This window comes from Pseudomonas sp. NFACC32-1, assembly GCF_900101215.1.
In the GTDB taxonomy this organism is placed as follows: Bacteria; Pseudomonadota; Gammaproteobacteria; order Pseudomonadales; family Pseudomonadaceae; genus Aquipseudomonas.
In genome coordinates, this window is sequence record NZ_FMUL01000011.1 from 18,972 (window position 1) to 134,314 (window position 115,343).

At 63.7% G+C, this 115,343-nt stretch carries 87 protein-coding genes and 2 pseudogenes (1 of these 89 only partly in view); 41 read left to right on the forward strand and 48 right to left on the reverse strand.

Annotated features, from left to right (window positions below; translation table 11 throughout):
- From BLP99_RS26640 to BLP99_RS17195, 7 genes are all read left to right on the forward strand, one after another.
- Positions 1–2,754: condensation domain-containing protein (locus BLP99_RS26640; protein WP_256327875.1), on the forward strand; the 2,754-nt coding region annotated here is incomplete at its 5' end.
- A gap of 310 nt (positions 2,755–3,064) precedes the next feature.
- On the forward strand, positions 3,065–4,348 hold the full coding sequence (locus BLP99_RS17170; protein ID WP_072431537.1) for a glycosyltransferase: 1,284 nt from the start codon (positions 3,065–3,067) through the stop codon (positions 4,346–4,348).
- A 91-nt stretch (positions 4,349–4,439) separates the two neighbouring features.
- Complete coding sequence (locus BLP99_RS17175) at positions 4,440–11,699, forward strand: amino acid adenylation domain-containing protein (RefSeq protein WP_092181171.1); 7,260 nt, start codon at positions 4,440–4,442, stop codon at positions 11,697–11,699.
- A gap of 34 nt (positions 11,700–11,733) precedes the next feature.
- Positions 11,734–12,891: an FAD-dependent monooxygenase gene (locus BLP99_RS17180; protein WP_092181175.1), complete on the forward strand. Its 1,158-nt coding sequence runs from the start codon at positions 11,734–11,736 to the stop codon at positions 12,889–12,891.
- A gap of 537 nt (positions 12,892–13,428) precedes the next feature.
- Complete coding sequence (locus tag BLP99_RS17185) at positions 13,429–14,256, forward strand: helix-turn-helix transcriptional regulator (protein WP_092181267.1); 828 nt, start codon at positions 13,429–13,431, stop codon at positions 14,254–14,256.
- A gap of 87 nt (positions 14,257–14,343) precedes the next feature.
- Complete coding sequence (adeC, locus tag BLP99_RS17190; protein ID WP_072396696.1) at positions 14,344–15,768, forward strand: AdeC/AdeK/OprM family multidrug efflux complex outer membrane factor; 1,425 nt, start codon at positions 14,344–14,346, stop codon at positions 15,766–15,768.
- 6 nt (positions 15,769–15,774) lie between these two features.
- A complete protein-coding gene (locus tag BLP99_RS17195) occupies positions 15,775–15,981 on the forward strand; it encodes a YodC family protein (protein ID WP_072396694.1) in 207 nt (68 codons plus the stop codon).
- A gap of 34 nt (positions 15,982–16,015) precedes the next feature.
- Here the strand turns inward: BLP99_RS17195 and hemN are convergent, their stop codons facing one another.
- From hemN to BLP99_RS17210, 3 genes are all read right to left on the reverse strand, one after another.
- The gene (hemN, locus tag BLP99_RS17200) at positions 16,016–17,404 is read right to left on the reverse strand and encodes an oxygen-independent coproporphyrinogen III oxidase (RefSeq protein WP_092181178.1); all 1,389 of its coding nucleotides are present in this window, start codon (positions 17,402–17,404) and stop codon (positions 16,016–16,018) included.
- Entirely contained in the window at positions 17,401–18,723 is a 1,323-nt protein-coding gene (locus BLP99_RS17205) for an oxygen-independent coproporphyrinogen III oxidase (protein WP_256327876.1), read from the reverse strand. The genes hemN and BLP99_RS17205 overlap by 4 nt, the downstream gene beginning before the upstream one ends.
- A 93-nt stretch (positions 18,724–18,816) precedes the next feature.
- Positions 18,817–19,260 carry a CopD family copper resistance protein gene (locus BLP99_RS17210; RefSeq protein ID WP_072396688.1) on the reverse strand — a complete coding sequence of 148 codons (444 nt, stop codon included), beginning with the start codon at positions 19,258–19,260 and terminating at the stop codon, positions 18,817–18,819.
- 278 nt (positions 19,261–19,538) lie between these two features.
- Here BLP99_RS17210 and BLP99_RS17215 point away from each other — a divergent pair, with 278 nt between their 5' ends.
- On the forward strand, positions 19,539–25,151 hold the full coding sequence (locus BLP99_RS17215) for a putative Ig domain-containing protein (RefSeq protein WP_092181181.1): 5,613 nt from the start codon (positions 19,539–19,541) through the stop codon (positions 25,149–25,151).
- 191 nt (positions 25,152–25,342) lie between these two features.
- On the opposite strand, the gene BLP99_RS17220 is transcribed toward BLP99_RS17215, so the two are convergent.
- The 4 genes from BLP99_RS17220 to gabP all read right to left on the reverse strand — a co-directional run bounded on the left by BLP99_RS17220 (position 25,343) and on the right by gabP (position 31,467).
- The gene (locus tag BLP99_RS17220) at positions 25,343–26,695 is read right to left on the reverse strand and encodes a TolC family outer membrane protein (protein WP_072396684.1); all 1,353 of its coding nucleotides are present in this window, start codon (positions 26,693–26,695) and stop codon (positions 25,343–25,345) included.
- Between the two features lie 2 nt (positions 26,696–26,697).
- Positions 26,698–28,068 (reverse strand): HlyD family type I secretion periplasmic adaptor subunit, encoded by a 1,371-nt coding sequence (locus BLP99_RS17225; protein WP_092181184.1) that lies wholly within the window; start codon positions 28,066–28,068, stop codon positions 26,698–26,700.
- Complete coding sequence (locus tag BLP99_RS17230) at positions 28,061–29,782, reverse strand: type I secretion system permease/ATPase (protein ID WP_072396680.1); 1,722 nt, start codon at positions 29,780–29,782, stop codon at positions 28,061–28,063. The genes BLP99_RS17225 and BLP99_RS17230 overlap by 8 nt, the downstream gene beginning before the upstream one ends.
- 281 nt (positions 29,783–30,063) lie before the next feature.
- Entirely contained in the window at positions 30,064–31,467 is a 1,404-nt protein-coding gene (gabP, locus tag BLP99_RS17235) for a GABA permease (protein ID WP_072396667.1), read from the reverse strand.
- Positions 31,468–31,888: 421 nt separating this feature from the next.
- On the opposite strand from gabP, the gene BLP99_RS17240 reads away from it, so the two are divergent.
- On the forward strand, positions 31,889–32,500 hold the full coding sequence (locus tag BLP99_RS17240) for a TetR/AcrR family transcriptional regulator (RefSeq protein ID WP_072396665.1): 612 nt from the start codon (positions 31,889–31,891) through the stop codon (positions 32,498–32,500).
- A gap of 57 nt (positions 32,501–32,557) precedes the next feature.
- Here the strand turns inward: BLP99_RS17240 and BLP99_RS17245 are convergent, their stop codons facing one another.
- From BLP99_RS17245 to BLP99_RS17255, 3 genes are all read right to left on the reverse strand, one after another.
- Entirely contained in the window at positions 32,558–33,661 is a 1,104-nt protein-coding gene (locus tag BLP99_RS17245; protein ID WP_072458959.1) for a polyamine ABC transporter substrate-binding protein, read from the reverse strand.
- 38 nt (positions 33,662–33,699) lie between these two features.
- Positions 33,700–35,034: an alginate export family protein gene (locus tag BLP99_RS17250; RefSeq protein ID WP_072396661.1), complete on the reverse strand. Its 1,335-nt coding sequence runs from the start codon at positions 35,032–35,034 to the stop codon at positions 33,700–33,702.
- A 118-nt stretch (positions 35,035–35,152) separates the two neighbouring features.
- A complete protein-coding gene (locus tag BLP99_RS17255; protein WP_092181187.1) occupies positions 35,153–36,412 on the reverse strand; it encodes a serine hydrolase domain-containing protein in 1,260 nt (419 codons plus the stop codon).
- Between the two features lie 291 nt (positions 36,413–36,703).
- On the opposite strand from BLP99_RS17255, the gene BLP99_RS17260 reads away from it, so the two are divergent.
- A complete protein-coding gene (locus tag BLP99_RS17260; RefSeq protein WP_072458961.1) occupies positions 36,704–37,807 on the forward strand; it encodes a sigma-54 interaction domain-containing protein in 1,104 nt (367 codons plus the stop codon).
- Between the two features lie 138 nt (positions 37,808–37,945).
- Here BLP99_RS17260 and sfnG read toward each other — a convergent pair whose 3' ends face one another.
- Positions 37,946–39,043, reverse strand: coding sequence for a dimethylsulfone monooxygenase SfnG (gene sfnG / locus BLP99_RS17265; protein ID WP_072396656.1), 1,098 nt, complete (start codon positions 39,041–39,043; stop codon positions 37,946–37,948).
- Between the two features lie 381 nt (positions 39,044–39,424).
- Here sfnG and BLP99_RS17270 point away from each other — a divergent pair, with 381 nt between their 5' ends.
- Entirely contained in the window at positions 39,425–40,669 is a 1,245-nt protein-coding gene (locus BLP99_RS17270; RefSeq protein ID WP_092181190.1) for an acyl-CoA dehydrogenase family protein, read from the forward strand.
- Between the two features lie 30 nt (positions 40,670–40,699).
- Here BLP99_RS17270 and tspO read toward each other — a convergent pair whose 3' ends face one another.
- Positions 40,700–41,140, reverse strand: a complete 441-nt coding sequence (gene tspO / locus BLP99_RS17275; RefSeq protein ID WP_072458964.1) for a tryptophan-rich sensory protein TspO — start codon at positions 41,138–41,140, stop codon at positions 40,700–40,702.
- A gap of 130 nt (positions 41,141–41,270) precedes the next feature.
- Here tspO and BLP99_RS17280 point away from each other — a divergent pair, with 130 nt between their 5' ends.
- Complete coding sequence (locus BLP99_RS17280) at positions 41,271–41,855, forward strand: alpha/beta fold hydrolase (RefSeq protein ID WP_256327877.1); 585 nt, start codon at positions 41,271–41,273, stop codon at positions 41,853–41,855.
- Positions 41,856–41,972: 117 nt separating this feature from the next.
- Here the strand turns inward: BLP99_RS17280 and BLP99_RS17285 are convergent, their stop codons facing one another.
- The 5 genes from BLP99_RS17285 to BLP99_RS17305 form a co-directional block, all read right to left on the reverse strand.
- On the reverse strand, positions 41,973–42,194 hold the full coding sequence (locus BLP99_RS17285; RefSeq protein WP_072396650.1) for a formate dehydrogenase subunit delta: 222 nt from the start codon (positions 42,192–42,194) through the stop codon (positions 41,973–41,975).
- Entirely contained in the window at positions 42,191–45,067 is a 2,877-nt protein-coding gene (gene fdhF / locus BLP99_RS17290) for a formate dehydrogenase subunit alpha (protein ID WP_072431524.1), read from the reverse strand. Before fdhF ends, BLP99_RS17285 begins: the two co-directional genes overlap by 4 nt.
- A complete protein-coding gene (locus BLP99_RS17295; protein ID WP_072458965.1) occupies positions 45,064–46,623 on the reverse strand; it encodes a formate dehydrogenase beta subunit in 1,560 nt (519 codons plus the stop codon). Before BLP99_RS17295 ends, fdhF begins: the two co-directional genes overlap by 4 nt.
- Positions 46,617–47,099: a formate dehydrogenase subunit gamma gene (locus BLP99_RS17300; RefSeq protein ID WP_072396644.1), complete on the reverse strand. Its 483-nt coding sequence runs from the start codon at positions 47,097–47,099 to the stop codon at positions 46,617–46,619. Before BLP99_RS17300 ends, BLP99_RS17295 begins: the two co-directional genes overlap by 7 nt.
- 288 nt (positions 47,100–47,387) lie before the next feature.
- Positions 47,388–48,311, reverse strand: coding sequence for a LysR family transcriptional regulator (locus BLP99_RS17305; protein ID WP_072431522.1), 924 nt, complete (start codon positions 48,309–48,311; stop codon positions 47,388–47,390).
- A 124-nt stretch (positions 48,312–48,435) separates the two neighbouring features.
- On the opposite strand from BLP99_RS17305, the gene BLP99_RS17310 reads away from it, so the two are divergent.
- The 3 genes from BLP99_RS17310 (at position 48,436) to BLP99_RS17320 (ending at position 50,895) form a co-directional block, all read left to right on the forward strand.
- On the forward strand, positions 48,436–48,885 hold the full coding sequence (locus tag BLP99_RS17310; RefSeq protein ID WP_072431521.1) for a cyclophilin-like fold protein: 450 nt from the start codon (positions 48,436–48,438) through the stop codon (positions 48,883–48,885).
- Between the two features lie 22 nt (positions 48,886–48,907).
- Positions 48,908–49,936, forward strand: a complete 1,029-nt coding sequence (locus BLP99_RS17315) for an alpha/beta hydrolase (protein WP_072396640.1) — start codon at positions 48,908–48,910, stop codon at positions 49,934–49,936.
- 65 nt (positions 49,937–50,001) lie between these two features.
- Positions 50,002–50,895 carry a LysR family transcriptional regulator gene (locus BLP99_RS17320; RefSeq protein ID WP_072396638.1) on the forward strand — a complete coding sequence of 298 codons (894 nt, stop codon included), beginning with the start codon at positions 50,002–50,004 and terminating at the stop codon, positions 50,893–50,895.
- Here BLP99_RS17320 and BLP99_RS17325 read toward each other — a convergent pair.
- On the reverse strand, positions 50,883–52,055 hold the full coding sequence (locus BLP99_RS17325) for a (R)-mandelonitrile lyase (RefSeq protein ID WP_072458968.1): 1,173 nt from the start codon (positions 52,053–52,055) through the stop codon (positions 50,883–50,885). The genes BLP99_RS17320 and BLP99_RS17325 overlap by 13 nt on opposite strands.
- Positions 52,056–52,301: 246 nt before the next feature.
- Here BLP99_RS17325 and BLP99_RS26645 point away from each other — a divergent pair.
- Positions 52,302–52,424 (forward strand): annotated as a pseudogene (locus BLP99_RS26645) (LysR substrate-binding domain-containing protein); the annotation flags it as partial.
- A 19-nt stretch (positions 52,425–52,443) separates the two neighbouring features.
- On the opposite strand, the gene BLP99_RS17335 reads toward BLP99_RS26645, so the two are convergent.
- The 5 genes from BLP99_RS17335 to BLP99_RS17355 all read right to left on the reverse strand — a co-directional run bounded on the left by BLP99_RS17335 (position 52,444) and on the right by BLP99_RS17355 (position 58,114).
- Positions 52,444–52,830 (reverse strand): response regulator, encoded by a 387-nt coding sequence (locus BLP99_RS17335; protein ID WP_072396612.1) that lies wholly within the window; start codon positions 52,828–52,830, stop codon positions 52,444–52,446.
- Positions 52,831–52,832: 2 nt separating this feature from the next.
- A complete protein-coding gene (locus BLP99_RS17340; protein WP_072458970.1) occupies positions 52,833–55,007 on the reverse strand; it encodes a PAS domain-containing sensor histidine kinase in 2,175 nt (724 codons plus the stop codon).
- A 95-nt stretch (positions 55,008–55,102) separates the two neighbouring features.
- Positions 55,103–55,933, reverse strand: coding sequence for an amidohydrolase family protein (locus BLP99_RS17345; protein WP_092181193.1), 831 nt, complete (start codon positions 55,931–55,933; stop codon positions 55,103–55,105).
- A gap of 27 nt (positions 55,934–55,960) precedes the next feature.
- Positions 55,961–57,250 carry an MFS transporter gene (locus BLP99_RS17350; RefSeq protein WP_072431516.1) on the reverse strand — a complete coding sequence of 430 codons (1,290 nt, stop codon included), beginning with the start codon at positions 57,248–57,250 and terminating at the stop codon, positions 55,961–55,963.
- A gap of 132 nt (positions 57,251–57,382) precedes the next feature.
- On the reverse strand, positions 57,383–58,114 hold the full coding sequence (locus BLP99_RS17355; RefSeq protein ID WP_092181196.1) for a GntR family transcriptional regulator: 732 nt from the start codon (positions 58,112–58,114) through the stop codon (positions 57,383–57,385).
- A 168-nt stretch (positions 58,115–58,282) separates the two neighbouring features.
- Here BLP99_RS17355 and BLP99_RS17360 point away from each other — a divergent pair, with 168 nt between their 5' ends.
- Positions 58,283–59,650 carry an erythromycin esterase family protein gene (locus BLP99_RS17360; RefSeq protein WP_072396565.1) on the forward strand — a complete coding sequence of 456 codons (1,368 nt, stop codon included), beginning with the start codon at positions 58,283–58,285 and terminating at the stop codon, positions 59,648–59,650.
- 21 nt (positions 59,651–59,671) lie between these two features.
- Here BLP99_RS17360 and BLP99_RS17365 read toward each other — a convergent pair whose 3' ends face one another.
- Positions 59,672–60,361 (reverse strand): phosphoribosyltransferase, encoded by a 690-nt coding sequence (locus tag BLP99_RS17365; RefSeq protein WP_092181199.1) that lies wholly within the window; start codon positions 60,359–60,361, stop codon positions 59,672–59,674.
- 264 nt (positions 60,362–60,625) lie between these two features.
- Between BLP99_RS17365 and fnr the strand changes: the two genes are divergently transcribed.
- Together fnr and BLP99_RS17380 are read left to right on the forward strand one after the other, a co-directional pair.
- Positions 60,626–61,378: a fumarate/nitrate reduction transcriptional regulator Fnr gene (fnr, locus tag BLP99_RS17375; protein ID WP_072396559.1), complete on the forward strand. Its 753-nt coding sequence runs from the start codon at positions 60,626–60,628 to the stop codon at positions 61,376–61,378.
- Positions 61,379–61,607: 229 nt separating this feature from the next.
- A complete protein-coding gene (locus tag BLP99_RS17380; protein WP_072396548.1) occupies positions 61,608–62,144 on the forward strand; it encodes an Hsp20/alpha crystallin family protein in 537 nt (178 codons plus the stop codon).
- Between the two features lie 113 nt (positions 62,145–62,257).
- Here BLP99_RS17380 and BLP99_RS17385 read toward each other — a convergent pair whose 3' ends face one another.
- From BLP99_RS17385 to BLP99_RS17395, 3 genes are all read right to left on the reverse strand, one after another.
- Positions 62,258–63,613 (reverse strand): MBL fold metallo-hydrolase RNA specificity domain-containing protein, encoded by a 1,356-nt coding sequence (locus BLP99_RS17385; protein WP_072396546.1) that lies wholly within the window; start codon positions 63,611–63,613, stop codon positions 62,258–62,260.
- A gap of 97 nt (positions 63,614–63,710) precedes the next feature.
- The gene (locus tag BLP99_RS17390) at positions 63,711–64,601 is read right to left on the reverse strand and encodes a universal stress protein (RefSeq protein ID WP_072458974.1); all 891 of its coding nucleotides are present in this window, start codon (positions 64,599–64,601) and stop codon (positions 63,711–63,713) included.
- A 207-nt stretch (positions 64,602–64,808) separates the two neighbouring features.
- Positions 64,809–65,699 carry a universal stress protein gene (locus tag BLP99_RS17395; protein ID WP_072396542.1) on the reverse strand — a complete coding sequence of 297 codons (891 nt, stop codon included), beginning with the start codon at positions 65,697–65,699 and terminating at the stop codon, positions 64,809–64,811.
- A 249-nt stretch (positions 65,700–65,948) separates the two neighbouring features.
- Here BLP99_RS17395 and BLP99_RS17400 point away from each other — a divergent pair, with 249 nt between their 5' ends.
- Entirely contained in the window at positions 65,949–66,512 is a 564-nt protein-coding gene (locus tag BLP99_RS17400; protein WP_092181270.1) for a GNAT family N-acetyltransferase, read from the forward strand.
- Between the two features lie 52 nt (positions 66,513–66,564).
- On the opposite strand, the gene BLP99_RS17405 is transcribed toward BLP99_RS17400, so the two are convergent.
- On the reverse strand, positions 66,565–67,476 hold the full coding sequence (locus BLP99_RS17405) for a universal stress protein (RefSeq protein ID WP_072396540.1): 912 nt from the start codon (positions 67,474–67,476) through the stop codon (positions 66,565–66,567).
- A gap of 106 nt (positions 67,477–67,582) precedes the next feature.
- A complete protein-coding gene (locus BLP99_RS17410; RefSeq protein WP_092181202.1) occupies positions 67,583–68,827 on the reverse strand; it encodes an MgtC/SapB family protein in 1,245 nt (414 codons plus the stop codon).
- A gap of 252 nt (positions 68,828–69,079) precedes the next feature.
- On the opposite strand from BLP99_RS17410, the gene BLP99_RS17415 reads away from it, so the two are divergent.
- The 5 genes from BLP99_RS17415 (at position 69,080) to BLP99_RS17435 (ending at position 74,919) form a co-directional block, all read left to right on the forward strand.
- Entirely contained in the window at positions 69,080–70,003 is a 924-nt protein-coding gene (locus BLP99_RS17415) for a universal stress protein (protein WP_072396536.1), read from the forward strand.
- The gene (locus BLP99_RS17420) at positions 70,004–72,823 is read left to right on the forward strand and encodes a cation-transporting P-type ATPase (RefSeq protein WP_092181205.1); all 2,820 of its coding nucleotides are present in this window, start codon (positions 70,004–70,006) and stop codon (positions 72,821–72,823) included.
- Between the two features lie 64 nt (positions 72,824–72,887).
- On the forward strand, positions 72,888–73,319 hold the full coding sequence (locus BLP99_RS17425; protein WP_072396524.1) for a YeeE/YedE family protein: 432 nt from the start codon (positions 72,888–72,890) through the stop codon (positions 73,317–73,319).
- 2 nt (positions 73,320–73,321) lie between these two features.
- Complete coding sequence (locus tag BLP99_RS17430; RefSeq protein WP_072431503.1) at positions 73,322–73,780, forward strand: YeeE/YedE family protein; 459 nt, start codon at positions 73,322–73,324, stop codon at positions 73,778–73,780.
- A 47-nt stretch (positions 73,781–73,827) separates the two neighbouring features.
- Positions 73,828–74,919 carry an ArsO family NAD(P)H-dependent flavin-containing monooxygenase gene (locus BLP99_RS17435; RefSeq protein ID WP_072431502.1) on the forward strand — a complete coding sequence of 364 codons (1,092 nt, stop codon included), beginning with the start codon at positions 73,828–73,830 and terminating at the stop codon, positions 74,917–74,919.
- 9 nt (positions 74,920–74,928) lie between these two features.
- Here the strand turns inward: BLP99_RS17435 and BLP99_RS17440 are convergent, their stop codons facing one another.
- From BLP99_RS17440 to BLP99_RS17475, 9 genes and pseudogenes are all read right to left on the reverse strand, one after another.
- Positions 74,929–76,317, reverse strand: a complete 1,389-nt coding sequence (locus BLP99_RS17440; RefSeq protein WP_072431501.1) for a sensor histidine kinase — start codon at positions 76,315–76,317, stop codon at positions 74,929–74,931.
- Positions 76,314–76,976, reverse strand: coding sequence for a response regulator (locus BLP99_RS17445; protein WP_072396710.1), 663 nt, complete (start codon positions 76,974–76,976; stop codon positions 76,314–76,316). Before BLP99_RS17445 ends, BLP99_RS17440 begins: the two co-directional genes overlap by 4 nt.
- Before the next feature lie 11 nt (positions 76,977–76,987).
- Positions 76,988–77,632 carry a tetratricopeptide repeat protein gene (locus tag BLP99_RS17450; protein WP_072396498.1) on the reverse strand — a complete coding sequence of 215 codons (645 nt, stop codon included), beginning with the start codon at positions 77,630–77,632 and terminating at the stop codon, positions 76,988–76,990.
- Positions 77,629–78,438, reverse strand: a complete 810-nt coding sequence (locus BLP99_RS17455; protein ID WP_072396496.1) for an SDR family oxidoreductase — start codon at positions 78,436–78,438, stop codon at positions 77,629–77,631. The genes BLP99_RS17450 and BLP99_RS17455 overlap by 4 nt, the downstream gene beginning before the upstream one ends.
- A complete protein-coding gene (locus BLP99_RS17460; RefSeq protein ID WP_072396494.1) occupies positions 78,425–79,099 on the reverse strand; it encodes an iron-containing redox enzyme family protein in 675 nt (224 codons plus the stop codon). Before BLP99_RS17460 ends, BLP99_RS17455 begins: the two co-directional genes overlap by 14 nt.
- Positions 79,096–80,577 (reverse strand): AMP-binding protein, encoded by a 1,482-nt coding sequence (locus tag BLP99_RS17465; RefSeq protein WP_072396492.1) that lies wholly within the window; start codon positions 80,575–80,577, stop codon positions 79,096–79,098. Before BLP99_RS17465 ends, BLP99_RS17460 begins: the two co-directional genes overlap by 4 nt.
- A 129-nt stretch (positions 80,578–80,706) precedes the next feature.
- Positions 80,707–81,243, reverse strand: a pseudogene (locus tag BLP99_RS26525) (thermostable hemolysin); the annotation flags it as partial.
- 71 nt (positions 81,244–81,314) lie between these two features.
- Entirely contained in the window at positions 81,315–82,532 is a 1,218-nt protein-coding gene (gene arsJ, locus BLP99_RS17470; protein ID WP_092181211.1) for an organoarsenical effux MFS transporter ArsJ, read from the reverse strand.
- 9 nt (positions 82,533–82,541) lie between these two features.
- Complete coding sequence (locus BLP99_RS17475; RefSeq protein WP_072396485.1) at positions 82,542–83,546, reverse strand: ArsJ-associated glyceraldehyde-3-phosphate dehydrogenase; 1,005 nt, start codon at positions 83,544–83,546, stop codon at positions 82,542–82,544.
- A 284-nt stretch (positions 83,547–83,830) separates the two neighbouring features.
- On the opposite strand from BLP99_RS17475, the gene BLP99_RS17480 reads away from it, so the two are divergent.
- The gene (locus BLP99_RS17480; RefSeq protein ID WP_072431498.1) at positions 83,831–85,546 is read left to right on the forward strand and encodes an amidase; all 1,716 of its coding nucleotides are present in this window, start codon (positions 83,831–83,833) and stop codon (positions 85,544–85,546) included.
- A 28-nt stretch (positions 85,547–85,574) separates the two neighbouring features.
- On the opposite strand, the gene BLP99_RS17485 is transcribed toward BLP99_RS17480, so the two are convergent.
- Entirely contained in the window at positions 85,575–86,429 is an 855-nt protein-coding gene (locus BLP99_RS17485) for a LysR family transcriptional regulator (protein WP_092181214.1), read from the reverse strand.
- Between the two features lie 74 nt (positions 86,430–86,503).
- On the opposite strand from BLP99_RS17485, the gene BLP99_RS17490 reads away from it, so the two are divergent.
- Positions 86,504–87,439 carry a DMT family transporter gene (locus BLP99_RS17490; protein ID WP_072431497.1) on the forward strand — a complete coding sequence of 312 codons (936 nt, stop codon included), beginning with the start codon at positions 86,504–86,506 and terminating at the stop codon, positions 87,437–87,439.
- 22 nt (positions 87,440–87,461) lie between these two features.
- Here BLP99_RS17490 and BLP99_RS17495 read toward each other — a convergent pair whose 3' ends face one another.
- Both BLP99_RS17495 and treA read right to left on the reverse strand, forming a co-directional pair.
- The gene (locus BLP99_RS17495; RefSeq protein WP_072396708.1) at positions 87,462–87,995 is read right to left on the reverse strand and encodes a DUF488 domain-containing protein; all 534 of its coding nucleotides are present in this window, start codon (positions 87,993–87,995) and stop codon (positions 87,462–87,464) included.
- A 22-nt stretch (positions 87,996–88,017) separates the two neighbouring features.
- Positions 88,018–89,643 (reverse strand): alpha,alpha-trehalase TreA, encoded by a 1,626-nt coding sequence (treA, locus tag BLP99_RS17500; RefSeq protein WP_072459023.1) that lies wholly within the window; start codon positions 89,641–89,643, stop codon positions 88,018–88,020.
- Between the two features lie 204 nt (positions 89,644–89,847).
- On the opposite strand from treA, the gene BLP99_RS17505 reads away from it, so the two are divergent.
- The 6 genes from BLP99_RS17505 (at position 89,848) to BLP99_RS17530 (ending at position 97,325) form a co-directional block, all read left to right on the forward strand.
- Positions 89,848–90,618 carry a substrate-binding periplasmic protein gene (locus tag BLP99_RS17505; RefSeq protein ID WP_072396477.1) on the forward strand — a complete coding sequence of 257 codons (771 nt, stop codon included), beginning with the start codon at positions 89,848–89,850 and terminating at the stop codon, positions 90,616–90,618.
- Between the two features lies 1 nt (position 90,619).
- Positions 90,620–91,963 carry a GGDEF domain-containing protein gene (locus tag BLP99_RS17510; protein ID WP_072396475.1) on the forward strand — a complete coding sequence of 448 codons (1,344 nt, stop codon included), beginning with the start codon at positions 90,620–90,622 and terminating at the stop codon, positions 91,961–91,963.
- Positions 91,964–91,979: 16 nt separating this feature from the next.
- Positions 91,980–92,714: a substrate-binding periplasmic protein gene (locus BLP99_RS17515; protein ID WP_072396473.1), complete on the forward strand. Its 735-nt coding sequence runs from the start codon at positions 91,980–91,982 to the stop codon at positions 92,712–92,714.
- 293 nt (positions 92,715–93,007) lie between these two features.
- Entirely contained in the window at positions 93,008–94,714 is a 1,707-nt protein-coding gene (locus BLP99_RS17520; protein WP_072396471.1) for a molecular chaperone HscC, read from the forward strand.
- Positions 94,711–96,369 (forward strand): J domain-containing protein, encoded by a 1,659-nt coding sequence (locus BLP99_RS17525; RefSeq protein WP_092181217.1) that lies wholly within the window; start codon positions 94,711–94,713, stop codon positions 96,367–96,369. The genes BLP99_RS17520 and BLP99_RS17525 overlap by 4 nt, the downstream gene beginning before the upstream one ends.
- Positions 96,366–97,325 (forward strand): DUF3829 domain-containing protein, encoded by a 960-nt coding sequence (locus tag BLP99_RS17530; protein ID WP_092181220.1) that lies wholly within the window; start codon positions 96,366–96,368, stop codon positions 97,323–97,325. Before BLP99_RS17525 ends, BLP99_RS17530 begins: the two co-directional genes overlap by 4 nt.
- 30 nt (positions 97,326–97,355) lie before the next feature.
- On the opposite strand, the gene BLP99_RS17535 is transcribed toward BLP99_RS17530, so the two are convergent.
- On the reverse strand, positions 97,356–98,531 hold the full coding sequence (locus tag BLP99_RS17535; RefSeq protein WP_072431493.1) for a XylR family transcriptional regulator: 1,176 nt from the start codon (positions 98,529–98,531) through the stop codon (positions 97,356–97,358).
- A gap of 148 nt (positions 98,532–98,679) precedes the next feature.
- On the opposite strand from BLP99_RS17535, the gene xylA reads away from it, so the two are divergent.
- From xylA to BLP99_RS17555, 4 genes are all read left to right on the forward strand, one after another.
- Entirely contained in the window at positions 98,680–99,996 is a 1,317-nt protein-coding gene (gene xylA, locus BLP99_RS17540) for a xylose isomerase (RefSeq protein ID WP_072396463.1), read from the forward strand.
- 147 nt (positions 99,997–100,143) lie between these two features.
- Positions 100,144–101,145, forward strand: a complete 1,002-nt coding sequence (gene xylF / locus BLP99_RS17545; protein ID WP_072458989.1) for a D-xylose ABC transporter substrate-binding protein — start codon at positions 100,144–100,146, stop codon at positions 101,143–101,145.
- A 130-nt stretch (positions 101,146–101,275) separates the two neighbouring features.
- Positions 101,276–102,832: a D-xylose ABC transporter ATP-binding protein gene (gene xylG, locus BLP99_RS17550; protein WP_072431492.1), complete on the forward strand. Its 1,557-nt coding sequence runs from the start codon at positions 101,276–101,278 to the stop codon at positions 102,830–102,832.
- Positions 102,833–103,969, forward strand: coding sequence for a sugar ABC transporter permease (locus BLP99_RS17555; RefSeq protein WP_072458991.1), 1,137 nt, complete (start codon positions 102,833–102,835; stop codon positions 103,967–103,969).
- Positions 103,970–104,135: 166 nt separating this feature from the next.
- Here the strand turns inward: BLP99_RS17555 and BLP99_RS17560 are convergent, their stop codons facing one another.
- Genes BLP99_RS17560 through BLP99_RS17570 form a run of 3 tightly spaced genes read right to left on the reverse strand, consistent with a single transcriptional unit; the run spans position 104,136 to position 105,530 of the window.
- The gene (locus tag BLP99_RS17560) at positions 104,136–104,564 is read right to left on the reverse strand and encodes a DUF2846 domain-containing protein (protein WP_092181223.1); all 429 of its coding nucleotides are present in this window, start codon (positions 104,562–104,564) and stop codon (positions 104,136–104,138) included.
- Positions 104,561–104,842 carry a hypothetical protein gene (locus BLP99_RS17565; RefSeq protein WP_231991065.1) on the reverse strand — a complete coding sequence of 94 codons (282 nt, stop codon included), beginning with the start codon at positions 104,840–104,842 and terminating at the stop codon, positions 104,561–104,563. The genes BLP99_RS17560 and BLP99_RS17565 overlap by 4 nt, the downstream gene beginning before the upstream one ends.
- A gap of 58 nt (positions 104,843–104,900) precedes the next feature.
- Positions 104,901–105,530, reverse strand: a complete 630-nt coding sequence (locus BLP99_RS17570; RefSeq protein WP_072396452.1) for a TetR/AcrR family transcriptional regulator — start codon at positions 105,528–105,530, stop codon at positions 104,901–104,903.
- A gap of 267 nt (positions 105,531–105,797) precedes the next feature.
- On the opposite strand from BLP99_RS17570, the gene BLP99_RS17575 reads away from it, so the two are divergent.
- The 4 genes from BLP99_RS17575 (at position 105,798) to BLP99_RS17590 (ending at position 110,376) form a co-directional block, all read left to right on the forward strand.
- A complete protein-coding gene (locus tag BLP99_RS17575; protein ID WP_092181226.1) occupies positions 105,798–106,586 on the forward strand; it encodes an SDR family NAD(P)-dependent oxidoreductase in 789 nt (262 codons plus the stop codon).
- 104 nt (positions 106,587–106,690) lie between these two features.
- Positions 106,691–107,692 (forward strand): NADP-dependent oxidoreductase, encoded by a 1,002-nt coding sequence (locus tag BLP99_RS17580; RefSeq protein ID WP_092181230.1) that lies wholly within the window; start codon positions 106,691–106,693, stop codon positions 107,690–107,692.
- 141 nt (positions 107,693–107,833) lie between these two features.
- Positions 107,834–109,126, forward strand: coding sequence for a beta-ketoacyl-ACP synthase II (fabF, locus tag BLP99_RS17585; protein WP_072396442.1), 1,293 nt, complete (start codon positions 107,834–107,836; stop codon positions 109,124–109,126).
- Entirely contained in the window at positions 109,126–110,376 is a 1,251-nt protein-coding gene (locus BLP99_RS17590) for a multidrug effflux MFS transporter (protein WP_092181273.1), read from the forward strand. The genes fabF and BLP99_RS17590 overlap by 1 nt, the downstream gene beginning before the upstream one ends.
- A gap of 229 nt (positions 110,377–110,605) precedes the next feature.
- On the opposite strand, the gene BLP99_RS17595 is transcribed toward BLP99_RS17590, so the two are convergent.
- The 3 genes in view from BLP99_RS17595 to BLP99_RS17605 are tightly spaced (at most 32 nt apart) and all read right to left on the reverse strand, a layout consistent with a single transcriptional unit that may run on beyond the window.
- A complete protein-coding gene (locus BLP99_RS17595) occupies positions 110,606–111,385 on the reverse strand; it encodes a thioesterase family protein (RefSeq protein ID WP_072458994.1) in 780 nt (259 codons plus the stop codon).
- 32 nt (positions 111,386–111,417) lie between these two features.
- Positions 111,418–114,510, reverse strand: coding sequence for an efflux RND transporter permease subunit (locus tag BLP99_RS17600; RefSeq protein ID WP_072458995.1), 3,093 nt, complete (start codon positions 114,508–114,510; stop codon positions 111,418–111,420).
- Positions 114,507–115,343 carry the 3' portion of an efflux RND transporter periplasmic adaptor subunit gene (locus BLP99_RS17605; protein ID WP_072396436.1) on the reverse strand. Its footprint extends 285 nt past the window's final position, so the window shows 837 of its 1,122 coding nt (coding positions 286–1,122); its start codon lies off the right edge, out of view — the gene reads right to left on this strand; the stop codon is at positions 114,507–114,509. Before BLP99_RS17605 ends, BLP99_RS17600 begins: the two co-directional genes overlap by 4 nt.

The following is a 115,343-nucleotide window of genomic DNA, read 5'->3' on the forward strand; positions in this document are numbered from 1 at the left end:
GGTGCCGAGGCCCTGGCCAGCCAGGCCTACGAAGCGCCCCAGGGCGAGACCGAAATCGCCATTGCCGAGATCTGGAAAGGCTTGCTGCACCTGGATCAGGTCGGCCGCCACGACGGCTTCCTCGAACTGGGCGGCCACTCCCTGCTGGCCGTGCAATTGCTTTCGCGGCTGCGCCGCAAGCTGGGTGCGCGGATCAGCCTGCGCGAGCTGTTCGAAGCACCGACCGTGCGCGGCCTTGCCGCGCTGGTCAACGCCGCGTCGCCCAGCGAATCGGCATCGATTCCCCTGGCCAATCGCTCGGGACGCCTGCCGCTGTCGTTCTCCCAGCAACGCCTGTGGTTCCTCGATCATCTGGATCACGCGGCGGGCGCCGCCTATCACCTGCCGCTGGCCTTGCGCCTGAAAGGGCCGCTGGACAAGTCCGCCCTGCAGGCCACCCTGGACCGCCTGGTGGCGCGCCATGAAACCCTGCGCACCCGTTTCGAACTGGTGGATGGCGAACCGGTACAGAAGATCGCTCCAGCCGATTACCGCTTCCAACTGGAGCAACAAGACCTGCGCTCGCTGCCGGCCGACGAACGCAGCGCCACGCTGGAACGCCTCGGCCAGGTGAATGCGACGCAACTGTTCGACCTGAACCGGGGACCATTGATGCGCGGCCATCTGGTGCAATTGGCGGATGAAGAGCATGTGTTGTTCATGACCTTGCACCACATCGTGTCCGACGGCTGGTCCAACAGTGTACTGGCCCGTGAAGTGAGCGCGCTCTACAGCGCCTTCAGTCAGGGGCACAAAGACCCGCTGCCGCCCCTGGCGCTGCAATACGTGGATTACGCCGCCTGGCAGCGCAAGTCCCTGGAAGGCCCGGCGCTGCAGGCGCAGATCGATTTCTGGCGACAACACCTGGAGGGCGCGCCCGCGCTGTTGAACCTGCCGTTGGATCGCCCGCGCCCGGCGATCCAGAGCTATGCCGGCGGTATCGTCGAGTGCGCGTTCACACCGGCACTCAGTGCGCAGTTGCGCGCGTTCAGCCAGGCCCGGGGCACCACGTTGTTCATGGTGCTGCTGGGCGGTTGGGCAGTGCTGATGAGCCACCTGAGCGGCCAGCACGATGTGGTGGTCGGCACCCCTGTCGCCAATCGCCAACGCCCCGAGCTGGAGGCACTGATCGGCTTTTTTGCCAATACCCTGGCATTGCGGGTCGACACCGGGCGCGACAGCCGTGTCGAAAACCTGTTGGAACGCATCAAGCAGCAGACACTGGCGGCCTACAGTCATCAGGACCTGCCTTTCGAACAGGTGGTCAGCGCCCTGCAACCAACCCGCAGCATGAGTCACAGCCCGTTGTTCCAGGTGATGCTGAGCCTGGACAACACGCCGCCGTCACCGCTGCAACTGCCAGGGCTGGACGTGCAGACCCTGGAAAGCCCACACAACACCACTCAGTTCGACCTGTCCCTGTCGTTGATCGACAACGGCGAGCGCATCGGTGGCAGCCTGCAGTACGCCAACGACCTGTTCGACCGCGTCACCGTGCAGAACATCGCCGGACTGTTCGCCACGGTCCTGGAACAGCTGGTCGCCGATCCCCGCCAGTCCCTCGGCCAGTTGCTGGACAACCTCCCGATGCTGGTGCGCTCGGCCAGCGCCACGCAGCAGCCGGAAAGCCTCGCGGACAGCCCGGTCCAGGCCCTGCCCTACGAGGCGCCGCAAGGCGATACCGAGATCGCCATCGCGGCGCTCTGGCAGGACCTGTTCAAGCTGGAACAGGTCAGCCGGCATGAGGATTTCTTCAGCCTCGGCGGCATTTCGTTGATGGCGGTGCAGATGGCTTCGCGGCTGCGCAAGGTGCTGGGCAAACCCATCGCGGTGCGTGACCTGTTCGTCGAGCCGACCATCGCCGGTTTCGCCAGGACACTCGACGGCCAGGCACGACCGGGCGCCCACGGCAATCTGGTGCCGATCCGGCGGACCGGCTCCCAGCGGCCATTGTTCCTGGTGCATCCGTTGGGCGGTGAGGTCCAGTATGCGCGGGACCTGGCGTCGGCACTCGATCCCCAGATGCCGGTCTACGGCCTGGCCGCCAGCGGCCTGGTGGCGGGGGAGGCGCCGCTGTCGGATGTCGGCGCCATGGCCACGCGCTACCTGGCCGCCATCCGCCAGGTCCAGCCGCAAGGGCCGTACCGGATCGCCGGTTGGTCGGCCGGTGGGCTGATCGCCTATGAAATGGCACGCCAGCTCCAGGCCGGTGGTGAAGCCCTGGAGTTCCTCGGCATCATCGACGCATCGGCACGCCCTGATCCGGTCCCGGCGCCGGCGGTGAGCGAGGCTCAGTTCCTGATGGCCTGGCTGCCCGAGCAAATCGACCCCGACCTGTCCCGGCAACTGACGGCGCTGGCCGAGGACTGCGCCATCGAGGCGATGCTGGCGCTGTGCACAGCCAATCGCCTGTTGCCCGAGGAGCTGCCTCACGACATCGATGCCGGCCTGTTGCGCACGCACCTGGCGGTGGCCTATGCGACACGGCAGGCCATCGGTGCCTATGTCAGCCTGCCGAGCCCGCTCAAGGTGTCGTTGTTCACAGCCAGTGACCAGCAACGCAGCGATCCGACCCTGGGCTGGCGCGCACTGCTCCAGGATCGGGTGAGCGTCACGGCCCTTCCCGGCACTCACAGCACCGTGGTCAAGGCTCCCCATGTCACCGGGCTGGGCGAGGCGATTTCCCGGGAGCTGAGGACTGCCATGGCGTCATGACCCACCCAGTGGGCGTGGTCCAGCCTGCAGGGCGATGGCCCGGTCAGTCTCGACGATGACCGGGCCATCGCCGCGCGGGTTTGCCTGCGACGGCAATGGCCCAGACAGCTGCAAGGTGTCTGGCTCGACACTTTCGAAGGTCGGCCCGCCGTCACGAGGCTCCCATGGCCTGGCAACTGTCCCGGTTTTCCGCCACAGACTTTTCCCGCCGGGCCATGCTTAATAACCACCAAGGCTGAATCGTTTTAGTGGCTGGAGTCCACGAACGCTCATCCGTTGCGTAACCCACGATCACTCTGGAGGGAGCCTTATGCATGTGATCATTACGGCCGTCGGCTCAGCCGGTGACGTCCATCCTTTTGTCGGCATCGGTCGCACCCTTGCGGCGCGCGGGCATCGGATCACGTTTTGCGCCAGCGCCGCGTTCGCCCCATTGATAGAACGCTGCGGCTTCGAGTTCCTGCCCTTGGGCACCCGTGAAGAATATGACGAAGTCATGGCCGACCCGGCCCTCTGGCACCCGCGGACTTCGTTGCCGACGCTCTGGAAAACCATCGCCAGCACCCTGCGTGAACAGTATCGACTGCTGGAACAGGCCTGCGACGACGAAACCGTCATGCTGGGTTCCTTGTGGGCGTTTTCGGCGCGTCTGCTGCATGAGAAGCACGGCATTCCCCTGGTCACCGCCCAGGTCTCGCCATTCGGCTTCTGGTCCGCCGCGGCGCCTTCGACCCATCCACCAGGCACCAACCTGCCAGGCTTCGTGCCTTATCGGATGAAGCGCCTGCTGCTGGGCCTCATCGAACGAGCGTTCCTGGATCGGGTCATGGCGCCGCAACTCAACAGTTTCCGTCAGGAGCTGGGATTGCCTGCGGTCAAACGCATCATCAGCCAATGGATTTCCTCGCCGGATCGGGTACTGGGGCTGTTCCCGCAGTGGTTCGCCCCGGTGCAGCATGACTGGCCCGCGCAGACGGTGCTGACCGGCTTTCCGCTGTTCGATGAGTCGGGCTTCCAGCAGATGGACGCCGAACTGCAAGACTTCCTGGACGAGGACAATCCGGTGGTGTTCACCCCGGGCTCGACCATGGTCAACAGCGAGCAGTATTTCACTGCGGCGGTCCAGGCCCTGAAGCAAGTGAATCGGCGCGGCGTATTCCTCACCAGCCAGCCAGTCGACCCGGCGGTGTCCGCCCAAGGCCGGATCCTGGTGCGGCGCTATGTACCGATGAGTCGCATCCTGCCCCAGAGTGCGGCCCTGGTGCATCACGGAGGCGTCGGGACCACGGCGCTGGCCATGGCGGCCGGCGTGCCGCAGATCGCCACGCCGTTCGCCCACGACCAGTTCGACAACGCCGCGCGGATGGAGCGACTGGGTTGCGGTTTGCGCGTATTTCCGCCCGCCTCCGCCGAATCGCTGGCCGCGGCGCTGGACAAGGTCTTGAACAGCCCCGACGTGCGCGCCAGCTGTGATCGCTATCGCGCGCTGATCGCCAGTGGCGACAGCGCCTGTGAAGCGGCGGCGCAGCAAGTCGAAGCCCTCGCCCGCCGGGCCACGCACGGCACCGCGCCGAAACGCTACCAGGTCGCATAAGCCCACCCAGGCACAGCGTGCGCAGGGATGAACCCGCCACCGACAGCAAGCGCCCGGATGCCTGCTGTCGGCTTTGAAAAGGACAACGGACATGGACGTGCTTTACCCGCTTACCGCCCCGCAACTGGACATCTGGCTGGATCAGGTGCTGCATGGAGACAGTCCGCTGTACAACATCGGCGGCTACGCGCGCATCAATGGCGCGGTGGATGCCTCGAGACTGCGACAGGCCATCGACCAGGTGGTCGCCCGCCACGATGCCCTGCGCATCCATCTGGTGCCCGGTTCGGCCGAACATCCCATGCCGCGCCAGCGCTTCCTGGCGTCGGCGAGCGTACCGCTGGCCCTGCACGACGTGTCGACGCAAGCCGATCCGCAAGCCAGCGCCCTGGCCTTGTTGCAAGGGAACCTGCAAACGCCGTTTTCCTTCGACAGCGGGCTGCTGTTTCGCGCCGTCCTGATCAAGGTCCGCGAAGACCTTCATTACTTCTTCATCAATTGCCATCACCTGATCATCGACGGCTGGTCCTTCGCCATGATCGGCCGGGCCATCAGCCAGGCCTACACCGACCTTTCGGTGTCGCCGGCCCCCCTGGAACCAGCGCCGACCTATCAAGCGTACATCGAGCAACAGCGAGCCGACAGGGACTCACCGGCCTTCCAACGCCAACGCCAGTACTGGCTGGACAAATACAGGACGGTGCCCGAACCCTTGCTCGCGCCTCGTTACCAGGTCCAGTCCGGCCAGCGCCTGGCCCCCAGCCGAAACCATGCCTGGCGCCTGCCGCGAGCGTTGTACGACCGTCTTGGCGAGCGGGCGAAGGCCTGCGGACAAGCGACGGTGTTCCACGCCATGCTGGGCCTGTTGTACAGCTACTTTGCCCGAGTGACCCTGCGCGATGAAATCGTGATCGGGCTGCCGATCCTCAACCGCGCCAATGCCGCGCACAAGGCCACGGTGGGGCTGTTTGTCGGCATGAGCCCGGTACGCCTGAGCCTGGGTACCGAGTCAAGCTTCAGCGAGCTGGTCTCAAGGATCGCCCTGACACTCAAGCAGGACTACCGCCATCAACGTTTTCCCTTGAGCGAACTGAACCGGGAACTGGGCTTGCAGCATCAGGGCCGCCGGCAGCTGTTCGACCTGGTGGTGTCCTACGAACAGGACCAGGACACCTGGTACGCAACGGCCCCCGCGCAGCCGGTCAAGCTCAGCAACGGCTACGAACAGATGCCCCTGGCGATGCACATCCGCGAAGCGGCGCCGGACGACGATGTGTCGATGCATTTCATCTACAACGAAGCCTACTTCGATGCCTCGCAGATCGAGGCGATGCAACAGCGCTTCATGCATATGCTGCAGGGCGTGGTCGATGATTTCGACGTGCCGGTCAAGGCTCTCGACCTCATGCCACCGGCCGAACACCAGTTGCTGGCGCAGTGGAACCGCACAGCCGTCGACTACCCCAGGGACGTGCTGCTGCACGGGCTGATCGAAGCCCAGGTGGCCGCGCGCCCGGAAGCGATAGCGGTACGTTTCGAGAGCCGGGCACTGACCTATGATGCGCTGAACCAACAGGCCAACCGGTTGGCCCATGCCCTGATCGAGCAAGGCATCGGCCCCGACGCCCGAGTCGCCATCTGCCTGGAGCGGAGCCTGGAAATGGTGGTGGGCCTGCTGGGGATCCTCAAGGCGGGCGCTGCCTATGTCCCCCTGGACCCCGGATATCCCGCCGACCGCCTGGACCACATGCTCAAGGACAGCGCTCCCGGCGTGCTTGTCACCACCCGGGGGTTGCTGGCGAACCTGCCCACGGTGGATGTGCCTGTGCTGTGCCTGGACACCGACCTCGACCGCCTGGCCCGGCAACCGACGCACAACCCGGACGCCAGGGCCCTGGGCCTGACACCCCGGCACCTGGCCTACGTGATCTACACCTCAGGCTCCACCGGCCTGCCCAAAGGCGTCATGAACCAGCATGACGGCGTCGTGAACCGCCTGCTCTGGGCTCGCGATACTTACCGGGTGGACGAGCACAGTCGGATCCTGCAGAAAACCCCCTTCAGTTTCGACGTCTCCGTCTGGGAATTCTTCCTGCCCTTGCTGAGCGGCGCGCAACTGGTGGTCGCGGCCCCCGGCGGTCATCAGGATCCCCGCTACCTGATGGACATCATGGCTGGCGCCGGCATCACGTTGCTGCATTTCGTGCCGTCGATGCTGCAAGTGTTCCTGGACCAGGTCGAGCCCCAGCGCCTGTCGGCCCTGCAGCAAGTGCTGTGCAGTGGCGAAGCCTTGCCCCATGCCCTGCAGGTGCGGTTTTTCGAGCATTTGCCGCAGGTGCGACTGCACAACCTGTATGGCCCCACCGAAGCGGCCATCGACGTCACTGCCTGGCAGTGCCGGCCCGACGTACACCCCGGCATCGTCCCGATCGGACAGCCGATCGCCAATATCCAGCTGTATGTCCTCGACGCGAACCTGCAACCGCTGCCGCCCGGCATCGCCGGCGAGCTGCATATCGGCGGCATCGGTGTGGCGCGAGGTTACTTCAACCGGCCGCAGCTCACCGCCGAGCGGTTCGTCGGCGACCCGTTCCAGGCCGATCCCCAGGCGCGGCTGTACAAGACCGGCGACCTGGCTCGCTGGCTGCCCGATGGCAGTCTCGAATACCTGGGGCGCAACGACTTCCAGGTGAAAATCCGCGGCCTGCGGATCGAACTCGGCGAACTGGAGGCGCGCCTCGTTACCTGCGAAGGCGTGAAGGAAGCGGTCGTGATCGCTCGCCAGGCAGGTGAAGGCGATGCGTACCTCAGCGCCTACCTGGTGGGCGAACCCGGGCACGAACTCTGCCCGCAGGCCCTGCGCGAGGCCTTGCGCCGACAGGTGCCCGACTACATGGTGCCCCGGCACCTGATCCAGCTTGAACGACTGCCCCTGAACGTCAACGGCAAGCTGGACCGAAAGGCCCTGCCCGAGCCCGAACAGACCTTCGGCAGCAGCGATGCGACGGCGCCGCGTACCCCCCTGGAACGGATGCTGGCCGACCTCTGGGCAGAGAACCTGGACCGGCCGGCGCCGGGCATCCACGACAACTACTTCATGCTGGGCGGCGACTCGCTGAAAGTCATCCATTTGCAGATCAAGGCACGTGAACAAGGGATCGGCCTGACACTGGCCCAGGTCTATCAGCACCCGACCATCGCGCAGCTGGCCCACAGCATCCAGGCCCAGGCCATCTCGCCGATCCCCCTGCTGCCGTCGATGCACGTGGCACCGTTCGCCCAGGTCCCCGAGGCGATTCGCCTGGCCCACGAAGGCGAGTTCGACGATGCGTACGCGGCCTCGCAGTTGCAGGTCGGGATGATCTATCACTCGATGATGCATCCGGACTCGGCGATCTATCACGATATCTTCCGCTATCGCCTGCGCCTGCACTGGGATCCGATGGCCTGGCAGCGTGCCTGCCAGGCGCTGATCCAGCGCCACCCGGCGTTGCGCATGTCGTTCGACATCGGTCACGCCGAAGTGCCCATGGCCCGGGTACACCCCGTGGTCGAAGCCCCCGTGCAGGTTGTCGATGCACGCTCGCTGAGCCCCGATGCCCGCGCCCAGGCCATCGCCCGCTATGTGGATGAACGCAAGCGTTATCGAGAGGATTGGCAGCAGGCCCCGTTGTATCAGTTCTGTGTCTTCGTGGCGGCGCAGGAAATCGACCTGGTGCTGAGTTTCCACCATGCGATTCTCGACGGTTGGAGCGTGGCGACCCTCATGCGCGACCTGATCACGCTCTACACCTCGACGCAAGGCTCGGACGCCCTGCCGGCGCTGACGACCACGCCGGCCGATTTCATCGTCCTGGAGCGGGAGGCCATGGCCGATGATGCCCATCGCCAGTTCTGGAGCGAATACCTGCGCGAGGCGCCCACCGCGTCCATGACCAGCTGGGTGCCCGTGGTGGCCCCGGATACGACGCCGCACCGCTCGGCCTACCGGGAGCTGCCTGGTGCGGATCTGGCGCGGCTCGAAGCGTTCTGCCGCGACCAGGACCTGCCGTTGCGCGCCGTGCTGCTGGCCGCCCACGGTTTCGCGCAAGCCATCATGTCCAACCAGAAAGAAGTGCTGTGCGGTGTCATCAGCCATGGCCGGCCGGAGTTCGAGGACGCGGCCTCGGTCCTGGGCCTGTTCCTCAACACCCTGCCCCTGCGCTTCAACGCCCAGGGCCAGAGTTGGCTGGAGATGATCCGAGGGTTGATCGGCGAGGAGCAGCAGGTCTTCCCCCATCGGCGTTATCCGTTCGCCCTGATTCATCGCGACACCGCCGTTGCGCTGAACGTGGTGTTCAACTACGTCGACTTCTATGTACTCAAGGACATGCTGACCCAGGGTGACGAGATCCTGGTGGAATGGGACACCACGGAAGCCAGCAACTACGACTTGCTGACCACCATGGGCCGCCACCCGGGCAATGGTTCGCTGATGCTGAAAATGGACTATTGCACGGCCCGCGTCGCCACGAGCCAGGTCGAGGCCTATGCCGAATACCTGTTGCGCACCCTTGAGTCGATCGTCGCCGAGCCCACTGCGGTGCCCCGCATTCCAGCCTGGCTTCCCCAGATCGAGCAAGCCACGCCGGTGACCGCTCCCCGGCACAATCTGTCGACCCTGCTGCAGGAGAGCCTGGGTCGCCACGACGAGCAGATCGCCCTGAGCTTCGAGCAGACCCGCCTGTCCTACCGTGAGCTGCGCAACGGTTGTGCGCAGCTCACGCAGTGGCTGCACCGGCAGGGTATCGGCCAGGGCGATCGGGTGGCGATCATGATGCCCCGCTCCCCCGAGCTGATCGTCGCCCTGCTGGGTGTCGTCCAGGCCGGCGCGGCCTATGTGCCGATCGACCTGAGTTACCCCCACGACCGCATCCGGCTGATCCTGGAAGACTCTCAGCCCAGCCTGGTGCTGTTCGCCGACGCCTCGGCGCACCTGGCGCCCCTGGCCAGCCAGGGAGTGAAGCGCCATTGGGACAGTGTCGTCAGCGAGTTCGACGATGACCTTGCACGCCACCTCGCGCTGGTTTCCACCCTCGCCGCCACCATCGCCGACGAAGATAACGCCTACGTGCTCTATACCTCGGGCTCGACGGGACGGCCCAAGGGCGTGGCGATGCCTCACCGCGCACTGACCAACATGATCCTCTGGCAGAACCGCCGACAGGACGAGGACAGCAGCGCCGCACCGCTGAAAACCTTGCAGTACTCGCCCATTTCGTTCGACGTGTCGTTCCAGGAAATCTTCTCGACCCTGTGCTGCGGCGCGCAACTGGCCTTGATCGATGAAGGGCTGCGCTACGACTTCATCCGCCTGCTGAAATTCATCGGCGAGCACGCGGTCAATCGCCTGTTCCTGCCCTACGTCGCCTTCCAGGGCCTGGCGGAAGTGGCCCAGCAACTGGGCATTCGCCCCGTATCGCTGCGCCAGATCAGCGTGGCTGGCGAACAACTGAAGATCACCGGCGAAATCCGCGCCCTGATCGATGGCCTCGACGATTGCCGGGTGGAAAACCACTACGGCCCGACCGAAGCCCACGTGGTCACGAGCCTGAAGCTCGAAGGCGCCACCACGACCTGGCCGAGCATGCCGCCCATCGGTGCGCCAATCGACGGGGTTCGCATGCATGTGCTGGACGCAGCGGGCGAAGCCTGCCCGGTCGGGGTCATGGGCGACCTGTACATCGAGGGCACCTGCCTGGCGAACGGCTACTGGAATCGACCCGACCTGACTGACGAGCGCTTCGTCTATCGCCAGCTGGACGGCCGGACCCGGCGCCTGTACGAAACTGGAGACATCGGTTTCTACCTGCCCTGGGGCGACCTGGTCTACCAGGGACGCAGCGACGCCCAGGTCAAGATCCGCGGCTATCGCGTCGAGCTGGGCGAGATCGAACTGGCGATGCTCGGCTCCGCCCGGTTCGGCGCGGACATTCAACAGGTGGCGGTCATCGACAAGACCGCCGCCGACGGCACGCGCTACCTGGTGGGCTTCGTCCAGGCCATGCCGGGGTGCCAGCCGGATCTCGACCAGCTCAAGGCCGAAATGCGCCTGGCCCTGCCCGACTACATGGTGCCGAACACCCTGGTCGGCATCGTCCGGATACCCCTCGGCCCCACCGGCAAGATTGACCGGCGACGCTTGCAGGAAGTCGATGTGCAGCACACCTCCCAACGTCCGTTCACCGGCCCTCGCACGGTCGCCGAGGACCTGCTGCAAGCCTACTGGCAGGAAACCCTCGGCCTGGAACGGATCAGCGTGCACGACAACTTCTTCGAGCTGGGTGGCAACTCCCTCAAGGCCGTGCAGCTGGTCGCCATGCTGACCCGGCACCAGGGCTTCGCGCCGTCGCTGTCCGATTTCATCCAGGCACCGACCATCGCCGAATTTGCCCAGGTGCTGCAACAGGCCGGTACCGCGCCCGCCGAAACCGGCGCGCTGGTGGACTTCAAGAACGCCAGCCGGGCACCGACGCTGTTCCTGGTCCACCCCATCGGCGGGCATGTGCTCTGCTATGCCGCCCTGGCCCGGGTGCTCAAGGACCAGGTCCATCTCTATGCGCTGCAGGCTCCGGGCACCTGGGATGAGCGTGGCCCGTTGCACTCGGTACCGGCCCAGGCGGTGCATTACGCCGACGCCATCGAACAGGTCGCGCCCCAGGGCCCGCTCAATATCGGTGGCTGGTCCTACGGCGGGGTCGTGGCGTATGAACTGGCGAGCGAGCTGCAACGGCGCGGCCGGCGCCTGCACAACGTGTTTCTGCTGGACACCATCGTGCGCGTCAAGCAAGGCGACGTGCAGATCGAGCGCAGCGAATTCATGAACTGGTTCATGTGGGAACTGCTCAGCGGCGATGGCCAGAAAGAATACGACTACCAGGCGCTCGACTTCTCTGCCATGCAAGACCAGCAAGCCTTCGAGGCGATCAGGCGGCACGCCATCGACCGCGGCGTTTTCGACCAGACCCTGACCCTGGCCACCCTGGACCAGTTGTTCCGGGTCTTCCATGCGAACTGGCAGTCGTTGCTGGACTACCGCTTTGCGCCACTGGATCTGCCGATCACGCTGTTCGCCGCGGATGTGCAGTTGCCCGAGGTGCTGCAAGCCCCCCACGAACTGGTGGGCACCGCCTTCGACGATCCGTATCGCGGCTGGCGCTCGATCGCCCCCCAGGTACAACGGATCGCCGTGGAGGGCGACCACCTGACCATGATGCGTGAACCGCACATCGTCCGGGTCGGTGAATTCATCAAGCTACGCATGGACGCGGCCCGGACCGAGCACATCGGATCCCGGACGGCAATCGTTTGAACGCCCCTAAGCGGCTCGAGAAAGGTGAAACAGCATGACTGAACCCAGGAAAGCCATCGTGGCGGGCGCCGGCATCGGCGGGCTGACCGCCGCCATCGCCCTGCAGCGGGCCGGTTGGCAGGTCAAGGTCTTCGAAGCGGCCCAGACGCTGCGTACCGGTGGTACCGGCCTGTCCATCATGGCCAATGCCATGGCGGCGCTGCACGCCATCGATGCCCATGTCCCGGTGGAACAGGCGGGCCAGGCCATCAAACGGTTTTTCTTCAAGAAACAGACCGGCACGCCCATCACCAGCATGCCGATCCATGAGATCGGCGAACAGCTGGGCCACCCCAGCGTGAATATCCAGCGTCCCTTGCTGCTGCAGGCCTTGGCCCGCCAGCTTGCCCCCGACACCCTGACCACAGGGTTGCGCTGCGTGGGTTACGCCCATCGCCCGAATGGCGTGACGGTACGCTTCGAGGATGGCAGCAGCCAGGAGGCCGACCTGTTGATCGGCGCCGATGGCCTGAACTCGGTGGTGCGCCAGCAGATGCTGGGGAAAACACCGACACGAGCCTCGGGCTACATCGCCTGGCTGGCGGTGACGCCGTTCAGTCACCCGGTGATGAGCGAAGGGTATGTGGCGCATTACTGGGGTCGCGGCAAACGCTTCGGCTTGTGCGACGTGGGGGACGGCCAGGCTTACTGGTGGGGCACCTGCAACAGCGACAACGCGGCGGATGCCGCCTTGAACATCGACAAGCAGGAAGTGCTGGCGGCCTATGCCGGCTGGGCGCCGGAAGTCGTCGCGGCCATCGCGGCCACCCCCGAAAGTGCGCTGCTGAAAATGCATGCCCGGGATCGCCAGCCGGTGAAGCAGTTCTGCGACGGCCACGTCGTGTTGCTGGGCGATGCGGCGCATCCGATGTTGCCCAGCCTGGGCCAGGGCGCGGCGCAGGCGATCGAAGATGCCGTGGTGCTGGCCGACCGTCTGACGCAGACGCCGGACCTGCGTACCGCACTGACCCAATACCAGGAATACCGGCTCCCACGGGCCAACGGGATCGTCAATGCCGCGCGCTTCATGAGTGGTATCGAGCAAGCCGAGTCAGCGCTCGCCTGCTGGTTCCGGGAATGGTATTTCCGCCTTGTCCCGCAAAGCAGCTGGCGCAAAAAGAACCTGGATATCCTGTCGTTCAAGGGCGGTTGACCGCAGGTTTGCACCTACGTCAATGACAAAAACGGACTCACCCATAGACAAAAAATGAAAAAAAATTCAAAAAATGGAATTGTCCTACATACTTGAACGCGCAATTCTGTGGCCATTTGGGGATAGCAAACGGCCTGCTGAGCCGCCAGAAAACAGACGGATAGCTCGTAGGAGCCGCTAGCGAACTCCCTATTCGTTTGTTTTCAAAAGGGTATTTCCATCGCCGAAAAAGCAGCCATTCAGCAATGAGGATGTCGTTGACCGGAAGCGTTTTGCCAGCAAGCAGGGAAGGATCGGTTGGACAGTGCTACCCGGTTGCCCCCGGATTGTCCCTGTTTTCCCTTACAGACTTTTCCTACATGCGAATGCTTATATAGTCCTACCGGCTGAATCGTTTTTTATGTGAATGGATTCACAGGTGATATTTGATCCTCAGGTATTAATCCAGAAAGGCTTCAGCATTTTGGGAAGCGGTCGGATTTTCCTCCGTCAACGATCACTGAAATGCAGAGCAGTTTCGATATGCAGGATAAGCATATGAATCGACATGCGGTTTTTGGAGGTGCGCAAAACACGCACATCTACGCGGAGCTAGGAAGGCTGATTTCAAGTGTCGGACACGAGAGTTTCTTGACCAACATGCACCAGCTGATCGAACCCTCGGTGCCGATCGGTCGACTCGAACTGAGTGAGTGGACGGTGGACGACAACCAGACGACTGTCCTCGATGTGCAATTGCTGGGCGAGGCTGGCCAGCAGAAAAGCCCGGAGATGCAATCGGTCTGCCCTACCACGGCAATCCAGCGCAACGACCATCCCCTGGTGAAACGAGTACTGGAAGTCGATGACGCCCTGTTGATCCACCTGGGCGCCCGACTGAAGGACGAACGAGGCAATACCTGCCTGGGCACGTCCCACCAGTGCAGCCTGATTTCCCGCAAAGGCAACCGCCGCTGCGTGATCTCATTGCACCGCCCCCAGCTGCATCGCGACTTTTCCCTTCAGGAACTGTCGTTTTTGAAATACCTCTCCGAAACCCTGCTGCCCCTGGCCGAGCGCCATGCCCATCTGAACCGCCAGTCCAGTGTCAAGGCGCTTGGCGGTGCATCGAGCCACGCGCTCAATGCGGCTGAGCAGACGCAGTTGCAGCGCGACTTCAACGAACGGTTGAGTCCCTGCGACGTCACCCTTTCGGTGCGGGAGAAAGAGGTGTGCCTGGGGCTGCTGGCCGGGGGTACCGTCCCGGAGATCGCGGAAAAGCTTCGGGTCAAGAACAGCTCCATCGAAACCTATCTCAAACGCGCCGCCGCCAAGCTTGGCGTCAGCGGACGCCATGGGCTGGCGAAGTGGATGATCGGATCATGACCGACCGGCGCGGGCAACCGCGCCCCCAACCGAACCCGCCTGCCCCCGCCTGTGGGCCCTGAGCAGGCATCTTGATGAGACAGGTCGATGCATAAACTCCTGAGCCCCCTGACGGCCGCGGCTTTGCTGCTTGGTGGCTGTTCGCTGATCCCGGACTACCAGCGCCCCGATGCCCCCGTCGCCGCGCAGTACCCGCAGACGTCGGCCTATGCCCCGGCCTTGCAAGGGCCCCTGGCCGCCGACCAGGGTTGGCGCGACCTGTTCCGCGACCCGACGCTGCAACAACTCATCGAGAAAGCCTTGCTCAACAACCGCGACTTGCGGGTGGCGGCATTGAATGTCGAGGCCTATCAGGCGCAGTACCGGATCCAGCGTGCGGACATGTTCCCGGCGGTCAGTGCCAACGGCTCGGGGTCGCGCCAGCGAGTGCCGGCCAGTATCACCCAGACCGGCGATTCGACGATCAGCAGCTCGTACTCCGCCACCCTGGGCATCAGTGCCTATGAGCTGGACCTGTTCGGACGCATACGCAGCCTCAGCGACCAGGCGTCCCTCATCTACCTGTCCAGCGAAGAAGCCCGTCGCAGCACCCAGTTGAGCCTGGTGGCCAGCGTGGCCAGCGCCTACCTGACCTGGCGGGCCGACCAGGAGCTGTTGAAACTGACCCAGGATACGCTCCAGTCCTTTGAACAAAGCCTGCGCCTGACCGAGCGCAGCAACCAGGTCGGCACCGCCTCGGCCCTGGACCTGAGCCAATCGCGCACCTCGGTGGAAAGCGCCAGGGCCAGCCTGGCGAAATTCCAGCGACAAGTGGCCCAGGACTTCAACAACCTCACCCTGCTGGTCGGCACGTCGGTAGACGATGAGCTGCCTGGCCTGGCGCTGGCGGACGATCTGCTGGCCGAAGTCCCGGCGGGCCTGCCCTCGGACCTGCTGCAACGGCGTCCGGATATTCTCGAGGCCGAATACCTGCTGCAGTCGGCCAATGCCAACATCGGCGCGGCCCGGGCCGCGTTCTTCCCCAGCATCAGCCTGACGGCCAATGCCGGCAGTTCCAGCAACGAGCTGTCGGGCCTGTTCAAGGGCGGCTCCGGCAGCTGGTTGTTCCAGCCACAGATCAACCTGCCGATTTTCAATGCCGGCAGCCTCAGGGCGAGCCTGGACTATTCGAAAATCCAGAAAGACATTCGCGTCTCGCAGTATGAAAAATCGATCCAGACCGCCTTCCAGGAAGTGTCCGATGGCCTGGCGGCACGCAAGACCTACAAGGATCAACTGATCGCCCAGAACGATCTGGTGCAGGCCAACCAGGACTACTACAGGCTCGCCGAGCGCCGCTATCGCATCGGCGTCGATAGCAGCCTGACGTTCCTTGATGCGCAACGCTCGCTGTTCAGTGCCCGCCAGACCCTCATCGTCGACCGCCTGGCGCAGCTGTTGGCCGAAGTCAATCTGTACAAGGCGCTGGGCGGGGGCTGGATCGAAAGCACAAACAAGATAACCGCGAGGTGACTGAAAATGGGGACGTTCGAGCCCGGGACACGGGTCCGTTTGCGCTCGGGAGGCAAGACGATGGTGGTCAAGCACGCCTCGTCGATCTCCCAACTGCCCGATACCCTGTTGCTGCTGTGCGAGTACCGGGCCAAGAAACGCCTGGTGCAGGGTTTCTATGCGATACGCGACCTGATCCCGGCCTCGACGGAGCCCGACGACGACAGGAGCTGACGGCTGGCAGCTTCCCCCACCCTCTGATGCCCCATCAGACCGTACGCGAATACTGGATCGTCGGGGCAGCCTCAAGGTAGGCATCGAAGGCCATCGCGACACTGCGCATCATCAATTGTCCCTGGGGCAACAGCTCCAGTGCGTCAGGGCGAATCTGCAACAGCCCATCGCCCGCCTGTTCCTGGAGACGAGCCAGCGAGTCGGCGAAATATTCGTTGAAACGTATGCCATGGACCGCCTCCACCCGACCGAAGTCGACCCGGCCGTGGCACATCAGCTCGCTGATGACCTCGCGCCGCAGCCGGTCATCGTCACTCAGGCGATAGCCGCGCTGCACCGGCAGCAGGCCCTGGTCCAGGCGCGCGTAGTACTGGGAAAGCTCCTTGACGTTCTGGTTGTAGCTGTCGCCGACCTTGCCGATCGAGGACACCCCCAGGCCGATCAAATCGCAATCGGCATGGGTGGAATAGCCCTGGAAATTGCGCTGCAACGTGCCCTGGACGCGGGCGCGCACCAGTTCATCGTCCGGCAGGGCGAAATGGTCCATGCCGATGTAGACATATCCGGCCTCGGTCAGGCGGTTGATGGTCAGCTCCAGCAGTTCCAGCTTGCGCTCCGGCGGCGGCATGTCCTCGGGCCGGATCATCCGCTGCGCTCGCACCCGCTGGGGCAGATGCGCGTAGCTGTAGGCCGCGATCCGGTCGGGACGCAGCGCGATGATCTTGCTCAGGGTGACATCGAAACTGGCGATGGTCTGCAGCGGCAGGCCATAGATCAGATCGACACTGACCGACTTGAAACGCGCCAGGCGGGCCGCCGTGACCAGCTCCGCGACCTGTGCCTCGCTCTGCACCCGATTGACGGCCTGTTGCACCTGGGCATCGAAATCCTGGACACCGAAGCTCAGGCGGTTGAATCCCAGCTGGCGCAGGCCCCGGATCTGCGCGGCACCGATGGTGCGCGGGTCGACCTCGATGGAGAACTCATGTTCGTCGCTGTCGTCCATGTCGAACCACTGGTGCAGGCAGTCCATCAGCTCGCCCAGCTGCTCATGGGTCAGGTAGGTGGGGGTGCCGCCTCCCAGGTGCAACTGGGTCAGTTTGCGCGTGCGGTCGAACAGCGCCGCCTGCAAGGCAATTTCCCGCTTGAGGTACGTCAGGTATTCGGCCGCGCGATGGGTCTTGCGCGTGATGATCTTGTTGCACGCGCAGTAATAGCAAAGGTTCTGGCAGAACGGCACGTGGATGTACACCGACAATGGCTTGGGCGCCGGCGCCTGGTTACTGCGCTGCGCCGCCTGGCGGTATTCATCCATGGCAAACGCCTGGTGGAACTGCGGTGCCGTGGGATAGGAGGTGTAGCGCGGTCCCGGACGATCGTATTTCTCGACCAGGGCCCGATTGAAACCGGAGGAAGGCGTCATGATGGATTCAACTTTTCAAAGGTCTGGTCAGGTATCGGCTCGAAGGGCGCGCTGCGCGCTGCGTCCGGGCGCGGATCGAACAGGTCGCAGATCGCGTCCACGTCCAGTCGCCCGGCCGGCAGGATGCCGATGAAGCGGCTCGACAAATCGATCGAGCCCTTGGCATGCAGGGCCTCCAGCTGCGGCCAGATCGAGGCGAAATGCTCGCGAAACACCAGCCCGAAGCGGGCTTCGATGGCGGGGATATCCAGCTCCAGGTCGCAGGACAGTTGTTCGGTCACGCTGGCCCGGACCAGGTCCTGGGTCTCGCAACGCCAACCCCGGTAGATGGGTAACTGTCCGGCATCCAGGGCCTGGCGGTAGTGCGACAGATCGTCGGTGTTCTGCACGTACAGGTGCTCGATCTGGGTGACGGCGGACAAGCCGAACCCCACATGATCGCAACAGCCATGCCGGGTGAACCCTTGGCAATTGCGGTGCAGGCGCCCATGTTCCTGGGCGACCGCCAGGTCGTCGTCGGTCCTGACGAACTGCCCCTGGCCAATGTAGTGATAACCCGCCGCGATCAGTTGCTCGCAGCAGATCCGGCCCATCGCATCCTTGTCGGCCTGGCTGCAAAAGGCCCCGGCGCCCGGGGTATGGGCCAGGCGGTAGCGCCAGGGGGCGCGGGCGTAATCGAACACATGCAGCCGGTCCGGTTCCAGCTCGATCAAAGTGGCCAGCTTCGCGGCGAAACTGTGGGGTGTCTGCCAGGCATGGCCGTAGCCCAGGTCAATGTTGACCGAGCGGAAACCGAAGGTGCGCGCCGCATCGATCAACGAATGGATCGGTGCCGGGTTCTGGTAGCAATCCACCGAGAGATCGGCATCGGGCCCCATATCGGGAACGCCGATGCTGACGTGGCTGAAGCCCTGGTCACGGATCAGGCCCATGGTCGACCAATCGGTGTGATGCAGGTCCACCTCGATACTGTGGTCGCCGCTCTCACAGAAATCGAAGCGCTTGTGCAGTTCCTCCATCAGCCGCTGCAGATGGACGATCACCGGTGTGCCACCGGTCAGGTAGAACTGCTCGACTCGCCGCCCAGCCCCCAGATGGCAGCCCACCAGTCCCATTTCGTAGGTCAGGTGCTGCAGGTAGACGTCGATCTCGGCGCACCGGCAGACGCTGGCAAGGGGTGAACATGACGCCAGCCTCAGGCGCGAAGGCAAGTGCACCGACAACGACAGTGGGCGTCGCTTCTGGCGGCTGTTGCGCAAGCCCCGGAGCAGGTCGAGGGAACCGACGCCGCCGTGGAATTTATGGAACAGGTCGAACATGACGATCTCCGAGTGGCTGCCGGGCCATTGTCCGATGTGATCCGCCAGGCCACCTTGACCTGTATCAAGCGCCCGGAACACATGCCCCCATCGCTACCAGGTCACGTAGAACATGGCCTTGGCCAGCAGCACGATGGCCACCAGGTGCAGGAACACCCGGGTATGAATGATCCGTACGTAACGGGCATTCATCCGTCCACGCTTGAACAGCCACATGGCCCAGAGGAAATGCCCCAGCACGCTGGCGGCCAGCCCGATCTTGAGCCCCAGCAGCAAGCCGAACGGTGATTGCAGGGGCGACATCAGCGCCGGCCAGTAGCGCAGCCAGACCATGGCGGCGCCCGCACCGAACAGCGCCAGCAGCACCCAGGGCATCAATTGCCGGGCGCGCCGACTGATGCCCTGCTCCAGCAGCACCATGACCTTGCCGGGCAGTTGCCGGCGGATGCTTTCCAGGAACAGCACCTCGAAGAACACCGTGCCGATAAAGACCAGCGCGGCGAACAGGTGCAACGTCAGAAATAGCGGATAGCTCATGGGGCTCCTTCATCACCGGGCGACCTTTGTTCGAGGCTACCGCGGGCGCTCGGCCCCGGGCTTGATGCCAATCAACAAAGGCAGCAATGGCCGCTCCAGGACGCCGCAGGCGTCAATGGACCGTTGTTTTCGTTTCGACCGTCGATCCGGTAGTCCGGCTATTTGACACTTGCCCGATATGCGGTCACAACTTTCTCGCTCCACCGGGTCATAACTGCGTGGTTGCCGATGGAATATTGGCATTTACCGTGGTTCCAGCCCGATACGGAGATAAGCTCATGATTTTCAACGTACAAAATTTTGGCGCCAAAGGAGACGGTATTACCGATGACACTGCGGCCATCCAGGCTGCGATCGACGCGGCGGCCGCTGCGGGTGGGGGCCAGGTCTACATGCCGACCGGCACCTATATCGTTTCGGGTGGAGAGGAACCTTCAGACGGCTGCCTGATGCTCAAGAGCAACGTCTATCTGTACGGCGACGGCATGGGCGACACCACGGTCAAGCTGGCCGATGGCTCCGACACCAAGATCACCGGCATCATCCGCTCGGCCTATGGCGAGGAAACCCACGATTTCGGCGTCAGCAACCTCACCATCGACGGCAACCGCGACAGCACCACCGGCAAGGTCGACGGTTGGTTCAACGGCTATATCCCCGGCGAAGAAGGCTACGATTCCAACGTCACCCTCGACAGCGTCGAGATCAAGGATTGCTCCGGGTACGGCTTCGACCCCCACGAGCAGACCGTGAACATGGTCATCAAGAACAGCGTGTCCCACGGCAACGGCCTGGATGGCTTCGTGGCGGACTTCCTCAGTGACAGCACGTTCGAAAACAACGTCGCCTACAACAACGACCGCCACGGCTTCAACGTCGTCACCAGCACCCATGATTTCACCCTGACCAACAACATCGCCTACGACAACGGCGGCAATGGCATCGTGGTCCAGCGCGGCAGCGAGGACATCCCCTCCCCCAGCAACATCACCATCACCGGTGGCGAGGTCTATGGCAACGGCGCCGAAGGGGTGCTGATCAAGCTGTCCAGCGAAGTGACGGTCAGCGGCGTGGACATCCACGACAACGCCAGCGCCGGCATTCGCATCTACGGCAGCAACCACGTCGAGGTCATCGATAACACCCTCAACAACAACTCCCTGGGCGCACCGGTGCCGGAAATCATCATCCAGTCCTACGACGACACGCTGGGGGTCTCCGGGAAGTACTTCAACGGCAGCGACAACACGATCCAGGGCAACCTCATCACCGGCAGCGACCTGTCGACCTACGGCGTCGCCGAGCGCAACGAGGACGGCACCGACCGCAACGCCATCATCGCCAACACCATCAGCCACACCAGCAAGGGCGCCACGCTGGTCTATGGCGACGGCAGCTACGTCAGTGCTACGGTGCCCATGACCACGGTACAAGGCACTGCCGGCAACGACACCCTGCTGGGCAGCGCCGCCAGCGAGATTTTCTATGGCGGCGCGGGCAACGACACCATCAATGGCGCGGCCGGTGGCGACATTCTCGTCGGCGGCGCGGGCGTCGACAAGCTCACCGGCGGCACCGGGGCCGATACCTTCCGCTTCGGCAGCCAGTCCGACAGCTATCGCAACGCCACCACCAGCTTCGACGACACCATCACCGACTTCGACGTCACCCAGGACAAGATCGATCTCGCCGGCCTCGGTTTCACCGGCCTGGGCAACGGTCGTGGCGGCACCTTGCAAGTCAGCTACAACGCCAGCAGCGACCGCACCTACATCAAGGACTTCGACGCCGATGCCAGCGGCAATCGCTTCGAGCTGATCCTTTCGGGCAACCTGGCCAGCACCCTGACGGCGAGCAATTTCATCTTCAATCGCGTAATCACCGGTACCAGCGCCAGCGACTCGTTGCTGGGCAGCGATGCGGCCGACACCCTGCTGGGCCTGGCCGGCAACGACAGCCTCAGCGCCGGCGCAGGGGACGACAAGCTCGACGGCGGCGCCGGCATGGATACCCTCAGTGGCGGTGCCGGGGCGGACACCTTCGTGTTCGCCAACCGCCTGGACAGCTACCGCAACTACAACACCGGCGGCGCCAACCTGGGAGACCTGATCACCGACTTCAACGTCAGTGCCGACAAGCTCGACCTCTCGGCCATGGGCTTCACCGGCCTGGGCGACGGCAAGAACAACACCGTCTATCTGGTGCTCAACAGCGCCGGCACCAAGACCTACGTCAAATCCCTGGAGGCCGACGCCAACGGCAACCGCTTCGAAGTGGCGCTGGAGGGTAACTACCTCAACACCTTGACCAGCGCCAATTTCGTCTTCGCCGCGACCTCACCGACCAACCAGGCCCCTGTGCTGGCCACGCCCTTGCTGGACCAGAACGCCACCGAGAACACCCCGTTCAGCTACGTCGTACCGGCCACCAGCTTCACCGACCCGGACAACGACAGCCTCAGCTATACCGCCAGGCTCGCCAATGGCAACTCGCTGCCCGCCTGGCTGACCTTCGATGCCGCCACACGCACCTTCAACGGCACGCCTCCCGATACGGCATCGGGCACCTACTCGATCCAGGTCACCGCCACCGACGGCAGCAACGCCACGGTCAGTGACAGCTTCACCCTCGCCGTACAGGACGTGCCCACCGCCATTGTCATCAATGGCACGCCGAACAACGACACCCTGACTGGCACAGCGGCCAATGAACAGCTGTTCGGCGGCGCGGGCAACGACACCCTCAATGGCGGTGCCGGCAACGACATCCTGGTGGGCGGCACTGGCGTCGACAAACTCACCGGCGGCACAGGGGCCGATGTGTTCCGCTACACCTCGAAGCTCGACAGCTACCGCACCAGCTCCACCAGCGCCAGTGACCAGATCCTCGATTTCGACGTGGCCGCCGACAAGATCGATGTATCGGCCCTGGGCTATACCGGCCTGGGCAACGGGCTCAACGGCACCTTGCAGGTCACCTACAGTTCCTCCACCAACCGGACCTATCTCAAGGACCTGACGGTCGACGCCAACGGCAACCGGTTCGAGATCTCCATGGCGGGCAACCTCGCCAGCAGCCTGACGGCCAGTCACTTCGTCTTCGCCGACCAGACCACCCCCACCAACGTGGCGCCGGTGGTGGCCATCCCGCTCCTGGACCAGACGGCCAGTGAAAGCACGCCATTCACCTACACGGTGGCGAACAACAGCTTCACCGACGCCAACCAGGATGTGCTGACCTATACCGCCACCCTGGCCAACGGCAGCGCCCTGCCCGCCTGGCTGACATTCAATGCCACCAGCCTGACCTTCAGCGGTACGCCCACCAGTACCGCCGCGGGGACCTACGACGTACTGGTCAAGGCCACCGACCCGGCGGGCGCATCGGTCAGCGACAACTTCAGCCTGGCAGTGGCGGATGCCCCCGCCAACACCATCACCGGCACCAGCAATGGCGACAGCCTCAACGGTACGGCGGGCGCGGACCTGATCCTCGGCCTGGGCGGCGCCGACACGATCAAGGCCGGGACCGGTGCGGACATCATCGACGGTGGCGCCGGACGGGACTCGCTGTACGGTGGCGATGGGGTCGACACCTTCCGCTACAACAACCTGTCCGACAGTTATCGCGACTACGACACCGGCGGTGTCACGGCCACCGACACGATCTATGACTTCACCGTGGGCGTCGACAAGATCGACGTTTCGGGGCTGGGTTTGCTCGGCCTCGGCGATGGCAGCAACGGCACGCTGTACATGACCCTGAACGCGGCCGGCGACAAGACCTACATCAAGTCCGCCGAAGCCGACGCCGATGGCAATCGCTTCGAGATCGCCCTCAACGGCAACTACCTCAACACCCTCACCGCCAACGACTTCGTCTTCGGCGAGCGTGCCCAGCAGGACATCCTCTACCTGCCCACCCTTGGCCAATCCAATGCGCGCCTGCTGCGCATGACCGAGGACGACGACCAGTCCGGCACCTCGATGCTGGTCAATGACCTGAACCGCTACACCACCTACGACGTGCGCAGCCAGTTCACCGATGCCGATGGCAACGGCATCGACATCGCGGTCGGTGGCAGCACGGTCAACGGTCTGTCCACACTCAGCCCCGAGGAACTCCAGCTGTGCTGGTGGCTGACAGACACCAACCAACCCGGGCCGGCACTGTTGCGAGCGGTGACGTTGCTGCGCGACCAGCGCACCGAACTGCAGGCGATCGACAACGTCACCATGGGCATCATCTGGGGCCAGGGCGAGGAAGCCGCCCAGGAGATCGCCCGTTCCACCGACAAGGCCGCGGCGGCTGCGGCGTACAAGGCCGCGACCTTGAAAGTCTTCGATTACCTGCACGCCCAGTTCGGCAATTTCAATGTGTACCTGATGGAGACCGGCCACTACGAGCAGGACGCGGCCCGGGCCCGCGGCTATTCGCAAGAGAAGATCGCTTCCATCGTCGAAGGCGTCGGTTATGTCCGCGCCGCCCAGGAAGCCATCGCCGCCGAACGTGCCGACGTCAAGCTGGCGGTGGACTACAACGATCTGCCCCTGCGCTATGAAGTCGATCCACTGGTGTACCCGGACGATGTCTGGCACCTGCACGAGGAATCGGCGGAGATCGTCGGCCAGCGCCTGGCGGATTACATTGCCAATGACCTGGGCTTCCAGGGCAACCCCAACGACAACAACAGCGTGCAGGACATTTTCGACGGTGCCCAGAACGAAGGCGGGATGATCTCCGGCACTGACCAGGACGACACCCTGGTGGGCAGCTCGGGCAATGACACCCTCGATGGCGACCTGGGCGCCGACACCCTGACCGGGGGCGATGGCAACGACATCTATGTGGTCGACAATGCCCTCGACAGCGTGGTGGAAACCAACACCTCGACCGCGCAGATCGATACAGTGCAGGCCTCGGTCAGTTGGACCCTGGGAGCCAATCTCGAGAACCTGGTGCTCACCGGTGTGTCGCAGATCGACGGTACCGGCAATGAACGCCGCAACTTCATCACCGGCAATGCCGCCAACAACGTGCTGGACGGCGCCGCCGGGGCCGACAGCATGAGCGGTGGCGACGGCAACGACGGTTACTTTGTCGACAACGTCGACGACAGCGTGATCGAGACCAACGGCAATGCGCTGACAGGCGGGATCGACAGCGTGCACAGCAGCCTGGCGACCTATACCTTGGGCAACAACGTCGAGAACCTGTATGTCGATGGCACCGGCGCCGCCAACGGCACCGGTAATGCCCTGGACAATACGCTGTTCGCTGGCGCCGGCAACAACGTCCTGGATGGACGCGACGGCAATGACACGGCCAGTTTTGAACGCACCTTGTCCGGCGTAACCGTCAACCTCTCGACGTCTGCGCAACAGAACACCGTGGGCTCGGGGCTCGATACCTTGAAATTCATCGAGAACCTGAAAGGAAGCGCCTACGCCGACACGCTGTCGGGAAACAGTGCGGCGAACATCCTGGATGGAGGGGCCGGCAACGATACGCTGGTGGGCGGTTCGGGCGATGACCGGCTGATCGGCGGCGCGGGCACCGACAACCTCACCGGTGGCACGGGCGCCGACACCTACGCGTTTGGTGCGCTGTCGGACATGGGCGTCGGGGCTCTGCGCGATGTGATCAGTGGCTTCAAGAGCGCGGAGTTCGACAAGTTGGACCTCACCGGCCTGGACGCCAACCCGTTGACCGCCACGGTCGATGCCTTCACCTTCATCGGCAGCAATGCCTTCGACGCCAGCAACGCCACCGGCCAATTGCGCTTCGCCGATGGCATTCTCTACGGCAGTGTCGACGCCGACGCCACCGCCGAGTTCGAGTTCGAACTGGTGGGGGTCAAGGAGCTGCATGCCAGCGACTTCACCGCCTGAATCAAGCCCCCAGGTCAAACGGTGGGGGCGAGCTTGCTCGCAATGACGGCGGCAGATCCAGCATGGATGCTGACTGACCCACCGCTATCGCGAGCAAGCTCGCTTCCACAGGAGCCTGCTGTGCCTGAAAACCTGAAGGCAGGCACGGCGCCTGGACGATTTTCTTGTGGCGAACCTGACCCCTGGACTGTCTAGAACAGGCCTTGCACCTGCGCCAGTACCGCGCGATTCATCTGGCCGGTATGGGTGTGCAGGCTGACGTAGCTTTGCAGCATGTCGAGCTTGGTGTCGAGCAGGTCTCGACGGGCCTGGAAGACGCGCTGCTGGGCATCGAGGATGTCCACGGTGGAACGCACGCCGCCCTGGAAACCTTTTTCTGTCGAGGTCAATGCCCGCTGGTTGGACTCCACCGCCCTTTGCATCGCCTTGCTCTTGGCGAACCCGGCCACCACGCCCATGTAGTCGGTTTCGATATCCTCGGCCAGTTGCTGGCGCTGTACGTCATAGTCCGACTGGGCGCCGGCCAGTTGCGCTTCGGCCTTGGCCACCGAGGCGCGTACCGCGCCGCCGCGATACAACGGGATATCCAGCTGCACACCAACGTAATAGGTGTCCTGGCGAGGATCGAGCTCCTGGTATTGACGGGTTTCCCGACGGGTCAGCTGAGTGGTCAGCGACAAGGTCGGATAATGCCCGGCGCGCTGGCTCTCGGCCTGCGCCTCGGCCACCTTGACCGCCGCCAGCCGGGCCGCCAGCTCGGGGCTGGCCTGGCGGGCGATGGCGGTCCAGTAGCCCAGGTCCTGCTCGGGCGGCAGCGGGCTGCTGGCGGCCAGCTCCTCGCGCATCGGCTGGATGTCTTCGATGGGCACGCTGGCCCGGCCCGACAACGCCCGCAGCGCAGCCACCCGTCGTGCCTGTGCCTCGGCTTCCTGGGCCTCGACCAGGTCCAGGCGGGCCTGGGCTTCATCGATATCGGTCACCGCCCCCTGCCCCCCCTGGAACAGCTTCTTGCTCTGTATGACCAGCCCATTGATGGCGGCCTTCTGCTGGGCGATCAGCTTGATTTCGTTCTCGGCCCGGGCGACGTCGAAGTAGGCCTTGGCAACCCGGTCGTACAGGGCCTGGTCAGCGACATCGAACTGTTGGCTGCCCAACTGACCACGGGCCTTGCCTTCCTGGTAGGCCGCCCAGCGGGCCTTGTCATAGAGCGGCTGCTGCGCCGCCAGGGTGACGTTGTTGGCCTGGTAGTCGTTGCTGTTGACGTAGGTGCTGTCATCGCCACCATCGGTGCGTCCGCCATAACCATAACGGGAAGTCAGGGACACCTGCGGATAGAGCCCGCCACGCCCGATCGCCTCTTCATGGCGCGAGGCTTCGAATGCGTGGGCCGCCGACTGCACGGTCGGATCGTTGAGACGCGAAGCATCGTACGCCGCAATCAGGCTCAGGCCGTCCTCGGCGGCCCACGAGGGGCTGATCGCCGCCCAACCGCTGCACCACAGGCTCAACAGCATCCGGCGACGATAAAGCCAACGGTCAGTCATGCTCATTCCTCCTTGAAGGCCGCCAGCAAGCGTTCGCGCAAAGGTTTCATCAGGTAATTCATCAGGGTTCGCTCGCCGGTCACCACGGTGACGTCGGCCAGCATGCCGGGGCGCACCTGCAACCCGGCGGCCTGCAGCGCGGCGACCGTGTCGGCGGCGATCTCGACCTTGGCGGAGAAGTACGGCAGGTGCGTCTGCTCATCGATCAACTGGTCCGCCGACACCGTACTCACCGTGCCCGTCACCGTCGGGGTGTCCACCCGTTGCAGGGCGGTGAAATGCACATGCACCGGCAAGCCCGGTCGCAGCTTGTTGGCCATCAGCGGCTCGAAGCGGGCAGTGATGGCCATGGGCGCATCCAGCGGTACCACCTGCATCAGGGTCTGGCCGGCCTGGGCGACGCCACCGACCGTGTGAATGTTAAGGTCCATGACCTGCCCGGCCGTCGGCGCGCGGATGGCACCGTTATCGACTTCGAACTGCAAGGCACGGATCTGGTCGGCGTATCCCGCGACTTCGGCAGACACTTCGCTGAGCTGGGTCTCGGCGTCGCGACGAAACTCCTGTTGCGCCTGCAAGGCCTTGAGCCGACTCTCGTTGATGGCCTGCCGGGTCCTGCCGATGTCGCCGACCCCGGAGGCGATCTGGCCGGCCAGTTGCGCCGCGTTGCGCTCGGCCTCGAAGAGTTTGTTGCGCGGGACATAGCCTTCACGGGCCAGGTCACGCAGGCCTTCCAGTTCCTGTTGCTGGAACCGCATCTGCGCGTCGTAGTTGCGCTTCACGCCCTCATAGCCGAGCAATTGCTGCTGCAACGCGGCCACTTCGTGTTCGATGATCTGCAAGCGGCTGCCCAACTCTGCGCGACGGGTCAGGAACAACTGGCTCTGCAGTGCCATGGCGGCCTTGACTCGAGGCTCTTCGGCGCGCTCCAGCAATTGCGTCGGCCATTGAATCTGCGAAGCGCCCAGGCGCTCGGCGATCAAGCGTGCCTCGATGCTCCGGCCGTTGAGCAGCTTGCCCAGGGTCACGTCCAGTTGCGACTGCGCCTGCACCGTGTTGAGCTGCACCAGCAATTGGCCCTGGCTGACACGATCGCCATCGCTCACCAGCAGTTTTTCCACCACGCCCCCCACCAGCGACTGCACCGCCTTGCGCTCGCCCGCCACCACCACGGTGCCGCTGCCCACCACGCCCTGGTCCAGCGGTGCCAGACAGGCCCAGAGCAAGGCGCCGCCGAGTGCCAGCACCAGGAACCCCACGCCATATCGCGCCGCCGCACCGGCATCGGTGCTGGCGCCGGGCAGCACACTGACGTTGCGCACGCTCATCCCATGCTCGCTGTACACCTGTTTCCCCGGAGTCAGATCACGCATCTTCGCCGGCCTCCTTGACCGTGGCCGGTCGCGGCCCCGGCATCAGCGCCTTGAGCACCCGGTCACGGGGCCCGAACGCCTGTTGGATCCCGTCCTTGAGCACCAGGATGTGATCGACCACCGCCAGTACGGTGGGTCGATGGGTGATCAGCACCACGGTGCTGCCGGAAGACTTCAACGCGTTGATGGCCTGCACCAGCGCCAGCTCGCCGGCTTCATCGAGATTGGAATTGGGTTCGTCGAGCACGACCAGGGACGGGTGCCCATACAATGCCCGGGCCAGGCCGAGGCGTTGTTTCTGTCCACCGGACAAGCCAAGCCCGCCGGGGCCCAGCGGCGTGTCATAGCCCAGGGGGAATCTCAGGATCATTTCGTGGATGCCGGCGTGGCGGCTGGCGGCGATGATCTTGTCGGCGTCCTGCTCGCCGAAGCGCGCGATGTTGTCCGCCACGCTGCCGTCGAACAGTTCGATGTCCTGCGGTAGATAACCCAGGTGCGGGCCCAGGGCGTCGGCGGACCACTGACTGATCTCGGCGTTGTCCAGGCGCACCGAGCCGCCCAGGGGCGGCCATACGCCAACCAGTGCCCTGGCCAGGGTCGACTTGCCGCTGGCGCTGGGCCCGACCACCGCGAGCACGTCCCCTTTGTTCAAGCTGAAGTTGATCCCCCGCACTATCGGCTGAGAAGCCCCGGGCGCCCCGACATACAGTTGCTCCAGGCGCACCGCGCCGGTCGGCGGTGGCAACGGCATGCGCAGGCGCTCGCGCGGATGCTGGGCCAGCAACTGGCTCAGGCGCTGGTAGCTCTGGCGTCCGGCATTGAACTGCTTCCACGAACCGATGGCGATTTCCACCGGTGCCAGGGCTCGACCCAGCAGCAGCGACATCGCGATCATCATGCCCGCCGACAGTTGCCCTTCGAGCACCAGCAACGCGCCCAGCCCCAAGGCCAGGGACTGTCCGGAGATGCGCACGAAACGGGTTGTCGATGTGATACGGGCACTGCGGTCGCTGGCGTGGGCCTGGGCGGCAATGATGCGTTGCTGCAACAGGCTCCAGCGCTGACGCAATGGCCCAAGCATGCCCAGGGCCTGGATCACTTCGGCGTTATGCAGCGTGCTGTTGACGTAGACCGCCGACTGCACGCCCAGCCGGTTGGCTTCGCCCAGGCGCGCCCGCGTCGCCAGTTCGCCCCACAGCGCCAGACCGATGAGCACCAGGGCCAGCACCAGCGTGAGCACGCCGAACCAGGGATGGAAGATGAACGCCACCAGCAGGAAGATCGGCAGCCAGGGCGCATCGAGCAAGGCGATCAGCCCCTGGCCGGTAATCAACTGCCGCAGCGTGGCCAGGTCGCTGAGCACCTGGGCCGGGTTGGCGTTGTGCTCGCGCAGGCTACGGGCGAACGCGGCGTCGAAGATCCGCTCGCCCAGGGCATCGTCGAGCCCGGCGCTCATGCGGATCATCACCTCGCCGCGGACCCACTCGATCAAGGCACTGAACATGAACAGCCCCAGGGCGATCAGGGTCAGCATGAACAACGTGGTTTCGTTGCGACTGGTCAGGACACGGTCGTAGACCTGCATCATGTACAGCGAAGGCACCAGTACCAGCAGGTTGATCACCCCACTGAACAGTGCCAGAGCCCAGAACACGCGGCGATAACTCAACAAGGCGGCATCGATGTCATGCCGCGGATCGAGAAGCAAACCCATAGTTGTGCAACCCGCAAAAGGAATAGTCGGTCCAGGACGCAATCCATCGCGAGTTATTTGCCCGAAGGCGCGTGTGCCCCATGCAGCTGACGTGCCGCCATCAGGCGCGATCCTCATCGCCATAGGCGCCAATTACTGACAACGCAAGCACGGGTTAGTGCCGGTTCGCAGGGTGGGGTTTCAAATGCGGGTGACGGGCGGATGCCGGGCACCCGAGAGCTGTTTCAGGGTTGAAACAGCTTGGGGACGAAGGCCCCGACAGGGCCTTCGCAGTGTGTAGGTTACGAACCCAGGGAAACGGCGCCTTTCGCCTGGGAATGCTGCCGCGATGTCACCAGCCCGATGAAGGAAATGGCCAGCGCCAGGCCCAGGGTCGTGCTCACTTCGCTACGGTGTTCTGGGGTGATCATCATGACGGCCAGCGCCGCCGAGATGAACACGATGACCAGCCAGGTCAGCCAGGGAAACAACCACATGCGAAAGGACAACTCGACGTTCTGGCGACGCAGCATGCGGCGCATGCGCAGTTGCGAGATGGCGATCACCAGGTACACCAGCAAGGCGATGGCCCCGGAACTGGCGAGCAGGAACTGGAACAGCCCGGCGGGCATGAAGTAGCTGAACAGCGTGATGCCGGCGCCCAGCACGGTGCTGGCAATGACTGCCGCCCTCGGCACACCCTGGGAGGATGTCACCTTCAGCGACTTCGGCGCATCGCCGCGCCGGCCCAGGGAGTACAGCATGCGCGAGGCAATGTAGATCGAGGAATTCATGCAACTGGCCACGGCGATCAGCACCACCGCATCCACCAGGAACTTGGCATGGGGAATGTTCATCAGCTCCAGGGCGCGTTGGTAGGAACCCACCGAAGCCAGCTGCGGATCGTTCCAGGGCACCACGGAGATGACCACGAAGATCGACAGCAGGTAGAACACCCCGATGCGCCAGATCACCGAGCGGGTCGCCTTGGCGATGTTCTGCGCGGGATTATCGGATTCGGCCGCGGCGATGGTCACCGCCTCCGTGCCGATGAAACTGAACATGATGGTGATGAAAGCCCCTACCACCGCCGACAGGCCGTTGGGGGCGAAACCGCCGTGCTCCTGCATCAGACGACTCAAGCCGCTGGCTTCCCGCTCCGGGATCCAGCCCATCAGCACGGCGAACCCCAGGGAAATGAAACCGATGATCGCCACGACCTTGGCCATCGCGAACCAGAACTCGAACTCGCCATACTTGGATACGCTGAACAGGTTCGTCACCGCCAGCGCGACAATCGACACCGAGGCGAAGAACCAGGCGTCGATGGAGGGAAACCATTGGTTCAATACATGCCCGGCGGCCAGGGCCTCGATGGGGATCACCAGCACCCAGAACCACCAATAGAGCCACCCGATGGTGAACCCCGCCCAGCGCCCGATGGCCTGGTCGGCGTAGGTTGAAAAGGAGCCGGTGTCCGGGCGTGCCACCGCCATCTCCCCGAGCATCCGCATCACCAGTACCACCAGCAGGCCGGAAAACAGATAGGCCAGCAGGACGGCGGGCCCCGCCGCCGCGATGGCGTGTCCCGATCCCACGAATAAACCGGCGCCGATAATCCCGGCGATGGAGAGCATGGTGACGTGACGAGGCTTGAAGCCCTGCGCCAGGTGGCCGTTCGAATCCTTGAAACTGGGGCTGGTCATTTTCTTATTCTCTTGTGGCGGCATGAGGCGTGCAGGGCAATGGTCGGTGCCTGGGTACTCGCTCCTCCTGAAAAGCGGCACCTGAATGAGTATTCGCCACCGTCTCGTACGGGCGCACGGCGGTGGAAGCTGCGCCACGGTACCTGTCTTTCCTCACCAGTCAGTTAGCTGTATGCGTCGGGTTTGTGCCTGTTCTCGCCACTCAATACATGGCATTTTGCCCAGGCCGGTAGGGTCGAATGCCCCCATAATCCCCGTGGCCGGCGGGCTCGTGTCGAAATAATCGCTTTAAATATTTTATCGGGTTAAGTATTTTGAAAAGATCCCCGGGGCCATTCGATGCCAGTCTCGCGTCCACAGGTTGCGCAAATCCCGACTGACCATCGCACCACCCTGCTCTACCCAACGACAAGGATTCTTCGTGAGCGGATTGCGTGAACGACAAAAAGCCGAACGACGCCAGGCCATCAGCAAGGCGGCCATCGAACTGTTCGAGCGCCAAGGCTTCCAGGACACCACCATCGAGCAGATCGCCAGCCAGGCCGGCGTGTCGGCCCCCACGGTGTTCAAGTACTTCGGCAACAAGCAGGAGATCATCCTCGAGATCCTGCACGAGGCCGACCAGCGAGCCCTCAAGGACACTCGCAGCCGGATGCCTGAAATAGAGGATCCGGTCGAAGCCCTTTGTTATCTGGAACGCTTGCTGACCGGGTACGCCCTGGAAGTCATGCACCCCAGCCTCTGGCGCGAATTGCTGCCACTGATCCTGTTCGGTGGTGACAACGGATTGCCGGAAGGCTATCGAGCCATGAACGACGCGCTCAGGGCCGAGATCAGCGGGCTGATCAGGGCGTTGCAGCAGGCCGGCAAGCTGCGCGCCGACCTCGACGTCGAACTGGCCGCCTTCCTGCTGAACGACTATTCGCACCTGCAATTGTACCGACTGGTCAACCAGGAGCAGCCGGATGTCGAGGCTCATTCCACCCAGGTCAGGCGCATCACCGAACTGCTGTTCCAGGGGATGCGCGCCTGAAGCGGGATGATCCGCGGGGTCATGGCGGGCCCGGCGGTATAAGCCGGGCCGCGGGGCTCAACGCCGGGTCTTGATGGCGGTCCAGGTGCGAGTGCGAATCCGCTCCACCGCTGCCGGCACGGGCTCCAGGGCGAACAGGGTCTTGCGTGCGTCGTCCGGTATATACATCGCCGGGTCGTTGCGGATTTCGGCATTCACCAGCGCCGTGGCGTCCTTGTTGGGGTTGGGGTAGCCGATCTTGTTGCTGATCCGGGCGATGACATCCGGGCGCAGGATGTAGTTGATGAAGGCGTAGGCTTCCTGGGTGTGGGGAGCGTTGGTGGGCACCATCATCACGTCCGACCACATCGGCGCGCCTTCCCTGGGCAACGCCATTTCCACCTTGACCCCTTTGCCGGCCGCGTCGGCCAGTCGCCTGGCCAGGGCGACACCACCCGACCAGCCCACCCCGACGCAGATTTCACCATTGGCCAGGTCCATGCCATAGCGCGATGAATTGAAATAGGTGATGTAGGGACGGACCTTGAGCATTGCCGCCTGGGCCCGTGGGTAGTCCTCGCGTTTCTGGCTGTTGGGATCCAGGCCCTGGTAGTGCAGGGCAATCGGTACGATTTCATTGGCGGCGTCGAGCAACCCGACACCACAACTGGCCAGCCTGGCCATGTTCTCTTCCTTGAAGAGGATGTCCCAGGTGTTCATCTGCACGTCGGCACCCAGTACTTTGCGGACCATGTCGACGTTGTAGCCGATCAATGTCGTGCCCCACAGGTACGGCGTCGCGTAACGGTTGCCCGGGTCACCCACCGCTTCGAGGGACTTCATGAATTCCGGGTCCAGGTGCTGCCAGTTCGGCAATTGGCTGCGATCCAGGGGCTGGACCGCTCCGGCGGCGATCAGGTGACTGATGTTGGAACTGCTCGGGTACACCACGTCGTACCCGGAGTTGCCGGTCAACAGTTTCGATTCCAGGGTCTCGACGCTGTCGAAGACGTCGTAGATCGGCCGAATCCCGGTTTCTTCCTGGAAGCTCTTCAGGATTTCTGGCGGCAGGTACTCGATCCAGTTGTAGATCCGCACCGTCCGTTCCTCGGCAAGGGTCGCCCCGCATACCGACAAGGAAACGGCTGCACCCAGCAAGGTGTTACGCAAAAATCTGTTCATGATCAGACACTCCAACGCGGCCCCGGGGCTCGCGGCACTTAATAGCGATAGGTGAGATAGAGTTCCAGCGCGCTGAATTTGCGGTCGTCTCCGAACACTTGCCTGGCCGCGGCCATTGGCTTGACCCAGTTATAGGAGAGCGAGGTGGAGAGCGATTTCGACGCCGCCCAATCCAGGAACACGACGCTCTCGTCGGCGAAGCGCCGATCACTGACCGCGGCTCCCATGTAGTTTTTTTCGTCCAGCCAGAACTGGTAGTGAATCGCCCCGAGCGTCAGGGTTTCGTTCAGATGCGTCTTGAGGGAAAACTGCTGGACGTTTTCGTTGCTGTTGAACAGCAGGTAATTGCCGACGACATCTCCCACCAGCCACGTCCCCCAGTCGATGAAGCCTTTGCTGAGGGGATCCCAGGACGCCTGGCGGTTATCGGTGAGGTCGCTGTCACCGGAAAAGCTGGCGTAGCGATAACCCAGGACCGGCGTCAACGGCAAGGTGTCGAAGGCATAGTCCGCCTGGCCATACCAGGCCTTGGCGGCGTAATCGACCCCGGCCCCGCTGCCGCGCTGCAGTGCGTATTCGGCATTGAGCGTCAGCGCTGGCAGGCCCGGCACCTTGGCATTGAGCGCCCGGACGTTGTAGACCCGCATGCCATCCCGGCTCAAGGGCGTCGAACCCTGGGGGGCCAGGGAGTCGATCTTCATGGCCATGGCGCCCAGCGTCACCCGGTCATCGAGGTTGTAGTCCAGGTTGACGCCGGTCATCCGCAAATCACCCATGTCATCATCGGTGCGCAAGGTGAATGCCTGGGTTTTCAACGCACCGTGATCCCAGGCCAGGATCGCGGAATCCTTGAAGGCCGTCCTGGGGGCGAGCCAATAGGCACCGTCCTCGAGCTGGTCGAGATTACCGTCCATGACAATGAAGCCATTGCCGATCATGTAGTTCTGCCGGCCAGCGGTGAATGTCCACTCCCCGGCCCGGAAACCGCCGTACAGTTCCTCGAGGGCCACATCACCATCGGAGCTGCGGGTGAAACCGCCGGCATCGCCATCGCCAAGGGTGGTGGCCGCCACGAGCGAACCACCGGCCAGCAGGCTGAAGTCCGGCTGCAAGGCGTAGTCCAGCGTGGCACCGGGCTTGACGTAGAACTCCTGCCAGTCGATTTTCGTGCCGCCGTTGCTTCGGCTGCGCATGTCCACCCGGCCACTGCCGAAGTTGACGTTGCGCGTAGAGAGGGTCGCCGCACCGGCGGTCAGGTTGACTTCGCCCTTGAGGGCGCCCTCCTCGAAGGTATAGCCCGCCCAGGCAACCTGGGCGGCCAGGGGTAAGCCGAACGCCAAGAGCGTCCGGGACCAACGTGTCATGCAAACCATATGAAGCTCCTGTTTGATTTATTGTTGTTACAGGGCAGTGAATGGCGGCGCAGGGCCTCGCCAACACCTGGCCAGGCCAGGTGAACGGAACGCGAATTCTTGTAATAGAGGGATGTGGTCAGCGAGTCAGGTGCGCGGCGATGGCTCGCAGCATGCGCACGCTGTCACCGTCGAACGGGCTGACGGCTTCGCTGAGGGACGATTGCTTGACGATCACCACACCGGACGGTTTGTCGACGAACAGGTACTGGCCGTGGATGCCACCGGCCATCAATGCCTGGCTGTGGTCGTTGAAGACGTACCACTGGCTACGGTAGGACGCGCCGGGGGTCCATGTGCTGAAGTCCGGGGATGTGGCGTAGACCGCGGGGTCGGCGCCAGCGAGGATGCCGGCGATGGCCTCGCTCGATAGCAGCTGCCGTCCGGCGTGGCGGCCCTCGTTGGCCAGCAATCGCCCGAACCGCGCCATGTCCCGCAACGTCGCACTGAAGCCGGCACCGGCAACATTGCGCCCCCAGGGGTCGGCCATGAAATAGCCGTCGCGCTCACAGCCCAACTGACTCCAGATGTCCTGCAACAACTCATGGCAAGCCCTGCCGCAGGCACGTTCCATGACCCAGGCCAACGCTTCGGTGGTGGCCGTCACATAGTGGAAGAAACCACCGTGGCTGCCGCGTTTGCGCAGGCTCGGCAAGTACTCGTACAAGGATTCGAACTGCCCGTACTGCACCGGTGCCGGCTGGAAACCGCAGGCATAACCGTACTGGGAACTCTCGGAATCAGGGTCTTCATAGACCTCGCTGTAATCGATGCCCACGGCCATGTCGAACAGCTGGCGCACCGTTGCATCGGCAAATGCGCTGCCGGCCAGTTCCGGTACGTAATGGGCCGCAGGCAATGCGGTATCCAGCAAACCCTCGCAGACCAGCTGCTCGCCCAGGGTGCCGATCAGCGACTTGGTCACCGAGAACATGATGTGCCGGTCCTGGGGACGCTGACCATTGAAATAGCGTTCGTAGAGCACCGTGTCGCCCTGCATCACCAGGAAAGCGTCGGTCTGGCTGGCAAGCAGATGCTCGATCACACTGATGCTCAAGCCACATTCGCTGTTGAAGTGCAGTTGGTCCAGCGGCTGCGGTGCCTGCTGCAACGGACTGACCGGCGCGGCCCCTGCCTGCACGTCGATGGACGGCCGCAGACGCGCCAGGTTGCGGAAACCCCATTGATTGAACGGAGCGCGCATCCAGTTATGCCAGGTCACCCGGCGTTGAGGTTCAGGCGGAAAGCCTTGCATGAATGAAGATGGGGAACGTGGGTCGGACGATTCGATCGCCTCGACGTAGAGACTGGCCAACGAAGGCACGGCGTTCTGACTCATCGGGTTGCCCCTGAAAAGTGACTCTGCGTGAAAGCAGATGCGGGGAAATAATTACTCGGTATTTATTTTTAGTAAATAAAATTTTTTACCGCACTTTATTTTATTTGGATCCACCCCAGAGGCCGAATCATTCGTGTGTCGGCTTAAGCAAATGCCTAAAAGTTATTTTATCTACAATTTTTATATCATTTAGATTAGCCCTCACGCCGAATGCCTCGCGCGGTGCAGCCATCAGGGAGCGTTGGCCGGCGCCTCACTTCAGCCACTGCGAACTCATAGGAATGGGCACTCATGCAGCTTCTAACGCTTCCATCTTCTCCCGACCTGGCGACCTCGATCCGCGCCACGGCCCAGGTCTTCGAAGACGCCTCCTCCCGCGCCCTGCTGGCCCACCTGCAGCAAGTGGCCCCCAGTGACGCCAGCGTCCTGATCATCGGCCAGACCGGTACCGGCAAGGAACTGGTGGCGCGCCACATACACAGCCTCAGCGCTCGCCGCGACAAGCCGTTCGTCGCGGTCAACTGCGGGGCGTTTTCCGAATCGCTGGTGGAAGCCGAATTGTTCGGCCACGAGAAAGGCGCCTTCACCGGAGCATTGGCGGCCAAGGCAGGCTGGTTCGAGGAAGCCGACGGCGGCACGTTGTTCCTCGATGAAATTGGCGACTTGCCGTTGCCGATCCAGGTCAAGCTGCTACGGGTACTGCAGGAACGGGAGGTGGTCCGCCTGGGCTCGCGCAAAAGCATCAGGATCGACGTGCGTGTGTTGGCTGCCACCAACGTTCAGCTGGAAAAAGCCATCGACGCCGGGCACTTTCGCGAAGACCTGTATTACCGCCTGAATGTGGTCAGCCTGGCACTCAAGCCCTTGCGCGAACGCCCCGGCGATATCCTGCCGTTGATAAGTCACTTCATCGCCCAATACAGCCGCCGGTTGGGCCGTGGCGAGGCGACGCTGGATGCCGAGGCGCAGCGCAAGTTGCTCGACTATGCCTGGCCGGGGAACATTCGCGAGCTGGAAAACGTCATCCATCACACGCTGCTGATTTGCCGTAGCGACGTAATCGGCGTGCAGGACCTGCACTTGTCCAACTGGCGCATCGAGCGCCAGGACAACCCACCGCAACGCGAGCCCCAAAGCGCAGAGGCACTGTTGCAAAAAGCCCTGGAGAAACTGCTCGAACAAGAGCATGGCAAGCTGTATGAAACGGTGGAAGCCGAACTGCTGCGTGCCGCCTATCGATACGCCAACCGCAACCAAGTTCACACCGCCAGCCTGTTGGGCCTGAGTCGCAATGTCACCCGCACGCTCTTGATCAGGATTGGCGAATTGGTGGTCAACAAACGCCGCCCCGCGCTGAGCGCCCGGGACGGCCGGCTGGTCAATCTATCGACCTGATGGCTCCCTGGCCGGGGGCGCGTACGAAGGGTCGCCGAGCGACGATCCGACGAAGCGAAAACAGGCGAGCAAGCGCACTCACGCACGAGCCTGTCTTCAACCCAGCCTGATCGTCGGGCAGGCACTTTCGTACGAAGCCTAGGCAACCGCCGCCGTTCTGGTCGCCACTTTGCCTTGCTCCAGCTCGCGTACCAACGGCAGGACCCGGCGACCGAAATACTCGACCTCCTCCTGGAAATGCAGGAAGGCGGCCAACACCAGGTCTACACCCACGGCCTTCAAGGCAACGATACGTTCGGCAATCTGCTGGGGGGTGCCGATCAGGTTGGTCTTGAAGCCGTCGTTGTACTGCACCAGGTCTTCGAAGCTGGACCTGGCCCAGTTGCCCTCGCCTTCGGGGCTTGCCTTGCCGGCCTGCCTGGCCGCGTCACCGAACGCGTTGACGGCTTCGGGATCGGCCTGGTCAATGATCTGGGCCAGCACCGCACGGGCTTCTTCCTCGGTGTCGCGGGCAATGACGAAGGCGTTCACGCCGACCTTGACCGTGTGGTGGTTGGCCGCCGCTTTGGCCCGCAGGTCGTCGACCTGGGCCTTGACCCCTTCCACCGTGTTGCCGTTGGTGAAGTACCAGTCGGATACCCGGGCGGCCATGTCCCGCGCGGCCCGGGAACTGCCGCCCTGGAAAATTTCCGGGTGCTGCTGCAGGGGCTTGGGCTTGAGGGTGTAGCCGTTGAAACGATAGAAGTCGCCGCGGAAAGTGAAGTTGTCGGTGGTCCAGATGCCCTTGAGCGTGGTGATGAATTCCTCCGAACGACGATAGCGTTCATCGTGCTCCAGCCAGGGTTCGCCGATAGCGGTGAATTCGCCCTTGAACCAGCCGGACACCACGTTGATCGCCACGCGACCGCCGGTGAGCTGATCGATGGTCGCGATCTGCTTGGCCAGCACCGAAGGCGTCCATGGTCCGGGCAACACCGCCGCAATCACTTTCAACTTCGTGGTGGCCGCCAGCAAGGCGTGGCTGAAAGCCACCGATTCATGCTGGTACTCGGCGCCATAGCCGGCGGTAAAACGAATCTGGGTCAGGGCGTAGTCGAAGCCGGCATCCTCGGCGATCTGTGCCAGCTTACGGTTGTAATCGATTCCCCAGTCGGTGCGTTGCGGTATCTTGCTGACCACCAGTCCGCCGCTGACATTGGGCACCCAGTAGGCAAACTTGATCGTGTCCTGGCTCATTGCGTGTACTCCCGGCTCGTTGAGATATAGGCGTGCTCGCCTCTGTACAACCGCTGGAGCAGCAACCGTGCCACTTACGTTTTTCATTTGTTTTCAATGAGTTGATTCTATCCCTCAAGTTAATACTGTCGTGCGGCGGGCAGGCTGTCGGATCGCTGTTGCACAGCCAACACCCGGCGCCGCCCGGCGCAAGCTGCTTGACTGTTGCCACACCCACAGTCGCCAGGCAGATTGCCCGCAGCACGACAGCCCGACACCAGCATCAATCCGGCAAACGTCCCGTTTGCGCAGGTTTCGGCCACCGGGCATGGAGCATGCAACGGTGTCCTTGACGGCAGATCTTCGCCCTGCCGCCCTTTCGTCCTCAGAAGGAACACTGCCATGACCGCACAGCAACAACACCTGCCGCCGACCCTGTCCACCGGTACCGACTACGAAGCCTTGGCCGAACGGTTCCGGCCGATCTTCGCGCGCATCCAGGCCGGCGCGCTGGAGCGCGAGCAGACCCGCAGCCTGCCCTTCGAGCAAGTGAAATGGTTGAAGGAGGCCGGGTTTGGCGCCATTCGCGTCCCGGTCGAATACGGCGGCGCCGGCGCCTCGTTACCGCAACTGTTGCAATTGCTGATCGAACTGGCCGAAGCCGATTCCAACCTGCCCCAGGCCCTGCGCGGGCACTTCGCTTTTGTCGAGGATCGCCTCAATGCCCAGGCGACCAGCCCGCAGGACGTCTGGTTCAAGCGCTTCGTCGACGGCGAACTGGTGGGCAATGCCTGGACTGAAGTCGGCGCCGTGAAAATCGGCGAAGTCCTCACCCGGGTTTCCCGTCAGGATGATCGATGGGTGGTCAACGGCAGCAAGTACTACAGCACCGGTAGCATCTTCGCCGACTGGATCGACCTGTATGCCCAGCGTGACGACAACGGCGCCGACGTGATCGCCGCCGTACGTGTGAATCAGCCGGGTGTCAGGCAGAGCGATGACTGGGACGGCTTCGGTCAACGCACCACCGGCAGTGGTACTTCGGTGTTCGACAACGCCGTGGTGGAAGCGCAGAACCTCATCGACTTCTCCACCCGTTTCAAGTACCAGACCGCTTTTTACCAACTGGTGCTGCTCGCCGTGCAGACAGGCGCCGGACGTGCCGCCGTCCGGGACATTACCGAGCAAGTGCGCCAGCGCACGCGGGTGTTCAGCACCGGCAACGCCAGTGAAGTGAGCCAGGATGTGCAAGTACAGCAGGTGATCGGCAAGGCATCGGCCCAGGTCTATGCCGCCGAAGCCACGACCCTGCGCGCCGCCGCTGCTTCGCAACGAGCCTATGAAAGTCGCTTCAGCCAGAACGCCGAGACCGAGCACACCGCCAACATTGCCGCCGAACTGGAGTCGGCCCAGGCCCAGGTGGTGGTGGCCGACCTGGCCTTGCGCGCCACCAGCGAGGTGTTCAACGCACTGGGCGCGTCGGCCACCAGCACCAGCAAGGCCCTCGATCGCCACTGGCGCAACGCCCGGACCGCGGCTTCGCACAACCCGCTGATCTACAAGGAACGCATCATTGGCGACTGGGAAATCAACGGGACGGAGCCGCCGTATGTCTGGCAGATTGGTGGCGGGTCGAAGCAGCGTTGAATTCGCCTTGGAGCATTCATCGGTGGGGCATCAGCGATTGTTACGCAGGATGGAGAAATTCAACGTGGCGGCCACGCAAAGCCATGCCAGGTAGGGAAACAGGATCAACCCTGTGATCACGTCCAGGCGCAACGCCAACACCACCATCGCCGCGACCACCAGCCAGAGCAGCGCGATGACCACCATACCGGCGAGCACCTGGTGGGCCCCGAAGAATACCGGGGTCCACAGGGTGTTCAACGCAATCTGCGCCGCCCATAACGCCAGCGCCTGCTGGCTTCCCGGTATCATGCTCAGCCGGTAGCCCGCCCATGCGAGCAACAGGTAGATCACTGTCCAAGCCACGGGAAACAGCCAGTTGGGGGGTGTGAAGCGTGGCTTGACGAGGGACTCGTACCATTGTCCTGGCTTGAAAATGACGCCAGTACTTGCGGCGGCACAGCAGGCGAGAAGAAAAATGAAGAAGGTCATTGGCGGTCCTTGGCTGGGCGGATGGGAAACATGACAGGCAGCGGTTGACTACACTCCATCGCCATGTACTTCTTTCAAAGACTCGCTGGCCCTCGTATAAATTCAACACCGATTCGTACCCCATGCGGGCGTGCGTTATCCCGAGCGTTTGACGGGCATCCATCTCAACTACATCCCCGGTGCCTATCGCCCGCCCCTTGGCGAAAACGACCCGCCGCCGACAGAAGAAGAAACGGCTTTCCTGCACCGTGCCGCGGCCTTCAGCGAAGCCGAAGGCGCCTATGCGCACATCCAGCGTACCAAGCCGCAAACCCTGGCCGTGGGCCTGAGCGACTCTCCGGCGGGATTGCTGGCCTGGATGGGGGAAAAGGTGCTGTCGTGGTGCGATACGAAACCGGCCATCAGTCACGAATGGCTCCTGACCAATGCGATGCTGTACTGGCTGACGAACTGCATAGGCTCGTCGTTCCGCCCTTATGTGGAAGGAAGCCGGCGGCCCTTGCTGTTCAAGAGCGGCGAGCGCGTGCAACCGCCGCTTGGGGTCGCGGCGTTTCCCAGGGAGCTGCCGCTGCCGCCACGTAGCTGGGTGGAGCGCTGCTACAACGTGCAGCGCTGGACCCAGATGCCACGCGGTGGCCACTTTGCCGCGCTGGAGCAGCCGGCGTTGCTGGCAGAGGATATCAGGGCGTTTTTCCGGCCATTGCGTGCGGTGTGACGGCACGCACTACCTGTCCCTGAAACGTTCACGAAGCGGCCCGGGCAGCGCTTCCCCGCAGGCTCGTGGGAAGGATCGATACGGCGTTATCCCTCCCTCGAGCCAACGATCCGCTCGCTAGGCGGGCTCTCGAAACGCCGTCAGTGCCTCCACCACCAGTGGGTGGAGGGCCGCATCCGGATGTTTCTCCTGCCACTCGGCCAGTTCCCGGCGCATGCCCGGGGTCCAGAAGCTCTTGATGTGCTGACGCACGCCATTCACCGCCAGCGTGTGATCCGGTTCGCTGGCGAAGTACTGGGCGATCTGGTTGGCCATCTTGATCAGGCTTTCGCAACTCATCGGCGCACCTCGGCGGTTTCGGCATGGCGGCGCTCGCGCAGCAGGCGGCTTTGTTCGTCACTGAACGCCTGGTAGCGCTTCTGCCATTCCGAAGGCTGGCTGACCCGCACGATCTCCACCGCCGTGACCTTGTATTCCGGGCAGTTGGTGGCCCAGTCGGAGTTGTCGGTGGTGATCACGTTGGCCCCCGATTCAGGGAAGTGGAACGTGGTGTAGACCACGCCCGGCGCCACCCGCTCGGTGACCCTGGCCCGCAGCACCGTCTGCCCGGCGCGGCTGCCGATGCCGACCCAGTCGCCATCGACGATGCCGCGACTCTCGGCGTCGGTCGGATGGATTTCCAGGCGGTCCTCTTCGTGCCACGCCACGTTCTCGGTCCGGCGGGTCTGGGCACCGACGTTGTACTGGCTGAGGATTCGTCCGGTGGTCAGCAACAACGGGTAGCGGCTGTTGACCTTCTCCTCGGTCGGCACGTAGCCGGTGAGCATGAAACGCCCCTTGCCGCGCACGAACTCATCGATGTGCATGGTTGGCGTGCCATCCGGCGCGGCGTCGTTGCAGGGCCATTGCAGGCTGCCATGACGCTCCAGCTCGGCGTAGCTGACACGGTGGAAGGTGGGCGTCAGGCGGGCGATCTCATCCATGATCTGCGAAGGATGGCTGTAGTTCATCTTGTAGCCCAGGGCATCGGCCAGGGCGATGGTGGCTTCCCAGTCGGCCTTGCCGGCCAGCGGCTCCATCACCTTGCGCACCCGGGATATACGGCGCTCGGCGTTGGTGAAGGTGCCGTCCTTTTCCAGGAAGGAGCTGCCCGGCAGGAACACGTGGGCGAACTTGGCCGTCTCGTTGAGGAAGATGTCCTGCACGATCACGCATTCCATCGCCGACAGGGCCGCCGTCACGTGCTGGGTGTTGGGATCGCTCTGGGCGATGTCTTCCCCTTGGCAGTACAGCGCCTTGAAGGAGCCGTCCAGGGCCGCCTCGAACATGTTCGGGATCCTAAGGCCCGGGTCGGGTTGCAGGGTCACGTTCCAGGCCTGCTCGAACTGGGCCCGCACCGCTTCGTTGGAAATGTGCCGGTAGCCGGGCAACTCGTGGGGGAACGAGCCCATGTCGCAGGAGCCCTGGACGTTGTTCTGTCCACGCAGTGGGTTCACCCCGACGCCTTCCCGACCGATGTTGCCGGTGGCCATCGCCAGGTTGGCGATGCCCATCACCGAGGTACTGCCCTGGCTGTGCTCGGTGACCCCGAGGCCATAGTAGATGGCCGCGTTACCGCCGGTGGCGTAGAGCCGCGCGGCAGCGCGGATCTGTTCGGCGGGCACGCCGCAGACCGGGCCCAGGACCTGCGGGGCATTCTCCGGCAGGCTGACGAAATCGCGCCAGCGCGCGAAATCCGCCGGCTCGCAGCGCTCGTCGACAAAGCGCTGGTTCACCAGCCCTTCGGTGACGATCACATGGGCCAATGCGTTGAGCATCGCCACGTTGGTGCCGGGACGCAGCTGCAGGTGCAGTTCGGCCCGGGCATGGGGCGAGTCCACCAGGTCGATGCGCCGTGGATCGATGACGATCAGTTGGGCGCCCTGGCGCAGGCGGCGCTTGAGCTGGGAACCGAAGACCGGGTGGGCATCGGTGGGGTTGGCCCCCATCACCAGGATGACGTCGGCCTTCATCACCGAGTCGAAACTCTGGGTACCGGCGGACTCACCCAGCGTCTGCTTGAGGCCATAGCCCGTGGGCGAGTGGCAGACCCGGGCGCAGGTGTCGACGTTGTTGTTGCCAAAAGCCGTGCGCACCAGCTTCTGCACCAGGTAGGTTTCTTCGTTGGTGCAACGACTGGAGGTGATGCCGCCGATGGAGTCGCGTCCGTACTTGAGCTGGATGCGCCGCAATTCGCTGGCCGCATAGGTCACTGCCTCGTCCCAGCTGACCTCCTGCCATGGATCGTTGATGTGCTTGCGGATCATGGGCTTGGTGATGCGGTCCGGGTGGGTCGCGTAGCCCCAGGCGAAACGCCCCTTGACGCAGGAGTGGCCATGGTTGGCCTGGCCGTTCTTGTCCGGGACCATGCGCACCAGTTGCTCGCCCTTCATTTCGGCACGGAAGGAGCAGCCCACACCGCAGTAGGCGCAGGTGGTGATGACGCTGCGTTCCGGCTGGCCGATCTCCACGACGCTCTTGTCGATCAGGGTCGCTGTCGGACAGGCCTGCACGCAGGCACCGCAGGACACGCATTCGGAATCGAGGAAATTGTCGCCGCCGGCCGCCGCCACCCGGGAGTCGAAACCGCGCCCGCTGATGGTCAGGGCAAAGGTGCCCTGGACCTCCTCGCAAGCCCGTACGCAACGACTGCAGACAATGCATTTGCTCGGGTCGTAATCGAAGTACGGGTTGGAGACGTCCTTGGCCTCGGTCAGGTGGTTGGCGCCTTCATAGCCGTAGCGTACTTCGCGCAGGCCCACCTGCCCCGCCACCGTCTGCAGTTCGCAGTTACCGTTGGCCGGGCAGGTCAGGCAGTCCAGCGGATGGTCGGAAATGTACAGTTCCATCACGTTGCGGCGCAGCGTGGCGAGCTTGGAGGTCTGGGTACGCACCACCATGCCTTCGGTCACCGGCGTGGTACAGGAAGCCGGATAGCCGCGCATGCCCTCGATCTCCACCAGGCACATGCGGCAGGAGCCGAAGGCCTCCAGGCTGTCGGTGGCGCAGAGTTTGGGGATGGTGGTACCGAGCAGCGCCGCGGCGCGCATCACCGAAGTACCGGATGGGACGCTGACTTCGCGGCCATCGATGGTCAGGCTGACTTGCACCTCGCTGTCCCGCGCCGGGGTGCCGAGGTCGATATCCGTTTTAGGGTCGAAGACAGTGATCATTGGTCGGCCTCCAGGGGCGCCAGACCGAAGTCGGCGGGAAAGTGCTTGAGGGCGCTGGCGACGGGGTAGGAGGTCATCCCACCGAGGGCACAAAGCGAACCGTATTGCAGGGTGTCGCAAAGGTCTTGCAGCAGCAGGGCCTGTTCCTGTCGGGCCCCGGCATCGGTACTGGCGATCAGGCGATCCACCACCTCGACCCCACGGGTCGAGCCGATCCTGCACGGCGTGCATTTGCCGCAGGACTCCTCGGCGCAGAATTGCAAGGCGAAACGGGCCATGTGGGCCATGTCCAGGCTGTCATCGGCAACCACCACGCCACCGTGGCCGAGCATCGCGCCCATGGCGGCGAACGCTTCGTAATCCAGCGGCGTGTCGAACTGCGCGGGTGGAACCCAGGCGCCCAACGGGCCGCCCACCTGCGCGGCCTTCAGCGGACGGCCGCTGGCGGTGCCGCCGCCGTAGCCTTCCACCAGCTCCCGCAGGCTCAGGCCGAAGGCGCGCTCCACCAGGCCGCCATGGCGAACGTTGCCGGCCAGCTGGAACGGCATGGTGCCCAGGGAGCGGCCCATGCCGAAGTCGCGGTAGAACTGCGCACCCTTCTCCAGGATGATCGGCACCGACGCCAGGGTCAGCACGTTATGCACCAGCGTCGGCAGCCCGAACAGGCCTTGCAGGGCCGGCAGCGGCGGCTTGGCGCGCACCGTGCCTCGCTTGCCTTCGAGGGACTCCAGCAGAGCGGTTTCCTCGCCACAGATGTAGGCACCGGCCCCCACCCGGACGTGCAGCTCGAACGTGCGGCCACTGCCGCCCACGTTCATGCCCAGGTAACCGGCCTCCCGGGCGATGACCAGGGCTTTGTTCAGCGTCGCCACGGCGTCCGGGTATTCCGAACGCACGTAGATGTAGCCCAGGGTGGCGCCCACGGCGATGCCGGCGATGGTCATGCCTTCGATCAACAGGAAGGGATCGCCTTCCATCAGCATACGGTCGGCGAAGGTGCCCGAGTCGCCCTCGTCGGCGTTGCAGACCACATACTTCTGTGGCCCCTGCGCTTCACGCACGGTGCGCCACTTGATGCCCGCCGGGAATGCCGCCCCGCCCCGGCCTCGCAAGCCCGAATCGAGGACGCTGGCGACCACGTCGGCGCCTTCCATCTGCAGGGCCCGGGCCAGGCCCTGGAAGCCGCCCTGGGCACGATAATCGTCCAGCGACAGCGGCCGGGTGATACCGGCGCGGGCGAACAATAGCCGCTGCTGGGTCTTGAGATAGGGGATCTGCTCCACCGGCCCGAGGGCCAATGGATGACTGGCGGGATCGCCGGCCAGGGCATCGAGCAGGCTGGGCACGTCCTGGGGCGTCACGGGGCCGAAGCCCCAGCGTACGCCGCCGCTGTCCAGCTCCACCAGCGGCTCCAGCCAATAAAGGCCACGGGAGCTGGTCCGCCGCAGCTGCAGCGGCACCTGACGACGTTCGGCCTCCTGGGCCAGGGCGGCCGCCACCTTGTCCGCGCCCACGGCGCGGGACACCGAGTCCTGAGGGATATGGAGGTTCAGCATGCGCCGTCCTCCAGGCAACCGGTCACCAGCTGGCGCAAGCGCTCGGGCGTGACCCGAGCATGCAGTTCACCATCCAGTTCCAGGGCCGGCGAACAGACGCAGGCCCCCAGGCAATAGACCGGCCGCAGACTGATGCTGCCGTCGGCGCTGGTGCCGTGGTCGTCCAGGGACAGGTGTTCGCGCAACTGGGCGGCCAGGCCTTCGGCGCCCATGCTCTGGCACGACTCGGCCCGGCACAGACGCAGGGTATGGCGCGCGGGCGGCGTTGTACGGAAATCGTGGTAGAAGCTGATCACACCGCGCACTTCAGCCTGGCTGAGGTTCAGGGCATGGGCGATTTCAGGGACGGCGGCGTCAGGTACATACCCGCAACCTTCCTGAATGGCGTGGAGAATCGGCAGCAAGGCACCGGGGGTGTCCTTCTCGCGTTCCAGAACGCTGTGGATCAAAGGCAGGTGAAGCGTCTCATCAGGCATAAACGTACCTCGGCATCTCGAACGATACCGCCGCCTGGCGGCAGCCGTCCGGAGTCTTGGCTGCGGCGTCCGGTCCACGTCACGGTAGCGTGGCAAATCCGGTCGCCCTCCTTGCTCTCCGGTCGGGTGTCTTGGCGCACCTGATCCGGGGGCATCTTTACAGCTTGCCACTCCCAAGGGGCGGCGATTGCACGTGGACGACTCAACGTGTCCTGAAAGCGACGACTTTTGCGCAGGGTCCTCGCGGCCCGGCACTGCCTTAAGAATAGACGATGCGCAGATCCGGGCTCACCGGTCGCCGCCCGGCCCATGGGAGCCCTCGATGGGTTTGCGCAGCGCGTTGGCAACCAGGGTGAACGCCGGCGAGGGTTGTCGTCGGCTGGGGTAGTACAGATAGTAGCCTGGAAACGGTGGGCACCAGTCTTCCAGCACCCGAACCAGCCGACCTTCTCGAAGGTGCGGTTCAAACTCTTCTTCAGGCAGGTACGCGACCCCCAGCCCCGCCAATGCTGCCTCCACGATATGGGTGGAGGTATTGAAAATGAGCTGCCCGTCCACCCTCACGTTGACGGGTTCGCCTTGTCGCTCAAAATCCCAGACATAGAGCCCGCCTGACGTCTGCATGCGCTGGTTGATGCAGCGATGATCGATCAGGTCCCGGGGATTTGCGGGTATCGCGCGGCTGGCGAAATACCCTGGCGACGCAACGGCGGCCATGCGCAACGAGGGACCGATGGGAACCGCGACCATGTCCTTGTCGATGGTATCGCCCAGGCGTACGCCTGCATCGAAGCGGTCCGCGACGATATCCCGAAATCCGTAGCTCACGTCGAACTCGACGTTGATATCCGGGTACTGGTGCAGTAATCCGGTGAGCTTGGGCAGCAATGTCGTACGCAAGACATGGTCGCCGCAGGTGATGCGAACAGTGCCGGCGGGCTTGTCGCGCAGCTCCGTGAGCCTGTCCAGCTCGGCTTCTATCTCATCGAAGCGGTTACCGATGGCTTGCAGCAGCCGCTCCCCGGCGACCGTCGGCGAAACGCTGCGGGTATTGCGCGTCAGTAACCTGATCCGCAAACGCGCTTCCAGACCACTGATTGCCTGGCTCAGTGCCGATTGGGTGACCCCCAGCGTCCCGGCGGCGCGGGTAAAACTGCCTTCCCGGGCCACCGTGACGAAAGACAGCAGATCGTTGAGATTTCTTCTGACCATGGCGCAAGCACTTCGACAGGGATTGATTAGTCATGCTTATAGCCCTGTTAAGCATCCATTAGCTAGTCGCATCAGCCTTCCCCCGTCACCATTACGCCACGTAAAGAGCGAAGGCGCAGTTGCGATGAAAGGCTCAAGGCGGTGCGGGCTGTCGGTGGTGCTCACACTGGCCAGTCACCTGGCCATGAACGGTGCTGCAGCGGCAGCTTCGACAATGGAGAAACCCGACATGTGGATGACCGTCGGCGAACAACGTTTCGCCATCACCCTGGCCGACAACGCGGCGGCTCGCGCGTTTGTCGCTTCACTGCCACTGACGCTGGACATGAGCGATCTCAACCGCAACGAGAAATACGCCACCCTCCCCCAGGCGTTCCCGGCCCAGGAGAGCAAGCCGGGAGCGATCCGCAACGGGGACCTGATGCTGTACGGCACGGACACCCTGGTCCTCTTCTACCTGGATTTCCAAACCGCCTACGCCTACACGCGCCTGGGTCGGGTGGAAGACACCGCGAAGCTGGCCCAGGCACTCGGCCGTCGGGGTGTGCAAGTGACGTTTCACCGCAACCGATAAACCCGAATCGACAGGATTGCCCATGAAAAGACTCATCGCCTCAATGACATTGCTGCTCAGCTCGTTGTCCGCCACTGCGGCCGATATGTCTGACGGCGCCGATAACTTCTACACCAGCAAGGAGGTGATCGTGCGCAAGGTCAGCTTCAAGAACCAATATCAGATGAAAGTGGCAGGCAATCTGTTCATTCCAAGGAAACTCAATGACCAGAGCCGGCATCCGGCAATCGTGGTCGGCCACCCGATGGGCGCGGTCAAGGAACAAAGCGCCAATCTGTATGCCACCAAGCTGGCGCAAAGAGGTTTTATCACCCTGTCCCTGGACCTTTCGTTCTGGGGCGAAAGCGAGGGGCAGCCGCGCAATGCGGTCTCGCCGGACCTGTATGCCGAAGACTTCAGCGCCGCGGTGGATTTTCTCGGTGTCCAGCCCAATGTCGACAAGGAACGGATCGGCGCGCTCGGCATCTGTGGCAGTGGCAGTTTCGTGATCAGCGCAGCCAAGATCGATCCGCGCATGAAAGCCATCGCCACGGTCAGCATGTATGACATGGGCGGCGTCAATCGCAATGGACTGAAGCACTCCCAGACGCTGGAACAACGCCGGGCGATCATCGCCCAGGCCACCCAGCAGCGTAGCGTGGAGTTCGCGGGCGGTGAAACGCTCTACACCAGTGGCACGGTGCATCAACTGGATGAAAATACCCATCCGATCCAACGCGAGTTCTTCGACTTCTACCGCACCCCGCGTGGGGAATACACGCCACCGGGTTCGTCCAGGGATCTCACTACGCACCCGACGCTGACCAGCAACATCAAGTTCATGAACTTCTACCCACTCAACGACATCGAGACGATCTCGCCCCACCCCATGCTGTTCATCACTGGCGCCGATGCGCATTCCAGGGAGTTCAGCGAAGAGGCTTACAAACTTGCGGGGCAACCGAAAGAACTGGTCATCGTCCCCGGGGCCGGCCATGTCGATCTTTACGATCGGGTCGATCTCATCCCTTTTGACAAGCTCACCACCTTCTTCCAGAGCAATCTGAAGTGACAATTGCGCCAACCGGCCATTCACCGATGACATAATCCCGCCCTGCTCATACCAGAGACGGATCGATGACCACCGAGCGCTACGACCAACTCGCCATTTTCGCTGCCGTGGCCCAGGAGCGCAGCTTCACACGGGCCGCAGCCAAGCTTGGCCTCTCGCAACCGGCCCTGAGCCGGGCGATGCGCCAGTTGGAGCAACGGCTGGGAGTCAGGCTGTTGTCGCGTACCACGCGAAGTGTCGCGCCGACCGAAGCGGGTGAACATCTGCTGCGGGTGGTGGCACCGCGGTTCGAAGAGATCGACAACGAAATGGCGATGCTCAGCGAGTATCGCGACAAACCGGCCGGGAAATTGCGCATCACCGCCGGCGAGCATTCCGCCATCAAGGTCCTGCAGCCTGCTCTCGCCAGGCTGCTGCCTGACCACCCCGACCTGAGTATCGAAATCATCGTCGACTACGGGTTCGTCGACATCGTCGCACAGGGGTTCGATGCTGGGGTGCGGCTCGGCCCGCAAGTGGCCAAGGACATGATCGCCATGCGCATCGCTGCGGACATGCGCATGGCCGTCGTCGGCTCCCCGGCGTATTTCGCTCGACATGCCAAGCCTCTCATCCCTGACGACCTCACGGCACACAACTGCATCAACCTTCGCATGCCGACCCACGGCGGTCTCTACGTCTGGGAATTCGAAAAGGACGGACAGGAGCTGAACGTCCGGGTAGAAGGCCAACTGGTCTTCAACACCATTGCCATGCGCCTGGAGGCTGCGCTGGCAGGGTTGGGGCTGGCCTTCATGCCCGAGGACCTGGTGCAGGACGCCGTAGCGCAAGGCCGGCTGATCCGGGTACTGGAAGATTGGTGCGAACCGTTTTCCGGCTACCACCTCTACTACCCAAGCCGACGCCAGAACTCACCGGCCTTCACGCTGCTGCGCGAAGCCTTGCGCTACGACGGTTGACGGGGCTGGACAGCGTCCAGCGCTTCGGTGGCACGCCTGGCCGCAGCGGCGTTCCCTTGCTCACCCAGCAGCCCGATCAATTGTCGCAACTGCGTGACGCTCAGACCGACTCGCAGGCTGGCCGCCATGTGCGAACGCAGCTGCGACTCCACGCCGGGGGTGACGGCCAGCGCGGCAACCGTCGCCAGCTCACGACTTTGCCAGTCCAGGTTGTCGCGCTCGAAAATGTCTCCGAACAGATGCGTCTGCAAGTACTGGTTGATCACCGGGACGAAGTCGAACAAGGGCCCCTGGACGGGAGCGCCGGCAATCCGCGTCTGATTGGCCCGCCCCGCTGCCAGCAGCGCATCGCCAGTGGGAATCGCGCGGGCGGGCTCACGCCCCGGGTCATCCTGTACGCCGTCTTGCTTGCGCGCCTCCACCACCTTCATCAGTTCGCCAAGCGCATTGAGACTGCGGGGAAACCCGCTGTAGGCGTAGAGCTGCACCAGGATTTCCTTCGCCTCGCTGATGGTCAGGCCCGCATCCAGTCCTCGGTTCAAGGCCGCATCGAGGCCCGGCATGTCGCTCGTCGCCATGGCAGCGGCGATCAGCGGGATGGCCTGTTGCTTGGCCGATAGCGTTGCCGAAACCGCCTGGGCATCCGACCTGGCGGGTGACGTCAGCGTTGCGCCGGCATTGTATTGCTGGTCGCTGACCTGCTCCATCCACTCCACGTTCTTGCCATCCACCGTGCCGGTGATAGCCAGGTGGGTCATGGCGCTCATGGGTGCGGCACCGTGCCAATGCTTGACGCCCGGCGGACAGACGATCACGTCACCCGGGTGGATTCTCTGCACCGGCTTGCCCCATTCCTGGGTCAGCCCCACACCGGAAACCACCACCAGGCGTTGTCCTGCGGGATGGGTGTGCCAGGCCGAACGCGCGCCCGGCTCGAAGCTGACGTAAGCGCCGGACGCATCGATATCCGCTGCTGCGGGAAACAACGGTTCGACACGTACCTGCCCGGTGAAAAACTCTCCAGGGCCCGCCACCACCGCCTGGCTGCCCGCCCGGCTGATCTGCTGCGACATCCGGGATTCCCCGGCACTGTCCGAACCGACGGCACCGGTGAAAGGCGCGGCGGCACATACCGCAATACCTATCAGGGTCTTTTTCATGGCCGACGGCTCCTTGGGATCCGGGTGCCCTGGAGAAGACGACGGGGCCGGGGTGCAAAACAGGAGATACCCACCGCCGCTTCGACGGGCATGCTGGGTGGGTCAAGACGCTGTGTCATTGGCTTGCCTCTCGAATTGATTTCACAGAAGCACGTTACCCTCGGGTGATTGATCGATAAACCGCGTCAATTGCATAGCACTCATATCGCAAGCGCATCAATCCGGGACGCGCCCGCGCAGGCAGTAAACGCTGGTTTGCCGCGCCTGCCGGACGTGACCTATCACTTGTGGATTCGGCCCGATACTGTCAATCCCCTGGTGCGCCGGGCCTATGAATTGATTTGCAACAGCCAGGGGCTTGGAAACTGATGGGACCCACGGCGGGGAGTCAGTCAGTGTCGCTGCTTTCGCCAGCGCCCTTCAGCGCAAGGGCTATGCAATGCTGCAGCTGGCTTTCCGAGAACGGCTTGCGCAGCACAGGGTATCCGGCGTATTCGGCAGGGACGCCGCTGGGACCGTAGCCGGTGCTGAACAGCAAGGGAATATCGCGACTGCGCAGGATGTCGGCCACCGGAAAAACCCGCTCTCCCGCCAGGTTGACATCCAGGATGGCCAGGTCGACCTGCGCCGTCGCCGCTGCATCGAGCGCCTGTGCGAACCGGGCGACTGACGCCACCACTGCACAACCGAAGTCTTCCAGCATCTCTTCGATCAACAGGGCGATCGTACCCTCGTCCTCGACAAGGAGCACCCTGACCCCGGCGAATGGTGTCATGCCTAGGCTCCGATCAGGAACGAGAAACGACAGGACACGCCCTCCGGGACGAAGCGCAGGTCAAAGTGGCCTCCCAGATCGCGCTCGATACAACGCTTCATCAAGCGCGACCCCAGCCCCTCTCGCTCCGGCCCGGAGACCGGAGGCCCGCCGGATTCTTGCCAGTCCAGGGTAAACAGCGTGCCATCGGCCTGGGGCTGCAGGTCCCAGGTGACGGCCACCGTGCCGGTCTCGACCGACATGGCACCGTATTTCAGGGCGTTGATCGCCAGTTCGTTGAGGGTCATCGTGAGGTTCAGCGCAACCCGGGTACCGACATCGATGGACTCGCCCTTGACCGTGACACGGTCGGGCTCATGACCGAATACCGGCATGAGCACCTCCTGGGCCAGGGAATCGAGGGGCGTATTGCCCCAGTGCCGTCTCGTCAGCAGGTCATGCGCCCGCGACAGCGCCAGCAGCCTTGCTTCGAAGCGCCTGTAGCCGTCCTTCGCATCGCTCGCATCGCGGGCCGTCTGCACCGCCAGGGATTGCACCGTGGCCAGGGTGTTCTTGACCCGGTGATTGAGTTCGTCGATCAGGGTTTTCTGCCGGTTTTCCGCCTGCTTGCGCTCGGTGATGTCCACCAGCATGTTGATCGCCCCCACCAGGTTCCCCTCGGCGTCGTGCAGGGGCGTGGGATACGGGGTGAACGGTACGAGGCTGCCATCGGGACGCTGGGCGACGGCCTCCACGCCTCGTATCGGGCGGTTTTCCTTCAGGGCCACCGCCATGGGGCACTCGTCGTGGGCAAGGGGTGTGCCGTCGGTGTTGAACAGCTTCCAGGTGACGCACCACATATCGCCCAATTGCGGCGTGCGGCCCGACAGCTCGACCGCCGCCCGATTGTAGAACGTGATGCGGCCCTGCGCGTCGGTGGTATAGACCGCCGCTGGCAAGGCCTCGAGCAGATTGCGCATGTGCCGCTCGCTCTCGCGAACCTGGATCTCCATTCGACGAGCTGCCGTGACATCCTGGATCACTCGCACGCCGTAGCAGAACCCACCGTTGGCATCCCGGACCGACGAGCTGTAGACGTCCAGATAGATGACCTCGCCGTCCGGCTTCAAGGCCCGCTTGCGCACGACGTAGCTGTCCAGCTCGCCGGCCACCTGCCGCTCGTATTGGGCGGCATCCTCTTCGACGCTGTCCGGGTGGGTATAGTCCAGGAAGGTCATCGCCAGCAGCTCTTCGCGAGACCGGCCCAGCATGGTGCACAGGGCATCGTTCACACGCAGCAGACGGCCATGGATATCGGCCTCGGCAATTCCGATGGTGGCCGCTTCGTAGGTCGCCGACAGCCTGTCATCGCTCTGCTGGCGCGCCGTCTCGGCAGCGTACACGCCGGTCAGGTCGATGGTGAAGCAGCGGGTATTGAAGAGTTTTCCTTCCTCGAACCGACCGTTGGAGGTGATCGCCACATGCTTGATCGAGCCGTCCTTGGCCATAAGTCGCGCCGGATAACGATCCAGGCAATGGCCGCTGGCGAGTTTATGGAGGATGTCGCCGATGACCGGCTCGTCGACATGGAAGTCGGTGATATGACGGCCGATGTACTCCTGCTCGGAGTAGCCCAGCAGCGCCAGCTCGGCCTTGTTGGCACGCAGGATGATCCCGTCGCCACTGACAATATGCAGGCCCACGGCGCTGTTTTCGAAGAAGTCCTCGAGGTCGGCGCTCTTGCGCCGCAACTCCTCGGCCATGGCGTGATGGGCCGAGACGTCCTGGAAGCAGTTGATGGCCCCCTGGATGACGCCCTGCCGGTCCCTCAGGGCCCGGATGTTCACCAGCGCCACGAATCGCGAGCCATCCGGGCGCTGGATGATGATTTCCTGGTTGCGCGTCACGCTGCCTTCGCTGAGGGCCTGAGCCATGGGGCAATCCCCGGGCGCCAGGGGGGTGCCGTCAGTGAGGAACAGGCGATGGGAACCACAGAAGCGGTCGCCGTTATCGCCCAGCACAGGCGTGCGGCCCCAGAGCTGGGCGGCCTCGCTGTTGTACCGCACGAGCCAACCCTGGTGATCGCACAGGTACACCGCGCCGGGAATGGCTTCGAGCGCGTTCGCGCCTATCGACACAAGGCTTTCGTATTCACTCGGCGCCAGTGCTTCCCTGGGTAGCTCTTCAACGTTCGACACGGGTCATCCTCGATCTTTTCGCACTGACGCAATTGACTCTAGATCCCCATCGCCCTCACGAGTTCAGGAAAACCGGGATCTATCGTCCTGGCCTCTCAAAAACCGAATAATACCCGAGGCGCCTGCACCATTAACGCATGCCTCAGCGGCGCTGGACACTCCAATGCGTTCAACTGCTCCAGCACCGTCGCATAATCGATGTGGCGTTCATGCTGCGTATGGGGCCAGTCACTGCCCCACACCAGGCGATGCGGGCCGAAACCCTGCTCCAGCAGGGCCAGCGCGGCCCGGGCGAAGGCCATGTTCTGCGGATCCGTCCCGCCCAGTCGATAGATGCCGGACACCTTCATCCACACCTGACCGGTCGATCCCAGCTCCAGCAACTCGGCAAAACCCGGTTGAGCGGTGTCCAGGCGTGCATCCGGACGGCCGAAATGGTCGACCACCAGCTTGACGCCGAACGGCAGCAACTGACAAATCAGGCCCGGCAACGCCTCCACGCCGGCATGCAACTCCACATGCCAGTCCAATTCAGCGACATGGCCGAAGAACGCCTTCCAGGCAACGTCACGCAAATCGGGCAAGGCCCTGCCGATCAGATTCAGGCGTACGCCCACCACGCCCTGCCCGGCCAGGTCGTCCAGCGCGGCGCGACTGACATCGCGCTCCAGCACGACCACGCCTCGCAACCGCTCCGGCGCCTGCCGCAGCGCCGCCAGCAGGTAACTGTTATCGGTGCCCAGGAAACTGGGCTGCACCAGCACACCATGGCTCAGGCCATGGGCGTGCAAGTGCGCCAGGTACTGCGCCAGCGTGGCGTCGTAATCCGGTGTGTACCGCCGGCCAGGGACCAGCCGCAGTGAACGGCTGAACACATGGGCATGGGAATCGATGCCGGTAAGCGGCGTGGAACAGGTCTCGAACATGGGTTTCATCTATCAAGGGCGGGCCTGTCAGGCCCGGACGCTCTGGTTATCGATCTCGGCGGTTTTCGCTGGTGCGGCCGCAGCTTCCAGGCTGCGGCCACGGGTTTCCGGCAGGCAAAGGGCTGCGATCACTGCCACGCCGTAGGCAATTCCCGCATCGATGCCGATGGCCGAGCCCAGGGACATCGAGTCACTCATGTGACCGACCAGGAACGGAAACACCGCCGACAGTACCCGGCCGAAGTTGTAGCAGAAACCCACACCGGCGCCGCGCACGTCCGCCGGGTACAGTTCGTTGAACAATGCCCCGAGGCTCGCCGGGATACCGGCTGCGAAGAAACCGAGGGGGAATCCCAGGAACAGCATCTGGGTATTGCTCAGGGGCAGGAATACGTAGCACTGCACGGTCACCACACAGCACAGCGCGAACAGCACGATGTTCCTGCGCCGGCCGATGCGATCGATCAACAGGCCGCTGACCACGCACCCGCACCAGAAGGCCAGGATGATCACTGCCAGGTAGCCGCCGGAATTGAGCACCGACAGGTTGCGCTCGGTCTTGAGGAAAGTCGGCAGCCAGGTCATCACCGCGTGGTAACCGCCGTGGGCGCCCAGCCCCAACAGACCGCCGAACAAGGTTACGCGGATCAGCTCGGGACGAAAGATCCCGCCCAGGGACTTGAAGAAACTCTGTGGAATGGCCCGTTCCTTCCGCAGCCGCTGGAAGGTGTCCGGCTCCTCCACGTTACGCCGCACCCAGATGATCAAAAGCGACGGCAACAGGCCGACGATGAACATCACGCGCCAGGCCATGTCCTGGGGCACCAGGGAGTAGATCAGCGTGAAGACGCCGACCGCCAGCCCCCACCCCACCGCCCAGGCACTCTGCACCGTACCCATCACCTTGCCGCGGTATTTGGGATTGATGGTTTCGGCCATCAATACCGCACCGGCGGCCCACTCCCCGCCGATGCCGAAGCCTTGCAAGGCCTTGACGATCAGCAACTGGTGGAAGCCGGTGACGAAGGCCGACAGGAACGTGAAGAACGAGAACCACAGGATCATCCACTGCAGCGTGCGCACCCGACCGTAACGGTCCGACAGCGTCCCGCCGACCCAGCCACCCAGGGCCGAAGTGACCAGGGTGACACCGCTGATCAGCCCCGCGTCGCCCTTGCTCAAGGCGAAGGCGGCAATCAACGCCGGTATCGCCAGGCCGAACATCTGTACTTCCAGCGCGTCGAGCGACCATCCGCCGAAACAGGCCCAAAACGTTTTGCGCTCGCGCGCAGTGATCTGGCGATACCAACTGAACATGATTCTTGTCCTTATAGGTGGAACGAAAGGCAGCCGAGAGCGAACCGCGCCGCTGCTGGGCCAGTCATGGCAAACAAAACGATCGAGACAGCGGCGACCGATACGCCGCCGCGCCCCGCTAATCCGGCGGGGTCAACGGATTTCCACGCTGTAGCGGAAATGCTCGGCATGCCCGCGAGAGCGTCGCCACTCCAGGGGGTTGCCGGCGTAGTCGCGGGCCAGGCGCTCGATCACCACTACCGCACTGTCGACCGGCACGTGCAGCAACCGCGCGTGTACTTCATTCACCGATTCGGCGGTGAGGGTTTCCTGGGCATAGGCGACCACCTGACCGCAGGCTTCTTCGTAGATGGGATACAGCAACGGCCCTTTCTGGTTCAGGTCGAGTTCGAGCAACGGCTGAAACCGGCTGCGGGGCAACCAGATCTCCTCGGCGAGCACCGGTTTCACATCCAGCAGACGCACCCGGACAATACGAATCACCGGCGCATCGGCCGGCAGCCCCAATGCCTGGGCCACCGCCGACGGTGCGGTCACCGGCTCGATGGACAGGATGCGACTTTCCGGCACCCGACGTTCGCCCGATGCACTCTGGAAACGGAAGAAGCGGAACAGCGACGACTGGAACTGCGGCCGACGAATGAACGTCCCGCGGCCCTGCTGGCGCTCGAGGATGCCCTCGCTGACCAGGGCATCGATGGCTTTGCGCACGGTGCCCGTGGACAACTGGTGCTCCGCCGACAGCGCCGCCTCGGTGGGGATCGCCTCCCCCGGACGCCAACGGTTATTGGCGATCTGCTCAGCCAATTGGTCTCGCAGACGTTGATAGAGCGGCAGGCGGACATCGCTGGGAAGAGATTTCATCGACCTTATTCACCTTGTTATCTAGTCATATATATGAATCTTGGCGGCGAGTATTTGCTTCCCGATGGTTTGTTGTCAAGAATGGAAACAGAGGCTGGCTGACGAACGGAGCGACCGAGGCTGCTGTCAGCGTCGCCATCGAACATCCACCCCCAAGGGGATGACGATATGACCACGCCCTCGCAAGACGCACCGCAAGGCCCCCACGGCTCCCCTCTTCCCGACGGGAAGACAGTCATCGCCTCGCTCCTGCGGCGATACGCCGAACCGCTGCCCGATCCGGACTCACCTGACTTCGCCCCGATGTTCGACCGTTACGCCGACGCCCGGGTAGTGATGATCGGCGAGGCCAGCCATGGCACCAGCGACTTCTATCGACTCAGGGCGGCCATCACCCGACGCCTGATCGAGCGGCACGGCTTCAACATCGTCGCCGTCGAAGCGGACTGGCCGGACGCGGGCCATCTGGACCGATACGTCCGGGGACTGGCACCCTCGGCGTGGAAACGGCACATCTTCAGCCGATTCCCGACCTGGATGTGGCGCAACACCGATGTGAGGGCGTTTGCCCACTGGCTGCATCGCTACAACCAGCGGCTGGCCCCGGACAACCGCGTCGAATTCCGCGGGCTGGATATCTACAGCCTGCGCAACTCCATCCATGAAGTGTTGGCCTACCTGGAACGGGTCGATCCCCGACTGGCCCAGGAAGCCCGACGGCGGTATGGCTGCCTGACGCCCTGGCAGGATGAGCCCGCGTTGTACGGCCACTTCGTCGAGCGCGATGGCTTGATGCCCTGTGAAAATGCGGTGGTCGAGCAGCTCAATACCCTGTTGGCCGAACGGCTGGCCGGGTTGGTCAAGGACGACGAGGCATTTTTCAATGCCGCGCAGAATGCACGGGTCGTCCAAGCGGCCGAGCATTATTACCGGGCGATCTACCGTGGATCGACCACCTCCTGGAACCTGCGCGACCAACACATGTTCGACACCTTGCAGGCTCTGCTGGAACACCGCGGCCCCCAGGCGAAAGCAGTGGTATGGGCACATAACTCCCATATCGGCAACGCGGCCGCCACAGAGATGGGTTGGCAGGGCCAATTCAATATCGGCCAGCTCTGCCGCAACACCCATGGCCACGACGCGGTGCTGATCGGCATGGGCACCGACCGTGGCCAGGTGGCAGCGGCCGATGACTGGGACGGCGACATGCTCATCAAGGATATCCGGCCGTCCCGCCCCGACAGTTGGGAACATCAGTTCCTTGAGACCGGCATCGCGGTGTCATTGACCGACTGGCGAGACCCGCGACGCACTGAGCTGCGCCACGCCCTCTCCAAGCCCCTGCTGCAAAGGGCCATCGGCGTGATCTACCGCCCCGAAACCGAGCGCCACAGTCATTACTTCGAGGCCGTGCTGGCCGAGCAATTCGACGCCATGATCTGGGTCGAACAGACGCAACCGGTGACCGCACTGGCATTGCCCGAGGGCCAGGCAATCGAATCGGAAGACGAAACCTTTCCGTTCGGCGTGTAGCCGGCCAGTGCAAGCCTGACCCTACGCAAGGAGGTCGCCCGTCGACTCTCGTTGCCAGGCACGCTGCAACAGATCGATGACGACTTCATCCGGAGTCTGGGAAAAGTCCTCGTACCAGTGACCGATCGAGATCATCCACTCAGGCACCAATGGGCAAATCACCTCGTCCACCTCGCTGCGCAAGGCCTCCAGGGTTTCCAAGGGGGCAACCGGTACGGCGACGACGATGCGCGAAGGTGCCTGGGTTCGCACCGCGTGGATCGCCGCCATCATGGAGGCTCCCGTCGCCAGGCCATCGTCGACCAGGATCACCACCTGGTCCTTGAGCGGCAGCGGCGCGCGTGCGCCCCGGTACGCCTGTTCACGACGCATCAGCTCGCGAGATTCCTGCTCGACCACCGCGTCGAAGCGGTCCTGGTCGATCGGATGCGCACGCAGGACATCGTCATTGAGGATTCTGATCCCGCCGCTGGCGATGGCGCCCATGGCGAACTCCGGATTCGACGCCATGCCCAGCTTGCGCACCAGCATCAGGTCCAGGCGCACTCGCAGGGCGGTGGCGACTTCATACGCCACCGGAACCCCGCCGCGAGGCAGGGCCAGCACGACAACATCCGGTCGATGGGCGTACTCGAGCAAATGGTTCGCCAGCCCTTGTCCTGCGGCGTGCCGGTCCTTCAAGACGGTTTGCAGCGAGGGACTCTGACCCATTGGAAACCTCCCCAGGCGACGACGCCTGCCCGTTCGTGATGAATTCGCCGAATCCAGCCTGTCGGCTCGATCCAGCGTCCTCCGATACCGCGGCGCTGGCATTGATTGATGTCAATTGCCGGCCCGAGACCTGCAGCCACGACAACCTGCGCGGGAAATACCTGCCTCAGGCTCCGCCAATCGACCGTCGGTACGGCATCGGCTGACAAATAACAGGCGTGACCTGTTCAAGCATCTATGCTTGTCCATCGGAGGACCACTTCCATGGCCGATCATGAAGTCCAGCTCCTGCACGTGCACGCCCTCAAGGCCGCCTGCTCCAATTGCAGCGTGCTTGAACTGTGCCTGCCCATTGGCCTGACGGGCGGTGAAGTCGAACGCCTGGACACCTTGATCGCCCAGCGCGTGAAGGTCAAAAAGGGAGCGGCGCTGTACCGCACCGGTGATCCGCTGCGCTCGTTGTATGCGGTGCGCCTGGGGTTCTTCAAGACCAGTGTGCTCTCGGTAGACGGTCGCGAACAGGTCACCGGTTTCCAGATGCAAGGGGAAATGCTCGGCCTCGACGCCATCAGCACCGAACATTACGCCTGTAATGCAATCGCGCTGGAAGACAGTGAGGTGTGCCCTATCCCGTTCGGCAACCTGGAGAAGCTGGCACGGGACCTGCCGTCGTTGCAGCACAACCTGAACAGGCTCCTGAGCCAGGAAATCGTACGCGACCACAGCATGTTGCTGATGCTCGGCAACATGAATGCCGATGAGCGCCTGGCGGCGTTTTTCCTGAACCTGTCTCAACGGCTGAACCAGCGTGGCTATTCCTCCCGGGAATTCGTGCTGCGAATGAGCCGCGAGGCCATCGGCTCGTACCTGGGGCTGCGCCTGGAAACCATCTGTCGCAGCATCGCTCATCTTCGCCAGGAAGAACTGGTGGATATCCAGGGACGCAATGTCACGATCCTGGACTTGCCCGGCCTCAAGCACAAAGTCGCCGGCTGCCATCGTCACGTCGAGCTGTGATGCCTGCCTCGCCGCACATCTGATCTACATCAATACCCTCCCACGCCTTCAGGCCGACATTAAGTCACAGCGTTCGGAGCCTCTTCGACGAGGGTTACAGAACCTCGTCCTGTGAAGGCTTTCGCCAATTTCCAGTGTAGAAGTTGCAAGCGTGCATTGAACCGCCCGTAGACCGGTCCCCGGCGATCACGCCAGGGACCGTACGGACATCACCAAAGAGGAAGATCTCATGTCCAATTCAGTGAAAAAAATGCCGGTCAATACCGAAGAAAACGCTCCACATCGCGCCCGGACCGACTTCTGGCATCCGCTGGAGAAGCTCCGCCAGCAAGTCGACCACCTGTTCGACGATTTCAACCGAGGAACCGGGCTCTCCCCCTTCAACCGGGGACTGTTCGATGTGGAGCCCTTCTGGCGCCGCGAGTTTTCCACGAGCCTGCCGGCCGTGGACATCAGCGAAAAGGAAAAAAGCTTTGAAATCACCGCCGAGCTGCCCGGCATGGACCAGAAAGACATCGAAATCCGCCTGGCCAACGGCAACCTGATCATCAAGGGGGAGAAAAAAGAGGACAAGGAAGAAAAAAGGAAGGGGTATCACCTGTCCGAGCGCCATTACGGCTCGTTCGAGCGCGTGTTCAACCTGCCAAAAGGGATCGATACCGACAAGGTCGAGGCACAGTTCAGCAAAGGCGTGCTGACGCTGACGCTGCCGAAAAAGGCCGAAGCACTGAAAGCGGAAAAAGTCGTGCCGATCAAGGCTGATTGAACGCTTCGAACCTCGCCCCTCGCCGGCCAACGACGAGGGGCTTTTTTCCTGCCGGCTGTTCATCTGCGAATATAAACAGTCTGCCCGGGTTGTTCGCCCCCCGCGCCAGCCCTTCAGAGTTCGACGCTGTCGCGGTACTCCGGCACCGACACCGACCAGCCAAGCTCGTCGCGAATGCGATGACGCAGCACATCGGATGCGTTGGGCTCCCCATGAACGACATAGGTGTGCCGGGGCGGTGTCTTGAAACCACGCAGCCACTGCATGACTTCGTCCGCATCGGCATGGGCCGACAGCGTTTGCATGGGCACCACTTCGGCATTGATCGGCACATCCTTGCCATGGATCCGCACCGAAGGCTCCCCGGCCACGATCCTTGCACCTCGCGTGCCGCCCGCCTGGAAACCGGGCATCAGCAAGGTGTTGATGGGATTGGGGGCCAGGCTCTTGAGATGGTGCAGCACCCGGCCGCCCGTGGCCATGCCACTGGCAGCGATGATCACCGCCGGGGTGCGTTGCAGGTCCAGGGCCATGGAGTCCTTGGCCGAGCGCACCGGATGCGCGATGCGACACATGCCTTCGCACTCCTCCCTGGACAGGCGATGTTCATTGCCAAAACGTTGATATAGCCGCGTGACGTCGATGGCCATGGGACTGTTAAGGTAGATCGGCAAGTCCGGGATCGCCCGACGCTGCTTGAGGCGATACAAGTGATACATCAGCAACTGAGCGCGGCCGACCGTGAACGAGGGCACCAGGGTGATGCCCCGGCGCAACGCCGTGCGGGTAATCACCTCGGCCAATTGGTCTTCCGGGGAGTCACGGGGATGCAGGCGATCCCCATAGGTGGACTCCACCAGCAGATAGTCCGCCTGTTCGATCGCCTGGGGCGCGAACATGACCGGGTCCTCCGGCCGCCCCAGATCCCCGGAACAGACCAGAGTCACGCCGCCAGCCTGTACCTGGACGGTGGCGGCACCCAGGATGTGTCCGGCGCGACGCAACAGGATGTTCATGCCCCGGGCAATGTCCACGGGATGGTCGAACGCTATCGGGCGCAGCAGCTTCAGCGCCCGCTCGGCATGTTCCACGGTATACAGGGGCAGCGCGGGCTCATGCTTCGAGAACCCCCTGCGATTGGCGTACTCGGCTTCCTCCTCCTGCAATCGCGCACTGTCGCGCAAAAGGATCTTGAGCAGCTCGCACGTTGCAGCCGTGGCATAGACCGGTCCGCGATAACCGTTGCGCACCAGTACCGGCAGATAACCGCTGTGGTCCAGGTGGGCGTGGGTCAGCACAATCGCATCCAGGTCACGTACCGGCAGTTGGAACGGGTCCCAGTTGTGCAGGCGCAACTGCTTGTAGCCCTGGAACAGCCCGCAATCGACCAGCACGCGCTGCTCGTCATGCTCCAGCAGGTATTTACTGCCGGTGACGGTGCCAGCCGCTCCCAGAAATGTCATGCGCATGGCGATGCCCCTGAACGTTCGATAGATGCGCTATCGGTCATGGTGTCGGCCCTGGCCAGTGCCGTTTCGTTCAACGACGCGGCCGGGGCCCGCCTGGTCATACCGCCAGGACACTGCATTGCACCTGGTAGAGGATGTGTTCCGTGGTGCTGCCCAGCAGGCCGAGAGGATCGCTGCGTTGGGATCGCCCCATGACGATCACGTCGACCTCATGCTCCAAAGCGAATTCACTGAGGGCAGAGACCGGTTGCCCGAGCAGGAAATGCCTGCGTTCGGCGGGTACCCCGAAGAGATTGGCCAGCTCCAGGAACGATCTTTCCAGGGCCCGGCGCAGCTCCTTGCTGAGCTGCGAAAGCGCCAGGCCGCCGCCTCCCGCGTCGCCCAGGTAGACGGACGACACGTCGAAAGCATGGACCAGGTGCAACTCGGCATCGCATTGCAACGCCAGCCCCAGGGCCTGGCGGATAATCCGGTCGTTGAGCCCGCTGTTGTGTGCAAATGTGCTGGAAGGGTCCACTGCCGCGATGACTTTGCGGGGCAAGGCGTGGCCGGTGGCTCCCACCAGGTATGACGGAACGGGGCATTCGCGCAGCAGATGCCAGTCCAGGGGCGTGAAGAAAGCGCGCTTGAGCAAGGATTCATGCTGGACCTGCTTGATCAGCAGGTCGGGCTGGAACTGGGTGACGTGCTCCAGGATCTGTTGGCGCATGGCCTCGGCCCATGCCACCTCGGTGGTGATCCGCAAACCTCGATGACGCATCTGCTCGGCCTCGGTCTCCAACCAATTGCGCTGGTCCTGGAAATAGTTCTGGCGCGCTTCTTCACGCGGCTCTTCCTCGAGCAACGAGAGCACGCCCAGCGAAGGGATCAAGGCGGTGACATGCAGGTGCGCCTCGCTGGCGGCCGCCAGGGCAGCGGCGTGATGGAGCGCGGGAGAATGCCGTTGTGCCGGGTTGAGGATCAGCAACAGGCGTTGGTATTGGCTCATGATGATGGATCTCCAGAGTCGGGCGCGGCTGCCACGGCGCAGAGTTCGTCTCCAGCGCCACGATCCACCGGGCCGTTGCGAACGGCACGTCATGGAACGATTGTGGAGCGCGGTACCGAGCCCGACTTGATTTACATCAGATCCCGGGCTCGCCGGTGCTGCAACAGGCCAGCAGCGCAACCGGGGGCTGGCCGACGGGGCCACGGCTCACTTGACCGCCAACAGACTGCCCGGCACCGAATACAGCGCCCGCTCCGTCGTACTGCCGATCAAGCGCTCCAGGCCGACGCGCTGCGTGGTCCCCATGACCACCACGTCGGCCTCGAACGCTTCGATGAACTCGTGGATCACCGGTACCGGCTGGCCGACGACGAAGTGCCGTCGCTCGGCTGGCACGCCTTGGCTCTGGGCAAGGTTGATGAACGCCGCGTGCAGCGACTCGCGCAGGGCGTCGGCGAAATCCTCGTCCCAGGCCCCGGCCAGCAGCGACGCCTCACCGTTGAAAGCCGGCGTCAGGTCGCAGGCGTACAGCAAATGCAACGAAGCATCGCATTGCAGGGCCAAGGCACCGGCCGTCCGGACGATCTGCTCGTTCAAGGCATTGGCCTGGGGGTCGGAGGGGTCCACGGCAGCTACCACCTGGCGCGGCAAGCCATGCACCGCCTGGTTGACCAGGTGCACCGGCACCGGGCAGTCGCGCAGCAGATGGCAATCCAGCGGCGTGACGAAGACCCGCTTGAGCAAGGGTTCGAGGGTGACATCCTTGATCAGCAGGTCTGGCTTGAAGGTTTCGACATAGTGCAGGATTTCAAGCAGCGGATGCAGGGTCCAAGTCACATGAGTCGTCACCTCCAGCCCCTCCTCCCGGAGCAGCGCCGCCTCCTCCACCATCCAGCGACGGTAGCGGTGCAGATAACGCTGCACCGTCGCCTGGTCGATCTTTTCACCCCACAGGTGCGTGCGCGGCGGTGGCTGGACAAAGGCACACAAATGCAGCAGCGCGCCGCTGGCCCTGGCCAGGGCACAGGCTCGGCGCATGGCGGCAGAGGGATGCAGGTCGGGTTCGACGATCAATAGCAGACGCTGGTATTGCCCCATCGCACACCTCCATCGGGCCGTTCGACTCCGACTGTGAAAGGTGCTTCAGTCGGTTTGCAGCACGATCTGCAGCGTGCACCCATCGAGCCCCCAAGCGGTTTGATCTGAATCAAGCGCAGGGCAATCGACAGATGGGAACACGAGCACTGATCCAGATCAGAATCGGCCGGCGCGGTCAGGGTAGAACGGTTCGCAATGCGCATGCTTTTGCGGCGCACCGCTCGTTCCCATCCGATGGAGGATCGCATCATGCTCACTGCCAAAGACCACAACGAACGCGCTGCCGCCCTGTACGCCAGTATCAGCGGCAAACACTGGGTACAGGCCCTCAAGGACGGCCGGCACGTCTTGATCAGGCCTCTCAGGGACGAAGATCGCCAGCGTGAATATGATTTCATCAAGCGCCTGTCACCCGAATCGCGGCACATGCGTTTTCTGGCGCAAGTCACCGAGCCGGGCACGGCATTGCTCGATCAGTTGATGGATGTCGATTGCAAGGCGCGCATGGCCTATATCGCCATGGTCCATGACAACGGCCAACTGGTCGAGATCGGAGTCAGCCGCTATTGCGCGACCACGGAACATGAATGCGAATGCGCGGTGACCGTGGCCGACGCCTGGCAGCACCTGGGACTGGGAACATTGCTGATGGAGCATCTGATCGACGCAGCGCGCAAGAACGGCTTTCGCCAGATGTATTCGGTCGACGCTGCCAGCAATGCTGCGATGCGTGATCTGGCCCATGGCCTGGGGTTCGAAACCCGCACCGATCCCGACGATACCCGGCAGGTCATCCACCGGCTCTATCTGTAGCCCTGGACGCTGGCGCGAGGTCCGCAGGCGGCCTCGCGCAGCGCCCGCCTCGTCACGCCTGCGGCTTGACCGCCCAGATGCTGCAGGGTGCCCGCTGCAACAGCAGTTCGGCGGTGGTGCCCAGGCGTCTGTCCAGGCCACGATGCTCGGTGGTGCCCATGACGATGACATCGATCTGTTGGTCGGCAGCGAAGGTGCAGATACTGTTCACTGGCGAGCCTTCGATGAAATGACGTTGCTGCGGCGCGACCCCGTGGCGCTCGGCCAGATACCCGAACACGTCGTGTTGTGCCTCGCCCAGCGCTTCGTAGAGTCCGGTGGCCAGGGGGAGCGTGCCAATGCCCATGTCCGAGGCATATACGGCCGTCCAGTCGAAGGCATGCAACAGCTCGACCTGGGCATTGCATTGCTCGGCCAGCTTGACCGCGGCGTCGACGATCCGGTCGTTGAACACCCTGTCTTGCTCCTCGCTGCGCAGCACGTCGACAATCGCCAGGATTCGCCGTGGCCGAGGGTGGCGCGGGTCGGTGACCAGATGCACCGGCACCGGGCAGTCGCGCAGCAGGCGCCAGTCCAGCGGGGTGAAGAAAATTCGCTTCAGCGCCGGTTCCGGCTGGGCATCCTTGATGATCAGGGCCAGTGGCATCTCTTTGACGTATTGCTGCAAGGCCTGGTAGGCCTCCTTGCCCCAGATCACCTCGCACGTCACTTCAACCCCATGCCGACGCGCCAGCTCGGCCTGCTGCCATAGCCAGTGTCGATGGGTCTCGAGGTAACCGTCACGCGCCCGCTTGACCTGATCCGGGGCGAAAAGGCCGGCCATCGAAAGCACTTCCAGATAATCGATGGCCACGATATGCAGGGGCAGGTCCAGCGCCAGGGCCAGTTCGGTGGCGCGGTCGAACGCTGGCGTACGAATCATGGCGTCAGGCGCCACCAGTAACAATCGTTGAGTCTGGGACATGGAAGACCTCGGCACGTGGCGTCAGCCACTCAAGGGATGGAGGACTCCAGCATGATCGCCTGCCGCAGACACGCCTTGATCTTCATCAAAGGGCCATCGATCAGCCTCACAGGCTGGGGAGCAAGAGTCCGCTCCACCACGCCAAGGTCACCAGGACCTGGCCGGGAATGACGTATCCGGCGAACCGTCGTCCGCCACTGAGCCAGGCCACCGCGCACTTGCTCAGCGAGTTGGTACTCAGGGCCATCAGGACTGGCACGGCGCTGCCGTCGAGAGACAACAAGCCGGCCTTCGCCAGGGATGCGATGGAGGCTATCGAGGCATGGGCGTCGGCCAGCCCGCTGAAGATGGCGGTCAGGATCACCCCTGTCTGCCCGAAATGGTCGAGCATCGCCGAGGACAGGAGCGCGATCCCCGTCATCGCCAGCGTCACCAGGAGCGCCAGCTTGAGGTTGAACGCACCGCCGACCCTGATCGGTTCATAGACCTGCCCCTTGGGGCGGGGAAACATCAGCAGACCGGCATACAGCAGGGTCATCGACACGCCGCACAGTATCGGCCCCCATATCCAGCGCAACAACGCCGGCTCCACGGCGCCGAGGATCAATGCCATCTGCGCCAGCGTGGCCAGGTTCGACAGTATCGCGGCGGCGCTCAGCGCCTTGATGTCGTTCGGCTGCCGGGCGGCGATGTCCCCCATGGCGGCGATGGTCGCCGTAGCGGAGGCAAACCCCGAGGCAATGGCGCTGACCGCGTAACCGTAGCGGGCACCCAGGGTACGGACCGCGACATGCCCCAGCGCGCCCACCGCCATCAGCATGACCGTCAAGGTGCAGATGGTGCGCAAGTTGATGGCATCGAAGGGCCCCAGGAAACGATCCGGCGCCAGCGGCAGCACCACCAGCGCAGCGATCAACAGCACCAGGCCGTCGCGCAGTTCGGCGGCGGTCAACTGGCTGCGGGCAAAGTGGTGCAACGCCTGGCGACTGGCGAGCAGCCCCACCATCACCACCCCGATCGCCGTCGCCAGGGCCGGGGCATTCACACACAACGCGCCCAGCACCAGTACGGCGAACAACGCCACTTCAGTGGTGATACCCGGGTCCTTGTCGAGGCTTTTCCAATGCGCCGCCGTGACCAAGGCGCCCAAGGCCAGCATCACGAACCCCAGCAACAGGGGCCCGCCCACCTGGACCGTGAGGTAGCCCAGCAATGAAGTAACGGCAAAGGTGCGCAAACCGGCGAAATCACGCTGGTCGCCCTCGCCCTTGCGCCGCTCGCGCTCCAGCCCGACCAGCAGGCCGATACCCAGCGCTGCCGCAGCATTGGCGAAGACCAGGGGCTCGGTCATGGGAACGACTCGATGGCGATTGCTCCGCTGATGTCTGGGGCCAGCCCCAAGCCTGCCTCATGCGGGCCCGGGAACGACTGTTCATGATCAACCATAGCGCCATTGCCTGGCCCTTGCCGCTCTTCAAGCAACGCTTTCAACCGAGGTTGATACAAATCAAGTTCTTCAGGCCCGAGGCGCTCATGATCGAACCAGACACCACGCCGAGCGAAGGGTCGCCCGGTGCCTACAGGTCCTTCCGGGAGGTTTGTCATGTCTACGCAACCACGTCTGATGCTGGTCGTTTCGCCGCTGATGGAACACAGCCCCGCCTTCGATCGCGCGGCCGCCCTGGCCAAGGCCGAAGGTGCCGCGCTGCACATCGTGGCTTTCGACTACCTGGAAGGCCTGGCCACGGCCGCGCTGGTCAATGAGCAGGCGCTGGAGCAGATGCGCCTCGGCTATATCGAACGCCATCGCCAGTGGCTGGAGGAACAGGCCAGGCCGCTGCGCAAGCTCGGTATCGAAGTCACCACGGAGGTGGCCTGGGTCGAGCGCCCCCTGCAGGAAATCCTGATCCATCTCAAGGAACAGCCGATGGACGCGCTGATCAAGTCGGTGGACGCGCAGTCCTGGTTCACGCGCATGATGTTCACGCCGCTGGACGTCCACCTGCTGCGCGAGTGCGAAGTGCCGCTGCACTTCGTCAACAAAGCCACGCATGCGCGCCCGCGCAAGATCCTGGCCGCCATCGATCCGTTCCATCACGACGGACGCTACGAAGGCCTCAACGACCGGATCCTGAACGAAGCCAACAAGCTGGCGACGGCCTGTGACGCAACGCTGGAGGTGGTCTACGCCTACGACCTGTCATCCATCACCGCCGCCGAATACGGCTTTGGCAATGGGTCGGTGTTCTTCTCCTCGACCCTGGCCCGGCAACTCTACGAATCCCAGGGCGCGGCATTCGATGCCCTGGCCGAACGCAATGGCATTGCCCCGCAACAGCGGCGCATGATCATGGGCGACCCGGCCAAGGTCCTGGCCAGCTACGCAGCCTCCCATGACATTGACGTCATCGTCATGGGACGAGTGCGCTACAGCGGCCTGGACAAGCTGATCGGCAGCACTGTCGAGGCGTTGCTCTACAAGATGCCCTGCAGCGTATGGGTCATCGCACCGCAGCAGGTCGACTGAATGTCGGAACGTCAGCCTGGGTGGGCGGTTCAACTGAGCGCCGCAAGCGCAGACAGCGTAAGCGCGCCGTCGGGCGATGCAGCGGCCGAGCGCGTGCCTGGCACCGCCGATGCCGTAGCCTGGCACACGCTGCCCGCCGAACAGGTATTGAGCCGGCTCCAGGTCAACGGGCGTGCCGGGCTCGGCCCCGACGAGGTTGGCGCCCGGCGCGAGCGCAGCGGCTTGAATTGCCTGCCCGCCGCCCCCCCTCGACCGGCATGGCGGCGGTTCCTGCAGCAATTCAACAATATCCTGATTCATGTGCTGCTGGGCTCAGCGCTTATTACCGCGGTGTTGCAGCACGTGTGGGACACGGTGGTCATCCTCGCCGTGGTCATCGCCAATGCGATCATCGGTTTTGTCCAGGAGGGCAAGGCGGAGAAGGCCATGGATGCCATCCGTCAGATGCTGGCGCCCCGGGCGGCGGTGATTCGTGGCGGCAAACGGATCAGCATCGCAGGCGAAGAGCTGGTACCGGGCGACATCGTTTTGCTGGAGGCCGGCGACAAGGTCCCGGCCGATCTGCGCTTGCTGCACGCAAACAGACTCCAGGTCCACGAAGCCATCCTGACCGGTGAATCCGCCCCGGCCGAAAAAAATACCGGGCCCGTGAGCCTGGACGCCGCCCTGGGCGATCGTGCCTGCATGGTCTTCAGCGGTACCCTCGTCACCTGTGGCCAAGCCACCGGCGTGGTCGTCGCCACCGCGACCTCGACTCAGATCGGTCGGATCAGCGACCTGCTGTCCGGAGTCGCTCCCCTGACCACTCCCCTCGTGCAGCAGATGAACGTCCTGGCTCGCTGGCTGACGATACTGATCCTGTTGATCGCCGGCCTGCTGCTGGTCTACGGACACTTCGCAGGCCACTATCGGTTCACTGAAATATTCATGGTCGTGGTGGGCATGTCGGTGGCGGCGATTCCCGAAGGGCTGCCCGCCGTGCTGACCATCACCCTGGCGGTCGGGGTTCGCGCGATGGCCCGCCGCAACACCATCGTGCGACACCTTCCCACCATCGAGACACTGGGTTGCGTATCGGTCATCTGCACGGACAAGACCGGCACCCTCACTCGCAACGAGATGATGGTGACGTCCGTCGTCACCAGCGACTTCGCCTTCACCGTCGATGGTGCGGGTTATCGGCCAGAGGGCGGCATGAGCCTGGCCGACCAGTTGATCGACACCTCCAGTCATCCGGTGCTGGCCGAGTTGGCCCTGGTCGCCAGCCTGTGCAACGACGCCATGTTGAGCCAGCGAGAGGATGACTGGAAAGTCGAGGGCGACCCCATGGAGGGTGCGCTGCTGGTCTTTGCCGCAAAAGCCGGCATCGACAGTGAAAAAGAACGTCGCACCTGGACCCGTACCGATACCATCCCGTTCGACGCAAGGCATCGCTTCATGGCGACACTGCATCACAACCACGCGCGACAAGCCTCGATCCTGGTAAAGGGTGCCCCGGAGCAGATGCTCGGCATGTGCTCCCGGCAGCGTGGCGCCAACGGTGACGGCGAGCCGCTGGACGCAGGGTATTGGCGTGCACAGGTGGACACCCTTGCCCGGCAGGGCCAGCGGGTACTGGCATTGGCAAGCCGCACGGTACGCCCCGAGCACACTGTCCTGGAACTGGCGGACATCCAGGGTCCCCTGACCCTGCTTGGCATGGTTGCCATGATCGATCCACCTCGATCGGAAACCCTACAAGCCATCAAGCAATGCCAGGGAGCCGGTATCGTGGTGAAAATGATCACCGGGGATCATTCCGGCACCGCCTGCGCCATCGGTCACCAGATCGGCCTGCGCAACCCCGACAAGGTCCTGACGGGCCTCGACCTGGACGCCATGGACGACGTCGCCCTGAAGGAAGCCGTGAAAGCGGTGAACATCTTCGCCCGCACCAGTCCCGAACATAAACTCCGGCTGGTGATGTCGCTGCAGTCCAACGGCATGACGGTGGCAATGACAGGAGATGGGGTCAACGATGCCCCCGCCTTGAAACGCGCGGACGCCGGTATCGCCATGGGCGAAAAAGGCAGCGAGGCGGCCAAGGAAGCCGCGGACCTGGTGCTGGCCGATGACAACTTCGCTTCCATCGTCGCCGCTGTGCGCGAGGGCCGGACGGTCTACGACAACATCAAGAAAGTGCTGAGCTGGACGTTGCCGACCAACGCGGGCGAAACCATGACCATCGTGGTTGCCTTGCTGCTGGGCATTACCCTGCCCGTGACGCCGATACAGATCCTGTGGATCAACCTGATCACCGCTGTCACCCTGGGCATCGCCCTGGCCTTCGAACCGACCGAAGAGAACACCATGCGCAGGCCGCCACGACCAAGGCAGGCACCTCTGATCAGCGGTGCGCTGATCTGGCATATGGTGCTGGTTTCCATACTGTTCCTCTGCGGTGTCTACGGGATCTTTTCCTATGCCCTGAACCGCGGTTATTCCGTGGAGCTGGCGCGGACCCTCGCCGTGAACACCCTGGTCGTCATGGAGATCTTCCACCTGTTCTTCATCAGAAATCTCTACGGTACCTCGCTGACCTGGAAAGGCGTCCGAGGCACCAGGGTCGTCTGGACGACCATCGCCGTGGTCAGCCTTGCCCAGCTAGCCATTACCTATGTACCGGCGCTGCAGGCAGTATTCGCGACACAGGCGATTGCCTTGATCGACGGGTTGCTGGTCATCGGGGTGGGCACGGCCCTGTTCGCGATCATCGAGATTGAAAAACAGATCCGACTGCGCCTGACCGAGCCCAAGCGCGCAACGCCACTGGACGAATGAAGCCTGTCGCTGTACAGAGTTGACCGACGTCGCCTGCAATCAACGGATGTACCGGAGAACGCCCATGAATATAGACTGGCTCAACTTCACGCCGTGGTCATCCCTGGCCGGAGGGATGTTGATCGGCCTGGCGGCCAGCCTGTTCGTCGTCGCCAATGGCCGGATCGCCGGCGTCAGCGGACTGATCGCCAGTCTGCTGGAGCGTGGGGAAGGCTTGAGCGAGAAGGCCCTGTTCATCCTGGGTCTGCTCGTCGCACCACTGTTCTGGGGTCTGTTCACCTCGTTGCCGGCAATCGAATTCCAGAGTGGCTGGTTCGGCCTTATCGTCGCGGGCCTGTTGGTGGGGGTCGGCACCCGCTACGGTTCAGGATGCACGAGCGGCCATGGGGTGTGCGGCCTATCGCGACTCTCGCCGCGCTCGATGATCGCCACGGCGTGCTTCATGTTCAGTGGCTTTGCCACGGTGTTTGTCCTGCGCCACGCAACAGGAGCCTGAACATGCCCAAGCTCACCGCATTCATTGCCGGGTTGCTCTTTGGCCTGGGCCTTCTGCTGGCCGGCATGGCCAACCCGAAGAAGGTACTGGCGTTCCTCGACCTGGCCGGCGCCTGGGATCCGTCCCTGGCATTGGTGATGACAGGCGCGATCGGCACGGCCATCGGCCCACTGGCCTGGGCACGCCGACAGTCCCGCTCACTGCTGGGCAACCCCATGCAACTGCCGGTCAAGCGTGAGCTGGATCGCCGCCTGGTCGGTGGCAGCCTGATATTCGGCATCGGCTGGGGCATCGCCGGCATTTGCCCCGGGCCCGCGGCTGCGGTCTTGCTGACGGGACGCTGGCAGGCCCTTGTGTTCACCCTGGCGATGCTGGCGGGCATGTTGCTGTTCATGGCCCTGGAGGCCCGGCGCAACCGCCCCACGCTCAACGCCGGCACCCCGCGTCATGAGCGGCCATAGGTACCTGCCCGTGGCGCTTTTCCATTCTCGCTACAGGTATGGCCGTCATGTCCCGTTCACAGCCTGATCGTTTCGATGTCGTCATTATCGGCGCAGGCCAGGCTGCCCTGGCGACAGCCTATTTCCTGCGCCGCACGCCGTTCTCGTTCGTCATGCTCGACGCCCAGGAAGGACCGGGAGGCGCGTGGCGACATGGCTGGAACTCGCTGCGACTGTTCTCCCCCGCGACCTGGAGCTCGCTCCCCGGCTGGATGATGCCCCCCACGCAGGACGGCTATCCGTCGCGCAACCATGTGATCGATTACCTCGACCGGTACGAGCAGCGCTATGGATTGGAGGTGGTGCGACCGGTGCGGGTGACCGCTGTGGAGCGCATCCAAGGCGGTTTACGGGTCAGCGCCGCGGACCGGCAATGGGAGGCACGGGTGGTGGTCAGTGCGACAGGTACCTGGAGCAATCCCTATATCCCCCGCTACCCTGACGCCGCCCTGTTCGCCGGCCAGCAACTGCATTCGGCCCATTATGTCGAGGCGCGGCCGTTCGCCGGCAAGAACGTCCTGGTGGTGGGAGGCGGCAATTCCGGCGCGCAGATCCTGGCCGAGGTGTCCAGGGTCGCCAGGACCACCTGGGTCACTCCCCAGGCCCCGCTGTTCCTTCCCGACGAGGTGGATGGGCGTGTGCTGTTCGAACGTGCCACCGAACGCTGGAAGGCTCAACAGCAAGGGCGTGTGATCGACCAGCCCGTGGGTGGTTTGGGGGACATTGTCATGGTGCCGCCGGTGGTCGAGGCACGTGAACGCGGCGTCCTGCAGTCGGTACGACCTTTTGAGCGCTTCAGCCGCAACGGTGTGATATGGGCCAATGGCAGTGAGTCGCTCGTGGACGTGGTGATCTGGTGCACCGGGTTCAGGCCCGCCTTGCAGCACCTGGAGACCCTGGTACCCATTGACCGCGAGGGGCGTGTCGAAGTCCAGGGGACCCGCTCGATTCAGGAGCCCAGGCTATGGCTGGTCGGTTATGGCGAGTGGACCGGTTCGGCTTCCGCGACCCTGATCGGCGTCACGCGCACGGCACGCAGCACTGCCAGCGAAATAGCCGCCTTTCTCAGCGCACACCCCACCGACAACGGGCCCGGGTAGCTCAACCCGCTACACGGAAGGCACATTCCTCTGGCGCTGGCCGATCTCCAGGGTCGCGCACAATCCGCCCTCCGGTCGATTTTCCAATCGGATGCGCCCTCCCAGACGCTCTGCGATGGTCCGTACGATGGTCAGTCCCAGACCGGCGCCCTGATCGTTGCCGCGGCTGTAGAAGCGTTCGAAAAGCCGTTCACGCTCGGCTTCATCGATGCCGGGCCCCTGGTCCTCGACCGACAGTTCGTAATGATCCTCCTTGCGCACGAGGCGTACGGTGATCTGTCCGTGGGCGGGAGAGAAATTGGCGGCATTGGTCACCAGGTTGTTCAGGGCGATATGAACCGCCACCGGGTCGATGTCCACTGGTGCGATGTCGTCACCGACCTCCAGAACCAGTTCCAGTCCTTTGCTCAATAGCCATGGCGTCAATTGGACCAGGCCTTCACGAACCGTGGCGGGCAGGTCGATCGCCTTGGACATGGCAGCGCCGGTCTGCGGTTCGAGGCGTGCCATGGTGAGCAGTTGATTGACCAGGCGCGTGGTGCGATCGACACCGGCCAGCAGATGCTCGAGGGATTCGCGGCGGCTTTGCTCGCTACCCGCTTCCATCAGGTTCTGCGCGTGCACCCTGAGCACGGCCAGGGGCGTGCGCATCTCATGGGCGGCATCGGCGATGAAGCGTCGCTCGCGGCCCATCACCTCCTGGATTTGCGCCAGCACGCGGTTGAGCGCCGCCTGCATGGGCTCAAGCTCCGTCGGCAACGGCACCATCCGCAGCGGTTCGAGCGAGCCTGGGTGCCGGGCACGCAATGTCGCCGCCATGTCCACCAGGGGCTTGAGTCCCCAGCCGATGGCCAGCCAGATCACCGTGGCCAGGAGCACGCTGCCGATCAGGTTGGGCAGCACGGTATGACGAACGATACGGTCCACCAGGTCGGCGCGCACATCGTCGCGCTCCCCTACCCAGATCTTCAGGCCGTACTGCGGGTCGTCCAGCACGAATGCCCGCCATGTGTGGTTCTTCTGGTCCACCACTTCGCTGAAACCGGCGGCGGTCGGTGGCGAAGCGAGGGACGGCGCGCTGGACGTGTGAACCAGCACGGCACCTTGTGAATTCCAGACCTGGAACGCGATCTTGCTTTCGTAGGGGTGACCATCGACCTTGGGCACCGCCAGCCCCAGCGCCGAATTGAATGCCTGGTACAGCTCGGCGTGTTCCTTGCTCGCCATGGGCATGCGCATGACGCCCTGCAGCAGCCGGGCATTCTGCGCCAGTTGCGCATCATAGACTTCAGCGATTTCGTGGTTGCTGTCATGCAGGTTGAAGACCGTGATGATCATCAGGCCAAGGAACAGGAGCCCGAGGATCAGTGTCAGGGTGCGGCGGCGGATCGAACTCATCGACACTCCTCCACCAGATAGCCGACACCGCGGATGGTGCGGATCAGGTCGCTGGAGAATTTCTTGCGCAGATGATGAATATGCACTTCGAGGGTGTTGCTCTCGGCCTCCTCGCTCCAGCCGTACAGCAGCTGCATCAGGTGATCGCGGGTCATGACCCGTCCCGGGGGCGAGAGCAGCTCGTGGAGCAACTGATACTCCTTGGGCGTCAATGCCACCGGTTTGCCCTGGTAGCTGACCTGCTGGGTACCGGGATTCAGGCTGATGCCGGCGTGCTCGATCAGCGCCTGGGCACGGCCGGCGCTGCGGCGCAGCAAGGCCCTCAGCCGGGCCTTGAGCTCCGCCAGGTCGAAGGGCTTGATCAGGTAATCGTCCGCCCCGGCATCCAGCCCGGCGATCCGGTCTTCGGTGGCGTCGCGGGCGGTGAGAATCAGTACCGGCAGGTTGGATCCGCTGTCGCGCAAGCGGCGCAGCACCTGCAGGCCGTCCATGCGCGGCAGCCCCAGGTCGAGGACCGCCAGGTCAAAGGTTTCACTGCGCAGTGCATGCAAGGCACTGCTCCCATCCTGCAGCCAGTCGACGGTATAGCCCTCGCGGCCCAGCGCCTGACGAATGCCCTCGCCCAGCGCCACATCGTCCTCGATCAGTAATAAGCGCACGCGCACTCCCGTCAGTCGAGTTTCCTGTTTACATCCGCCAGCAGCGTTTCGATGTCCTTTCGGCGCCCTGCATCAGCGCTTTCCCGGCCAGGCCGGGGCGCGGCCAGCAAGGCTTTCTGCAGGGCCGCCCTGGCTTCACCATAGCGCTTTTGACGGTAGAGGTGATCGCCCCAGAAGTACAGGCTATCGATACCGTCGGGATTGAGTTGCAATGCCTGCTTGAGCAACTGTTCGGCCTTGTCCGGGTCGCCGAATCCCAGGGGCCAGCCCGGCACCCGATCATACAACGCGCCAAGACTGGTGTAGGCCGAGCCTTGCAGGGCCTGGGGATCAAGGGCCAGGGCCTTTTCCAGATCGGCTCTGGCCTCCTTGACCTTGCTCAGCGCACCCAGCCCGCCCTGGGCGCCGGCCCAACTGCTGTTGACGATTGCGGACCAGATCCAGGCCTCGGCCACGGACTGGCGTTCCTGCTTGAAAGCCGAAGACTGGACGGCGAGCTTTTCGAAAGCTTCGGCCCGCTGGCCTTCAGGCAGATCGTATTGAATGTGCGCCCAGCGCTGCTGGATATCATGCAGGCGTTGCTGGTCGGCGCTGTCCAGGGCCCAGGCGCCTTGACCCAAGGCGCCCAACAGGAAAGCGAGAAGGATTCTTTTCATGGCTTGAGGTGCTCGTTCACAGGTTTATGACTCAGGCGGCGAATCAGCGGCAACTGCTTGCGCAGACCGCGATCCACCAGATTGGGCAACAGACTGTTGAGGCCGACGAAGAACCGCTCGGGCCATCCCAGGTACAGTTCGCGACGATCACCGGTTATGGCGTGGATCACCGCCGACGCCACCGTTGCCGGGTCGTCGACATTGGCCTTGAGCGCCTGGTTGAGGGCGTCGGCCGCCGGGGTGTTCATCGCGGTACGGGTGGCCCGGGGCGCCACGTAGAGCACACCGACACGGGTATCGGCCAGTTCCCGGCGCAAGGCTTCGGAAAACCCGCGCAAGGCGAACTTGCTGGCGCAATAGCTGGCATAGCCGGGGTAGCCGATGGACCCGTAGGTGGAACCGACATTGACCACCATGGCGCTGTCGGCTTGCTTGAGCAACGGCAGCAACAGTTTGGTCAGGCAGATCGGCGCAGTGACATTCAACGCCAGCATGGCGCCGATCTCGCTGTCGTCGAGCTGTTCGAGCATGGCGAAGTGGTTCACGCCGGCGGCGTTGATCAACAGGTTGATGCCTCCCAGGGCCTCCGCGCAGGCCAGGACCTTGCGCCGGTCGGCCAGGTAGGTCAGGTCCGCGCCGACCCAGAACAGATGCTGCGGGTAGCGGGAGATCAAGGGTTGCAAGGTTTCGCGATGCCTGGCCACGGCCAGCACCCGGGCGCCACTGGCGCACAGGGCGGCGGCAATCGCCAGCCCGATCCCACCGCTGGCCCCGGTCAACACCACCCGGGCATCACACAGGCGCATGTTCATGCTCCCCGTCGCGGGGCAGGCCCCGGAACATATCGGTATAGAGCCGGTACACCACCCGGGAGGCATGAATCACCGCAGCCTGGTCCTGCGGGTCGTCCAGCCTGTTCATCAGGCCGCGATAGGTCTGCATGTGCTCGATGTCCAGAGAACCGTGGGAGCTGAGGTAACTGAAGGCCGTGGCCGGCAGTTCCAGGCGCTGGCGGATGCTGTCGGCGGCGTGGGTCGCCAGGGCGATGCTGGTGCCTTCGAGCACGTTGACCATGCCGAACAGCCCCACCGGATTGCCCCGGGCGATCAGGTCATAGAGGTAACCGACCATCAGTTCGATGGGCAACGACGGCTGCCCGTGACGCACGACCTGCGGATCGCCACCACAGGCCGCGATGTCGTCCAGTATCCACTGCTCATGGCCGTATTCTTCTTCGATGTACTCGCATACGGCTTTGCGCAGCCACTCCAGGCGCGTCGGCAATCGCGCGCCACAAGCCATCATCAACGGCACGGTGTGGCGCACGTGGTAATAGGCCTGGATCAGGAACGCCCGGTAAGCGGCCAGACTGACCTGCCCTTCGAGCGCATCGCGAATGATCGGCAGGTTGAACAAGGTATGGCGTTCTTGCTGGGTAGCTTCTTGCAGGGTATCGAAAAAACTCATGGAGCAGACTCCTCGGACAGAACGGATTCGGTGAGCAAGGCACGGTAATGCTCGACAATGGCTTCCCGGCGCGGGCGCCCATTGGCGGTGAGCAAACCATTGGCCGGGGTGAAGGGATGCTCCAGTCGCGTCCAGCGATGGACCCGCGCATAATCGGGTAACGTGGCGTTGACCCTGGCCACTGCCAGTTCCAGCGTTTGCCGGGTGCAGTCGCCGTGGGCCGGCCAGAGCAATGCATGGTTGTACGGCAAGGCTTCGCCATGGACGAAGGCCTGGGCGATATCGCCGCCCTGGGTCAGTTCGGCTTCGACCCACTCGGGATTGACGTTGCGACCGAAACTGGTGACGAACTGGTGTTTCTTGCGCCCGTGCAGATAGAGGAAGCCATCGTCGTCGAACGCCCCCAGGTCGCCGCTGGGCCACCACGCCTGCGTGCAGGGCGCCTCCCCCAGGTACCCGAGCAAGGTCGATCCCTTGATCATGACTTCGCCGTCATCGGCCAGGCGAAGCTGCACGTGGGGCAACGGCTGGCCGACACTGCCGGGGCGATGTGCGTTTGGCCGGTTGAGGCACACCACCGACGCGCATTCCGACAATCCGTAGCCTTCGAATACTGGCAAACCCACCCGCTCGGCCCGTAGCAGCAGATCGCGGGATACCCGCGCCCCGCCCACCGCGGCGAACCGGACGACGTGTGGGTTGAACGCCTTTCGTTCGGCGGCCATGACCAGCATCGACAGCAACTGTGGCACCAGGATCAGGCTCTGCGCCCGGCGCTCGGCCAGGCATCCCAGCAGGCGCGTCGGGTCGGCCCCGCTGGCACCCTGGATACCGAGGGCCTTCTGGCTGGGCAGGCTGAGCATGGCGCCGGCGTACAGAGCCGCGTAGCAGCCGAGGTTCTCCAGGAGAATCGCCAGGGGCAACAAAGCCAGATGATGCCTCGCCCCGACCGGTTGGCTGGCCTGTTCCAGTTCATGGACGACCCGCAGCAGGCTCTCGGCGCCAAGGCAGACCCCCTTGGGCGTACCCGTGGTGCCGGACGTGAAGGTCAGCTTGGCGGTGCCCGCCGGCAAGACGTTCGGCCCGAGATAGTCTCGGCGCCAGAATTCGCCACTGTGCTGGTATCCGGCGGCTTGAAGTTCGTCCGCGTAGGCGGGCTCTGCTATCACCCGCGCGGCCTGGCTCTGCTCCAGGCAGTGGCGCCGCTGGGCCGGGCTGAAGAATCCGGGCAGGATGACGCACGCCAGTCCTTCGAACAGTGCGGCCAGGTCCCAGAGCATGATTTCGATACCGTTGTCCAAGGCCAGCGCGACAACGCTGACGCACTCATCGCGCAAGCGTTGCTGGCGATACCGCACTTCGGCGAAAAGCGTGGCGTAATCCATTTGCGAGCCATCCCCCCAGAGAGCAATGGCATGCCCCCGGCGCTCGGCATGCCCACGCAGGGCTTGCTTGAATCGTTGCATTTCAGGCGACATGGCTTGCCTCCCCAGGGGTGGCCGACAGTCCCGGCGATTGAACAGGCCGGTATTGCGCAGATGAATGAAACCGGCGCGGATGTTTCCGACATGGACCCATGGTTGGCTGTCGTAGTAGCGCCCCCAGAGGTGACGTTCCTCGCCCAGGCGCTGTGGATCGGCCTGGCAAAGGGTCACGGGCTTGAGGCCCAGGCGATGGAAGCTGTTGACCAGGCCGACATTGCCGGTGAACGCCACCCACTCCAGGCCGGCGACAGCCAGCAGGTAAGTGATGGAAATGATGCTCAGCCGGGCGTTGCCGGTGTCGCTGGCGGCCAGGTTGCCGACCTCGACGATGCTGGCACGCTCCACCGGCCGACCGGTCGTAGCCGTGATCAACGGCTCCACAGGCCCGTCCAGGTAACGCTCGAGGAACAACGCCTCTTGCGCGGCCAGGCGCACGCCGGCCACCGCGCCAAGCACGCCCTGGCCGTCATCGAAGCCGAACAGTTCGGGCATGAAATGACGAATGTCGGCGCCGTGTACCTGGCGAAAACGTTGCTGGATAAACGCTTCGAATTCAGTGCGCCGGGGTTCTCCTGACGAAGCCTTGTGCAGGCGACGAAGCGGCTGGCCGGCAACGCCGAAGGCCAGCGGCAGATGAATGTTCCAATCAATATCGGGCATGGATCGACAGTCTCCCCCAGGGCTAGTGGGAGAAAGTATCCAGGCCGTTTCTTAACGAAGTCTGAAGGCGATCAGGCGCTGGCCGCCGGGTCGGCATGCCGGGGCAACCCTACCGACACCACGGCCGCCACCACCACGAACAGGCTGGAGATCCACAGGCACGCCTCCAGGCCATGCACCTGGTACACCCAGCCGGAAAGCAGCGTTCCGATCAACCGCCCCATGGCGTTGGACATGTAGTAGAACCCCACGTCCAACGAAACGCCGTCCTCCTTGGCGTAGGAAACGATCAGGTAGCTGTGCAGGGACGAGTTCACGGCAAACAGCACACCAAATGCCATGAGCCCGCCGAGCAGCACCCCCTGGGACGGCCCGCTGCCCAGCCCCAGCGCGATGGCCGCCGGCAGGCCCGCCAGGGCAAGGGCCCAGAGAAACGCCGTGCGGCCATCCGGCACATGGCCCCGTTTCCTGCCGGTGATGTACGGGGCGAAGGATTGCACGATGCCGTAGCCGATCACCCAGGCGGCGAGGAACCCACCCACCTTCCAGAAGTCCCAGCCCAGGACGCTGCTCAGGTAGACCGGCAAGGCCACTACGAACCAGACGTCGCGGGCACCGAACAGGAACATCCGCGCCGCCGACAACAGGTTGATCGCCCGGCTCTTGGACAGCAGGTCGCGAAACCTGGGCTTGGCCCTGGCCTTGCCCAGGTCCTTTTTCAGCAGGATCAGGCTACCCAGCCAGATCAGCCCCAGTACGCCAGCCATCGCCAGCAGCGAGCCCTTGAAACCGATCAATGCCAGCAAGGCCCCGCCGAGAAAGAAGCCCACCCCCTTGAGGGCATTTTTCGAACCGGTGAGGATGGCCACCCAGGTGTAGAGCCTGCCTTGCTGCCCATCCGGAACCAGCAGCTTGATAGCGCTCTTGGCGCTCATCTTGTTCAAGTCCTTGGCGATACCGGACAGGGCCTGGGCGCCCATCACCCAGTGCACGGTCAGCCAGGCCGATGGCACCGTCAGCATCAGCAATGCCAGGACCTGCATGCCCAATCCGATGTTCATGGTCCGGTTCAGACCCAGTCGAGCGCCGAGATACCCTCCCACCAGGTTGGTGACGACGCCGAAGAGTTCATAGAACAGAAACAACGCCGCAATCTGCAACGGGCTGTAGCCCAGCGCATGGAAATGCAGCACCACCAGCATGCGCAAGGCGCCATCGGTGAGGGTGAATGCCCAATAGTTGCCCGTCACCAGCAGGTATTGCCGCACCGGGGCCGACAGGGTTTTCATGGCTGCTCCTCAGACCGCCAGGCCGACCATCCGGGCCAGTTCGACGGTGCGATTGGCATAGCCCCATTCATTGTCATACCAGGCGTAGACCTTGACCTGGGTGCCGTTGACGACCATGGTCGACAGCGCATCGATGATCGATGAACGCGGATCGGTACGGTAATCGATGGACACCAGGGGGCGCTCTTCGTAGCCGAGGATGTCTTTCAACTCCCCCTCGCAAGCGTCCTTGAACAGCTGGTTCACTTCCTCGGCCGTGGTGGCTCGCTCGACCTCGAAGACGCAATCGGTCAGCGAAGCATTGGCCAGCGGCACGCGCACGGCGTGCCCGTTCAGGCGTCCACGCAACTCGGGAAAGATTTGCGCGATGGCCGTGGCCGAGCCGGTGCTGGTGGGAATCAGGCTCATGCCCGAAGCACGGGCGCGACGCAGGTCCTTGTGGGGTTGATCGAGGATGCTCTGGGTGTTGGTCAGGTCATGGATGGTGGTGATCGAACCGTGGCGGATGCCCAGTTTCTCGTGAATGACCTTGACCACCGGTGCCAGGCAATTGGTGGTGCAGGACGCTGCCGTGACGATGGCGTGTTCGGCGGGTTTGAACAGGTGATGGTTGACGCCCATGACGATGTTCAGTGCGCCCTTTTCCTTCACCGGGGCGCTGACCACCACGCGCTTGACGCCTTGATCGAGGTAAGCCTGGAGCACCGCCACGGTCTTCATCTTGCCGCTGGCCTCGATCACCAGGTCGCAACCCGACCAGTCGGTGTCGGCGATCGCCTTGTTGGCCGTGACCCTGATCGACTTGCCGTCGATGACAATGCTCTCGCCCTGGGCCTCGGCCTGGCGCTGCCAACGGCCATGCACCGAGTCGAAGTTCAGCAGATGGGCATGGGTGGCGGCGTCACCTGCCGGATCGTTGATCTGCACGAACTCCAATTCCGGCCAGTGCCAGGCAGCCCGCAGCGCGAGACGACCGATGCGTCCGAAACCGTTGATACCCACTTTGATCGTCATGACGCCTGCCCCCATATGCGAAAAAACGAATATATGTTTTTACAGATATAAAGGAAAGCCATGGGCCGAAATTCCTGTGCCGGCGGGCGGGCTCCCCCTTCGGTTTGCGAGCAGCCGTCCGGCTTGCGGCGCCTGCCGGCCGGGTCCTGGCTTCACGGGTGGGCAATTTTGCAGACCCTCGACCGGCCGTCCCGTAGTACAGTGCACGGCATGAAATCGACGGTCCACTTCCAGACGCCTGAAGTGGCCACGAACCCTCTCACGTCATCTCCAGCGATAACAGCATGATCGAAATCACTGAAGTTTCCATTGCCCAACTGCGCGCCGCGCTCGAGTCCGGCCAGACGACCGCGGTCGAGCTGGTCCAGGCCTACCTTGCCAGGATCGATGCCTACGATGGACCCGACACGCCCACCGCCCTCAATGCGGTCGTGGTGCGAAATCCCGAGGCGCTCGCCGAGGCCCGGGCATCCGATGCCCGTCGGGCCAAGGGCCAGGCGCTGGGCCCCCTGGACGGCATTCCCTATACGGCGAAGGACAGTTACCTGGTCAAAGGGCTCACCGCCGCTTCCGGCAGCCCGGCGTTCGCCAACCTGATGGCCTGCCGGGACGCGTTCACCATCGAACGGCTTCGCGCCGCCGGGGCGATCTGCCTGGGCAAGACCAACATGCCGCCCATGGCGAACGGCGGCATGCAACGCGGCGTGTACGGTCGCGCGCAAAGCCCGTACAACGCCGACTACCTCACCGCCCCATTCGCCTCCGGCTCGTCGAACGGAGCAGGCACTGCCACCGCCGCCAGTTTCGCGGCCTTCGGCCTGGCCGAAGAAACCTGGTCCAGCGGACGCGGGCCGGCCTCGAACAACGGCTTGTGCGCCTATACCCCTTCTCGCGGTGTGATCTCGGTCCGTGGCAACTGGCCGCTGACGCCCACGATGGACGTCGTCGTGCCCTACGCCAGGACCATGGCCGATCTCCTCGAAGTGTTGGATGTGGTGGTGGCAGAGGACCCGGATACCCGTGGCGACCTGTGGCGCCTGCAACCCTGGGTGCCCCTTCCGAGCGTCGACTCCGTCCGCCCCGCCTCTTATCCCGGGCTTGCCGCCAACGCCGGTGCCCTTGCCGGCATCCGCTTCGGTGTGCCGCGCATGTACATCAACGCCGATCCCGAGGCCGGCACGGCCGAAGCCCCCGGCATCGGTGGCCCGACGGGGCAACGCATCATCACCCGGGCCTCGGTGATCGACCTCTGGGAGCAGGCCCGCCAGGCGCTGCAAGCCTGCGGCGCCGAAGTCATCGAGGTCGACTTCCCGCTGGTGTCCAACTGCGAGGGTGATCGCCCTGGTGCGCCGACGGTGTTCACCCGCGGCCTGGTGTCCAGGGAGTTCCTGCACCACGAGCTGTGGGACCTTTCGGCCTGGGCGTTCGACGATTTCCTGCGGGCGAACAATGATCCGAACCTCAATCGCCTGGCCGACGTGGATGGCCCGCTGATCTTCCCGCACGATCCGGGAACCCTGCCCAACCGGGAGGATGACCTGGCCGCCGGCATGGAGAAGTACGTGGAGATGGCCAAGCGCGGTATCACCCCCTGGGACCAGATCCCCACCCTGCCCGACGGTCTTCGGGGGCTCGAGGAAACGCGCCGGATCGACCTCGAGGACTGGATGGACCGGCTCGGGCTCGACGCGGTGATCTTCCCCACCGTCGCCGATGTCGGGCCGGCGGATGCCGATGTCAATCCGGTGTCTGCCGATATCGCCTGGAGCAACGGCGTCTGGGTCGCCAACGGCAACCTCGCCATCCGGCACCTGGGCGTCCCCACCGTCACCGTGCCGATGGGCATCATGGCAGACATCGGCATGCCCGTCGGGCTGACGTTCGCCGGCCGTGCCTATGACGACTCGACGCTGCTGCGCCTGGCCGCGGCATTCGAATCGCTGGGCTCCAAGCGACGCATCCCGCCCCGCACGCCACCGCTGTCGACCGTTGGCAAATAGACAGGCAGCGGGGTCCGCCCCGCTCCCGCTACAGTCGAAAGTGCTGCTGCAAGGTCCGGCAAAGCAGGCTCACCGCCTCATCGGCGTGTGACGCCTGGGAGCGCATGAACACCACCTCATGCTCCGGTATCACCGCCAGGTCGTCGAGGATCTGCATGCGCGCCGTCACCCGCGCCCGGTCGATCAGGCTGATGGCCAACCCGGCCTCCACGCAGGCCTTCACGGCCTGGTTGGAGGGACTTTCCAGCACGATGCGCACCCTGCGGCCGCTTTGCCTGAGGCCCTGCATCATGGCTTGCCGATAGGGACATTGCGGCGCATGCACCGCCAGCGGAAGCGGGTCCAGGGAGCTGGCCGCCAGGTTGACCGGCGCGACCCAGACCGGCGTGGTGCTCACCAGGACCTGCGCCTGAGGGCCGGGCTGGCCTTTCGGCTGGGCGATCACCGCCGCCTGGAGCTTGCCACGCAGCACCTGGTCCCGCAGCGCGTAGCTTGGCGCCGTCTTGAGCTCCAGCACCACGTTGGACCATGCGGTGGAAAAAGTCGGAAGGATGTCGCGGATGACATGCTCGGCGTATTCGTCCGGTACGCCGAAGGTGACGCGCCCGGCCAGGTGGGTACCGTGCAGATCCGCCAGCACCCGGTCATGGATACTCAGCAGCTCACTCGTGGACAGGAGCAGGCGCTTGCCCAATGCGGTGAGGGAAACGGACTGGTTGTCACGGTTCAACAAACGCCCCCCGGCCACCGCCTCGAGGCGCTGGATGTGCACACTTACCGCCGCCGGGCTTTTGTGGAGCTGCTCGGCCGCCGCGCTGAACTTTCCGATTCGCGCGACGCAATGGAAGGTGCGTATCAGCTCGATATCGAGAATGGCGGACATGATTCAATCCTCCTGAATCACTGCTGCAGGATATTTTGATTTATTAGATTACGCTGCTTTCGTAGCCTGTGGTCATGAACCCTGATAAATCGATGTCTTGCGAGGCCCTGCCCAGACCTGACTGGCGCCAGGCAATTCCACTTCCGATCCTGGAGGCCGGCTTGCTGCTGGCCTGGAGCTCCGGATTCATCGGCGCGCGGTTCTCGGTGGACTACGCACCGGCCCTGCTGGTGGTGTTCTGGCGCTGCGTACTGGTCACGCTCCTGCTGTTTCCCTTCGCCCTTCCGGCGTTGCGACAGGCACCCGTTGCGGTGCTGCTGAAAAACGCAGGCATCGGCCTGCTGGCCATGGCGGGGTACCTGGCCGGTATCACCCAGGGGATCGCCCTAGGCGTGCCCGCCGGCCTTGCCGCGCTGTTCGCCGACCTGCTGCCGATAGGGCTGGCGCTGTTGAGCGCTGGCGTGCTCGGGCGGCGCCTGGCCTGGCCGATCTGGATCGGATTGATGGTCGGACTGGCCGGAGTCGCCTTGGTGACCCAGAGCGCGATGACCTGGGGCGATGCTCCTGCGTGGGCATATGCCTTGCCGTTGCTGGGCATGCTGTCGCTGGCGATCGCGACACTGTGGCAGAAGGCCCTGGCCCCTCGCGAGCAGTTGGGCCTGCTGCCCAATCTCTGGCTGCAATGCGCGGTCTCCGGGCTTGCCTTCGGCATCCTCGAGGGGACGCAGGGCAGCCTGGCGCCGATCCCCAGCGTCGGGTTCGCCCTCAGCGTGGCATGGACAGCCGGGTTGTCGACGATCGGAGGGTATGGGCTCTATTGGCTGTGCCTGCGTCGCGCATCCGCCACCCGGATCACCAGCCTGCTTTACCTCAGCCCTCCCATTACGATGCTGTGGGCCTGGGCCATGTTCGACGAGCCGCTGTCGTGGCAAATGGCAGCAGGCCTGGCGGCTTCAGGGCTGGGCATCTGGATGGTGGTGCGCACGGAGGCCGCCACGCGGACGTCGTGACGCCTCGCCTGACGCACCTGCGCTACGCCGGCGCGGGATACGTCAGTTTCAGCCCCTGTACCCGCGCAGCGGGATTCAATACCGCTTTGTTCGACTTGTTCCGGTCCATGATGTGAATGACGTCGACGCCACGGACCAACAGATAATCGGCGATGATCCTGCGATGACATCGCCACCAGACCGCTTCGGCGCACATGATGGCGCAGCAGTGGTTTTCACTGAGTGCCAGGAGGCGCTGGAGCCCCTCCTCGAACGCCTCCGACAGCGCGTAGTCCGCGTAGTTATGAAAGCTGCGGTTGTCCCAGAACCCATTGGTTTGCTCGGGGATGGTCCTGGATTTCTTCCGCAGGCCTCCAAGCGCCAGGATCCGCTCATGGCGCAGGCCGTACCCCGCCAGTTGTCCGGGCAGGGTATCGAGGTTGTAGTGGGGGTTCGTCCGTGAGCGGGGAACCGTCCTGACATCGACAAGCGTATCGACCTGGAAGCCTTCGAGCATCTCGACGAATTGCTCGAGGGTCCGGGTCGAATGACCGATGGTGTAGACGACTTGGCTCATGGACGGCCCTCGACTCGTGCGATCACCGGGCGCCGGCTCCGGTATTTTCGCCATATTTCTCCAGCAGTTTCAACGTCACGCCATTGGTCCAACCGAAGCCGTCCTGCAGCTCGTATTCACCTCCGCCGCCACCCTGCCCGGCTCCCGACACGTCGTATTTTTCCACCAGTTTGTCTTCGGCGTCATAGAGCTTGCGGACCTGCTGCAGGAATCGCTGGCCGATCTGCCCGGCCAGCGCGGTCTGCCGGTAACGGTCCAGCCCTTGCACCGCCACCCATTGCAGCGGTGCCCAACCATTGGGCTCGTCCCACTGCTGCCCATTGTCGACCTGGGTCGTGGCGATGCCGCCGGGACGCAACAGCCCCTTGCGCACGGCCTCCCCGGTACGATGGCCGCGCTCGGCGCCAGCCAGGCCCGTGTACAGGGGGAACAGTGTCGCGGCAGTGAGGTCCGGCCGCTGACGGTTTTCCTGCCAGTCGTAGTCCACGTAGTAACCCGCCGCTTCATTCCACAGGTGTTTTTCGATGGCTCGCTGGCGCTGCTCGGCGCGCTGGCCATAGGCCTGGACGCACGGTGCGTTTCGCGTGGTTTCACAGGCCTTGGCGATGGTGCGTTCCAGGTGGTAGAGCAGACTGTTCAGGTCCACCGGCACGATGGAGGTGGTGCGGATGCTGGCCAGGTCCTTGCCGTCGCCCAGCCAGCGGGAACTGAAATCCCAGCCGCTTTCGGCGCCCGCCCGCAAGTCGCGCCACACCTCTTCCCGAGGCCTGTCGGGCGCTTGTGCGGCGGTCTTGACGTCCTGCAGCCAGGATTCCTGGCGTGGCGTCGGGCTGGCGTCCCAGTAGCGATTGAGCACACTGCCGTCGGCGAGCTTGACCACGTGGCGGGCGGCCGTGCCGGGCTTGAGCGTCTGGCTGTCCTGCATCCAGTACGCGTATTCCTTTTGCAGTTGAGGAAGGTATCGGCCATAGGCCTGGCTTCCTTCGATATGGGCCTGCAACTCCACCATGTAGGCAAAGAACGGCGGCTGTGACCGGCTCAGGTAGTAGGTACGGTTGCCATTGGGAATGTGGCCATAGGTGTCGATCATGTAGGCAAAGTTGTCGGTCATGTGGCGAACCTGGGCCTTGTCGCCACTTTGTTCCAACCCCAGCATGGTGAAGTAGGAGTCCCAGTAGTACATCTCGCGAAAGCGCCCGCCCGGGACCACATAGGGTTCCGGCAAGGGCAGCAGGCTGCTGTATGGCGGCACTTGCCGATACGTTCGGCTGAGCACCGGCCAGAGCTTGTCGATGTGTTCCTTGATGGGCGCCCCGGGCTTGGGCGCCGGGCTCAGGGCTTCGCCGGACTCGATGAAGTTGTCCTCGACGAAAGCCTTCAGGTCGAAGCCGGCGGCGTCGCGACGGGCCAGGTAATCGGCGCGGATCGTCGCCGGATCACGCTTGGGCAGTGCGTCCACGAAGTGCTTCTGGTCGGTGAAGATCGCGCCACGCTGCACTGCCTCGAACAGTTCGGGATAGGCCTGGTCGGGCGTCTGGGTGACGCGATCCCGGGCATCCATGTAGCTCCAGGTCGCAGCGGGTTGGCTTGAGCAGGCCGCGCAGAGCACGGCAGTGAAGCAAAGGCTGGTAAAGGGCAAAGGTCGCATCGGCGGCTCCATGAGTTGTCGTTCCTGACCCAACGAATGACAGGGCTCTTGCGGGCACGGTTCATTTAAATGAACGTGGGGAGGGTCGGATGGCGGTCGCGCTTTGACAGGTGGCCCTCAAGCAGGCGCCCGCCCAGCCGATAACAATCGAGTAGAAGGACTCCAAGCCTTGCCGGGCTCTGCTGGTCGTATAGGTAATCATCGATGGTCTTGCCGCTTAACCGTTTACTGATGCTTGGCGTCCTGGTGCTCATGGCCGTCAGCGCACTCTCGCCGAACGCCGCGGCAGAGGCTCCGCTGCGTATCGTCACGGAGGAGCTGCCGCCCTACAACATGACCCAGGATGGCCGGGTGACCGGCATGAGCACCGAGGTGGTCCAGGCGGTGCTCAAGGAAATCGGCGTGGAGGCGCCAATCCATGTCATGCCCTGGGCGCGGGCCTACGAGCTGGCGCTCAACGAAGGCAATGTCCTGATCTATTCCATCGCCCGCACGCCGGCCCGCGAGCCGCTGTTCCACTGGGTGGGCGCCATTGCACCGACCCGCTGGTTCCTGTATTCGCTGGCCGAGCGGCCGGTGAAGCTCAGTTCCCTGGACGATGCCCGTCATTACCAGATCGCCACCGTCAACCAGGACGTCGGCGAGCAATACCTCATCGCGAAGGGATTCCGCATTGGCGAGCAACTGCAGTCGAGTACCAAGTACGAGCATAACTACCGCAAGCTCAAGGTCGATCACGTGGAAATGTGGATTTCCAACGAGCTCAACGCACAATACCTGGCCCGCCAGAATGGCGAGGACCCGGCCAAGGTGCTGATTCGTTCGCTGCCGATTCCCGACCTCAGCAGCGAGGAAGGCCTGAGCATGGCGTTCAGCCGCAAGACACCGGCCGAGACGGTGGAGAAATTCCGCGCGGGCCTGGAGGCGATCCAGCGCAACGGCGTCTACGATGCCATCTTGCGCAAATGGCTGTGACATGGCGCGCAATTCAGAGACATCGTCCGCGAAACAGCCACGTATCAAGGCATTCAGCTCGCTAGGCCGTCGGCTGGTACTGGCGACGCTGCTGTTCTGCCTGCTTTTCACCCTGGCGATGGTCACCTTGCGGACCTGGCTGGCGTGGGAAAACAACCTGGCGGAAATGAACTCCGAACTGGTACTGATCGACCAGGTGTTCCAGAACACGCTGGCCCATGCCATCTGGGAAATGGATCGCGAATCGCTGGGCAAGCAACTGGCCAGCGTCGCAAAGGCCGCGCCGGTGGGCCGATTGCTGCTCACTATCCCACGTCCCGGCCAGCCCCCTGAAATCATCGAACTCAACCGATACGCCAACGTGGCCCCGGGGCCTGCGCCTGTGTTGCGTCGCGAGCTCGTCGCGCAGCCCTATGCCGGGGCGAACGAAAAAGTCGGCGAGCTGATCATCGAAGGCGACAGCAACCTGTTGTGGGAGCGCCTCTGGGGCGAGGCCCGCAGCATCGTCATCACCCAGCTTGTCCAGTCGCTGCTGCTGGCCGGCCTGGTCATGACCATGTTCAATCGCCTGGTGACCGTGCATGTGGTCCATATCGCCCGGCACCTGGGCCAGCTCACGCCCGATACCCTCAAACGGCACTTCAAGCTGCAGCGCTCGGTACGGCGCCAGGACGAGTTGAGCCTGCTGGAGTCCCAGGTCAATGAATTGCAGGACAACCTCCACGCCCACCTGGAACGCCAGCGCCTGGATGAACTGGCCATGGCAGCCAGCCGCGACCAGTTGGCCGAGCTGGTCGAGGCACGTACCGCGGAACTGAAGGCAGCCAACCAGTCCCTCGAAGCGTTGTCACGCCACGACGCATTGACGGGACTGCCCAACCGCCGCTACTTCGACGAACTGAAGGAAATCGAATTTCGCCGCGCGCTGCGCCACGGCACGCCGCTGGCGGTGCTCATGTGCGATGTCGATTTCTTCAAGACCTACAACGACACCTACGGCCATATCAAGGGCGACGAGTGTCTGCAGCAGATCGCCGAAACCCTGCGCAGTGTCTTCGGGCGCTCGGGGGAACTGACCGCCCGGGTTGGCGGCGAAGAGTTCGTCGTGGTACTGCCCAACGTCGACGCCAGCCAGGCTTACGAGGCGGCCCAACGGGTCCGCGCGCACCTGGCCGAACGCCAATTGCCCCACAGCGGCTCGACGGTGTCGCCCTTCGTCACCCTGAGCATCGGTGTGGCCGAACTTGATCCTCGCACCATGAATCACTTCGACCTGTTGCTGCAATGCGCCGACCAGGCGTTGTACCGAGCCAAACACCAGGGACGCAATTGCGTCGCCTTCTGACACCCGTGAGGCCTATATGCACCGTCGTCTGCCGCTCTGCCTGTCGTTGTTGCTGGCCCTGGCCTGCCTGGAAAGCCGTGGTGCGGGGATCGAAGTGGTCACCGAGGATTCACTCTACGCATACCCCCGCGAAGGCAAGCTGGTCGGGCCGGGCACCCGCGTCGTCGAGGAAACCCTGAACAAGGCCGGCCTGACCGATCACCGCATCCTGCTGTATCCCTGGGCCCGGGCCTACGAGAAAGCCCTGCACGAGCCCAACGTGCTGATCTATCCCATGGATCGTACCCCCTTGCGCGAATCGCTGTTCAAATGGGTCGGGGAGCTGGAGCGAGTCACGATCAAGCTCTACAAGCTGCGCGAGCGCCACGACATCGTCCTGGCCAGCCTCGAGGATGCCAAGCGCTACAGCGTGGGCGTGGTGCGTAACGACTCCAAGCAACTGCTGCTGCAGCAGGCAGGCTTCACCCGGCTGGTGGTCTCGGGCGATCGTCGCGACAACTTTCAGAAACTGCTCAACCATCAAGTCCAGCTGATCCCGATGCCCGAGAAGGCTGCGCGAGTGATCTGCGAAGACGAGCATGTGGATTTCGCCATCCTGCAAGAGGTGTTTTCGATCGACGACCGCCCCGCCCGGGTGTCCATGGCCTTCAGCCTGAGCACGCCGGACGAGATCGTCGCCAGGGCGCGACAGGCCTTCGAGCAATTGGAGGCTGCGGGAGAAGTGGCGCGGATCATGCGGGAAGAACGCTAGGCTCTGTCCGGAAAGCCTTGAGACTCGATGATGCGGCGTGAAAGCGCCGAGCAAGCGCCGTTGCCCGACTGACAATGGGCACTGCCCAGGCTTTTTTTCGTATCAGGCCGAGCCTGAAAAGGGCCCTGTGAAGGGCTTCCCAGCCGGCGACGGGACTCGCCCACGGGCAGCTCGGCGATGGATTGTGCTGCATGAAATCCGACGGTTTTCCCGATCAAGTGGATTCATCTCTGCTAGGCTGGCCGGCTCGCAGGTAACGCCAAGGCGCGAAAAGTAAGGGAGGCTTAACGGACATGATTGTCGGCATTGACCTGGGCACCACCCATAGCCTGATTGCGGCATGGCGCGATGGCGCTGCGCAACTGGTGCCCAATGCCCTCGGCGAGTGGCTGACCCCCAGTGTGGTGGGCCTGGACGATGAAGGCCGGATGATGGTCGGTCGCGCGGCACTGGAACGCTTGCAGACCCATCCGCAAGTGACCACCGCTCTCTTCAAGCGCTACATGGGCAGCGCCCGACTCACCGCCCTTGGCAATCGTCAGTTCCGCGCCGAGGAGCTTTCGGCCATGGTGCTGCGCAGCCTGCGCGAGGATGCCGAACGGCACTTCGGCGAGCCGGTGGAGGAAGCCGTCATCAGCGTCCCGGCCTACTTCAACGACGCCCAGCGCAAAGCCACGCGCATCGCCGGCGAACTGGCCGGCTTCAAGGTCGAGCGACTGGTCAACGAACCCACGGCGGCGGCGCTCGCCTATGGCCTGCATCAACGCGACAACGCCAGCACCTTCCTGGTCTTCGATCTTGGCGGCGGGACCTTCGACGTGTCCATCCTGGAGCTGTTCGAAGGCGTGATGGAAGTCCGGGCCAGCGCCGGCGACAACTACCTTGGCGGGGAAGATTTCGACACGCTGCTGCTCCAGGCCTTCGTCAGCGCCCAGGGCAAATCGGCTGCCGGCCCTGTCCCCCTTGGCGATGCGCAACTGTTCAGTCGCCTGCATCGGGAAGCCGAACGGGTGCGCAGGGCCCTCGGGCATGAGCCCAGCGCGACGTTCTCGGTGCGCCAGGGCGACCGCGAGTGGCATCAGCCATACACCCAGGCGGAAATGGCCGGTCTCTATGCGCCGCTGTTCGCCCGGCTGCGCGCCCCCATCGAAACGGCCCTGCGCGATGCCCGGATCCGCGCCAGCGAGCTGGACGAGGTGCTGCTGGTGGGCGGCACCACCCGCATGCCCCTGGTGCGAAAACTGGTCGCCAGCCTGTTCGGCCGCTTTCCGTCGATCCAACTCAACCCCGACGAAGCCGTGGCGCTCGGCGCCGCCGTGCAAGCGGGCCTGAAAAGCCGTGACGCGGCGCTCGAAGAAGTGGTGCTCACGGATGTCTGCCCCTACTCCATGGGCATCGAGATATCGGTCGACTACGGTGGCAAGCTCGAGTCGGGCCATTACCTGCCGATCATCGAACGCAATTGCGTGGTCCCCGTGAGCCGGGTCAAACGCGTGGTGACCCTGCGCGACCAGCAGAAGATGGTCCTGCTGAAGGTCTACCAGGGCGAGAGCCGCCAGGTCAGCGAAAACATCCTGCTCGGCGAGCTGGAAATCCCCGTGCCCCCCATGCCCGCCGGTGAGGTGAGCATCGACGTGCGCTTCACCTACGACACCAACGGCCTGCTGGAAGCCGATGCGCAGACCGTCCAGACCGGGGAGCGGCACAAACTGGTGATCACCAACAACACCGGCCTGCTGGACGAAGCCGACATCGCCCGTCGGCTCGAAGCGCTGGCGGCGCTGAAGGTCCATCCGCGTGACGAGCAGCCCAATACCGTGCTGATCGCCCGCCTCGAACGCCTCTACCAGGAAAGCCGCGGTGACCTTCGCCAGCGGGTCGACGACCTGGCCACGCGTTTTGCCCAGGTGCTCGAAACCCAGGAACTGCACGACATCCGCGCCCTGCGAATGCAGATTTCCGAACAGCTCGACACCTTGGAACGGGACGTCTGGCGATGAGTTGCTGGGTGGTCCTGGATCTGCCGGAGGATGCCGACAAGCGCAGCATCAAGCGCCAGTATGCCAGCCTGCTCAAGCGACACCGGCCCGACGAAGACCCCGAGGGCTTCCAGCGACTGCGCGAGGCTTATGAGCAGGCGATGGCATGGGCCGATTGGCAGCGTGAGGAGCCCGCCGACACCTCGCTGCCCGAGCCCATCGAGTCGCCTCGGGTGCAACAACCGTCCCCTCGGCAGACGGATGACGGGGCTTGCCCGGCCGAAGGCCTGGCGGCGCAATGCCTGGAAGGAATCAGCGCGACCAACCTCGCCGACCGCGTGGCCCAGGCACGCCTGCTTGGATGCGAAGCGGCGTTCGAACAAGGCCTGCTGCTGCGCTGCCTGCCAGACGACCGCTACGAACTGGCCGAGGCGGCCATCGAGCAATTGCACTGGCTCACCCCTTGGCAACATGAAGGCTTGCCGCGAACCACCCTCGAACACCTGCGCAACACCCTCATGGAGCAGGCCTCGTCGCGCCTGACCGAGGCCCGGCAGGATAGCGGGCGATTCCTCGAACTGGCCCGCAAGCTGGCCGCAAGCCCCTGGCTGCAAACCCTGGATGCGCGCCAGTGGCTGAACCAGAGCCTGGCCCTGGTGCTGCTACAGTCGCCGAACTGGTCGCAGAGGCTGTTCGAAAGCATTTGCACGCAACAGGGCTGGACCCGCAGCGGTCATCATAACGCCTGCCCCGAGCCCTGGTGGAGCCAACTGCTGGCTCGCAGCGACTGTGCCATGTTCGTGCAGGAACAGACCCGCCTCACCCAGTTCTATGACAGCAGCGAATCCCAGGCAGCGCGCATGCTGTTCGGCACCCTCGACGAAGACGCCCGGGTGCGCCTGAGCATCACCTTCAGCGCCGCCGACTGGGATGCCTGCGAGGCGTTGTATCGCACCGTGCAGCTTCGCTATCCGCAGTTGCTGTACCAGATGCCGCAGTTGGCCCCGGACAACTGGCGCGCGCTGCGTCGTCGGCCGCCGGCCATGGCGGTGCCCCTGGCCATTGTCGGCGCTTCGGCCAGCATGAGCTGGCTGCTGGAGTATCGCCTCGGCGGGACGTTCTACATCAGCGTCATCGACATGTTCCTGCGCGCGCTGTTTCTCGGCGCCGCTGCATGGGGGCTCAACGCGGCATGCAAGACCCTGAGCCGGGCATGGCGCCTCGATCAATGGCTCCATGACCGCTACGGGCGCTGGCTGAGCCTGCGACGCCCCACCCCGCTGCCGATACGCGAAAGCCTCTGGGTCGGCCTGCTGGGCGGCGTCATCTACCTGGCGGGTGGATTTGCCGGAGCGGTTGCCTACTTCGGCATCCTCGCCACGCTGGCGATCCTGAGCCGAGGCAATCTGACCAAACGCGCCGCCGCCCTGTATTCCCGAGTCTATGAGCGCTTGCCGGACGATGTCCTTGTCGGCCTCTCGCTGGGCATCCTCATCTCGCTGCTCCTGCTGGGCAATACCCTCGCGGGCAATGCGCCGCTCGCCCCGAACGAGGGGCTCCAGGCCTGGCCACAGCGAACCTGCGCCGCACGCCAATCCACCTCGACGCCCTGCCCGACCGAATTGTCCGCGCAGCAGTGGCATGTACCCACGTCCTCCCAGGCAGGAAAGCCATGATCAGTAATCGAGCCTTCGCGATTGCTGTGATTGCACTGCTGGGCCTGACCTGGCTGGTGCTGCAGCTGGCCCCTCGCAAGCACATCGACCCGCAGACCCGCTCGCGCTGGCAGCAAGTGCAGCAGATCAACACCTGCCTGTTGAATGGCGCGGACCTTCTGGAGCGACGCTACGCCGAATACCGTGACCTGGTCGCTTCATCGACGCAGCACGATGCCTACCGACATTTCTTTGCCGGCTTCGGCATGGGCTCCGGTGAAATCGTCCCCGGCAACGATGCACCGCCATCGCCCTGTTACCGATGGCTCGGCGCAGGAACACCGGAAGGCCTGCAAGCGCTAGCCAGAAACTACGTCACGGCCTACGACCAACTGCGTCCGGACGCCGAGGCCGTCGAGCGCTGGCTGGCGCAGCGGCCGATGGATCGGGATCCCCTCGAACTGGCCCGGCTTGAACAAGCCCTGAGCGCGCGCCTGCAAGAAGCACGCACCCGGGCGATCCCTTTGCGCCAGGCGTTCGAGCAGCCGCAACTGGAGGCGCGACAGCAGCAACTGGCCTCCATCGAGCAACGCCTGGGGCATGACCAGCATTGGTATACGCTGCGCTTCATGATCGATGCCCGCCAGACCATGGATGCCCTCGATGCCATGACCACCGGCGCGGCGCTGACGCCCCGTCAGTTGCTCGACCTGCATCAGTCATTGATGACCCGTTGGGCGGACGCAGAGACCTTCATCCAGGCACTGCCCCGCTTGCGCTCGGCAGATGGCAACCTGCCCGTGTGGAGCGTCATCAGCTCGCAGGCCTGGGAATGGTTGACGTACCTCGAACGCCTGCAACAGCACTGGGCCGCCGGGGCGGACGCCGCGCAACTGAACCAGGACCTCGCCGCTGCACGGGCAGGTTACGACGAGTTGCAACGGCGCTACAACGCCGTGGTCGTGCGCCAGTATTGATGAGCTTCTGCACGGTGGAACGAGCCATCGTCACGTTGCGCCTTGCTGATACTCGCGCGGTGTGCAGCCGAACTCCCGACGAAACACCGTGTGCAGGTATTGCGCCGACTTGAAGCCGCACTGACGGGCGATGTCGGCAATCGGCGAATCGGTTTTCTCCAGTCCGCTGGCAGCGGCGGCCAGTTTGAAGCGCAGGATTTCGTCGTGCACGCTGCATCCGCGCACCTTGCGAAAATGCGCTTCCAGGGATGAGCGGGACACACCGACATAGGCCGCCACCTGGGCAGTCTTGATGCCCTGGCAGGCGTATTGGCGGATAAACAGCAAGGCCTGCATGACGTAAGGGTTGCCCAGGGGTTGATGCAGGCTCGACGCCTGGACATTGATCGCATCCGGCGGGATCAACACCTGAGTGCCCGTGGAGGGCATGCCGTGCAACATCTGGTGGAGCAGGCGCGCGGCAGTGCGGCCCATGGTCTCGGTGCCTTGAATGACCGAGCTGAGGGGCACCCGGGTCAGGCTGCGGGTCAGCGGGTCGTTATCGATGCCGATCAGCGCCACCTGTTCCGGCACAGCGATGCCAGCGGTCAGGCAGGCTTGCAGCAACTGACGTGCCCGCGCATCGCTGACGGCAATGATACCGATGGGTTTGGGCAGGCTTTGCAGCCAGGCGATCTGCTGTTCCACCGCGCTGTCCCAGAGCGGCGCGCTGGTGCCCATGCCGCGATATACCTCCACATGCAAGCCGTCGCGCTGCAGCAGCGAGCGAAAGGCTCTTTCACGCTCCTGCGCCCAGCGATTGGCTTGCGCCACGGGCAGGCTGAAACAGGCAAAGCGTGTCAGTCCGGCCTCGATCAGATGCTCGTAGGCCAGCTTCATCAACGCAAAATTATCCGTGGCGACATAGGGAATGCCCTTGGGATAGGCACGCTCATCCTCATAGGAGCCCCCCACCGCCACCACGGGCAGGCGGATCCCGGCCAACGCCTCGCCGATCAGTGGGTCGTCGAAGTCGGCGATGATCCCGTCGCCCTGCCAGCGCTCGATGCCTTTCAAGCGACAGAGGAAATCCTCTTCCAGGAACAGGTCCCAGGACGCGCGGGTGCTGCTCAGGTAATTGCCGATGCCGCTGATGATGCCGCGGTCGTAGATCTTGCTGCCGTTGAACAGCAGTGCAATGCGGTGGACGGGAGGGACGGTTTTCATTGTTGTGGTCCTGGGCCGGTCGACGTCGAGACGGTTGCCACAGACTAGTACTCAAAATCGAACCATGCATTGGTGATTTTCATAATCAGCGGCCAGCGGGCCGTTGCTAGTATCGGGACACCGCCAAGAACAACAAGGAAACCTGCAAATGCCCTACTTTCCCGTTGTCGACAAGATTCGCTACGAAGGGCCTGCCAGCGACTCGCCCCTTGCCTTTCGCCACTACGACGCCAACAAACTCGTGCTCGGCAAGCCCATGCGCGAGCACCTGCGCATGGCGGTCTGCTATTGGCACTCCTTTGTCTGGCCCGGTTCTGACGTATTCGGCGCCGGCACCTTCAAGCGCCCTTGGCACCAGCCCGGGGACCCCATGGCAGTGGCCATCGGCAAGGCCGAGGCGGCCTTCGAATTCTTCTCCAAGCTGGGTGTCGACTACTACTGCTTCCACGACACCGATGTCGCCCCGGAAGGCAACTCGTTGAAGGACTATCGCAACCACTTCGCACAGATGATCGACCACTTGGAACGCCACCAGGAGCAGACCGGGGTCAAGCTGTTGTGGGGCACGGCCAATTGCTTCAGCAACCCGCGTTTCGCCGCGGGCGCCGCCACCAACCCGGACCCGGAAGTGTTCGCCTGTGCCGCCGCCCAGGTGTGCAGCGCGATGAACGCCACCCAGCGTCTCAAGGGCGAAAACTACGTCCTGTGGGGCGGTCGCGAGGGTTATGAAACCCTGCTCAACACCGACCTGAAGCGCGAGCGCGAGCAACTGGGCCGGTTCATGGCCATGGTGGTGGAGCACAAGCACAGGATCGGTTTCAAGGGCGACCTGCTGATCGAACCCAAACCCCAGGAACCGACCAAGCATCAATACGACTACGACAGCGCCACGGTCTTCGGCTTCTTGCAGCAGTTCGGCCTTGAGAAGGAAATCAAGGTCAACATCGAGGCCAACCATGCGACCCTGGCCGGCCACAGCTTCCATCACGAGATCGCCACGGCCGTTTCACTGGGAATATTCGGCAGCATCGATGCCAACCGGGGCGATCCGCAGAACGGCTGGGACACCGACCAGTTCCCCAACAGCGTCGAAGAAATGACCCTGGCGATCTACGAGATCCTCAAGGCCGGTGGCTTCGGCAATGGCGGCTTCAACTTCGACGCCAAGGTGCGTCGCCAGAGCGTGGACGAACTCGACCTGTTCCATGGCCACGTCGCCGCCATGGACGTGCTCGCCGTGTCCCTGGAGCGTGCAGCGGCCATGGTGCGCAACGATCGGCTCCAGCAGTTCAAGGACCAGCGCTATGCCGGCTGGCAGCAACCTTTCGGGCAAGCGGTGCTGGCGGGGGAATTCAGCCTCGCCGCCCTGGCCGAACATGCATTTGCCCACGAACTGAACCCGCAGGCGGTCAGCGGTCGCCAGGAGATGCTCGAAAACCTGGTCAATCGGTTCATCTATCCCTGACGGCCAGGAGAGCCGACGGGCGCCGCGAGGCTGTTACATTCTCGCGACAAATCTCCGCTCGCCGCGCCCCGAGACTCTCTACAGTTCTACCGGCACCACGTTCACCGTCAGGCAGTGTCTTTCAAAAAACAATAAAAGGACGCACCCATGAAAACAGTCAAACGCACCTTGCTCGCCGGCGCCCTGGCCCTGCTGTCGCTTCCGGTCATGGCCGACGCCACCCACCCGAAGATCGGTTTCTCCATCGATGACCTGCGCCTGGAACGCTGGTCGCGGGACCGGGACTACTTCGTCGCCGCAGCGGAAAAACTCGATGCCAAGGTCTATGTACAGTCGGCCGATGCCAACGAGCAGAAGCAGATTTCACAGATCGAAAACCTCATCTCCCGTGGCGTCGATGTGATCGTCATCGTGCCGTTCAACGCCACCGTGCTGACCAACGCCGTCGCCGAGGCCAAGAAGGCCGGGATCAAGGTGGTGTCCTATGACCGGCTGATCCTCAACGCCGATATCGACGCCTACATTTCCTTCGATAACGAAAAGGTCGGAGAGATGCAGGCCAGCGGCGTGCTGAAAGCGGCCCCCAAGGGCAACTACTTCCTGCTCGGCGGCGCGCCCACCGACAACAACGCCAAGGTCCTGCGCGAAGGCCAGATGAAGGTGCTGCAACCGGCCATCGACAAGGGCGACATCAAGATAGTCGGCCAGCAATGGGTCAAGGAATGGAACCCCACCGAAGCCCTGAGCATCGTTGAAAACGCCCTGACCCGGAACAACAACAAAATCGATGGCATCGTCGCTTCCAACGACGCCACCGCCGGCGGCGCCATCCAGGCCCTGGCCGCGCAGAAGCTGGCTGGCAAGGTGCCGATCTCCGGGCAGGACGCCGACCTGGCGGCGGTCAAGCGGGTGATCGACGGCACCCAGACCATGACCGTCTACAAGCCCCTGAAGCTGATCGCCTCCGAAGCCGCCAAGCTCTCGGTGCAACTGGCACGCAACGAGAAACCCAACTTCAGTTCGCAATACGACAACGGCAGCAAGAAAGTCGACACCATCCTGCTCACGCCAACGCCGCTGACCAAGGACAACATCGACCTGCTGGAAAAGGACGGGTTCTATACCAAGGCGCAGATCGCCGGGCAGTGACCTGGATGCACATCCCGGGTTAAGCAAAGTCCCTGTGGAAGCGAGCTTGCTCGCTCCCACAGGGGCCTGACTGACACCAGAAATTCTTGCCCCCTGCGTCTGTGTGAGCCCTTTTTCACGAGCCTTCACCATGTCCGACTACCTGTTGCAAATGAATGGCATCGTCAAGACTTTCGGCGGTGTCAAAGCGCTGAACGGTATCGATATCAAGGTCAGGCCCGGCGAGTGCGTCGGCCTGTGCGGCGAGAACGGTGCCGGCAAATCCACGTTGATGAAGGTCCTGTCGGCGGTCTATCCCCATGGCACCTGGGACGGCGAAATCCTCTGGGATGGCCAGCCGCTCAAGGCCCAATCGATCAGCGAGACCGAAGCCGCCGGCATCGTCATCATCCACCAGGAACTGACCCTGGTGCCCGACCTGTCGGTGGCCGAGAACATCTTCATGGGCCATGAGCTGACGCTGCCCGGCGGACGCATGAACTACCCGGCGATGATCCACCGCGCCGAAGCCCTGATGCGCGAACTCAAGGTGCCGGACATGAACGTCTCGCTGCCCGTCTCCCAGTATGGCGGCGGCTACCAGCAACTGGTGGAAATCGCCAAGGCCCTGAACAAACAGGCGCGCCTGCTGATCCTTGACGAACCGTCATCGGCCCTGACCCGCTCGGAAATCGAAGTGTTGCTGGACATCATCCGTGGCCTCAAGGCCAAGGGCGTCGCTTGCGTCTACATCTCCCACAAGCTCGATGAAGTCGCTGCCGTCTGCGACACCATTTCGGTGATCCGCGATGGCAAACACATCGCCACTACCGCAATGGCGGACATGGACATCCCCAGCATCATCGCCCAGATGGTGGGACGGGAAATGAACAACCTCTACCCCACCGAACCCCATGACATCGGCGACGTGATATTCGAGGCTCGCCACGTCACCTGCTACGACGTCGACAACCCCAGGCGCAAGCGGGTCGACGACATCTCCTTCGTGCTCAAGCGCGGGGAGATCCTTGGCATCGCAGGCCTGGTGGGGGCCGGCCGCACGGAACTGGTGTCGGCGCTGTTCGGCGCCTACCCCGGGCGCTACGAAGGCGAAGTCTGGCTGGACGGCAAGCCGATCGACACGCGCACGCCCCTCAAATCGATCCGCGCCGGCCTGTGCATGGTCCCCGAGGACCGCAAGCGCCAGGGCATCATCCCGGACCTGGGCGTTGGCCAGAACATCACCCTGGCCGTGCTGGAGAACTATTCGAAGATGACCCGCATCGACGCCGAAGCGGAGCTGGGCTGCATCGACAGGGAGATCTCGCGCATGCATCTCAAGACCGCCAGCCCGTTCCTGCCGATCACCAGCCTATCCGGCGGCAACCAGCAGAAGGCCGTGCTGGCGAAGATGCTCCTGACCAGACCCCGCGTGCTGATTCTCGACGAGCCCACCCGGGGCGTGGACGTCGGCGCCAAGTACGAGATCTACAAACTGATGGGCGCCCTGGCGGCCGAAGGCGTGTCAATCATCATGGTGTCGTCGGAACTGGCCGAAGTGCTGGGGGTTTCCGACCGCGTGCTGGTGATCGGCGACGGCCAATTGCGGGGGGATTTCATCAACCAGGGCCTGACCCAGGAACAGGTGCTCGCCGCTGCGCTCAGCCATCCCGATGGCCATGACAATAACGATCGGAAGTCTGCGTAGATGAATCAGGTCAAACAACTTTTCAGCCGCTACAAAATGCTCGCGCTGGTGATCGCCGTGGCGGTCATCTGGCTGTTTTTCAGCTGGCAGACCGATGGCGGGTTCCTGACCCCGCGCAACCTGTCCAACCTGCTGCGGCAGATGTCCATCACCGGAATCCTCGCCTGCGGCATGGTGCTGGTGATCATCAGTGGCGAGATCGACCTGTCGGTGGGCTCGTTGCTCGGCTTGCTGGGAGGACTGGCGGCGATCCTGGACGTGGTTTATCACATCCCGCTGCTGGCGAACCTGAGCCTGGTCGCCTTGTGCGGCCTGATGATCGGCCTGGGCAACGGCTACATGACGGCCTACCTGCGCATCCCCTCGTTCATCGTCGGCCTGGGCGGCATGCTGGCCTTTCGCGGCATTCTGCTGGGCGTCACCGGCGGCACCACCATCGCCCCGGTGTCGCCGGAACTGGTCTACGTCGGCCAGGGATATCTGCCCCACTCCGTAGGCACGGGCCTGGGTGTGCTGCTGTTCGCCCTGACGCTGTTCCTGACCTGGAAACAACGCCGCAACCGCGCCCTCCATGGCCTGGCCGCCCATTCACGGGTGCGTGACGTGCTGCGCGTGGTGCTGATCGGCGTGGTGCTGGCCGGGTTCGTCTACACCCTGAACAGCTACGACGGCATTCCTGTGCCGGTACTGCTTTTGCTGATTCTGCTGGGGGTGTTCAGCTACGTCACCAGCCAGACCGTATTCGGTCGCCGGGTCTACTCGGTGGGCAGCAACATGGAAGCCACGCGCCTGTCCGGCATCAATGTGCAGGCAGTGAAGCTGTGGATCTTCGGCATCATGGGGGTGATGTGCGCCCTCGCCGGCGTGGTCAACACCGCGCGCCTGGCGGCGGGCTCGCCCTCGGCCGGCAACATGGGCGAACTCGACGCCATCGCCGCCTGCTTCATCGGTGGCACCTCCATGCGCGGCGGCTCCGGCACCGTCTACGGTGCCCTGCTCGGCGCGCTGGTCATCACCAGCCTGGACAACGGCATGTCCATGCTCGATGTCGACAGCTACTGGCAGATGATCGTCAAGGGCAGCATCCTGGTGCTGGCGGTGTGGGTGGATGTGAGTACGCGGGTGGGGCGGCGTTGAGTTCGCAGTGACGTTGATCGGCTCGATCGGCACCGCAACGGCATCGACCTGGGATCAAGGGTGCGGACGGCGCAAGGAAGACGCAGGCTCGTGCAGGCAGTTGAATCACGAAAACGGGCGACCCAAAGTCGCCCGTTCAGTTAGCTCAACATGATTCAAGGAGCCTCTATTTGGCCGGGATATAGAAATACCCTTTCACCATGGCCTTCCCTTCCTTGGGATCGCGTACCCGGATCATCTCGGCCGCATATTCCTGCGTATATTCTATGAAGTACTCTTTGCCCGGCTCGACCGGCAGGTTCAGGAATACGTTCCTGGGATGCGGACGCGGCCCCGCCGATACCTTGTACAGGCCCGGACTCACCTGTACCCAGGAATAGGTCTTGTTATTGAGTCCCACCACGGCACTGTCGTCGATGCTGAACACGCTGTCATAAAAACTGCCTTGCAGGACCTGAGTCCGCATCAGGTACACCAATGCCTTGCCTGGTGGCAGTGGCGGCGGTTCGAAATAGGGCTGATTGGAGCTGGTGTGAGCGCAGCCGGCCAAGACGAGCATGAGCAACAGGGCCGCGATACTTTTGAATGAACTCATTGGTCTTGACCTAATAGTTGGTTGATTACCAGCGCCATCTTCTGCTCGAGCGGAGCGACCTTGGTTGGATCGAGACCGCCTTGGCCTGTCAGATGATAATGCCCAAAACCGATCTGCTGCCCGCCCTTGAAGAGCCGGGCACTGGCATCGGATAGATAGGGAGAAACGCCCCAGGATCGAATGGCGGTGTAAGTGAGACGGTACTCACAACGCTGCGGAACGGCCTGACCGCGTATTTCCCGATGACGCCCCTGCTCGCCGCCATCCGAAAAATGCATTCCATGCCACCACTGACCCACCAAGGCGCCACTCACCACTTTATCAAGCCTTGCAAGCTCAACCCTTCGGGTTCATAGCGGGCCAATCCCCAGGGTCACCGTCTTGCCCCGCCTCTTCGGACGGGCTCGGTGAGGCAAGGAGGCGGTCGCGGCACACACTCAGGATTTCGTCGGCCAGCGGCGAATCGTCCGGACAGGCTCGCGACATGACCATTGCGCCGATGACATGCGCCAGCGTGCTGAGGGACTCGGCTCGCACCTGCGCGGGGTCAGCTTCGCTCGACTCCCCTGCCTCATGGCTGAGCGCGTCCAACAGGCTTTCGATGCCCGCCGCGAAGGTGGCCCGGACAGCCTCTGGTTGACGCGCGGCATCCCCGCCCAGCGCCGCCATGGTGCAACCGGTGGCACGGGCGTCGCGATGCTGGCGCGACAGGTAATACCGAACGAAATCCTGGATGTTGATGCCGTCGCTCAGCGCAACGGTCTGTGCGATACCGCAGGCCGCCGACTCCGCCATCAGGTCGGCCTTGGAGTTGAATTGCTTGTAGAAACCGCCGTGGGTAAAGCCGGCCGCCGCCATCAGGTCAGCGACGCCAACGCCGTCGTAGCCGCGTTCACGAAACAGCGTGGACGCCGTCTCGACAACCCGCGCCCGGTTGGCCTGTGCCTGTGCTTTAGAGACTTTCATAACGCATCCAGGTGGATATCTGCCTGCTGGGGAAGCCTCACTATACATTGATGTCGATCATCATCAAAGATTTGACAATTTAGATTACGATCGTAATCATAAAGCCTTTCCCCATCCTGGAATCTGAAAGGAATGTCCGGAAAAACGCTTTTCGAACCCGGCCACGCTTTATGGCGGCGGCGCTGCGGGCTACACCGATTACCCAACCCTCGCCGGCTGAGGCGAGCCCTCCCTGCCTGACCGACTCTCCCGTAAAGGAAAAGACTCATGACCACGCTTCCAACCGTCTTCATCACCGGCGCTTCCACCGGCATCGGCGCGACTTACGCAGAACGTTTCGCCCGCCGCGGCCACGACCTGGTGCTGGCCGCACGCGACAAGGCCCGCCTGGACACCCTGGCGCAACGCCTGCGGGCGGACCACGGTGTCGCCGTCGAGGTGCTGCAAGCGGACTTGACCGAATCCGCCGACCTGGCCGCGCTTGAGACTCGTCTGCGCGATGACACTCGCATCGGCGTGCTGATCAACAACGCCGGCATGGCCCAGTCAGGCGGCTTCGTGCAGCAGTCTTCCGACGCCATCGAACGCCTGATCACTCTCAACGTCACCGCTCTGACCCGGCTGGCCTGCGCAGTCGCCCCGCGCTTTGCGCAGGCTGGCAGCGGCGCGATCGTGAACATCGGCTCGGTGGTGGGTTTTGCGCCCGAGTTCGGCATGTCGGTCTATGGCGCCACCAAGGCCTTCGTGCTGTTCCTCTCCCAGGGGCTGGACCATGAACTGTCGTCCAAGGGTGTCTATGTGCAGGCGGTGCTACCGGCATCGACTCGCACGGAGATCTGGGAACGCGCCGGCATCGACATCAACATCCTTGCGCAAGTGATGGAGGTGGGTGAACTGGTGGATGCGGCCCTGGTCGGCTTCGATCGTCGCGAACGGGTCACCATTCCCCCCCTGCATGTCGCCGAACGCTGGGACGCCCTGGATGGCGCGCGCCAGGGACTCATGTCGGACATCCGCCAGGCCCACGCGGCCGAGCGCTACCAGCCTCAAGCCTGAGGTTCTGCCGATGTGGATACCGTGCGGTGGCGACAGTCCTGTCGTCGCCGCATCGTCGCATCGAAGCCCCGCCAAGCCCAACCTGCCCCGACCAGGATAAAGGAATGAAAGCACTCACCTTCAAACGCTACGGCAGATCGCCCGACATCGGGTTTGCCGAAGTCCCACGCCCCACGCTCAAGCCGGACGAACTGTTGGTCGAGGTTCATGCCGCCGCCTTGAACCCCATCGACAACATGATCATGACCGGCCTGTTCAAGCCGGTGCTCAAGCTCCAGCTACCGGCCGTCATCGGCAGCGACCTGGCCGGGGTCGTCGTGGAGGTGGGCAGCCGCGTGACACGTTTCAAGGTCGGTGACGCCATCTTCGCCAGCCTGTTCGACCGGGGTACCGGGTCACTGGCCGAATTGGCCGCGGTACCCCAGGACGTGGCGGCGCCCAAACCGGCCAACCTGGATTTCGTCCAGGCAGCGTCGATACCCATGGTCGGCCTCACCTCATGGCAAGCCCTGAAGGAACGTGCCCATCTGCAGGCGGGGCAGAACGTCTTCATCCCCGCAGGTTCGGGTGGCATCGGCAGCTTTGCGATCCAGCTGGCCAAACACTTCGGCGCCAAGGTGGCCACCACCACCAGCACGGCAAATGTCCAATGGGTCAGCGACCTGGGGGCCGACGAAGTGCTGGACTATAAACAGCTAGCGTTCGAGACGGTGCTGCGCGGCTACGACAGTGTCCTGGGCACGCTCAGAGGCGACACGATTGAAAAGTCCCTCGAGGTACTCAAGCCGGGAGGCAGGATCGTTTCTCTCGTCGGCCCCCTGGACAAGGCATTCGCCCGCGCCCGCGGGCTCAATTTCTTCCTGGCCTTCGTATTCGGCCTCATGAGCCGCCGCATCATGGGCCTGGCGAAAAAGAAGGGCGTCAGCTATTCGTGTCTTTTCGTCCGTCCCGATGGCGCTCAGCTCGAGGAGATCGGCGGATTGCTCGAGTCGGAGCGCATTCGTCCGGTGATCGACAAGGTCTTTGCCTTCGAACGCGCGACAGAGGCACTGCAATACCTGGCGCAGGGCCGCGCCAAGGGCAAGGTCGTGGTTCAGCTCAAATGAAACCGCCATGGCCTTGGTCTCTCAGCTTTGTGACCATTGACAATATTGGTCACAAGACTAAAACTGGCCTCCCGTCGATCCTGGCCGGCATATGGATCGGTGCGATCCGACGGGCGCCGAATCAGTAATGACGAGGGTCAAATGATCAATTCCAAAGGTCGCAAGCGAATAGTAGTCACGGGAACCGGTATCGTCGGCCCGCTGGGGTGTGGCGTCGAAGAAGTGTGGCGTCGTCTGCTTGACGGGCGCTCGGGCATCCGCAGGCTTCCAGACGAAATGGTCGAGGGCACGGGAATCGCGGTAGGCGGCCAGGTGCCGACGCTGGAAGAAGATGCCGTTGCCGGTTATGCGCCTGACCGGATCATCGCGGCGAAAGAACGCAAGAAGATGGATCGCTTCATCGAATTCGCAATGGTCGCCGCCCATGAAGCACTGGAGCAGGCAGGCTGGCACCCAGCGCAAGCGCACCAGCAAGAGCGCACGGCCACCATCATCGCCTCGGGCGTCGGAGGTTTCGGCGCGATCGCCGAGGCCATTCGCATCACCGACAGCCGCGGCCCTCGCCGGCTGTCCCCGTTCACGGCCCCCTCCTTCCTCGCGAACATGGCGGCAGGCAACGTGTCGATCCAGAACGGTTTCAAGGGCCCTCTCGGTGCTCCGGTGACGGCCTGCGCCGCCGGCGTCCAGGCCATCGGCGACGCAGCCCGCCTCATCGCCAGCGGTGAAGCGGACATCGCCATCTGCGGCGGTACGGAAGCCGCGATGGATCGGGTGACCCTGGGTTGCTTCGCCGCCGCCCGGGCACTGTCCACGCACCCGGCCGAGGCTCCTGAAACCGCCTCGCGCCCGTTCGATCGCGACCGCGATGGTTTTGTCATGGCAGAAGGCGCCGGGCTGCTGGTCATCGAGTCGCTGGAACATGCCCTCGCCCGGGGCGCGACACCCTTGGCGGAACTGGTGGGCTATGGCACAAGCGCCGACGCCTATCACCTCACCGCCGGCCCCGAGGATGGCAACGGTGCAAGACGGGCCATGGAGCAAGCCTTGCGCCAGGCCGATGTGAGCGCAAGCGAAGTCCAGCATATCAACGCCCATGCCACGTCGACCCAGGTGGGCGACAAGGGCGAGCTGGCCGCGATCAGGTCGGTGTTCGGCACCGGCTCAGGCGTGGCGATCACTTCCACGAAATCCGCCACCGGTCACCTGCTTGGCGCCGCCGGAGGCATCGAAGCGATCTTCACGGTATTGGCGCTACGCGACCAGGTCGTGCCACCCACCCTGAACCTGGTCAGCCCCGACGAGGCTGCCGAAGGGCTGGACCTGGTTGGCCTCGATGCGCGGAAAATGCCCCTGACCTATGCCTTGTCCAATGGCTTTGGATTCGGCGGGGTGAATGCCAGCGTATTGTTCCGCCGCTGGGAAGCCACACCATGATGGCCGAACCGCGAACGCCTTCGCTGCAACCAGCCGAGGGCGGGACTGCGGGAACCCTCGTCGCGTCTTCCGCCCCCGGGCAGCCGATACTGAGCGCCAGGATCGTGGTGCTGCTGGCCGGCCTTGCCGCCATCAGCATCCTGTCCACCAACATCATCCTCCCGGCCTTTGCCGACATCGGGCAGGAACTCGGCGTGCCGACCCGGGCGCTGGGCCTGACCCTCTCCAGTTTCTTCATCACCTTCGCCTTGGCCCAACTCATCGTCGGGCCGCTGGCGGATCGGTACGGACGCAAGAAACTGGTACTGGGCGGTTTGTCCCTGTTCGTGGCGGGCACGGCTGTCGCGGGTTTCGCCACCACCCTGGAAACGCTCCTGCTCGGGCGTATTATCCAGGCCCTGGGCGTTTGTGCGGCGGCGGTGCTTTCCCGTGCCATCGCCCGCGATCTGTTCGAAGGCGAGAACCTGGCCCGGGCCTTGTCGCTGACGATGATCGCCACGGCAGCCGCGCCAGGGTTCTCGCCGCTGATCGGTAGCCTGCTGACCTCGACGCTGGGCTGGCGGGCGATCTTCGCCCTGGTCGCTCTGGCGGCCATCGCCATTGCGATCTTCTATGCCCGTGGCCTGGGGGAGACACACCCGCCCGAGCGCCGGGCCCCGCATTCGCCGCTGAGTGTCCTGCGGGCCTATGGCGGCTTGCTGCGCGACCGCCGGTTCGTGCTTCCCGCCGTGTCGGTGAGCCTGTTGATGAGCGGGCTGTTCGCCTCGTTCGGCGCCGCCCCGGCGATCCTGATGAGCGGGATCGGCCTGACATCCCTGGAAGCCGGGCTGTACTTCGCGGCCACTGTGTTCGTCGTGTTCGCGGCGGGCATGGCGGCCCCGCACCTGGCTCGACGCTACGGCAGCCGGAAGATCACAGCCCTGGGCTTCGCCACGGCCCTGGCGGGCGGACTGGTGCTCATCGTCGGTCCCGCCGATCCGGGCCTGGCCTGGTATTCCCTGTCGATGGTGATTTTCCTGTGGGGCATGGGCCTCGCCAACCCTCTGGGAACAGCCATCACCCTGAACCCTTTCGGTAAAGAGGCCGGGCTGGCGTCCGCGCTGCTTGGCTTCCTGACCATGGGGGCGTCGGCGGTAACCACCTGGCTGGGGTCCGCATCGGACTTCGCCCCCGTCACCACCCTGGGTGTCACACAGGCCAGCGTCTGCCTGGTGGCGATCATCCTGTTTCTCTTCACCCATCGCACCTGAGCGGCAATCACCGCTCACCCGTGCCCTTGCTCGAAAAAGAACGATACGGATGACGTTCGGCCTCATCGAGCAAGGCGGGTGGATTGTGCGGGGAACTCGAGCACTGGAATCCCCACGCTCGACTTGCGGATAAAAATCCTGGGTTCTGTAAGAAAAGCCTTGAGACGAAGGTCAGGCGAGGCTGTTTTCAACGCAGCATGAGCGAGTATCAAGGCCTCTCGTACAGAGCCTAGATAAAGACCGCCACGGTCTGGCGTGCCCAAAGCACCCTGCGGCCGCTCTCGTCCCAGATTTCCATGTCTTGCAGGGAATAACCTTCCAGGGCCTGTCGGCTGAAGGCATTGATCAGGAACCAACGGCCAGCGGTCGCAGGCTGGGGCAAGTCGATCATCCATGACGCGGAACTGATGGCAGCCGGCTCGGTGAAGCAGGTCATGGCCGCAGGTGGCAGGCTGTCAGCCAATGCAATCAAGGCGACAGCCGGATCCACGCCTTGCGCATCCAGGTGGCGCACCCACATCAGCAACTCGGGATGGTCGGCTCCGGTCATCGGAAGGGAGCCTCCCGCCGGGCGCATTTCGAAATTGAAGGCACATGCCGGGGCAATCTGCCTGTCCAGATGCAACACCGGGTATCGGGTTGGCCCCGCGACGGCCGGGCGTCCCCATGCCTCATGGACGATCCGGCTGGTGCGGGGCAAGGCGAACGACAGCGTTGTACGCAGCGCCAGGTCATTACCCGACATGCAATCCACCGCGACCGAGGTCATCGAGCGACCACGGCGCAAGACGCTGGTGTTGAATGTCTGGGCATCCGTCACCGGGCCGATGAAGGAAACCTGCGCCGATTTGAAGGGCGGCAGGTCCGCGCCGGTCTCGAGCAACACTGTCTGCAGCGACAAGGCCGCGGACAAACCGCCGAAGACCGTTCGGCCCTGGCGCCAGTTGTCCGCTGCCACGAACGGTGCAGCGGGATCGAACCGCTGGATGACCCCGGCCAACGAACTCATGCGGATCTCCTCTTTTCACGCACACGGACCGTTCAGCGCGATACGGCGTGCGCCTCCAGGACGGGTTGGTGGGCAGGCCCGGGCTTGATCTTGAACCAGAGCGAATACATCGCAGGCAGAAATATCAGGGTCAGCACGGTACCGGCGAAGGTCCCGCCGATCAGCGTGTAGGCCAGCGTTCCCCAGAACACCGAATGGGTCAGCGGAATGAATGCCAGCATCGCCGCCAGCGCGGTGAGGATCACCGGTCGCGCACGTTGCACCGTGGCTTCGACCACCGCGTCGTAAGGCGACAGGCCGGCCTGTTCGTTCACGTGGATCTGGCCGATGAGGATCAGGGTGTTGCGCATCAGGATGCCCGACAGCGCAATCAGGCCCACCAGGGCGTTGATGCCGAACGGCTGCTGGAACAGCAGCAGGATCGGCACCACGCCGATCAACCCCAGGGGCGCGGTGGCGAACACCATCAGCATGGCCGACATCGAGCGTACCTGGACGATGATGGTCAGCAGCATCAGCGCGATCATGATCGGGAACAGGGGCAGCAATGCCTTGTTCGCCTTTCCCGACTCCTCGACAGCCCCGGCCATCTGGATCCGGTAGCCGGGCGGCAGTCGCTCGATGATCGGTTGCAGCTGAGCCATGACCGCATTGGACACATCCGGCGGCTGGAGCCCTTCGGCGACGTCGCCGCGCACGGTGATGGTGGGCGTACGGTCACGGCGGCGCAGGAGCGAATCCTCCATGCGCGTCCCCACCGTGCCGACCTGCAACAGCGAGACTCGCTGGCCCTGGGCACCGGTCAAGGTGAAGGCACCGATCTGCGACGGATCCAGGCGCGTGTCGCCTGCCGAACGCGCGATCACCTGGACCGAACGGATATCCTCGCGAACCTGCGTGACGGGGGCGCCAGTGAGCAAAAACTGAAGTTGCTGGGCAACGTCCGTGGAAGTCAGGCCGAAAGCCTGCAGGCGATCCTGGTCCAGGGTGAGGTGCAACGTCGGGACACGTTCGCCCATGTCCGTATTGACGGTTCTCATCATCGGGCTGGCGGCCATTACTTCGCGCACTTGCGCGGCGATATCGCGCAGCACAGCGCGGTCCGGGCCCATGACCCGGAAGGCCACCGGGAACGGCGAATAAGGACCGAACACCAACTGGGTCACACGAACCCGGGCTTCAGGGGCCAGGCCGTCGGCCGCCGCTTGTCGAAGCCGTAGCTTCAGCGCGTCACGCTCTTCCTGGCTGGCGGTCAGGACAACGATTTTGGCGAACGAAGGATCAGGCAGTTCCGGTGCCATCGCCAGATAGAAACGCGGTGCGCCCTGTCCTATGTAGGCCGTGACGATGCGTGCTTCCGGCTGTTTCGCCAGCCAGGCCTCCACCTTGGCCGTGGCCGCATCGGTCTGTTCGATCGAGGTGCCGTAGGGCATCTGCACCTCCACCAGTACCTCGGGCCGGTCCGAGGTCGGGAAGAACTGCTTCTTCACCACCCCCATGCCCAGCACCGCCACGACGAACAGGCCGACGACGGATAACGCGACCAGGCCCTTGCGGCGAATGACACCACCCAGCAGGCGCCTGAAACGCTGGTAACGAGGCGTACCGTAGATAGCGGCGTGGCCGCCCTCCGGGGCCTTGATCGAAGGCAACAGCCTGACCCCCAGGTACGGCGTGAACACCACCGCGACGACCCACGAGGTGATCAGGGCAATGCCGACGATCCAGAACATGTTGGCGGTGTACTCACCCGCCGTGGACTTGGCAAAACCGTTGGGCATGAAGCCGATCGCCGTGACCAGCGTGCCCGACAACATGGGCGCCGCGGTATGGCTCCAGGCATAGGCGCTGGCCTTGATCCGGTCATAGCCCTCCTCCATTTTCACCACCATCATCTCGATGGCGATGATGGCGTCGTCCACCAGCAGCCCCAACGCCAGGATCAGCGAGCCCAGGGTGATCCGGTCGAAATCCTTGCCCGTCGCAGCCATCACGATGAAGACCGCGGCGAGGGTCAACGGCACCGCCGCCGCGACGACAATGCCCACGCGCCAGCCCATGCTCAGGAAGCACACCAGCAGCACCACGCCCAGGGCGGCGAAGAACTTGACCATGAATTCATTGACGGACGCGCTGATGTTGACCGCCTGATCCGTGACCTTGGTCAGCGTCAGGCCCAAGGGCATCTGCTCATTGATGGCCGTCGCCTCGGCATCGAGCGCCTTCCCCAGGTCGAGGCCGTTCCAGCCGTCGCGCATGACCACGCCCAGCAGCAGGGCCGGCTCGCCGTTATTGCGTACCAGGAAGGTGGCGGGGTCTTCATAACCGCGCCGGACTTCGGCCACATCGGACAGCTTCAGGGTCCTGCCCTGCACCACCAGCGGCGTATCGCGGATCTTCTGCAAGTCATCGAATGCGCCGTCCAGGCGGATGAAGACCTGGGGCCCCTTCGCTTCCACCGAACCGGCCGGCGTCATCAGGTTCTGGGCATTGAGCGCGTTGAAAATGTCCCGGGCAGAGATACCCAGCGTCGCCAGGTGCTCGTACGACAGCTCGACATAGATCCGCTCGGCCTGCTCGCCAATGATATTGACCTTCTTGACACCCGCCACATGCAGCAGGCGCTGGCGCAGGCCTTCGGCCTCCCGCACCAGCCTGCGCTGCGGTTCGCCCTTGGCCTTCAGGGCATAAAGGGCGAAGGTGACGTCGGCATACTCGTCGTTGACCATCGGGCCGATCACACCCGGCGGCAAGCCGTTCTCTTCATCATGAATCTTCTTGCGCGCCTGGTAGAACTCGTCCGCGACAGCCGAAGGCGGTGTGCTATCGAGCAGGTAGACGGTGGTGAAAGCCAGCCCCGGACGGGTGAAGGTTTCGGTGCGGTCGTACCAGCGCAGTTCCTGCATGCGCTTTTCCAGCTTCTCGACGACTTGATCCTGCATCTCCTGGGCCGTCGCACCGGGCCAGGCCGTGATCACGGTCATCTGCTTGATGGTGAATGCCGGGTCTTCCGCACGCCCAAGCTTGAAGAAAGCGTAGAGCCCGCCGATGGAAATCAGCAGGATCAGGAACAGCGTGATCGAGCGCTCCCGCACCGCCAGTGCCGACAGATTGAAGCCACTCATCGAGCCACCTCAGCCACAGGCGTGCGAAGGCTGACGGGCGACTCGGACCTGACCTGCTGCCCCTCGCTCAGAAGATGGGCACCCAGCGCAACGATGCGCTCACCGGCCTGCAGCGCGCCTGTCACCCGAGCGGTCTCGGCATTGTTCAAGGCCTGGATCGTGACGGGTCGCCAGGTCACCTGCCCCGGGTCGCCGGCCACGACCCAGACACCCGGGCCTTTTCCGGCATCATGGAGGGCGGCGATGGGTACTTGCACGTCATTGCCGTTGGCCGCCTGGCCATCGGCGATCGCCACCGTGATGGTCGAACCCAGGGTTGCGTTGGCCAGCGCGCCGTCCAATACGTAGCGCGCCTCGAATGTCCGGGTCTGCCGGTCCGCCGAATCGGACAACTGGCGCAGGTAGGCGCTGGCACCGCTGCGGTGCTGGCCATAACGCTCGACCGTCGCCGGCGAGCCCAGCGCCGGGCGCAGCGTTTCGGGCAACTGGATCACCGCCTCGCGCTGGCCCGAATGGGCGACGCGCACCACCACCTGGCCCGCACTGACGACCTGCCCGGGCTCGGCCAGGGTGTCGACCACCACCCCATCGGCATCGGCCACCAAGGTCGAATAGCTCGTCGCATTGGCTGCCACATCGGCCTCGGCCTGGGCCGCGTTGAGCTGGGCCTTGGCCGAATCGGCGGTCGCCTTGATCGCTGCATAGGCTGAAGCGGACACCGCTCCGATCGACACCAGGTCACGGTAGCGAAGTTCATCGTCAGCGGCCTGGCGGGCCCGTGCCGTGGCTGCCAGCACTGCCTGCTGCTGTGCACGGGCGGCCAGCCTCAAGTC

Excerpts from the sequence above, each read along its gene's own strand:
- BLP99_RS17215 (WP_092181181.1), top strand. The coding sequence starts at position 19,539 with ATGATTTTCAACGTACAAAATTTTGGCGCCAAAGGAGACGGTATTACC.
- BLP99_RS17180 (WP_092181175.1), top strand. The coding sequence starts at position 11,734 with ATGACTGAACCCAGGAAAGCCATCGTGGCGGGCGCCGGCATCGGCGGG.
- BLP99_RS17385 (WP_072396546.1), bottom strand. The coding sequence starts at position 63,613 with ATGCGCATGACATTTCTGGGAGCGGCTGGCACCGTCACCGGCAGTAAA.
- BLP99_RS17400 (WP_092181270.1), top strand. The coding sequence starts at position 65,949 with ATGCTCACTGCCAAAGACCACAACGAACGCGCTGCCGCCCTGTACGCC.
- xylG (WP_072431492.1), top strand. The coding sequence starts at position 101,276 with ATGTCCGACTACCTGTTGCAAATGAATGGCATCGTCAAGACTTTCGGC.
- BLP99_RS17295 (WP_072458965.1), bottom strand. The coding sequence starts at position 46,623 with ATGCTGAACCTCCATATCCCTCAGGACTCGGTGTCCCGCGCCGTGGGC.
- BLP99_RS17315 (WP_072396640.1), top strand. The coding sequence starts at position 48,908 with ATGAAAAGACTCATCGCCTCAATGACATTGCTGCTCAGCTCGTTGTCC.
- BLP99_RS17590 (WP_092181273.1), top strand. The coding sequence starts at position 109,126 with ATGGCCGAACCGCGAACGCCTTCGCTGCAACCAGCCGAGGGCGGGACT.
- fnr (WP_072396559.1), top strand. The coding sequence starts at position 60,626 with ATGGCCGATCATGAAGTCCAGCTCCTGCACGTGCACGCCCTCAAGGCC.
- BLP99_RS17495 (WP_072396708.1), bottom strand. The coding sequence starts at position 87,995 with ATGAGCCAAGTCGTCTACACCATCGGTCATTCGACCCGGACCCTCGAG.
- BLP99_RS17270 (WP_092181190.1), top strand. The coding sequence starts at position 39,425 with ATGACCGCACAGCAACAACACCTGCCGCCGACCCTGTCCACCGGTACC.
- fdhF (WP_072431524.1), bottom strand. The coding sequence starts at position 45,067 with ATGATCACTGTCTTCGACCCTAAAACGGATATCGACCTCGGCACCCCG.
- BLP99_RS17435 (WP_072431502.1), top strand. The coding sequence starts at position 73,828 with ATGTCCCGTTCACAGCCTGATCGTTTCGATGTCGTCATTATCGGCGCA.
- BLP99_RS17360 (WP_072396565.1), top strand. The coding sequence starts at position 58,283 with ATGACCACGCCCTCGCAAGACGCACCGCAAGGCCCCCACGGCTCCCCT.
- BLP99_RS17595 (WP_072458994.1), bottom strand. The coding sequence starts at position 111,385 with ATGAGTTCGTTGGCCGGGGTCATCCAGCGGTTCGATCCCGCTGCACCG.
- BLP99_RS17440 (WP_072431501.1), bottom strand. The coding sequence starts at position 76,317 with ATGAGTTCGATCCGCCGCCGCACCCTGACACTGATCCTCGGGCTCCTG.
- BLP99_RS17555 (WP_072458991.1), top strand. The coding sequence starts at position 102,833 with ATGAATCAGGTCAAACAACTTTTCAGCCGCTACAAAATGCTCGCGCTG.
- treA (WP_072459023.1), bottom strand. The coding sequence starts at position 89,643 with ATGCGACCTTTGCCCTTTACCAGCCTTTGCTTCACTGCCGTGCTCTGC.
- BLP99_RS17570 (WP_072396452.1), bottom strand. The coding sequence starts at position 105,530 with ATGAAAGTCTCTAAAGCACAGGCACAGGCCAACCGGGCGCGGGTTGTC.
- BLP99_RS17195 (WP_072396694.1), top strand. The coding sequence starts at position 15,775 with ATGGGGACGTTCGAGCCCGGGACACGGGTCCGTTTGCGCTCGGGAGGC.
- xylF (WP_072458989.1), top strand. The coding sequence starts at position 100,144 with ATGAAAACAGTCAAACGCACCTTGCTCGCCGGCGCCCTGGCCCTGCTG.
- BLP99_RS17565 (WP_231991065.1), bottom strand. The coding sequence starts at position 104,842 with ATGCATTTTTCGGATGGCGGCGAGCAGGGGCGTCATCGGGAAATACGC.
- BLP99_RS17490 (WP_072431497.1), top strand. The coding sequence starts at position 86,504 with ATGAACCCTGATAAATCGATGTCTTGCGAGGCCCTGCCCAGACCTGAC.
- BLP99_RS17170 (WP_072431537.1), top strand. The coding sequence starts at position 3,065 with ATGCATGTGATCATTACGGCCGTCGGCTCAGCCGGTGACGTCCATCCT.
- BLP99_RS17185 (WP_092181267.1), top strand. The coding sequence starts at position 13,429 with ATGAATCGACATGCGGTTTTTGGAGGTGCGCAAAACACGCACATCTAC.
- BLP99_RS17560 (WP_092181223.1), bottom strand. The coding sequence starts at position 104,564 with ATGAGTTCATTCAAAAGTATCGCGGCCCTGTTGCTCATGCTCGTCTTG.
- BLP99_RS17600 (WP_072458995.1), bottom strand. The coding sequence starts at position 114,510 with ATGAGTGGCTTCAATCTGTCGGCACTGGCGGTGCGGGAGCGCTCGATC.
- BLP99_RS17520 (WP_072396471.1), top strand. The coding sequence starts at position 93,008 with ATGATTGTCGGCATTGACCTGGGCACCACCCATAGCCTGATTGCGGCA.
- BLP99_RS17310 (WP_072431521.1), top strand. The coding sequence starts at position 48,436 with ATGAAAGGCTCAAGGCGGTGCGGGCTGTCGGTGGTGCTCACACTGGCC.
- BLP99_RS17530 (WP_092181220.1), top strand. The coding sequence starts at position 96,366 with ATGATCAGTAATCGAGCCTTCGCGATTGCTGTGATTGCACTGCTGGGC.
- BLP99_RS17395 (WP_072396542.1), bottom strand. The coding sequence starts at position 65,699 with ATGGGGCAATACCAGCGTCTGCTATTGATCGTCGAACCCGACCTGCAT.
- BLP99_RS17410 (WP_092181202.1), bottom strand. The coding sequence starts at position 68,827 with ATGACCGAGCCCCTGGTCTTCGCCAATGCTGCGGCAGCGCTGGGTATC.
- BLP99_RS17300 (WP_072396644.1), bottom strand. The coding sequence starts at position 47,099 with ATGCCTGATGAGACGCTTCACCTGCCTTTGATCCACAGCGTTCTGGAA.
- BLP99_RS17575 (WP_092181226.1), top strand. The coding sequence starts at position 105,798 with ATGACCACGCTTCCAACCGTCTTCATCACCGGCGCTTCCACCGGCATC.
- BLP99_RS17365 (WP_092181199.1), bottom strand. The coding sequence starts at position 60,361 with ATGGGTCAGAGTCCCTCGCTGCAAACCGTCTTGAAGGACCGGCACGCC.
- BLP99_RS17465 (WP_072396492.1), bottom strand. The coding sequence starts at position 80,577 with ATGTCGCCTGAAATGCAACGATTCAAGCAAGCCCTGCGTGGGCATGCC.
- BLP99_RS17415 (WP_072396536.1), top strand. The coding sequence starts at position 69,080 with ATGTCTACGCAACCACGTCTGATGCTGGTCGTTTCGCCGCTGATGGAA.
- BLP99_RS17350 (WP_072431516.1), bottom strand. The coding sequence starts at position 57,250 with ATGTTCAGTTGGTATCGCCAGATCACTGCGCGCGAGCGCAAAACGTTT.
- BLP99_RS17390 (WP_072458974.1), bottom strand. The coding sequence starts at position 64,601 with ATGAGCCAATACCAACGCCTGTTGCTGATCCTCAACCCGGCACAACGG.
- BLP99_RS17430 (WP_072431503.1), top strand. The coding sequence starts at position 73,322 with ATGCCCAAGCTCACCGCATTCATTGCCGGGTTGCTCTTTGGCCTGGGC.
- BLP99_RS17250 (WP_072396661.1), bottom strand. The coding sequence starts at position 35,034 with ATGGTTTGCATGACACGTTGGTCCCGGACGCTCTTGGCGTTCGGCTTA.
- BLP99_RS17320 (WP_072396638.1), top strand. The coding sequence starts at position 50,002 with ATGACCACCGAGCGCTACGACCAACTCGCCATTTTCGCTGCCGTGGCC.
- BLP99_RS17355 (WP_092181196.1), bottom strand. The coding sequence starts at position 58,114 with ATGAAATCTCTTCCCAGCGATGTCCGCCTGCCGCTCTATCAACGTCTG.
- BLP99_RS17255 (WP_092181187.1), bottom strand. The coding sequence starts at position 36,412 with ATGAGTCAGAACGCCGTGCCTTCGTTGGCCAGTCTCTACGTCGAGGCG.
- BLP99_RS17345 (WP_092181193.1), bottom strand. The coding sequence starts at position 55,933 with ATGTTCGAGACCTGTTCCACGCCGCTTACCGGCATCGATTCCCATGCC.
- BLP99_RS17455 (WP_072396496.1), bottom strand. The coding sequence starts at position 78,438 with ATGCGCCTGTGTGATGCCCGGGTGGTGTTGACCGGGGCCAGCGGTGGG.
- BLP99_RS17305 (WP_072431522.1), bottom strand. The coding sequence starts at position 48,311 with ATGGTCAGAAGAAATCTCAACGATCTGCTGTCTTTCGTCACGGTGGCC.
- BLP99_RS17485 (WP_092181214.1), bottom strand. The coding sequence starts at position 86,429 with ATGTCCGCCATTCTCGATATCGAGCTGATACGCACCTTCCATTGCGTC.
- BLP99_RS17535 (WP_072431493.1), bottom strand. The coding sequence starts at position 98,531 with ATGAAAACCGTCCCTCCCGTCCACCGCATTGCACTGCTGTTCAACGGC.
- BLP99_RS17580 (WP_092181230.1), top strand. The coding sequence starts at position 106,691 with ATGAAAGCACTCACCTTCAAACGCTACGGCAGATCGCCCGACATCGGG.
- arsJ (WP_092181211.1), bottom strand. The coding sequence starts at position 82,532 with ATGAAAACCCTGTCGGCCCCGGTGCGGCAATACCTGCTGGTGACGGGC.
- BLP99_RS17260 (WP_072458961.1), top strand. The coding sequence starts at position 36,704 with ATGCAGCTTCTAACGCTTCCATCTTCTCCCGACCTGGCGACCTCGATC.
- xylA (WP_072396463.1), top strand. The coding sequence starts at position 98,680 with ATGCCCTACTTTCCCGTTGTCGACAAGATTCGCTACGAAGGGCCTGCC.
- BLP99_RS17420 (WP_092181205.1), top strand. The coding sequence starts at position 70,004 with ATGTCGGAACGTCAGCCTGGGTGGGCGGTTCAACTGAGCGCCGCAAGC.
- BLP99_RS17245 (WP_072458959.1), bottom strand. The coding sequence starts at position 33,661 with ATGAACAGATTTTTGCGTAACACCTTGCTGGGTGCAGCCGTTTCCTTG.
- BLP99_RS17205 (WP_256327876.1), bottom strand. The coding sequence starts at position 18,723 with ATGTTCGACCTGTTCCATAAATTCCACGGCGGCGTCGGTTCCCTCGAC.
- BLP99_RS17450 (WP_072396498.1), bottom strand. The coding sequence starts at position 77,632 with ATGAAAAGAATCCTTCTCGCTTTCCTGTTGGGCGCCTTGGGTCAAGGC.
- BLP99_RS17460 (WP_072396494.1), bottom strand. The coding sequence starts at position 79,099 with ATGAGTTTTTTCGATACCCTGCAAGAAGCTACCCAGCAAGAACGCCAT.
- BLP99_RS17405 (WP_072396540.1), bottom strand. The coding sequence starts at position 67,476 with ATGTCCCAGACTCAACGATTGTTACTGGTGGCGCCTGACGCCATGATT.
- fabF (WP_072396442.1), top strand. The coding sequence starts at position 107,834 with ATGATCAATTCCAAAGGTCGCAAGCGAATAGTAGTCACGGGAACCGGT.
- BLP99_RS17225 (WP_092181184.1), bottom strand. The coding sequence starts at position 28,068 with ATGCGTGATCTGACTCCGGGGAAACAGGTGTACAGCGAGCATGGGATG.
- BLP99_RS17425 (WP_072396524.1), top strand. The coding sequence starts at position 72,888 with ATGAATATAGACTGGCTCAACTTCACGCCGTGGTCATCCCTGGCCGGA.
- gabP (WP_072396667.1), bottom strand. The coding sequence starts at position 31,467 with ATGACCAGCCCCAGTTTCAAGGATTCGAACGGCCACCTGGCGCAGGGC.
- BLP99_RS17505 (WP_072396477.1), top strand. The coding sequence starts at position 89,848 with ATGGTCTTGCCGCTTAACCGTTTACTGATGCTTGGCGTCCTGGTGCTC.
- adeC (WP_072396696.1), top strand. The coding sequence starts at position 14,344 with ATGCATAAACTCCTGAGCCCCCTGACGGCCGCGGCTTTGCTGCTTGGT.
- BLP99_RS17325 (WP_072458968.1), bottom strand. The coding sequence starts at position 52,055 with ATGAAAAAGACCCTGATAGGTATTGCGGTATGTGCCGCCGCGCCTTTC.
- BLP99_RS17510 (WP_072396475.1), top strand. The coding sequence starts at position 90,620 with ATGGCGCGCAATTCAGAGACATCGTCCGCGAAACAGCCACGTATCAAG.
- BLP99_RS17230 (WP_072396680.1), bottom strand. The coding sequence starts at position 29,782 with ATGGGTTTGCTTCTCGATCCGCGGCATGACATCGATGCCGCCTTGTTG.
- BLP99_RS17220 (WP_072396684.1), bottom strand. The coding sequence starts at position 26,695 with ATGACTGACCGTTGGCTTTATCGTCGCCGGATGCTGTTGAGCCTGTGG.
- sfnG (WP_072396656.1), bottom strand. The coding sequence starts at position 39,043 with ATGAGCCAGGACACGATCAAGTTTGCCTACTGGGTGCCCAATGTCAGC.
- BLP99_RS17285 (WP_072396650.1), bottom strand. The coding sequence starts at position 42,194 with ATGAGTTGCGAAAGCCTGATCAAGATGGCCAACCAGATCGCCCAGTAC.
- BLP99_RS17335 (WP_072396612.1), bottom strand. The coding sequence starts at position 52,830 with ATGACACCATTCGCCGGGGTCAGGGTGCTCCTTGTCGAGGACGAGGGT.
- tspO (WP_072458964.1), bottom strand. The coding sequence starts at position 41,140 with ATGACCTTCTTCATTTTTCTTCTCGCCTGCTGTGCCGCCGCAAGTACT.
- BLP99_RS17380 (WP_072396548.1), top strand. The coding sequence starts at position 61,608 with ATGTCCAATTCAGTGAAAAAAATGCCGGTCAATACCGAAGAAAACGCT.
- BLP99_RS17525 (WP_092181217.1), top strand. The coding sequence starts at position 94,711 with ATGAGTTGCTGGGTGGTCCTGGATCTGCCGGAGGATGCCGACAAGCGC.
- BLP99_RS17175 (WP_092181171.1), top strand. The coding sequence starts at position 4,440 with ATGGACGTGCTTTACCCGCTTACCGCCCCGCAACTGGACATCTGGCTG.
- BLP99_RS17480 (WP_072431498.1), top strand. The coding sequence starts at position 83,831 with ATGATCGAAATCACTGAAGTTTCCATTGCCCAACTGCGCGCCGCGCTC.
- BLP99_RS17515 (WP_072396473.1), top strand. The coding sequence starts at position 91,980 with ATGCACCGTCGTCTGCCGCTCTGCCTGTCGTTGTTGCTGGCCCTGGCC.
- BLP99_RS17475 (WP_072396485.1), bottom strand. The coding sequence starts at position 83,546 with ATGACGATCAAAGTGGGTATCAACGGTTTCGGACGCATCGGTCGTCTC.
- hemN (WP_092181178.1), bottom strand. The coding sequence starts at position 17,404 with ATGACGCCTTCCTCCGGTTTCAATCGGGCCCTGGTCGAGAAATACGAT.
- BLP99_RS17210 (WP_072396688.1), bottom strand. The coding sequence starts at position 19,260 with ATGAGCTATCCGCTATTTCTGACGTTGCACCTGTTCGCCGCGCTGGTC.